Source organism: Nocardia sp. NPDC049220, assembly GCF_040647855.1.
GTDB lineage: Bacteria > Actinomycetota > Actinomycetes > Mycobacteriales > Mycobacteriaceae > Nocardia.
Map to the genome: position 1 here is coordinate 1,230,607 of NZ_JBEZDA010000001.1, position 115,343 is coordinate 1,345,949.

Annotated in this window: 110 protein-coding genes and 2 pseudogenes (1 of these 112 running past the window's edge); 65 read left to right on the top strand and 47 right to left on the bottom strand. The window is 66.7% G+C overall.

Features of this window, described 5'->3' with window-relative positions; all coding sequences use genetic code 11:
• Window positions 1–3,022: HAMP domain-containing protein (locus AB0C34_RS05450; protein WP_357067672.1), on the top strand; the 3,022-nt coding region annotated here is incomplete at its 5' end.
• Between the two features lie 119 nt (window positions 3,023–3,141).
• Here the strand turns inward: AB0C34_RS05450 and AB0C34_RS05455 are convergent.
• Window positions 3,142–3,618: an A24 family peptidase gene (locus tag AB0C34_RS05455; protein ID WP_357067674.1), complete on the bottom strand. Its 477-nt coding sequence runs from the start codon at window positions 3,616–3,618 to the stop codon at window positions 3,142–3,144.
• 235 nt (window positions 3,619–3,853) lie between these two features.
• Here AB0C34_RS05455 and AB0C34_RS05460 point away from each other — a divergent pair, with 235 nt between their 5' ends.
• The 4 genes from AB0C34_RS05460 to AB0C34_RS05475 are packed head-to-tail and all read left to right on the top strand — an operon-like array spanning window position 3,854 to window position 6,387.
• Window positions 3,854–4,981, top strand: a complete 1,128-nt coding sequence (locus AB0C34_RS05460; RefSeq protein ID WP_357067676.1) for a Xaa-Pro peptidase family protein — start codon at window positions 3,854–3,856, stop codon at window positions 4,979–4,981.
• Window positions 4,982–5,029: 48 nt separating this feature from the next.
• A complete protein-coding gene (gene efp / locus AB0C34_RS05465) occupies window positions 5,030–5,593 on the top strand; it encodes an elongation factor P (protein WP_357067678.1) in 564 nt (187 codons plus the stop codon).
• A 30-nt stretch (window positions 5,594–5,623) separates the two neighbouring features.
• Window positions 5,624–6,127: a transcription antitermination factor NusB gene (gene nusB, locus AB0C34_RS05470; RefSeq protein ID WP_357067680.1), complete on the top strand. Its 504-nt coding sequence runs from the start codon at window positions 5,624–5,626 to the stop codon at window positions 6,125–6,127.
• On the top strand, window positions 6,124–6,387 hold the full coding sequence (locus AB0C34_RS05475) for a YciI family protein (protein WP_357067682.1): 264 nt from the start codon (window positions 6,124–6,126) through the stop codon (window positions 6,385–6,387). The genes nusB and AB0C34_RS05475 overlap by 4 nt, the downstream gene beginning before the upstream one ends.
• Window positions 6,388–6,415: 28 nt before the next feature.
• Here AB0C34_RS05475 and AB0C34_RS05480 read toward each other — a convergent pair whose 3' ends face one another.
• Window positions 6,416–7,684 (bottom strand): SLC13 family permease, encoded by a 1,269-nt coding sequence (locus tag AB0C34_RS05480; protein ID WP_357067684.1) that lies wholly within the window; start codon window positions 7,682–7,684, stop codon window positions 6,416–6,418.
• A 195-nt stretch (window positions 7,685–7,879) separates the two neighbouring features.
• On the opposite strand from AB0C34_RS05480, the gene AB0C34_RS05485 reads away from it, so the two are divergent.
• Both AB0C34_RS05485 and AB0C34_RS05490 read left to right on the top strand, forming a co-directional pair.
• Window positions 7,880–8,413, top strand: a complete 534-nt coding sequence (locus AB0C34_RS05485) for a DUF4334 domain-containing protein (RefSeq protein WP_357067686.1) — start codon at window positions 7,880–7,882, stop codon at window positions 8,411–8,413.
• Between the two features lie 120 nt (window positions 8,414–8,533).
• Window positions 8,534–9,763, top strand: coding sequence for an FAD-dependent oxidoreductase (locus tag AB0C34_RS05490; RefSeq protein ID WP_357067688.1), 1,230 nt, complete (start codon window positions 8,534–8,536; stop codon window positions 9,761–9,763).
• Window positions 9,764–9,844: 81 nt separating this feature from the next.
• Here the strand turns inward: AB0C34_RS05490 and AB0C34_RS05495 are convergent, their stop codons facing one another.
• The 4 genes from AB0C34_RS05495 to AB0C34_RS05510 form a co-directional block, all read right to left on the bottom strand.
• Window positions 9,845–10,990: a serpin family protein gene (locus AB0C34_RS05495; RefSeq protein ID WP_357067690.1), complete on the bottom strand. Its 1,146-nt coding sequence runs from the start codon at window positions 10,988–10,990 to the stop codon at window positions 9,845–9,847.
• Between the two features lie 77 nt (window positions 10,991–11,067).
• Window positions 11,068–11,262 carry a hypothetical protein gene (locus tag AB0C34_RS05500; protein ID WP_357067692.1) on the bottom strand — a complete coding sequence of 65 codons (195 nt, stop codon included), beginning with the start codon at window positions 11,260–11,262 and terminating at the stop codon, window positions 11,068–11,070.
• A complete protein-coding gene (locus tag AB0C34_RS05505) occupies window positions 11,259–11,972 on the bottom strand; it encodes an HD domain-containing protein (protein WP_357067694.1) in 714 nt (237 codons plus the stop codon). The genes AB0C34_RS05500 and AB0C34_RS05505 overlap by 4 nt, the downstream gene beginning before the upstream one ends.
• Window positions 11,973–12,023: 51 nt before the next feature.
• A complete protein-coding gene (locus AB0C34_RS05510; RefSeq protein WP_357067696.1) occupies window positions 12,024–12,650 on the bottom strand; it encodes an alpha-ketoglutarate-dependent dioxygenase AlkB in 627 nt (208 codons plus the stop codon).
• A 248-nt stretch (window positions 12,651–12,898) separates the two neighbouring features.
• On the opposite strand from AB0C34_RS05510, the gene pyrR reads away from it, so the two are divergent.
• From pyrR to AB0C34_RS05575, 13 genes are all read left to right on the top strand, one after another.
• Window positions 12,899–13,531: a bifunctional pyr operon transcriptional regulator/uracil phosphoribosyltransferase PyrR gene (gene pyrR, locus AB0C34_RS05515; RefSeq protein WP_357067698.1), complete on the top strand. Its 633-nt coding sequence runs from the start codon at window positions 12,899–12,901 to the stop codon at window positions 13,529–13,531.
• Window positions 13,532–13,592: 61 nt separating this feature from the next.
• Window positions 13,593–14,552, top strand: a complete 960-nt coding sequence (locus tag AB0C34_RS05520) for an aspartate carbamoyltransferase catalytic subunit (RefSeq protein ID WP_357067700.1) — start codon at window positions 13,593–13,595, stop codon at window positions 14,550–14,552.
• On the top strand, window positions 14,549–15,865 hold the full coding sequence (locus AB0C34_RS05525) for a dihydroorotase (protein ID WP_357067702.1): 1,317 nt from the start codon (window positions 14,549–14,551) through the stop codon (window positions 15,863–15,865). Before AB0C34_RS05520 ends, AB0C34_RS05525 begins: the two co-directional genes overlap by 4 nt.
• 140 nt (window positions 15,866–16,005) lie before the next feature.
• The gene (locus tag AB0C34_RS05530; protein WP_357067704.1) at window positions 16,006–16,527 is read left to right on the top strand and encodes a transporter; all 522 of its coding nucleotides are present in this window, start codon (window positions 16,006–16,008) and stop codon (window positions 16,525–16,527) included.
• Window positions 16,524–17,636, top strand: a complete 1,113-nt coding sequence (carA, locus tag AB0C34_RS05535) for a glutamine-hydrolyzing carbamoyl-phosphate synthase small subunit (RefSeq protein WP_357067706.1) — start codon at window positions 16,524–16,526, stop codon at window positions 17,634–17,636. The genes AB0C34_RS05530 and carA overlap by 4 nt, the downstream gene beginning before the upstream one ends.
• On the top strand, window positions 17,636–20,944 hold the full coding sequence (carB, locus tag AB0C34_RS05540) for a carbamoyl-phosphate synthase large subunit (protein WP_357067707.1): 3,309 nt from the start codon (window positions 17,636–17,638) through the stop codon (window positions 20,942–20,944). The genes carA and carB overlap by 1 nt, the downstream gene beginning before the upstream one ends.
• A gap of 22 nt (window positions 20,945–20,966) precedes the next feature.
• Window positions 20,967–21,791, top strand: a complete 825-nt coding sequence (gene pyrF, locus AB0C34_RS05545; protein ID WP_357068521.1) for an orotidine-5'-phosphate decarboxylase — start codon at window positions 20,967–20,969, stop codon at window positions 21,789–21,791.
• Between the two features lie 578 nt (window positions 21,792–22,369).
• A complete protein-coding gene (mihF, locus tag AB0C34_RS05550; RefSeq protein ID WP_014986450.1) occupies window positions 22,370–22,690 on the top strand; it encodes an integration host factor, actinobacterial type in 321 nt (106 codons plus the stop codon).
• Between the two features lie 8 nt (window positions 22,691–22,698).
• The gene (gene gmk, locus AB0C34_RS05555) at window positions 22,699–23,283 is read left to right on the top strand and encodes a guanylate kinase (protein ID WP_357067710.1); all 585 of its coding nucleotides are present in this window, start codon (window positions 22,699–22,701) and stop codon (window positions 23,281–23,283) included.
• Window positions 23,284–23,363: 80 nt separating this feature from the next.
• The gene (rpoZ, locus tag AB0C34_RS05560; RefSeq protein ID WP_357067712.1) at window positions 23,364–23,645 is read left to right on the top strand and encodes a DNA-directed RNA polymerase subunit omega; all 282 of its coding nucleotides are present in this window, start codon (window positions 23,364–23,366) and stop codon (window positions 23,643–23,645) included.
• Between the two features lie 42 nt (window positions 23,646–23,687).
• A complete protein-coding gene (gene coaBC, locus AB0C34_RS05565; protein WP_357067714.1) occupies window positions 23,688–24,911 on the top strand; it encodes a bifunctional phosphopantothenoylcysteine decarboxylase/phosphopantothenate--cysteine ligase CoaBC in 1,224 nt (407 codons plus the stop codon).
• A gap of 225 nt (window positions 24,912–25,136) precedes the next feature.
• A complete protein-coding gene (gene metK, locus AB0C34_RS05570) occupies window positions 25,137–26,348 on the top strand; it encodes a methionine adenosyltransferase (RefSeq protein WP_357067716.1) in 1,212 nt (403 codons plus the stop codon).
• A gap of 102 nt (window positions 26,349–26,450) precedes the next feature.
• Window positions 26,451–28,742 (top strand): primosomal protein N', encoded by a 2,292-nt coding sequence (locus AB0C34_RS05575; RefSeq protein ID WP_357068523.1) that lies wholly within the window; start codon window positions 26,451–26,453, stop codon window positions 28,740–28,742.
• A 36-nt stretch (window positions 28,743–28,778) separates the two neighbouring features.
• Here AB0C34_RS05575 and AB0C34_RS05580 read toward each other — a convergent pair whose 3' ends face one another.
• Window positions 28,779–29,624, bottom strand: a complete 846-nt coding sequence (locus AB0C34_RS05580) for an NAD(P)H-binding protein (RefSeq protein WP_357067718.1) — start codon at window positions 29,622–29,624, stop codon at window positions 28,779–28,781.
• Window positions 29,625–29,695: 71 nt separating this feature from the next.
• Here AB0C34_RS05580 and AB0C34_RS05585 point away from each other — a divergent pair, with 71 nt between their 5' ends.
• The 3 genes from AB0C34_RS05585 to AB0C34_RS05595 all read left to right on the top strand — a co-directional run bounded on the left by AB0C34_RS05585 (window position 29,696) and on the right by AB0C34_RS05595 (window position 32,123).
• On the top strand, window positions 29,696–30,277 hold the full coding sequence (locus tag AB0C34_RS05585) for a TetR/AcrR family transcriptional regulator (protein ID WP_357067720.1): 582 nt from the start codon (window positions 29,696–29,698) through the stop codon (window positions 30,275–30,277).
• 122 nt (window positions 30,278–30,399) lie between these two features.
• Entirely contained in the window at window positions 30,400–31,041 is a 642-nt protein-coding gene (locus tag AB0C34_RS05590; RefSeq protein ID WP_357068525.1) for a PadR family transcriptional regulator, read from the top strand.
• A 59-nt stretch (window positions 31,042–31,100) separates the two neighbouring features.
• Complete coding sequence (locus AB0C34_RS05595; protein WP_357067722.1) at window positions 31,101–32,123, top strand: alpha/beta fold hydrolase; 1,023 nt, start codon at window positions 31,101–31,103, stop codon at window positions 32,121–32,123.
• A 63-nt stretch (window positions 32,124–32,186) separates the two neighbouring features.
• On the opposite strand, the gene AB0C34_RS05600 is transcribed toward AB0C34_RS05595, so the two are convergent.
• From AB0C34_RS05600 to AB0C34_RS05630, 7 genes and pseudogenes are all read right to left on the bottom strand, one after another.
• Window positions 32,187–33,314: an FAD-dependent monooxygenase gene (locus AB0C34_RS05600; protein WP_357067724.1), complete on the bottom strand. Its 1,128-nt coding sequence runs from the start codon at window positions 33,312–33,314 to the stop codon at window positions 32,187–32,189.
• Between the two features lie 166 nt (window positions 33,315–33,480).
• On the bottom strand, window positions 33,481–34,560 hold the full coding sequence (locus tag AB0C34_RS05605; RefSeq protein ID WP_357067726.1) for a methyltransferase: 1,080 nt from the start codon (window positions 34,558–34,560) through the stop codon (window positions 33,481–33,483).
• Window positions 34,561–34,783: 223 nt separating this feature from the next.
• Window positions 34,784–34,978: a hypothetical protein gene (locus AB0C34_RS05610; RefSeq protein ID WP_357067728.1), complete on the bottom strand. Its 195-nt coding sequence runs from the start codon at window positions 34,976–34,978 to the stop codon at window positions 34,784–34,786.
• 295 nt (window positions 34,979–35,273) lie between these two features.
• Window positions 35,274–35,566, bottom strand: a pseudogene (locus AB0C34_RS05615) (helix-turn-helix domain-containing protein).
• 50 nt (window positions 35,567–35,616) lie between these two features.
• Window positions 35,617–35,883: an SRPBCC domain-containing protein gene (locus tag AB0C34_RS05620; RefSeq protein WP_357067730.1), complete on the bottom strand. Its 267-nt coding sequence runs from the start codon at window positions 35,881–35,883 to the stop codon at window positions 35,617–35,619.
• Entirely contained in the window at window positions 35,880–36,068 is a 189-nt protein-coding gene (locus tag AB0C34_RS05625; RefSeq protein ID WP_357067732.1) for a hypothetical protein, read from the bottom strand. The genes AB0C34_RS05620 and AB0C34_RS05625 overlap by 4 nt, the downstream gene beginning before the upstream one ends.
• Window positions 36,069–36,390: 322 nt before the next feature.
• Window positions 36,391–37,617 (bottom strand): cytochrome P450, encoded by a 1,227-nt coding sequence (locus tag AB0C34_RS05630; RefSeq protein WP_357067734.1) that lies wholly within the window; start codon window positions 37,615–37,617, stop codon window positions 36,391–36,393.
• 765 nt (window positions 37,618–38,382) lie between these two features.
• Between AB0C34_RS05630 and def the strand changes: the two genes are divergently transcribed.
• From def to AB0C34_RS05650, 4 genes and pseudogenes are all read left to right on the top strand, one after another.
• Window positions 38,383–38,949: a peptide deformylase gene (def, locus tag AB0C34_RS05635; protein WP_357067736.1), complete on the top strand. Its 567-nt coding sequence runs from the start codon at window positions 38,383–38,385 to the stop codon at window positions 38,947–38,949.
• Window positions 38,949–39,872, top strand: coding sequence for a methionyl-tRNA formyltransferase (gene fmt, locus AB0C34_RS05640; protein ID WP_357067738.1), 924 nt, complete (start codon window positions 38,949–38,951; stop codon window positions 39,870–39,872). The genes def and fmt overlap by 1 nt, the downstream gene beginning before the upstream one ends.
• Window positions 39,869–41,647 carry a transcription antitermination factor NusB gene (locus AB0C34_RS05645; RefSeq protein WP_357067740.1) on the top strand — a complete coding sequence of 593 codons (1,779 nt, stop codon included), beginning with the start codon at window positions 39,869–39,871 and terminating at the stop codon, window positions 41,645–41,647. Before fmt ends, AB0C34_RS05645 begins: the two co-directional genes overlap by 4 nt.
• 58 nt (window positions 41,648–41,705) lie before the next feature.
• A pseudogene (locus tag AB0C34_RS05650) lies at window positions 41,706–42,043 on the top strand (MmcQ/YjbR family DNA-binding protein); the annotation flags it as partial.
• A gap of 18 nt (window positions 42,044–42,061) precedes the next feature.
• On the opposite strand, the gene AB0C34_RS05655 reads toward AB0C34_RS05650, so the two are convergent.
• Entirely contained in the window at window positions 42,062–42,955 is an 894-nt protein-coding gene (locus AB0C34_RS05655) for an RNA polymerase sigma factor SigF (RefSeq protein WP_357067742.1), read from the bottom strand.
• Entirely contained in the window at window positions 42,955–43,377 is a 423-nt protein-coding gene (locus tag AB0C34_RS05660) for an anti-sigma factor (protein ID WP_357067744.1), read from the bottom strand. Before AB0C34_RS05660 ends, AB0C34_RS05655 begins: the two co-directional genes overlap by 1 nt.
• Before the next feature lie 96 nt (window positions 43,378–43,473).
• Between AB0C34_RS05660 and rpe the strand changes: the two genes are divergently transcribed.
• Complete coding sequence (rpe, locus tag AB0C34_RS05665) at window positions 43,474–44,130, top strand: ribulose-phosphate 3-epimerase (RefSeq protein ID WP_357068527.1); 657 nt, start codon at window positions 43,474–43,476, stop codon at window positions 44,128–44,130.
• Window positions 44,131–44,136: 6 nt separating this feature from the next.
• On the opposite strand, the gene AB0C34_RS05670 is transcribed toward rpe, so the two are convergent.
• Window positions 44,137–44,607, bottom strand: coding sequence for a hypothetical protein (locus AB0C34_RS05670; RefSeq protein ID WP_357067746.1), 471 nt, complete (start codon window positions 44,605–44,607; stop codon window positions 44,137–44,139).
• 562 nt (window positions 44,608–45,169) lie between these two features.
• On the opposite strand from AB0C34_RS05670, the gene AB0C34_RS05675 reads away from it, so the two are divergent.
• From AB0C34_RS05675 to AB0C34_RS05690, 4 genes are all read left to right on the top strand, one after another.
• The gene (locus AB0C34_RS05675; protein WP_357067748.1) at window positions 45,170–45,790 is read left to right on the top strand and encodes a riboflavin synthase; all 621 of its coding nucleotides are present in this window, start codon (window positions 45,170–45,172) and stop codon (window positions 45,788–45,790) included.
• Window positions 45,791–46,155: 365 nt separating this feature from the next.
• The gene (locus tag AB0C34_RS05680) at window positions 46,156–47,400 is read left to right on the top strand and encodes a bifunctional 3,4-dihydroxy-2-butanone-4-phosphate synthase/GTP cyclohydrolase II (protein WP_357067750.1); all 1,245 of its coding nucleotides are present in this window, start codon (window positions 46,156–46,158) and stop codon (window positions 47,398–47,400) included.
• 31 nt (window positions 47,401–47,431) lie between these two features.
• Window positions 47,432–47,911, top strand: coding sequence for a 6,7-dimethyl-8-ribityllumazine synthase (gene ribH / locus AB0C34_RS05685; RefSeq protein WP_357067752.1), 480 nt, complete (start codon window positions 47,432–47,434; stop codon window positions 47,909–47,911).
• Window positions 47,912–47,914: 3 nt separating this feature from the next.
• Window positions 47,915–48,415, top strand: coding sequence for a PH domain-containing protein (locus AB0C34_RS05690; protein WP_357067753.1), 501 nt, complete (start codon window positions 47,915–47,917; stop codon window positions 48,413–48,415).
• A 326-nt stretch (window positions 48,416–48,741) separates the two neighbouring features.
• On the opposite strand, the gene AB0C34_RS05695 is transcribed toward AB0C34_RS05690, so the two are convergent.
• The gene (locus AB0C34_RS05695) at window positions 48,742–48,858 is read right to left on the bottom strand and encodes an SEC-C metal-binding domain-containing protein (protein WP_357068529.1); all 117 of its coding nucleotides are present in this window, start codon (window positions 48,856–48,858) and stop codon (window positions 48,742–48,744) included.
• Between the two features lie 343 nt (window positions 48,859–49,201).
• Window positions 49,202–51,151, bottom strand: a complete 1,950-nt coding sequence (locus tag AB0C34_RS05700) for a gamma-glutamyltransferase family protein (RefSeq protein WP_357067755.1) — start codon at window positions 51,149–51,151, stop codon at window positions 49,202–49,204.
• Window positions 51,152–51,298: 147 nt separating this feature from the next.
• Here AB0C34_RS05700 and AB0C34_RS05705 point away from each other — a divergent pair, with 147 nt between their 5' ends.
• The 13 genes from AB0C34_RS05705 (at window position 51,299) to AB0C34_RS05765 (ending at window position 66,502) form a co-directional block, all read left to right on the top strand.
• Entirely contained in the window at window positions 51,299–51,988 is a 690-nt protein-coding gene (locus AB0C34_RS05705; RefSeq protein WP_357067757.1) for an HAD family hydrolase, read from the top strand.
• Window positions 51,989–52,125: 137 nt separating this feature from the next.
• On the top strand, window positions 52,126–52,554 hold the full coding sequence (locus AB0C34_RS05710; RefSeq protein WP_357067758.1) for a hypothetical protein: 429 nt from the start codon (window positions 52,126–52,128) through the stop codon (window positions 52,552–52,554).
• A 53-nt stretch (window positions 52,555–52,607) separates the two neighbouring features.
• Entirely contained in the window at window positions 52,608–54,611 is a 2,004-nt protein-coding gene (gene uvrC / locus AB0C34_RS05715) for an excinuclease ABC subunit UvrC (RefSeq protein WP_357067760.1), read from the top strand.
• Between the two features lie 111 nt (window positions 54,612–54,722).
• On the top strand, window positions 54,723–55,703 hold the full coding sequence (gene rapZ, locus AB0C34_RS05720; protein ID WP_357067762.1) for an RNase adapter RapZ: 981 nt from the start codon (window positions 54,723–54,725) through the stop codon (window positions 55,701–55,703).
• Window positions 55,700–56,746, top strand: coding sequence for a uridine diphosphate-N-acetylglucosamine-binding protein YvcK (gene yvcK, locus AB0C34_RS05725; RefSeq protein WP_357067764.1), 1,047 nt, complete (start codon window positions 55,700–55,702; stop codon window positions 56,744–56,746). The genes rapZ and yvcK overlap by 4 nt, the downstream gene beginning before the upstream one ends.
• Window positions 56,737–57,720 (top strand): DNA-binding protein WhiA, encoded by a 984-nt coding sequence (gene whiA, locus AB0C34_RS05730; protein ID WP_357067766.1) that lies wholly within the window; start codon window positions 56,737–56,739, stop codon window positions 57,718–57,720. The genes yvcK and whiA overlap by 10 nt, the downstream gene beginning before the upstream one ends.
• A gap of 173 nt (window positions 57,721–57,893) precedes the next feature.
• Window positions 57,894–58,913, top strand: coding sequence for a type I glyceraldehyde-3-phosphate dehydrogenase (gene gap / locus AB0C34_RS05735; RefSeq protein ID WP_357067768.1), 1,020 nt, complete (start codon window positions 57,894–57,896; stop codon window positions 58,911–58,913).
• A 5-nt stretch (window positions 58,914–58,918) separates the two neighbouring features.
• Complete coding sequence (locus tag AB0C34_RS05740) at window positions 58,919–60,133, top strand: phosphoglycerate kinase (RefSeq protein WP_357067770.1); 1,215 nt, start codon at window positions 58,919–58,921, stop codon at window positions 60,131–60,133.
• Window positions 60,134–60,135: 2 nt separating this feature from the next.
• Complete coding sequence (gene tpiA / locus AB0C34_RS05745; protein ID WP_357067772.1) at window positions 60,136–60,921, top strand: triose-phosphate isomerase; 786 nt, start codon at window positions 60,136–60,138, stop codon at window positions 60,919–60,921.
• 397 nt (window positions 60,922–61,318) lie between these two features.
• Window positions 61,319–61,537 (top strand): hypothetical protein, encoded by a 219-nt coding sequence (locus AB0C34_RS05750; protein WP_357067773.1) that lies wholly within the window; start codon window positions 61,319–61,321, stop codon window positions 61,535–61,537.
• Between the two features lie 887 nt (window positions 61,538–62,424).
• Window positions 62,425–64,026, top strand: a complete 1,602-nt coding sequence (locus AB0C34_RS05755; protein ID WP_357067775.1) for an MFS transporter — start codon at window positions 62,425–62,427, stop codon at window positions 64,024–64,026.
• Window positions 64,027–64,097: 71 nt separating this feature from the next.
• Complete coding sequence (gene secG, locus AB0C34_RS05760; protein ID WP_357067777.1) at window positions 64,098–64,331, top strand: preprotein translocase subunit SecG; 234 nt, start codon at window positions 64,098–64,100, stop codon at window positions 64,329–64,331.
• A gap of 1,232 nt (window positions 64,332–65,563) precedes the next feature.
• The gene (locus tag AB0C34_RS05765; protein ID WP_357067779.1) at window positions 65,564–66,502 is read left to right on the top strand and encodes a MerR family transcriptional regulator; all 939 of its coding nucleotides are present in this window, start codon (window positions 65,564–65,566) and stop codon (window positions 66,500–66,502) included.
• A gap of 755 nt (window positions 66,503–67,257) precedes the next feature.
• Here AB0C34_RS05765 and AB0C34_RS05770 read toward each other — a convergent pair.
• The gene (locus tag AB0C34_RS05770; RefSeq protein WP_357067781.1) at window positions 67,258–68,106 is read right to left on the bottom strand and encodes an SDR family NAD(P)-dependent oxidoreductase; all 849 of its coding nucleotides are present in this window, start codon (window positions 68,104–68,106) and stop codon (window positions 67,258–67,260) included.
• 54 nt (window positions 68,107–68,160) lie between these two features.
• On the opposite strand from AB0C34_RS05770, the gene AB0C34_RS05775 reads away from it, so the two are divergent.
• Window positions 68,161–69,150, top strand: a complete 990-nt coding sequence (locus tag AB0C34_RS05775) for an alpha/beta hydrolase (protein WP_357067783.1) — start codon at window positions 68,161–68,163, stop codon at window positions 69,148–69,150.
• A 92-nt stretch (window positions 69,151–69,242) separates the two neighbouring features.
• On the top strand, window positions 69,243–69,470 hold the full coding sequence (locus AB0C34_RS05780; RefSeq protein ID WP_357067785.1) for a hypothetical protein: 228 nt from the start codon (window positions 69,243–69,245) through the stop codon (window positions 69,468–69,470).
• Between the two features lie 8 nt (window positions 69,471–69,478).
• On the opposite strand, the gene AB0C34_RS05785 is transcribed toward AB0C34_RS05780, so the two are convergent.
• The 7 genes from AB0C34_RS05785 to tkt form a co-directional block, all read right to left on the bottom strand.
• Window positions 69,479–69,958, bottom strand: a complete 480-nt coding sequence (locus AB0C34_RS05785) for a hypothetical protein (RefSeq protein ID WP_357067787.1) — start codon at window positions 69,956–69,958, stop codon at window positions 69,479–69,481.
• A gap of 48 nt (window positions 69,959–70,006) precedes the next feature.
• Window positions 70,007–72,334: a thiamine pyrophosphate-dependent enzyme gene (locus AB0C34_RS05790; protein WP_357067789.1), complete on the bottom strand. Its 2,328-nt coding sequence runs from the start codon at window positions 72,332–72,334 to the stop codon at window positions 70,007–70,009.
• 139 nt (window positions 72,335–72,473) lie between these two features.
• Entirely contained in the window at window positions 72,474–73,229 is a 756-nt protein-coding gene (pgl, locus tag AB0C34_RS05795) for a 6-phosphogluconolactonase (RefSeq protein ID WP_357067791.1), read from the bottom strand.
• Window positions 73,222–74,130 (bottom strand): glucose-6-phosphate dehydrogenase assembly protein OpcA, encoded by a 909-nt coding sequence (gene opcA, locus AB0C34_RS05800; RefSeq protein WP_357067793.1) that lies wholly within the window; start codon window positions 74,128–74,130, stop codon window positions 73,222–73,224. The genes pgl and opcA overlap by 8 nt, the downstream gene beginning before the upstream one ends.
• Window positions 74,127–75,686: a glucose-6-phosphate dehydrogenase gene (zwf, locus tag AB0C34_RS05805; RefSeq protein ID WP_357067795.1), complete on the bottom strand. Its 1,560-nt coding sequence runs from the start codon at window positions 75,684–75,686 to the stop codon at window positions 74,127–74,129. Before zwf ends, opcA begins: the two co-directional genes overlap by 4 nt.
• A 22-nt stretch (window positions 75,687–75,708) precedes the next feature.
• Complete coding sequence (gene tal, locus AB0C34_RS05810; RefSeq protein WP_357067797.1) at window positions 75,709–76,845, bottom strand: transaldolase; 1,137 nt, start codon at window positions 76,843–76,845, stop codon at window positions 75,709–75,711.
• Window positions 76,846–76,851: 6 nt separating this feature from the next.
• Window positions 76,852–78,993 (bottom strand): transketolase, encoded by a 2,142-nt coding sequence (tkt, locus tag AB0C34_RS05815; protein WP_357067799.1) that lies wholly within the window; start codon window positions 78,991–78,993, stop codon window positions 76,852–76,854.
• A gap of 729 nt (window positions 78,994–79,722) precedes the next feature.
• Here tkt and AB0C34_RS05820 point away from each other — a divergent pair.
• A complete protein-coding gene (locus AB0C34_RS05820; protein ID WP_357067801.1) occupies window positions 79,723–80,712 on the top strand; it encodes a heme o synthase in 990 nt (329 codons plus the stop codon).
• On the opposite strand, the gene AB0C34_RS05825 is transcribed toward AB0C34_RS05820, so the two are convergent.
• On the bottom strand, window positions 80,705–82,126 hold the full coding sequence (locus tag AB0C34_RS05825; RefSeq protein WP_357067803.1) for an FAD-dependent monooxygenase: 1,422 nt from the start codon (window positions 82,124–82,126) through the stop codon (window positions 80,705–80,707). The genes AB0C34_RS05820 and AB0C34_RS05825 overlap by 8 nt on opposite strands.
• Window positions 82,127–82,177: 51 nt before the next feature.
• On the opposite strand from AB0C34_RS05825, the gene AB0C34_RS05830 reads away from it, so the two are divergent.
• The gene (locus AB0C34_RS05830; protein ID WP_357067805.1) at window positions 82,178–82,813 is read left to right on the top strand and encodes a TetR/AcrR family transcriptional regulator; all 636 of its coding nucleotides are present in this window, start codon (window positions 82,178–82,180) and stop codon (window positions 82,811–82,813) included.
• A 53-nt stretch (window positions 82,814–82,866) separates the two neighbouring features.
• Here AB0C34_RS05830 and AB0C34_RS05835 read toward each other — a convergent pair whose 3' ends face one another.
• On the bottom strand, window positions 82,867–83,832 hold the full coding sequence (locus AB0C34_RS05835) for a quinone oxidoreductase (RefSeq protein ID WP_357068530.1): 966 nt from the start codon (window positions 83,830–83,832) through the stop codon (window positions 82,867–82,869).
• 61 nt (window positions 83,833–83,893) lie between these two features.
• On the opposite strand from AB0C34_RS05835, the gene AB0C34_RS05840 reads away from it, so the two are divergent.
• The gene (locus tag AB0C34_RS05840; protein ID WP_357067807.1) at window positions 83,894–84,256 is read left to right on the top strand and encodes a hypothetical protein; all 363 of its coding nucleotides are present in this window, start codon (window positions 83,894–83,896) and stop codon (window positions 84,254–84,256) included.
• Window positions 84,249–85,058, top strand: coding sequence for a transporter substrate-binding domain-containing protein (locus AB0C34_RS05845; protein WP_357067809.1), 810 nt, complete (start codon window positions 84,249–84,251; stop codon window positions 85,056–85,058). The genes AB0C34_RS05840 and AB0C34_RS05845 overlap by 8 nt, the downstream gene beginning before the upstream one ends.
• A 195-nt stretch (window positions 85,059–85,253) precedes the next feature.
• On the opposite strand, the gene AB0C34_RS05850 is transcribed toward AB0C34_RS05845, so the two are convergent.
• The 10 genes from AB0C34_RS05850 to AB0C34_RS05895 all read right to left on the bottom strand — a co-directional run bounded on the left by AB0C34_RS05850 (window position 85,254) and on the right by AB0C34_RS05895 (window position 93,983).
• Window positions 85,254–85,493 (bottom strand): hypothetical protein, encoded by a 240-nt coding sequence (locus tag AB0C34_RS05850; protein ID WP_357067811.1) that lies wholly within the window; start codon window positions 85,491–85,493, stop codon window positions 85,254–85,256.
• Window positions 85,494–85,515: 22 nt separating this feature from the next.
• Window positions 85,516–86,403: a universal stress protein gene (locus AB0C34_RS05855; protein ID WP_357067813.1), complete on the bottom strand. Its 888-nt coding sequence runs from the start codon at window positions 86,401–86,403 to the stop codon at window positions 85,516–85,518.
• 114 nt (window positions 86,404–86,517) lie between these two features.
• Window positions 86,518–87,501 (bottom strand): prolyl aminopeptidase, encoded by a 984-nt coding sequence (gene pip, locus AB0C34_RS05860; protein ID WP_357067815.1) that lies wholly within the window; start codon window positions 87,499–87,501, stop codon window positions 86,518–86,520.
• A gap of 27 nt (window positions 87,502–87,528) precedes the next feature.
• Window positions 87,529–88,503 (bottom strand): heme A synthase, encoded by a 975-nt coding sequence (locus AB0C34_RS05865; protein ID WP_357067817.1) that lies wholly within the window; start codon window positions 88,501–88,503, stop codon window positions 87,529–87,531.
• Window positions 88,504–88,570: 67 nt separating this feature from the next.
• The gene (locus AB0C34_RS05870) at window positions 88,571–89,362 is read right to left on the bottom strand and encodes an ABC transporter permease (protein ID WP_357067818.1); all 792 of its coding nucleotides are present in this window, start codon (window positions 89,360–89,362) and stop codon (window positions 88,571–88,573) included.
• Window positions 89,359–90,291: an ABC transporter ATP-binding protein gene (locus AB0C34_RS05875; RefSeq protein WP_357067820.1), complete on the bottom strand. Its 933-nt coding sequence runs from the start codon at window positions 90,289–90,291 to the stop codon at window positions 89,359–89,361. The genes AB0C34_RS05870 and AB0C34_RS05875 overlap by 4 nt, the downstream gene beginning before the upstream one ends.
• Window positions 90,288–91,970: a polyprenol phosphomannose-dependent alpha 1,6 mannosyltransferase MptB gene (gene mptB, locus AB0C34_RS05880; RefSeq protein WP_357067822.1), complete on the bottom strand. Its 1,683-nt coding sequence runs from the start codon at window positions 91,968–91,970 to the stop codon at window positions 90,288–90,290. The genes AB0C34_RS05875 and mptB overlap by 4 nt, the downstream gene beginning before the upstream one ends.
• A 344-nt stretch (window positions 91,971–92,314) precedes the next feature.
• Window positions 92,315–92,563 carry a hypothetical protein gene (locus tag AB0C34_RS05885; RefSeq protein WP_357067824.1) on the bottom strand — a complete coding sequence of 83 codons (249 nt, stop codon included), beginning with the start codon at window positions 92,561–92,563 and terminating at the stop codon, window positions 92,315–92,317.
• Complete coding sequence (locus AB0C34_RS05890) at window positions 92,560–93,204, bottom strand: ABC transporter substrate-binding protein (RefSeq protein WP_357067826.1); 645 nt, start codon at window positions 93,202–93,204, stop codon at window positions 92,560–92,562. The genes AB0C34_RS05885 and AB0C34_RS05890 overlap by 4 nt, the downstream gene beginning before the upstream one ends.
• 23 nt (window positions 93,205–93,227) lie before the next feature.
• The gene (locus tag AB0C34_RS05895) at window positions 93,228–93,983 is read right to left on the bottom strand and encodes an SDR family oxidoreductase (protein ID WP_357067828.1); all 756 of its coding nucleotides are present in this window, start codon (window positions 93,981–93,983) and stop codon (window positions 93,228–93,230) included.
• Window positions 93,984–94,771: 788 nt separating this feature from the next.
• Here AB0C34_RS05895 and AB0C34_RS05900 point away from each other — a divergent pair.
• From AB0C34_RS05900 to AB0C34_RS05940, 9 genes are all read left to right on the top strand, one after another.
• A complete protein-coding gene (locus AB0C34_RS05900; protein WP_357068532.1) occupies window positions 94,772–95,584 on the top strand; it encodes a metalloregulator ArsR/SmtB family transcription factor in 813 nt (270 codons plus the stop codon).
• Complete coding sequence (gene sufB, locus AB0C34_RS05905; protein ID WP_357067830.1) at window positions 95,581–97,017, top strand: Fe-S cluster assembly protein SufB; 1,437 nt, start codon at window positions 95,581–95,583, stop codon at window positions 97,015–97,017. The genes AB0C34_RS05900 and sufB overlap by 4 nt, the downstream gene beginning before the upstream one ends.
• Window positions 97,017–98,228 carry a Fe-S cluster assembly protein SufD gene (sufD, locus tag AB0C34_RS05910; protein WP_357067832.1) on the top strand — a complete coding sequence of 404 codons (1,212 nt, stop codon included), beginning with the start codon at window positions 97,017–97,019 and terminating at the stop codon, window positions 98,226–98,228. The genes sufB and sufD overlap by 1 nt, the downstream gene beginning before the upstream one ends.
• A 36-nt stretch (window positions 98,229–98,264) precedes the next feature.
• On the top strand, window positions 98,265–99,083 hold the full coding sequence (gene sufC, locus AB0C34_RS05915) for a Fe-S cluster assembly ATPase SufC (RefSeq protein ID WP_357067834.1): 819 nt from the start codon (window positions 98,265–98,267) through the stop codon (window positions 99,081–99,083).
• Between the two features lies 1 nt (window position 99,084).
• The gene (locus tag AB0C34_RS05920; RefSeq protein WP_357067836.1) at window positions 99,085–100,338 is read left to right on the top strand and encodes a cysteine desulfurase; all 1,254 of its coding nucleotides are present in this window, start codon (window positions 99,085–99,087) and stop codon (window positions 100,336–100,338) included.
• A 3-nt stretch (window positions 100,339–100,341) separates the two neighbouring features.
• On the top strand, window positions 100,342–100,824 hold the full coding sequence (gene sufU, locus AB0C34_RS05925; RefSeq protein WP_357067838.1) for a Fe-S cluster assembly sulfur transfer protein SufU: 483 nt from the start codon (window positions 100,342–100,344) through the stop codon (window positions 100,822–100,824).
• Window positions 100,817–101,188 (top strand): metal-sulfur cluster assembly factor, encoded by a 372-nt coding sequence (locus tag AB0C34_RS05930; RefSeq protein ID WP_357067839.1) that lies wholly within the window; start codon window positions 100,817–100,819, stop codon window positions 101,186–101,188. Before sufU ends, AB0C34_RS05930 begins: the two co-directional genes overlap by 8 nt.
• Before the next feature lie 140 nt (window positions 101,189–101,328).
• On the top strand, window positions 101,329–101,646 hold the full coding sequence (locus AB0C34_RS05935) for a hypothetical protein (protein WP_357067841.1): 318 nt from the start codon (window positions 101,329–101,331) through the stop codon (window positions 101,644–101,646).
• A 44-nt stretch (window positions 101,647–101,690) separates the two neighbouring features.
• Window positions 101,691–102,140, top strand: a complete 450-nt coding sequence (locus AB0C34_RS05940) for a DUF4189 domain-containing protein (RefSeq protein ID WP_357067843.1) — start codon at window positions 101,691–101,693, stop codon at window positions 102,138–102,140.
• 331 nt (window positions 102,141–102,471) lie between these two features.
• On the opposite strand, the gene AB0C34_RS05945 is transcribed toward AB0C34_RS05940, so the two are convergent.
• Entirely contained in the window at window positions 102,472–103,383 is a 912-nt protein-coding gene (locus AB0C34_RS05945; RefSeq protein WP_357067845.1) for an ABC transporter ATP-binding protein, read from the bottom strand.
• The gene (locus tag AB0C34_RS05950) at window positions 103,380–104,057 is read right to left on the bottom strand and encodes a TetR family transcriptional regulator (RefSeq protein ID WP_357067847.1); all 678 of its coding nucleotides are present in this window, start codon (window positions 104,055–104,057) and stop codon (window positions 103,380–103,382) included. The genes AB0C34_RS05945 and AB0C34_RS05950 overlap by 4 nt, the downstream gene beginning before the upstream one ends.
• Window positions 104,058–104,301: 244 nt before the next feature.
• Between AB0C34_RS05950 and AB0C34_RS05955 the strand changes: the two genes are divergently transcribed.
• The gene (locus AB0C34_RS05955; protein ID WP_357067849.1) at window positions 104,302–104,922 is read left to right on the top strand and encodes a hypothetical protein; all 621 of its coding nucleotides are present in this window, start codon (window positions 104,302–104,304) and stop codon (window positions 104,920–104,922) included.
• 101 nt (window positions 104,923–105,023) lie between these two features.
• On the opposite strand, the gene AB0C34_RS05960 is transcribed toward AB0C34_RS05955, so the two are convergent.
• Both AB0C34_RS05960 and AB0C34_RS05965 read right to left on the bottom strand, forming a co-directional pair.
• On the bottom strand, window positions 105,024–105,944 hold the full coding sequence (locus AB0C34_RS05960) for a Ku protein (protein ID WP_357067851.1): 921 nt from the start codon (window positions 105,942–105,944) through the stop codon (window positions 105,024–105,026).
• Between the two features lie 21 nt (window positions 105,945–105,965).
• Window positions 105,966–107,054, bottom strand: coding sequence for a lycopene cyclase family protein (locus AB0C34_RS05965; RefSeq protein WP_357067853.1), 1,089 nt, complete (start codon window positions 107,052–107,054; stop codon window positions 105,966–105,968).
• 402 nt (window positions 107,055–107,456) lie between these two features.
• Here AB0C34_RS05965 and AB0C34_RS05970 point away from each other — a divergent pair, with 402 nt between their 5' ends.
• Window positions 107,457–109,670 (top strand): MMPL family transporter, encoded by a 2,214-nt coding sequence (locus tag AB0C34_RS05970; protein ID WP_357067855.1) that lies wholly within the window; start codon window positions 107,457–107,459, stop codon window positions 109,668–109,670.
• A gap of 12 nt (window positions 109,671–109,682) precedes the next feature.
• Here AB0C34_RS05970 and AB0C34_RS05975 read toward each other — a convergent pair whose 3' ends face one another.
• The gene (locus tag AB0C34_RS05975; RefSeq protein ID WP_357067857.1) at window positions 109,683–110,447 is read right to left on the bottom strand and encodes an SDR family oxidoreductase; all 765 of its coding nucleotides are present in this window, start codon (window positions 110,445–110,447) and stop codon (window positions 109,683–109,685) included.
• Window positions 110,448–110,618: 171 nt separating this feature from the next.
• Between AB0C34_RS05975 and AB0C34_RS05980 the strand changes: the two genes are divergently transcribed.
• The 3 genes from AB0C34_RS05980 (at window position 110,619) to AB0C34_RS05990 (ending at window position 113,258) form a co-directional block, all read left to right on the top strand.
• Window positions 110,619–112,250, top strand: coding sequence for an ABC-F family ATP-binding cassette domain-containing protein (locus tag AB0C34_RS05980; RefSeq protein WP_357067859.1), 1,632 nt, complete (start codon window positions 110,619–110,621; stop codon window positions 112,248–112,250).
• A gap of 81 nt (window positions 112,251–112,331) precedes the next feature.
• On the top strand, window positions 112,332–112,565 hold the full coding sequence (locus AB0C34_RS05985; protein WP_357067861.1) for a helix-turn-helix domain-containing protein: 234 nt from the start codon (window positions 112,332–112,334) through the stop codon (window positions 112,563–112,565).
• Window positions 112,566–112,682: 117 nt separating this feature from the next.
• Window positions 112,683–113,258, top strand: coding sequence for a dihydrofolate reductase family protein (locus tag AB0C34_RS05990; RefSeq protein WP_357067863.1), 576 nt, complete (start codon window positions 112,683–112,685; stop codon window positions 113,256–113,258).
• Here the strand turns inward: AB0C34_RS05990 and AB0C34_RS05995 are convergent.
• The 3 genes from AB0C34_RS05995 to AB0C34_RS06005 form a co-directional block, all read right to left on the bottom strand.
• Window positions 113,252–114,181, bottom strand: a complete 930-nt coding sequence (locus AB0C34_RS05995; RefSeq protein ID WP_357067865.1) for a hypothetical protein — start codon at window positions 114,179–114,181, stop codon at window positions 113,252–113,254. The genes AB0C34_RS05990 and AB0C34_RS05995 overlap by 7 nt on opposite strands.
• A gap of 45 nt (window positions 114,182–114,226) precedes the next feature.
• Complete coding sequence (locus AB0C34_RS06000; RefSeq protein WP_357067867.1) at window positions 114,227–114,682, bottom strand: hypothetical protein; 456 nt, start codon at window positions 114,680–114,682, stop codon at window positions 114,227–114,229.
• 473 nt (window positions 114,683–115,155) lie between these two features.
• Window positions 115,156–115,343: the final stretch of a cupin domain-containing protein gene (locus tag AB0C34_RS06005; protein ID WP_357067869.1), read on the bottom strand. Its footprint extends 310 nt past the window's final position; only the last 188 of its 498 coding nucleotides appear in the window; the start codon falls outside the window, past its right edge; the stop codon is at window positions 115,156–115,158.

Consider the following 115,343-nt stretch of genomic DNA (forward strand, 5'->3'; position numbering starts at 1 on the left):
GGCCGATGTGAAGGGTGTGTCCGGTACTTGGAAGGGCTTGACCGAGTCGGTCAATGTCATGGCGGACAATCTGACCGACCAGGTGCGTTCGATCGCCCAGGTCGCCACGGCGGTGGCCCGCGGCGATCTGTCGCAGCAAGTCACCGTCGAGGCCAAGGGCGAGGTGGCGGTGCTGGCGCAGACCATCAATACGATGGTCGACACGCTGTCTTCCTTCGCAGACGAGGTCACCCGGGTCGGTCGTGAGGTCGGCACCGAAGGCATCCTCGGCGGGCAAGCGCGCGTGCCCAATGTCGCGGGTACCTGGAAGAGTCTCACCGACAATGTGAACTCGATGGCGGGCAACCTGACCAGTCAGGTGCGTTCGATCGCCCAGGTCACCACGGCGGTCGCGCGCGGCGATCTGTCGCAGAAGATCGACGTCGACGCGCGTGGCGAGATCCTGGAACTCAAGACGACCATCAATACGATGGTCGACACCTTGTCGTCGTTCGCGGCCGAGGTGACCAGGGTGGCGCGTGAGGTGGGTAAGGACGGCCGGCTCGGCGGACAGGCCGAGGTGGAGGGGGTGTCCGGCACCTGGAAGCGTTTGACCGAGAACGTCAACGAGCTGGCGGGCAACCTGACCCGTCAGGTGCGTGCCATCGCCGAGGTCACCAGCGCGGTGGCGACCGGAGACCTGACCCGCTCGATCGCGGTCGAGGCGAAGGGCGAGGTCGCCGAACTCAAGAACAACATCAACTCGATGGTGCAGTCCCTCCGTGAAACGACTCGCACCAACGAACAGCAGGCGTGGCTCAATACCAACCTGGCGCGGATTTCCGGACGTTTACAGGGGCACCGCGATCTCAGCGCGGTCGCCCAGTTGATCATGAACCAGCTCACTCCGCTTGTCGGCGCGCAATACGGCGCGTTCTTCTTCATGGAGTCGGAGCAGAAGCCTGCCCAGCTGCGGCTGATCGCGGGGTACGGGCGCAACGAAGACGGCACCGTATTCGAGCTCGGACAGTCGCTGGTCGGACAGGTGGCGCTCTCGAAAACGGCGATCGTGGTCGACCGGACGCCGCCGGACTATATCGAGATCTGCTCCGGTCTCGGCGGTGCACGGCCGGTCAACCTGATTGTGTTGCCGATCGTGTTCGAGGACCAGGTGCTCGGCGTCATCGAGCTGGCCTCTTTCAGCCGGTTCACGGTCGTACAGCAAGATTTTCTCGAACAGCTGATGGAAAGCATCGGCGTGAATGTCAACACGATAATGGCCAGTGCCCGCACCGACTCCCTGCTCGAAGAATCGCAGCGACTCGCGGGAGAGCTGCAGCACTCCAACGCGGCACTCGAAGAAAAAGCAGAATTGCTCGTCCGACAGAACCGTGATATCGAAATAAAGAACTTCGAAATCGAACAGGCCCGGCGCGAAATCGAGGAACGAGCGCAACAACTCGCGCTGGCGTCGAAGTACAAGTCGGAATTTCTCGCGAACATGTCGCACGAGCTGCGCACACCGTTGACCAGCCTGCTGATTCTGGCGGGCATTCTGACGCAGAACTCTACCCGGAATCTGACCCCGAAGCAGGTCGAGTTCGCCAACGTGATCCAGTCCGCCGGTCGAGACCTTCAGCAGTTGATCGACGACATTCTCGATCTGTCCAAGGTCGAGGCGGGGAAGATGGAAATGCAGAAGGAGCCCGTTCCGCTGCGGCAATTGCTGGAGTACGTGCAGACTACTTTTCAGCCACTCACCAGCCAAAAAGGCCTCGAGTTCGACATCGATGTCGAGCCGGCCGTTCCCGCCCATCTCGACACCGACGAGCAGCGGCTGCGCCAGGTACTGCGCAATTTGCTGTCCAATGCGGTCAAGTTCACCGAGAAGGGCATGATCCGGCTTCGGGTGCGGCGGCTGGACAACCACATTGCGTTCTCCGTCAGCGACACCGGGATCGGTATCGCCGAGCAGAACCTGGAGACCATTTTCTCCGCCTTTCAACAAGCCGGCGGCACCACCAGTAGGCGGTATGGCGGCACCGGCCTCGGCCTGTCGATCAGCAGACAGGTGGCGAATTTGCTGGGTGGTGAGATTCGAGCCGAAAGCCAGTTCGGTGTCGGCAGCACGTTCACGCTGTACCTGCCGGTGACGACGCAATCGGAGGTCACCGTCGACGCGACGCGATTGACGCCCATGGAGTGTTCGGTGCTCGTCATAGAGGACCAGGACGATAAAGCGTTGACGAAGCTCGTTCGCGAGATCATTCCGGCACTGGCGGACACCGCGGGACCGGTCCGTATCGATTCTGTCGGTACTGTCGAGAAAGCGCTGACGATGTTGTTTTCCTGTCCGTACCAGGGCGTCTTGCTGGACGCGAGCCTGCTGGGTGCGGCAGCACCGGAGTTGCTACGCGAGCTGTGCGAGGGCACCCAGGCACGCAGCACCGCGCTACTCGCGTATCCGGTCCGTGAGTTGGGACCTGACCAGGATCGGCCGATCGAGACAGTTGCCCGAAAACATCGGGTCGACCTGCTGGCTTCGCAGGATGAGTTACGCGAACGGTTCATTCGGGTGCTGACTCATCCGCACCGTATGAAGCTCGAAGCGCCAGCTCACCGGAGGGGGCAACTGAGGCTGACGGGGCGCAAGGTCCTCATCGTCGATGATGACGCCCGCAATGTGTTGGCGCTGGTAGGACTGCTCGAACTGAACGGGATGTCCGTCGATCACGCGCCCAATGGCCGCAAGGGCATCGAGATGTTGCGGGCCCATCCGGATATCGACGTGATCCTGATGGACGCGATGATGCCGGAGATGGATGGTTACGCCACCACCGTGGCGATACGGAAGATGCCGCGCTTCGACAGGCTCCCGATCATCATGGTCACCGCCAAGGCCATGGCAGGCGATCGGGAGAAGAGTTTGGCATCTGGCGCCACCGACTACATCACCAAACCCGTCGATGCCGACGAACTCCTGGACTGCATCGACCGCTGGCTGCAGGCCGTCGAGCAACCGAGCGCCGAATCGGCCGGATAGTCGATCTCGGTATCGAACAATGGGATCTTGCCTCGGGCAACCATCGCCTGCGGCACGGGTGTGGCAGCGTGTGCTCGGGTGCGTCGAACGTCGACTTCGTGCGGTTGCGTCCGTCGCGTTCAGCCCGCCCCGGGTATGGACGACGATAGGAGCGCCAGCAGCGTAGCCAGGCACATCGCAGGCCCGTGTGGCACGATGATCCGTTCGCGCGAGCGGTGGGCGCTGGTTGGGGTTACCACACGCCGCGCGACCAGCGCGACCACCGCGACGCCTGCCGTGAGCGCTGGTGCGCCGAGCGCTGCCCAAACCCACGCCTGGGCGCCGCCGAGCGCGGCGGCGGCTCCGAGCCCTGCCGAGAGCTTCACATCGCCGGCGCCGAGCGCCGTCGGAGCGGTCAGGTGCATCAGCAGATACACCGCCGAAAGTAGTGCCCCGCCGAGTGCCGCGACGGTGAATTGCCTTGTAATCAGGGCATATCCGAGGATCGCCAGCGCACCGGGACCGGTCAGAGTGTTCGGTAGTCTGCGCTCTCGAACGTCATGCATGGTCAGCGCTGTACACCAAGCGGTGAGTGCGGCGAACGCGAGCGGGGGCATGCCTCCCACCCTGGCCGAATTCGATGCCGGATATCCGCGTGCCGCCGAAATGTGCACAACCGGTCCGGATGTGAACAGCGATTGATCAGCGGTACACCTCCCGCGCATGGAAACTGCCAGGCGCCAACGTATCCCGTCCGGTGCGCCGCAGTCCGACCGGTGGGCTGCGGGTGGATCCGGAGCGCCGACAGGTGTTGCTCGTCGACCCGTGGTGTGTCGGCGGTAGCTTTGAGGTATGTGTGCTGATCACGTAAGCCACGCGCCCGACTATGCGGCGCGACGTGGCGCGCTGCGGAGCTTGCTGGTGGAAAACGGAGTGGATGGTCTGCTGGTCACCGATCTGGTGAACATCAGGTACCTGACCGGGTTCACTGGCTCCAACGCGGCGCTACTCGTGCATTCCTGGGAAACACGCACCGCCGAGGACCGCACCGTGATCGGCACTGACGGGCGGTATCGCACCCAGGTCGCCGAGCAGGTTCCGGACCTGCGCGCCGAGATCGCGCGGGCCACCGCACGCCGGATCGTGGAACTGGCGGGGGAGTGGCAACTCGGCCGGGTCGGTTTCGAGAGTCAGGTCGTCACGGTCGACCAGCACCGCGGCTTCGTCGAGCAGCGCACCGGCCTGGAGTTCGTCGCCACGCCGGGACTGGTCGAGCAACTCCGGATGGTGAAAGACGCCCACGAGGTCGAGCAGTTGCGGGCAGCCTGCGCGGCGGCCGACGCGGGTCTCGCCGCGCTGCTCGAACGCGGTGCGCTGCGTCCAGGGCGCACCGAACGGCAGGTGGCCAGGGACCTGGATTGGGCCGTATTCGAGAACGGTGCCGAAGGGATGTCGTTCACAACGATTGTGGCGACCGGCGCGAATTCGGCTGTCCCGCATCATCGCCCTACTGAGGCCGTGCTCGCCGCGGGCGATTTCGTCAAGTTGGACTTCGGCGCGGTGGTCGGCGGTTACCACTCCGACATGACCCGTACCTTTGTGCTCGGTACCCCGACCGAGTGGCAGCGGGAGGTGTATGCGCTGGTCGAGGAGTCACAGCGGGCCGGCCGCGAGGCGCTACGACCCGGGGTGAAGGTCGCCGATGTCGACGCGGCGTCGCGGTCGGTGATCGAAGCAGCCGGGCACGGCAAGCTGTTCGTGCACAGCCTCGGGCACGGCGTCGGACTACAGGTCCACGAAGCGCCGGGAATCGCCAAAACGGGAACCGGTACACTTCTGTCTGGCGTGGCGGTGACCGTCGAACCAGGTGTGTACTTTCCCGGCCGCGGCGGGGTCCGGATCGAGGACACGCTCGTGGTGCGTGAAGGGGGCCCGGAGCTGCTCACCCACACCAGCAAAGACCTGACCGTCGTCGAGTGACGCCGGTCTGCCCGAGACCGAGCGGTAGAACGAGGAGATCCGAGGACAGTGGCGGACACCAGCGACTTCAAGAACGGGCTTGTGCTGAAGATCGACGGTCAGCTCCAGCAGATCGTCGAGTTCCAGCATGTCAAGCCGGGTAAAGGCCCCGCATTCGTGCGGACCAAGTTGAAGAACGTCGTGTCCGGCAAGGTGGTCGACAAGACCTTCAACGCCGGTGTGAAGGTGGAGACCGCCACTGTCGACCGCCGCGACATGACCTACCTCTACCACGACGGTTCGGACTACGTCTTCATGGACGGCCAGACCTTCGACCAGATCGCCATCTCCGAGGAGACGATTGGCGATGGTGCCCGCTTCCTGCTGGAGAACATGACCGTACAGGTCGCCACACACGAGGGCGCGCCGCTGTACGTCGAGCTTCCGGTGTCGATCGAGCTCGTGGTGCAGCACACCGACATCGGCTTGCAGGGCGACCGCTCCACCGGCGGCACCAAGCCGGCCACCCTGGAGACCGGTGCCGAGGTCCAGGTTCCACTGTTCATCAATACCGGCGACAAGCTGCGGATCGATTCGCGCGACGGTAGTTACCTCGGCCGGGTCAACGCCTGATCGCCGGGTACGGCGACGGGATCTGTGACAGTGGCAGAACAGGACAAGAAGTCCACGTTCAAGAAGCTAGGCGCGCGGCACAAGGCCCGCCGCCGGGCGGTCGATCTGTTGTTCGAGGCCGAGGCGAGGGATATCGACGCTGCCGACCTGCTCGACGAGCGGGCGGAGTTGGCCTCGCACGACCAGGCGGTCGCGCCGGTGCACGCTTACACCCGCACTCTGGTCACCGGTGTGGCCGACAACTTGGACCGAGTGGACAACACCATCGAGTCCTATTTGCAGGACTGGACGTTGTCGCGGCTTCCGGCCGTTGATCGCGCTATTCTGCGGATCGCGGTGTGGGAGTTGTTCCACGCGGGGGACGTCCCTCCGATCGTCGCCGTAGACGAGGCGGTGGAGCTGGCCAAGGAGCTGTCCACCGACGACTCTCCGTCGTTCGTCAACGGCGTGCTCGGCCAGGTTGTCCAGGTGGCGCCGCAGGTGCGCGCGGCGGCGGCGGCGACCCGCGCCCCGCGCGACGAGCCGGAAACGTGAGCACATACCTCGTTCTGGTGATGCGCACGCCGCACTTCGACGCCGCCGTGATCGAGCCGCACCGGCAGTTTCTGCGGTTGCTGCGGGAGCGAGGGCAGCTGCGGGAGACCGGCCGTTTCACCGACGGCACCGGCGGCGCCTACGTTATCTACGCCGAAAACCTGGACGCCGCAAGGGCTATCGTGTCGACCGATCCGGTGTACACGACCGGCTCCTCGGAACTCACCATCCACGAGTGGGAAATCACCACGCCGAAATGATCGTTTGTCGGTCTCGGCGCTGGTCCGGCTATCCCGTGACCAGCAGCGTCGCGACCGCGCCGGTGGTGGCGACGGCGGCGAGGACGAGGCCGGTGAGGAGGAACCGCGACCGGGGAACATGCACGTGGTGAGTCCGGCAGAACTCCAAGCACAGCAGGGTGGCCAGCGACGCCCACGGCGTGACGATCGGGCCGATATTCGTGCCGATCAGCAGGGCGAGAAGCTGGTTCTGGTTCGCCGCTGGGACGACCGCTTCCCCCGCGGTATAGGCGGGCAAGTTATTGGCGACATTGGCGAGGGTGGCGCCTGCCGCCGCCGCTCGGTATGCCCCTGCGGCGCCGGTGTCGGTGCCGATCAGGGCGTGCATCAGATCGGCGAGCCCGAACCGGCTCAGCGTGGGCACCACCAGGAACAGCCCGACCACGAAAACGAGCAGCTGCCACGGGATGAGTGACAGCCGGAGCGCGCCACGATCGAAGACGGCGAATGCCACCACCGCGATAACTGCGGCGAGCGTGGCCGCGATCCCGATTCGGTCGCCGACGATCGGGATCGCGAGGATGAACAGCAGACAAGCCCCGGCGGTGGTGAACATCAGCGCGCGTTCGCGGAAGTTCTCCGGGTGGATCGGCTCGGGTGGCACATAGCGGTCTGTCGCGCGTCGCCCGCGCCGCCAATACCAGACCCACAGGCACACCATGGTGGCCGCGAGCGAAACCAGCTGTGGCGCCCACATTCTCGCGGCGAACCCGGTCGCGGTCAGTGCCACCCGGTCGGCGGCGAGCAGATTGGTGAGGTTGGAGACGGGCAGCAGCAGGCTCGCGGTGTTCGCCAACCACAGCGTGGTCATGGCCAGCGGCAGGGGTGGAATCCGGGCAGGCGCAGCGAGCGCGAGCATGACGGGCGTGATCAGCACGGCAGTGGTGTCGAGGTTCAGCAGGATCGTGGTGGCCGAGGCGAACACCACGCACAAGAAGAACAGCGCCGGGTAGTGACCGCGGCCGAGGATCGCCAGACGATGGGCGATGACGTCGAACACCTTGGCCTGCCTGGTGAGCTCCGCCAGCACGATCACACTGCCGAGGAATAGCAGCAGCGGACCGATGCGGCGCATGTTCGCGGCGGCTTCCGCGCGTGGCAGCAAGCCGGTGAGCACGCACAGCAGTCCGGCCAGCAACAACGCGAGCCGGACCCAGTCGAGCGCACTGAGTCGTCGCCGCGAGCCCGCCGCTGGCCTGGTGGCAGGCGAGGGCGGTTTCCGTTCCAGGGATTCGACGGGTTCGAGCACGCTTGCCATTCTGGCAGCAATTCCATCCGACCCCTTGACTGTTGGAGAGGGGCGTTAGGCCGTTCGACCCGATTGCAAGCGTGTGTCCGGTCGCTGGCGTTCCGCGGTCCGATGGACTTGGGCCACCGGCGCCGCATGGACTGCCATTCTGAGAGACAGATAGGATTACTATCGCAACGTTGCTATCGGGAGGAGGTGGGAGTCATGGCCGCGAACGAGCAGACACCGATGGATGTCCGCACCGCGGAGGAGGCGTGGACGCTGTTCGATCGCCTGCCCGCGGTACGGATCGACGAGATCACGACGGGGCGGTGGCGTGGTGACGAACTGCGCACCGGACACCCGTTCGACGGAGTTCTCATGGCATCGGGGTGGTACGGCAAACAGTTCGACGGGCCCGACAGCGTGCATCCGCTGCTGTTCACCGCGGGCGGCACCGTGTTCGCGGTCGATCCGCGTCGTGTTCCGCTCACCCTGGCCGGGCGGGTGCCGCTGTCCGGTGTGCGCGTCGCGCGCAGGTTGCTGGCCTACGTCCGCCCTGCGCTGCGCACTCACCGCCCCGCAGCGCGACTGCGTCACGTCGAATACCGCGGCGTCACCAGTACCGCGATGGTGTACGACCACCTGCCGATCATCGACCATTTCCGTCGTGCGGACGAGCGCACCCTGCTCGGGGTGATGGATATGCGCGGGATCACCCAGCCGTACTTCTTCCTCCTGCACCGGGAAAACGACTGAGTATTCCGCGGGTCCGGACCGTGGTTCTCGATCCAGGTCCGGCGCGGCGCGCCCCGCACTAGTATTCGCGCAAACAGGCGACACCTTGCGGCGATGCGGCGACCGAGGGAGAGACAGTCGATGGAACGCACGACATGCCTTGTGGTCGGTGGCGGTCCTGCCGGCATGATTCTCGGACTACTACTGGCCCGCGCTGGCGTCGATGTCACCGTGCTGGAGAAACACAAAGACTTCTTGCGCGACTTTCGCGGTGACACCGTGCATCCCACCACCCTCGACCTCCTCGACGAACTCGGTCTCGGAGCCGAGTTCGCGCAGCTGCCTGCGCGCAAACTGGATCAGGTGCAGCTGCCGACCGCGGCAGGGGTGCAGACGCTGGTCAGCCTGCGAAACCTGCCGGGCAAGCACAAATACATCGCCATGGTGCCGCAGTGGGATCTCTTGGATCTGCTCGCGCGCGCCGCGGAATCGGAGCCGTCCTTCCGGCTGCGGATGTCCACCGAGGCCACCGACCTGATCTGGGTCGACGGAAAGGTGGGCGGAGTCGGCTACCGGACCGCCGACGGCGCCACCGGCACGATCGAGGCCGAGCTCACGGTGGCCTGCGACGGACGCGGTTCGGTGCTGCGATCGGCGGCGGGACTGCCGACCCGGAAGTGGCTCACACCGATGGACGTGTGGTGGTTCCGTCTGCCACGTACCGACATCGACCCGGCGGGTGCGCTGCCGCTCGTCACCGCCCATCGTGCGGCCGTCCTACTCGACCGCGGCGACTACTGGCAGTGCGCGACGTTGATCGCCAAGGGCGCCGACAAGGCCGCACGGAGCGGACCGGTTCAGGACATCATGCGTGTCATGATCAATGCCGCGCCCTGGCTCGGGGACCGCGTCGACGCGTTGACCAGCTGGGACGAGGTGAAGCTGCTGGAGGTGAAGCTCGACCGCCTGACCAAGTGGTACACCAATGGCCTGCTCTGCCTCGGCGACGCGGCCCACGCCATGTCTCCGGTCGGTGGCGTCGGCATCAACCTGGCGGTGCAGGACGCCGTGGCGGCGGCCCGAGTTTTGGCCGCGCCGCTACTGTCCGGCGCGGTCGGCACCGGGGATCTGGCGAAGGTGCAGCGGCGCAGGACCTTTCCCACCGTGGTGACGCAGGGCATGCAGCGCTTCCTGCACGCCGTGGCGATCGCCCCGGCGCTCGAGGGACGAATCGACATCGCGACCGCCCCGCGGGCACCCCTGGCGGTCCGCGTCTTGCGTCGGATCCCCGTCTTGCGCGATGTGCCAGCGTTTCTCGTCGCTCGCGGCGCGCTACCGGAGCATGCGCCGGATTTCGCCCGACGTCCCTGACCTGTCCGCTCGCCTCGCGGGTCGGCCATGTCGGTTTCTTCGGACCGCGTGTGACTATCTCGCGTCAGCGGTCCGGAATGCTCAATCGGGCGGTGTGGCAACCCATCCCGTGACAACCGCCATGCCGGTGGGTCGGTGCACCGCGAGAAAACCGAACGGCCGGTCGAATATCGCGGACGCTACGGTCGCGCGATGCCGCCGCAGTGGGGCGCTGGCTGCCCGCAAGGTGAACGCGGTCATCGCGGCGGCCTCGAAGCCCTCGTGGGTGAACCGGGCGAGGACCTCTTGAGCTCCTTGGCCGACGCACAGCGGCAGGGGGGAGATGGCCGGAAAATGACCATGGGTGCAGTCGCTCGCGGCGGCCAGCCCGAACAATCCGGCTCCGGCCAGCAGATCATGCGTGGATCGAATCTCGAAAGGCGGCACCTGGATTCGTAGCTGGTCGGAATTCGACATCACCGACTCGGTACGAACTGTCAGTCCGAGTGCTTCGGTGCCGACCGGTAGATCGGTGCGGATCGGCACCGCATCGGCCAAGGCCGCCAGGCCCGTTTCGAGTACGGTGCCGGGCGTGCCCGCGCCGATCAGCAGGTGCACGTCCAGATCGGTGGCCCCTTCGACGACGACGCGCGTGACGGGCTGCGGCGCGTCCAGAATCGCGACGTTCGTCGGATCGTTGCTCGTCCGCGCCAACCCGGGGCCGCGATGTCCCTGCCACGGACCATTTTTCGGCATCAGCGTCCCGACCTCGAAGGGGACGCGCCACCGGGTCTTCGCGACCAGGGCGGTGGCGAGGACCAGTAACGCGTCGGGATCCGCCACGAGCGGGAATCGCTCGATGAGTCCGTCGGTATGCCGAGCTGCCCAGGCGTCGAGCACGTTCTGCCCGGCCAACCGTGCGATAGTGCCGGCGGGCAAACGCTCCGACCACGCCTCGTGTAATGGAAGGTCGCGCCGCACCCAGATGCCGAGCGCCGCAGAGACCGCCTCGGCGCGTTCGAGGTCTCGCAGCAACCGTAGCGCCGCGTCCTGACCGGTCTGGATGGGCACTCCGATCGCCGCCGCCAACTCGTCTCGTGCCGGGCCCGCCGCCGCCGATGCGAGCAACGCCAGCAACGGGTATACCCCGGCGCCGGAGACGACGAAGTCATCCGTGCGCACCTGCGCACACCATCGCGCTGTGAGTGCGTTGGCCGCGCTGACATGGGATTGCAGCGATGTCCGCATTACACCCACCCTACGACTCCGGCGACCCGGACCGTCGCAGCAGGCCGAGACGCCGCCTTTCCCGTCCGATGGTGGGGCTATCGTCGACTGGGCTTCGGCCGCAGCACGATCGTGCCGGGCGTTACTCGATTCTCCAACAGTCGGTGCGCCCCGCTCGGCTGGTTCAACGGCAGTACCGCCTCGACCAGTACGTCGAATCCGCCCTCGGCCGTGCGGGTCAGAACCGCGGTGCCCGCCGCGGCGACTCGGCTCCGTGTCGACCTGGTGATCACTCCCGCGCCAGGATGGCGTCGAAACGTTCGTCCGCACGCCCGAGCTGTTCGAGAATGTGCTGTTTGACATGGTCGACCAACGGCGTGTCGGGCCGGGTGACCAACTCCCGGTACACCTCGGTGAGCGGGCGATACTTGGCCGCGAGTTTGTGCATGGTCGGACCGGTCGCATACAGAATGCCGACACCGTTGTCGGTGAAGTCGGAGAGTTTGATGATCCGCGCCCACGGGTCATGGTCCAGGTTCGCGGCGACATGTTCGCGGTACTGGACCTGTCGGTCGATCGACGGATCGGGTTCAGGGTTGGTCACCGCGGCGACAAGACCGGAGACTCGCGCGCCGAATCGTTCGGTGAGCGCTCGCAATGCGGCGGGGACGGCAGGGCCGTGTCGGCCCGCGGCCAGCTCGGTCGCATGGTCCTCGACCGAATCGTGCAGTAGTCCGGCGGCGACCACGTCGGGGTCTCGGATTTCGTAGTGGCTGATGATCCGAATCGCCACGCGGAGGAGATGATTGAGATACGGTTCGCGTCCGTAGCGGTCTTCGCGGTGCAGATCGGCTGCCACCTCGAGCGCGGCGGTGAGCCGCGCCTTATCGGGCAACCCATCGATCTCCAGCAACAGTCGGTCACGCAGCCCCGACTCGCCATAGACCTCGCTGATCGTGTGCAGCGGCATCACGGCCAGGACTCCCGCCCCTGGATTGCTCATGCTGCCAATCTAGCCGCGTCGGGTGGCATGCGACGTCTGGTTCGGGACGAACTACCGCACGCCACGCGGGCGGAACTGGATGCTGATTCGCGGGCCGGCGGTTCTGCGCGTCTTCGGTACGGCGTGCTCCCACGTCCGCTGGCATGAACCGCCCATGACCAGCAGGTCGCCATGTCCCACAAAGAATCTGCGGCTCACCCCGCCACCGCGGGGACGCAGCATCAACGCCCTCGGCGCTCCGATCGACACGATGGCGACCATCGTGTCGCCGGTCGCGCCCCGGCCGACGGTGTCGCCGTGCCACGCGACGCTGTCGCGCTCGTTCCGGTAGTAGCACAGCCCAGCCGATCGGAACGGTTCCCCGAGCTCGCGGTGGTAGTGGACGCTCAATGCCACGCGCGCGTCGGCCAGCGCCGGATCGGGCAGTGGTTCGTGCTCCTCGTAGAACTTCACGAGCCGGGGTACGTCGACCACCCGGTCGTACATCGGCCTGCGCTCGGCTCGCCACGGCACGGTGTCGACCAGCCGATCGAACAGCGCGTCCGCGCCGGCGAGCCATCCTGGCAGCACGTCCACCCATGCGCCGTGGTCTAGCCCGGTGCGGCGGATCTGGCGCAGCGACCCGAGTTCGGTGTCTCCGAATCCGTCGAACAGCGATCCCTGCAGCGGTATCGACATGTCGCCGAGCGTACCGTCGATCGAACGTATGTGCTAGTCGACTCCGGCTGGCATCGTGCGCGGCCTTCGGGTGAGCATCCCGGTCGTCGCGATGCGTGAACGGCGAGCGTGGTGCGCTTCCTACCGCGGTCGTGGTCCTGCTCACAGCGTGATATGCCTGGGTAACGTGCGGGAAAGGGCGCTGTTACGCTGCTGCCTGTAAGACATCCTTTAACGGACCGTCCGGTGAGGCGGGGAAGGAGGTCGGCATGGTTGTGCCCGAACAGCGGGCCGCCAAGTCCGGCGCTGCCGAGATATCGCAGCGACACACCCCGGAGTGGGTAGCGGCGGGACGGGAACTGTTGTCGCCGTCGGATGTCGGCCGGACCATCGCGCGCATCGCGCACCAGATCATCGAGAAGACCGCGCTCGACGCGGGTGAGCCGGACGCTCCTCGGGTAGTGCTGATCGGCATTCCCACCCGGGGCACCACCCTGGCCGCGCGGCTCACCGACAAGATCGAGGAGTTCTCGGGTGTGCGCCCGGCCCTCGGCTCACTCGACATCACCCTCTACCGCGACGATCTGCGTAGCCGCCCACATCGTCCACTGGAACGCACCTCGGTCCCCGAGGGCGGTGTCGAGGACGCGCTCGTCGTCCTGGTCGACGATGTCCTGTTCTCCGGCCGCACCGTCCGCTCGGCGCTCGACGGTCTGCGTGATCTCGGCCGTCCGCGCGCCGTGCAGCTCGCGGTTCTGATCGACCGCGGTCATCGCGAACTGCCGATCCGCGCCGACTACGTCGGCAAGAACGTGCCGACGAGCCGGTCCGAGGACGTCTCGGTGCTGCTCACCGAGCACGACGGTCGCGACGGCGTCTACTTGCACCACGAGGAGGCGTGATGTGCCACTTCCGCACGGTCTCGCCGCGCGCGGTGGTTCAGGTGGCCACGGAGGTACGGGCGTGAGGCATCTGCTGACTGTCGCCGGCCTGGATCGCGCTGCCGCGACCGAACTACTCGATGAGGCCGAGCGGTTCGAGCAGGCACTGCTCGGGCGCGAGGTGCACAAGTTGCCCACGCTGCGCGGGCGCACCGTGATGACGGTCTTCTACGAGAACTCCACCCGCACCCGAGTTTCCTTCGAGGTCGCGGGCAAATGGATGAGCGCGGATGTGATCAACGTCAGCGCTAGCAGTTCCTCGGTCTCCAAGGGCGAATCCCTGCGCGACACCGCGCTGACCCTGCACGCCGCGGGTGCCGATGCGCTGATCGTGCGGCACCCGGCCTCCGGCGCCGTACACCAGATCGCGCGCTGGATGGACGAGTGGGCGGTCTCGGCGGGACGGGCCTGCGGCCCGGCGGTTGTCAACGCGGGCGACGGGACTCACGAACATCCGACCCAGGCCCTGCTGGACGCGCTCACCCTCCGGCAGCGGTTGGGTGAAATCGAAGGCAAGCGGGTCGTCATCGTCGGTGACATCCTGCACAGTCGGGTCGCCCGGTCGAACGTCTTCCTGCTGGCCACGCTCGGTGCCGAGGTGGCTCTGGTCGCGCCGCGCACGCTGCTGCCGGTCGGGGTCGAGGCCTGGCCCGCCCGTGTCTCGCACAGCCTGGACGCCGAGTTGATCGGCGCCGACGCGGTGCTGATGCTGCGGGTGCAAGCGGAGCGGATGAACGGCGGGTTCTTCCCGTCGGCCCGCGAATACTCGATCAACTATGGATTGTCCGAGCGCAGGCTGGCCCTGCTGGACGAGCACGCCGTCGTGCTGCACCCCGGCCCGATGCTGCGCGGCATGGAGATCGCATCCTCGGTCGCCGACTCCGCGAAAGCCGCTGTACTGCAACAGGTGACCAATGGTGTGCACATGCGGATGGCCGTCCTGTTCCGTCTGCTCGTCGGGACACAGGAGGCCCTTGTATGAGTGTGAACACCACGGTGCTGATCAAGGGCGTACTGCTCTACGGCCAGGGCGAGCCGGTCGATGTGCTGGTCGCCGACGGTGAGATCCGCCGGATTGGCACCGATCTGGGCGTCGCGGATGCCGAGGTCATCGATGCACCGGGACAGATTCTGCTGCCCGGCTTCGTCGACCTGCACACCCACCTGCGCGAGCCGGGCCGCGAGGACACCGAGACCATCGAGTCGGGTTCCGCCGCCGCCGCGCTCGGCGGGTACACGGCGGTATTCGCGATGGCCAACACCAATCCGGTCGCCGACTCGGTCGTGGTCACCGACCACGTGTGGCGGCGCGGGCAGGAAGTCGGCCTGGTCGACGTGTATCCGGTCGGGGCGGTCACCGTCGGGCTGGCGGGCGGGCAACTCGCCGAAATGGGCACGATGGCCGCGGGTGTCGGCGCGGTGCGCATGTTCTCCGACGACGGCCATTGCGTCGATGACCCGCTGATGATGCGGCGGGCTCTGGAATACGCGAACTCGCTCGGCGTGCTGATCGCCCAGCATGCGGAGGAGCCGAGGCTGACCGAGGGCGCCGTCGCGCATGAGGGCCCCACCGCCGCCCGGCTCGGCTTGGCGGGTTGGCCGCGCGCGGCCGAGGAGTCGATCGTGGCCCGGGACGCGCTGCTGGCCCGGGACGCGGGCGCGCGGGTGCACATCTGCCACGCTTCCACCGCCGGCACCGTGGAGCTGGTGAAATGGGCCAAGTCTCAGGGCATCTCGATCACCGCCGAGGTCACCCCGCACCACCTGCTGCTGGACGACTCCCGGCTGGAGACCTACGACGCGGTCAACAAAGTCAATCCGCCGCTGCGCGAGGCATCCGACGCCGCCGCGTTGCGGCAGGCCCTGGCCGACGGGATCATCGATTGCGTCGCCACCGATCACGCTCCGCATGCCGAGCAGGACAAGTGCTGCGAGTTCGCTGCGGCCCGCCCCGGCATGCTCGGGCTGGAGACCGCACTGTCGATCATCGTGCGGACCATGGTCGAACCCGGACTGCTGGACTGGCGCGGCGTCGCGCGCGTGATGAGCGAACGCCCCGCCGAGATCGTCGGCCTCGACGAGCACGGCAGGCCGCTCGAGGTCGGCGAACCGGCCAATCTCACGCTCGTCGATCCGGCCGCCACCTGGACGGTGCGTGGGGCCGAACTCGCCAGCATCTCGAACAACACGCCCTTCGAAGAGATGATCTTTCCGGCCCGGGTGACCGCGACGCTGCTGCGCGGCCGGGTGACCGCCCGTGCGGGCAAGGCGGTGGGGAATCGTGCGGAGGCGTAAACGTGCGTAGGCGTAATCGTGCGGCAGCGTGGATGAGCGATCGGGCCGGCGGCGCACACCGAATCCCGTCGGGTGCGGGTGTCCCGCGGAACACCGCAGGGCATCGAGAGCGTCGCGGATCGAGCACAGGAGGTTCGTGAGTGGAAAGAACACTGTGGGTAATCGGCTTGCTGGCGCTGTTCGTCGGATGCCTCTGGCTGATGTATCGGGGATGGCAGAACCGCGCGGCGCGTCAGGCGGCGCGGATCGGTGAACTGCCCGCTGCGCCCGCCGAGCTCGGTGCGCAGGTGCTGGAGCCGACGACCGGTCTCTATCTCGGCAGCACCATCGCGCCCAGCTGGCAGGACCGGATCACGGTGGGTGATCTGGGTTTTCGGGCTACAGCGGAGCTCACGCGATTCGAACGAGGAATTCTGCTCGAACGCCACGGCGCGACGCCGCTGTGGATTCCGCAGGAATCCATCGCTGCGGTGCGTACCGAGCGCGGACACGCGGGCAAGGTGATGACGGAAGACGGTGTGCTGGTCATTCGCTGGAAGTTGCCCACCGGAACCGACATCGATACCGGTTTCCGAGGCGACGACAAGTCGGTCTACCCGGCATGGACGCACTATCCGACGGCGGATCAGACCAGGACGATAACGGGAGATGATGAGGGATGACAGGTGAAGCAGCGCTCGTGCTGGAGGATGGCCGGGTATTCCGCGGCCAGGCCTACGGCGCGGTCGGCCAGACGCTCGGCGAGGCGGTGTTCTGTACCGCGATGACCGGGTACCAGGAGACCCTCACCGACCCGTCCTACCACCGCCAGATCGTGGTGGCCGCGGCACCTCAGATCGGCAACACCGGTTGGAACGACGAGGACGACGAGTCTTCGAAGATCTGGGTCGCCGGGTACGCGGTGCGTGATCCAGCCCGGCGCGCGTCCAACTGGCGTGCCACCACGACCCTGCCCGAGGAACTCGAGCGCCAGCAGGTCGTCGGTATCGCGGGTATCGACACCCGCGCCCTGGTACGCCACCTGCGCACTCGCGGCTCGATGAAGGCAGGCATCTTCTCCGGTACCGCCCTCGCCGAACTCGACGAGCTGGTGGCCAGAGTCAACGGCCAGGCCTCGATGCTCGGCGCCGATCTGGCTGGCGAGGTGAGCACCGACACGCTCTACACGATCGAGCCGGACGGCGAGCACCGGTGCACCGTCGTCGCGGTCGACCTGGGAATCAAGACCAACACGCCGCGCATGTTCGCGCAGCGCGGCATGCGGGTGCACGTGGTGTCGTCGAATACGCCGCTGGATCAGATCCTAGAACTGAATCCCGACGGCGTCTTCCTCTCCAACGGCCCCGGCGACCCGGCCACCGCCGACGGCGCGGTCGCGCTGACCCGCGGCCTGCTGGAGCAGGGACTCCCGCTTTTCGGTATCTGCTTCGGCAACCAGATCCTCGGCCGTGCACTCGGCCGCAACACCTACAAGATGAAGTTCGGCCACCGCGGCATCAACATCCCGGTCGTCGAGCACGAGACCGGCCGGGTCTCGATCACCGCGCAGAATCACGGGTTCGCCCTGGAGGGCGAACAGGGTGAGCGATTCGATACTCCGTTCGGTACGGCCGAGGTGAGCCACGTCTGCGCCAACGACGGCACGGTGGAGGGCATCCGGCTGGTCGACGGCCGCGCCTTCTCGGTGCAGTACCACCCGGAGGCCGCCGCCGGCCCCCACGACGCCGCATATCTGTTCGACCGTTTCGCCGGTCTCATGGAAGGAGCCTGATGCCTCGCCGCGAGGATCTCGAGCACATCCTGGTGATCGGCTCTGGCCCGATCGTGATCGGCCAGGCGTGCGAATTCGACTATTCCGGTACGCAGGCGTGCCGGGTACTGCGGGCCGAAGGTCTGCGGGTGTCGCTGGTGAATTCCAACCCGGCGACCATCATGACCGACCCGGAGTTCGCCGACGCGACCTACGTCGAACCGATCACGCCCGAGTTCGTCGAGAAGGTGATCGAGAAGGAGCGGCCCGACGCCATTCTCGCCACCCTCGGCGGGCAGACCGCGCTGAACACCGCGGTCGCGCTGCACGAGCGTGGGGTGCTCGCGAAGTTCGGTGTCGAACTGATCGGCGCCGACTTCGAGGCCATCCAGCGTGGTGAGGACCGGCAGAAGTTCAAAGACATCGTCGCCAAGGTGGGTGGCGAGAGCGCTCGGTCGCGCGTCTGCTTCACCATGGACGAGGTCCGCGAGACGGTCGCCGACCTCGGCTTCCCCGTGGTGGTGCGGCCGTCGTTCACCATGGGTGGACTGGGTTCGGGCATGGCCTACAACGACGAGGACCTCAACCGCATAGCGGGTGGTGGTCTCGCCGCCTCACCGACGGCGAACGTCCTCATCGAGGAGTCGATCCTCGGCTGGAAGGAGTACGAGCTCGAGCTGATGCGCGATGGCCGCGACAATGTCGTGGTGGTCTGCTCGATCGAGAACGTGGATCCGATGGGCGTGCACACCGGTGACTCGGTCACCGTCGCCCCGGCCATGACGCTCACCGACCGCGAGTATCAGAAGCTGCGCGATCTCGGCATCGCGATCCTGCGTGAGGTGGGTGTCGACACCGGCGGTTGCAACATCCAGTTCGCGGTGAACCCAGAAGACGGCCGGCTGATCGTCATCGAGATGAACCCGCGCGTCTCGCGGTCCTCCGCGTTGGCATCCAAGGCGACCGGCTTTCCGATCGCCAAGATCGCGGCCAAGCTGGCCATCGGCTACACGCTGGACGAGATCGTCAACGACATCACCAAGGAAACCCCGGCCTGCTTCGAGCCGACGCTGGACTATGTGGTGGTCAAGGCGCCGCGGTTCGCGTTCGAGAAGTTCCCCGGCGCGGACCCCACGCTGACCACGACCATGAAGTCGGTCGGTGAGGCGATGTCGTTGGGACGCAACTTCGCGGAGGCGCTCGGCAAGGTGCTGCGCTCCTTGGAGACCAAGGCCGCCGGTTTCTGGACCCAGGACGACGGTGCCTGGACCGACGCGGAGGCCATCCTCGCGGACCTGCGTACCCCCACCGAGGGCCGGATCTATCAGGTCGAGCGGGCGTTGCGCCTGGGCGCGAGCATCGAGGACGTCGCCGCGGCTTCGGGTATCGACCCGTGGTTCGTCGCGGAGGTGGCTGGTCTGGTCGATCTGCGCGACGAGGTCATCGACGCGCCAGTGCTGGACGAGCCGCTGCTGCGTCGTGCCAAGCACTACGGCCTGTCCGACCGTCAGCTGGCCGCGTTGCGTCCGGAACTGGCAGGGGAGTCCGGTGTGCGCGCCCTGCGGCACCGGCTCGGTGTTCGCCCGGTCTTCAAAACCGTCGACACCTGCGCCGCCGAGTTCGAGGCCAAAACTCCGTATCACTATTCGGCCTACGAACTCGACCCCGCGGCCGAGTCCGAGGTCGCGCCGCAGCGCGAACGCGAGAAGGTGATCATCCTCGGCTCTGGTCCGAATCGGATCGGCCAGGGCATCGAGTTCGATTACTCGTGTGTGCACGCGGCGCAAACGCTGTCGCGGGCGGGGTACGAGACGGTGATGGTCAACTGCAACCCGGAGACCGTCTCCACCGACTACGACACCGCCGACCGCCTCTACTTCGAGCCGCTGACCTTCGAGGACGTGCTCGAGATCTATCACGCCGAGAGCGAATCCGGCCGGGTCGCAGGCGTCATCGTGCAGTTGGGCGGCCAGACCCCGCTGGGGCTTGCGCACCGGTTGACCGAGGCAGGCGTCCCGGTCGTCGGCACCAGCGCCGCCGCCATCGACCTGGCCGAGGACCGCGGCGAGTTCGGCGATGTGCTGGTCGCGGCCGGGCTCCCCGCGCCGAAGTACGGCACGGCGACCACCTTCGCCCAGGCCAAGAAGATCGCCGCGCAGATCGGCTACCCGGTGTTGGTGCGCCCGTCGTACGTGCTCGGCGGCCGCGGCATGGAGATCGTGTACGACGAGGACTCCCTGGAGGGCTACATCTCTCGTGCGACCGAGTTGAGCCCGGAGCACCCGGTGCTGGTCGACCGGTTCCTGGAAGACGCGATCGAGATCGACGTCGACGCGCTGTGCGACGGTGACGAGGTCTATCTCGGCGGTGTGATGGAGCACATCGAAGAGGCCGGCATCCACTCGGGCGACTCCGCCTGTGCGCTGCCGCCCATCACCCTGGGCCGCAGCGATATCGAGGCGGTGCGCCGTTCCACGGTCGCGCTGGCCAAGGGCATCGGTGTCAAGGGTCTGCTCAATGTGCAGTACGCGCTCAAGGATGACGTCCTCTACGTGCTGGAGGCCAATCCGCGGGCCAGTCGGACCGTTCCGTTCGTGTCCAAGGCCACGGCGGTGCCGCTCGCCAAGGCCGCCGCCCGGATCATGCTCGGCGCGACCATTGCCGAGCTGCGTAAAGAAGGCATGCTGCCGAGTGAGGGTGACGGCGGGCACGTCCCGCTGGACGCCCCGGTGGCGGTCAAGGAGGCGGTGCTGCCCTTCCACCGGTTCCGTCGCGCCGACGGTTCCGGCGTGGATTCGCTGCTGTCTCCGGAGATGAAGTCCACCGGCGAGGTGATGGGCATCGACGCCGATTTCGGCACCGCCTTTGCCAAGAGTCAGGCGGCGGCCTATGGCTCGTTGCCCACCGAGGGCACCGTGTTCGTCTCCATCGCCAACCGGGACAAGCGCGCGATGGTCTTCCCGGTGAAGCGGCTGCACGACCTCGGCTTCCGTATTCTCGCTACCGAAGGAACGGCGGAGATGTTGCGTCGCAACGGAATTCCATGCGAGCAGGTGCGCAAGCACTCGGAGGAAGGGCCTGCCGACGAGCCGACCATCGTGGAGCAGATCCGCGACGGTGAGATAGATATGGTGTTCAACACCCCCTACGGCAACTCCGGCCCCCGCGTGGACGGTTACGAGATCCGCAGCGCCGCCGTCGGGGTGGACATTCCGTGCATCACCACCGTGCAGGGCGCGGCAGCCGCCGTGCAGGGCATCGAGGCGACCATCAACGGTGGTATCGGGGTGCGTTCGCTGCAGGAGCTGCACGCGGTGCTGCGTGCGTGAGTCGCGGGAGGAGGCGAGCGAGGTGCAGCCCTTCGGCGAGCGGTTGCGCCGTGCGATGCGCCAGTTCGGCCCGGTGTGTGTCGGTATCGATCCGCACCCGGAGCTGCTGCGGGCCTGGGCGCTGACCGAGGACGCGGCGGGGCTCGAGCAGTTCGCCGAGATCTGCGTGGAGGCCTTCGACGGCCGGGTCGCGCTGATCAAACCGCAGGTCGCGTTCTTCGAGGCCTACGGTTCCGGCGGGTTGGCCGTGCTGGAGCGGACGATCGAGGTGCTGCGCGCCTCGGGGACCCTGGTGCTGGCCGACGCCAAGCGCGGCGACATCGGCTCCACCATGGATGCCTACGCCCGCACTTGGCTGGCCGACGGCCCGCTCGGCTCGGATGCCGTCACGGTCTCGCCGTACCTCGGATTCGGCGCGCTGGCACCGGCTTTGGCGCTCGCGGAGGTCAATCGGCGGGGCGTGTTCGTGTTGGCGGCCACCTCGAATCCCGAAGGGGCTCAGGTGCAGCGCGCAACCACGGCGAACGGGCGAACCGTCGCACAGACCATGGTCGACGAGGCCGCCGCCCGCAACGCGGACGCCGAGTTCGGTTCGGTCGGCGTGGTGGTGGGCGCCACATTGACTGCGGCGCCGGAGTTGTCCGGGCTCAACGGCCCGATCCTCATGCCCGGTGTCGGCGCACAGGGCGGGGGGCCCGAAACGATCCGTGCGCTGGTCCCCGAGTCGATGCTGCGGGCTGTGGTCCCGAATGTCTCGCGCGAGGTGCTGCGTGCAGGGCCGAGTGTTCCCGCGCTGCGTGCCCGCGTGGCGGCACTCCAGGACGGGTTCGGTTTCCTGGAGAAATGATCGAGAGGGCGGGCGCCGAGGCGCCGGCCCTCGGTCGTTGATCGGAGGGACCCGTGTGTGCGGACAGTCGACTCGCTTCCGTGGGGTCCGTATCGGGGTCTGTGCGCCATTCTGCGCCGATTTCAGGGCCTCGGGGTGGTCCGGGATGGGCGAATCGCCTCGGGACCGGCGTGCGGGGCAATTTGTACTACGTCGGATAGCGCAATTTCGGGTGCATCGACGATCTGCGACACCCGACACGCGCCCCCAACTCGCGACACGCAGAAATTTTCGAGAAAGTTCCTGGTAGGGGCGGTAGCCGGTTGCTGGAGCGGTGCTGGGCGGCTCCGCAACCTGCTCGCAAACCATCCGTTTCGCCGAAAACGTGCAGCTGGCGACGTATTTCGCGGGTTCGTAGGCCCGGTAGGCGCGGTCGCGGAGGGAGGGTGCGCTCCGCGCCGTACGCGCGTCTACGGCATCCGGAATCATGCGCTGACCTGGGGGGTGGGTTCGCAATCGGCGGACGTCGTGGGTACGGTCGCTGAGACTGCCGGGTTACCGGCAGGAGTTGATGCAATGAACGATGAGACGGAGGAACCGTGGCCCTTCCCCAGCTGACTGACGAGCAGCGCGCCGCTGCTTTGGAGAAGGCGGCTGCCGCTCGCCGCGCTCGGGCGGAGCTCAAGGAGCGCTTGAAGCGTGGCGGCACCAACCTGAAGCAGGTCCTCACCGACGCCGAATCCGACGAGATTCTCGGCAAGATGAAGGTGTCGGCACTGCTGGAGGCCTTGCCGAAGGTGGGCAAGGTCAAGGCAGCAGAAATCATGAGCGAGCTGGAGATCGCCCCCACCCGGCGGCTGCGCGGACTGGGCGATCGGCAGCGCAAGGCGCTGTTGGCCCGGTTCGACTTCGACGCCTGATAACGAGGGTGGTCGAACACACGCAGAAGGGTCGGCTGGTTGTACTGGTCGGCCCCTCGGCCGTGGGCAAGTCCACCGTGGTCCGTTGTGTCCGCGAGCGACTTCCCCACCTGGTCTTCAGCGTGTCCGCAACGACCCGAGCCCCCCGGCCCGGGGAGGTCGACGGCCTCGATTACCGGTTCGTCTCCCGCGAGGAGTTCGACGCGATGATCGCGGCGGGTGACCTGCTCGAGTGGGCGGACATCCACGGCGGGCTGCAACGTTCGGGCACCCCGGCCGGTCCGGTGCGCACCGCCTTGGCGGACGGCTTACCGGTGCTGGTCGAGGTGGATCTCGAGGGCGCGCGCTCGGTGCGCCGGGCGATCCCCGAGGCGATTCTGGTGTTTCTCGCCCCGCCGAGCTGGGATGAGTTGGTGGCCAGACTACGGTCGCGCGGCACCGAATCGCCCGAGGCCATCGAGCGGCGGCTGGAGACAGCGAGGACCGAATTGGCGGCTTGTGACGAGTTCGACATCGTCATCGTGAACGACGAGGTGACCAGTGCCTGCGAGCAGTTGGTATCGTTGTTCGTTAGCACAAATTCGAGTTCGTGACCCCCACCTGCGCATGAGTGATCAGAGCCCGGAGGGCCCTTCGCTCGTGCGACATCCCGATACCAGCAGGAGCCTCCCTAGTGAGCAGTACGGACACCACCACCGCGCCCGCCTATGACACGCCGGTCGGCCTCACCAACCCGCCGATCGACGAGCTGCTGGAGCGCACTTCGTCCAAGTACGCCCTGGTGATCTACGCGGCCAAGCGGGCCCGTCAGATCAACGACTACTACAACCAGCTCGGCGACGGCATCCTCGAGTACGTCGGTCCGCTGGTCGAGCCCGGCCTGCAGGAGAAGCCGCTGTCGGTCGCGCTCCGGGAAATCCACTCCGACCTGCTCGAGCACTCCGAAGGCGAGTGAGCGAACCGAGTTCGCAATGACCACAACTAAGCCGGAGGCGTAGTGACCACACGGATCGTTGTCGGCGTCGGCGGAGGGATCGCCGCGTACAAGTCATGCGCACTGGTCCGACGGTTTACTGAAACCGGACATCACGTTCGGGTGATCCCCACCGAGTCGGCGTTGCAATTCGTCGGCAAGGCGACCTTCGAGGCGCTGTCCGGGAACCCGGTGCACACCGGCGTGTTCTCGGACGTGCCCGAGGTCCCGCACGTTCGGCTGGGCCAGGAGGCGGACCTCGTGGTCATCGCGCCGGCGACCGCCGACCTCATGGCCCGCGCGGCGTCCGGCCGCGCCGACGACCTGCTCACCGCCACATTGCTGACGGCCCGATGTCCGATCCTGTTCGCGCCCGCGATGCACACCGAAATGTGGGAGCACCCGGCTACCGTCGCCAATGTCGCGACGCTGCGGGCGCACGGCGCGATCGTCATGGAACCCGCGGCGGGCAGACTCACCGGTGCCGATACCGGTCCGGGGCGGCTTCCCGAGCCCGAGGAGATCTTCGGCCTCGCCGCACTGCTGATGGAGCGCGCTGACGCGATCCCGCGTGATCTGGAGGGCCGCAGAATTGTCATCACGGCCGGCGGCACCAGGGAACTGCTGGATCCGGTGCGTTTCCTAGGCAACCGCAGCTCTGGCAAGCAGGGGTACGCGCTCGCCCGAGTGGCGGCCCAGCGTGGCGCCCAGGTGACGTTGATCGCGGGCAACACGATCGAGATGGCCGCTCCCGCGGCCGTCGACCTGGTGCACATCACCACCGCCGAACAGTTGAAGATCGCTGTCGACAAGCACGCGGTCGATGCCGACGCGGTGGTCATGGCTGCGGCTGTCGCCGATTTCCGGCCGACCAACGTCGCCGCCGCCAAGATCAAGAAGGGCGCGGGCGAGCCTGACGTCATCAAGTTGACCAAGACCGACGATATCCTCGCCGGGTTGGTGCAGGCCAGGCGCGATGGTCAGCTGCGCGGGACCGCGATCGTCGGCTTCGCCGCGGAGACGGGTGACGAGCACGGCGACGTCCTCACCTACGCGCGGGCCAAGCTCGCCCGGAAGGGGTGCGATCTGCTGGTGGTCAACGCGGTCGGCGAGGGCAAGGCGTTCGAGGTGGACACGAACGACGGCTGGCTACTCGGCGCGGATGGCACCGAGCAGGCGCTCGACCACGGCTCGAAGGCGTTGCTCGCCAGTCGGGTGCTCGACGCGCTGGGTACGTTGTTGCGCTGAGGTCGTCTGCGTCCTCGGCCATGATGGCCGATCGGAGGCGGTGCGGTCCGTATCGTCCATATCGGCCGAGTCGTCACGAGTTCGGCTGTCTGGGATGGCTGTGTGGCCGAGGGCCCGCCGCGTCGGTGGTTTGGAATAGTCTGAGATGTAAGGGTTGCGTGGTAGTGGCACCGCGTTACTGTCGCAATCCGATACGAGTAACCCGTTGAGGGAGAGGGAAGAACTGTGCGCACGTCCGGCAGTCGGCTTTTCACCAGTGAGTCCGTGACCGAAGGTCATCCGGACAAAATCTGTGATGCCATCAGCGATTCCATCCTCGACGCGTTGCTGGCGGAAGATCCGCGCAGCCGGGTCGCGGTGGAGACCCTGGTGACGACCGGTCAGGTCCACGTCGCAGGTGAGGTCACCACATCGGCTTATGCGGATATTCCACGAATTGTCCGGGAGAAAGTCCTGGAAATCGGATACGACTCGTCCGCAAAGGGTTTCGACGGGAATTCTTGCGGTGTGAATATTGCGATCGGTGCGCAGTCGCCGGATATTGCGCAGGGTGTCGACACCTCGCACGAGGCGCGCGTCGGGGGTTCCGACGACGAGATCGAGCGGCAGGGTGCGGGCGACCAGGGCCTGATGTTCGGGTACGCCACTACCGACACCCCCGAGTTGATGCCGCTGCCGATCGCGTTGGCGCACCGGTTGTCGCGTCGGCTCACCGAAGTACGCAAGTCCGGCATGCTGCCGTACCTGCGGCCGGACGGAAAGACCCAGGTCACCATCGAGTACGACGGAGATCGTCCGGTTCGTCTGGATACGGTGGTCATTTCCACCCAGCACGCCGCCGACATCGACCTCGACAACCTGCTCGCACCCGATATTCGGGAGAAGGTGGTCGACGCGGTCCTCGCTGACCTGGAATTGCCCACCCTGGACACCTCCAACGTCCGCCTGCTGGTCAACCCGACCGGAAAGTTCGTGCTCGGTGGCCCCATGGGCGATGCGGGCCTGACCGGCCGCAAGATCATCGTCGACACCTATGGCGGCATGGCCCGCCACGGCGGCGGTGCGTTCTCCGGCAAGGACCCGTCGAAGGTGGACCGTTCCGCCGCGTACGCCATGCGCTGGGTCGCCAAGAACGTCGTCGCGGCGGAGTTGGCCGAGCGTGTCGAGGTCCAGGTGGCCTACGCGATCGGCAAGGCCGCACCGGTCGGTCTGTTCGTCGAGACCTTCGGCACCGAGAAGGTCGACCCGGCGCGGATCTCCACGGCGATCACCGAGGTGTTCGATCTGCGCCCCGGCGCGATCATCCGCGACCTGGACCTGCTGCGCCCGATCTACGCGCCGACCGCCGCGTACGGCCACTTCGGTCGCACCGACGTCGACCTGCCCTGGGAGCACACCGACCGCGCAGACAAGCTGCGCGCGGCCATCGGCTTCTAACCCGACCGGGTCCGAGTGAACGAACCCGCGGCGGACGCCCTCGCCACTCCAGGGGACCGTCCGGCCGCGGGCCCCGCGGCCGTTGCGCGCCCGATCGCCCGGGTGCTCCCACTGCTGTCGCCGGCACATCTCGACCGCGACTTCGATTACCTGGTGCCCCCTGAGTTGGATGAGCTCGCCCAGCCCGGGGTCAGGGTGCGCGTTCGCTTCGCAGGCCGCCTCGTCGACGGCTACCTGCTCGCGCGGCTCACGCACAGCGATCATGGCGGCAAGCTGGTCAAACTGGAACGAGTTGTCTCGGCCGAGCGGGTCTTGACACCCGACATCCTGACGTTGGCCACCGCGGTCGCCGCGCGATACGCGGGCACCCGTGCCGACGTACTCCGTCTGGCCATCCCACCCCGACATGCCCGCACCGAGTCCGGCGGTCCGAAGAAGGCCGCGAATTCGCCGGTGCCGCAGCAGGATTCTTCTCTCTCTCCCGATCTCGATGATCCAGATGCGACGCCGCGGCCCGTTTCGGAACCTGCGACGAGCACGTCGAGCACGTCCGACGTGGTGCCAGGGCCTTCCGAGCGGATGCCCGCGTTTTCGAATCCCGAACTGGCTGCCTTCGCTACGGCTGCCGATCCACCGGCGGGGGCCGATGCCGCCTCGGCATCGCTTATCGGATCTGTGGTATTCGAGACAAGCGCTGATTCGCGAATCGTTCTCGAGGCATCGGCTTCGGAGGCGCCCGAGCGCGCTGACGCGAGGAACGTGCGGCCCACCTCTGCTTTTGTTGTCGATCCGGCACCCTGGGGGCGGTATGTCCACGGTGTCGCATTCCTCGCTGCGCTGGGCGAGGGGAAAGGGCCGCGGGCGGCGTGGCAGACGTTGCCAGGGGAGGACTGGCCGCGTCGGTTGGCGGAGTTGGCGGCCGTGGTCGTCGAGCGCGGGCGCGGCGCGATCCTGATGGTGCCGGACCAGCGGGATCTGGACCGTGTTTTGGTGGAATGTGTTCGACTACTGGGGGATTCGGCGGTGGGGTTGGCCGCCGGTTTGGGACCTGCCGCGCGGTATCGGCGGTGGCTCGCGGTATTGCGCGGGTCCGCGCGGGTGGTGGTCGGAACGCGTAGTGCGGTGTTCGCGCCCGTAGGTGATCTCGGGTTGATCGCGACCTGGGACGACGGGGACGACACGTATGCCGAGCTTCGGGCACCGTATCCGCACGCGCGGGAGGTGGCGATGCTGCGCGCGCATGAGACCGGTGCGGCGTTCGTCGCAGCCGGTTTCGCGCGGACCGCGGAGGTCCAGGCGGTGGTCGATTCCGGCTGGGCACATGACCTGTTAGCTGACCGAGCGGTCGTACGCGCGGCGGCACCGCGGATCAGTGCGCCAGGCGACAGTGACATCGCGATGGAACGTGATCCGGTCGCCCGCGCCGTCCGCATCCCCGCGGTGGCGTTCGCCGCCGCCCGTGCGGCGCTGAAAGAGGGGGCGCCAGTCTTGGTGCAGGTGCCGCGACGCGGGTATGTCCCGTCGTTGGCCTGCGCGAAATGCCGCACGCCCGCTCGGTGCAGACAGTGCAATGGACCGCTCGCTCTGCCGGAAGGTGGCGCGCAGCGCCCATATTCGCGCACCGAGGCGCACAGTCCTAGTTGTCGTTGGTGCGGCATCACCGACGCCGCGTTCCGCTGTGGGACCTGCGGTTCGCGAGCGCTGCGCGCGGTAGTGATCGGCGCTGCCCGCACCGCCGAGGAACTCGGTCGCGCGTTCCCCGGCGTGCCGATTCGGGGTTCGAGCGGTGGCGCGATGCTGGACGTGGTGGAACCAGGCCCGCAGGTGGTGGTTTCCACGGTCGGCGCCGAACCTGTCGCGCCGGGTGGCTACGGTGTCGCGCTGTTGCTCGACGGTTGGGCTCTGCTCGGCCGCGCCGACCTGCGCGCCGCCGAGGACGCACTGCGCCGCTGGATGTCGGCCGCCGCATTGGTCCGCGCCCACGGCCAGGTCATCGTCATGGCCGAACCGTCGATCCCCACCGTGCAGGCCCTGGTCCGCTGGGACCCCGTCGGGCATGCCCGCGCCGAGGTCGCCGCCCGCGCCGAGGTCGGGTTCCCCCCGGCCGTCCGGATGGCCGCGATCGATGGCGTGTCCGATGCCGTCACCGAACTGCTATCCCTCGCAACCTTGCCGGAGGGTGTGGACATCCTCGGTCCGGTTCCACTTCCCGACGGTGCGCGCAAACCGTTCTCCGGCGAATCCCCCGCCGAAGTCGAACGCATACTGCTGCGTGTCCAGCGCGGCTCCGGTGCCGCACTGGCCCGCATCCTCGCTGCTGCCCAAGCCGTCCGCAGCACGCACCGCTCGGACGCACCCCTGCGTGTCCAGATAGATCCAGTCGACATCGGGTGAACGTCCGGCGATAGTCCGTGCGACGGAGCGATGGACTTATTGGAAGGCGACGATATTTCGTTGTGCCCACTCCGCGAAGGCGCGGGGCTCTCGGCCTAGTACCTTCTCGACATCGGGGCTGATCCGCTGCTCCGCGGCGTGGGGCACACCGAGGATGGCCAGGGTGGTCTCGACGACTGGCTCGGGCATGAACTGCAGCATCTGTGCGCGCGCCTGGGCGCTGGTCTGCTCAAAGAATTCGATCGACTCGCCGAGTGCCGTGCCGATCGCGGCGGCCCGCTGTCGCGGAGTGCTGAGGGCAGGCCCGGTCAATTCGTAACTCTGTGCGGAATGTCCGTCCTCGCGCAGCGCCGCAGCGGCAACCTCGGCGATATCCGCCGGATCGATGACCGGTAGGCCGATGTCGCCGAACGGTGCGGCGACAGTCCGATGGGTACGCACCGATTCGATCCAGGCGAAGGCGTTGGACGCGAACCCGCTGGGTCGCAGGATCGTCCATTCCATGCCCGACTCCCGAACCGCGTCCTCGAAGGATCGTCCAAGGTTCCCGTGGGAGTTCGACTGCGGCCGAGTGACGACTCCTTGCGATGACAGCTGCACGATGCGTTGGGCGCCACCCCTTCTGGCGAGTTCGAGGATCATCCGTGGATCCAACAGATGCGCACTCGCGCCGGTGTCGTGCAGAAACACTGCGTCGGCTCCGGCGAATGCGGGGGAGAGGGTGTCGGGTTCGGTCAGGTCCGCGCTCTGGTGGCGTACGCCGTCGGGCAGTGCGATGTCCTGGCTCCCGCGGGACACCGCCACTACCCGCTCTCCTGCTTCGGCGAGGCTCCGCACAAGGCTGCGTCCGACATTGCCGGTGGCGCCCGTCACTACGATCACGATTGCTCCTCAGTTAGTTGACTGACTTATTACCGTAGCCGAAGGTTGACGACCTGTCTATAGTTAGTTGTATGACTAACTCAGCCGACGCGACATCGAAGGCGGGCAAGCGGGAGCGGTTGGCCGCCGCGGCGGCTCAGGTGTTTCACGAACAGGGCGTCGAGAAGACCACGATCGCCGACATCGCCCGGTCTGCCGGGGTCCCGGTGGGCAACGTGTACTACTACTTCAAAACGAAGGATCAGTTGGTGCAGGCGGCGCTCGGCGCGCATGCGCGGAGTCTGCGGGATCTGATCGCTGCGCTGGAGCGGTACGAACGGCCACAGGATCGGCTCAAGGCGCTGGTGCGTGGATGGGTCGATCAGCGGGAGGTGGCCGCGCAGTCCGGGTGCCCCACCGGGACATTGGCCGCGGAGCTGGGTAAGCGCGCCGACGGGCTCGACCGCGAAGCGGCAGTTGGCATGAGTGAGTTGATCGACTGGGTCGAGCGGCAATTCGCGGCCATGGATCGCGGCGACGCCGCCGAACTCGCCGTCGCGTTGATCGCGTCGTATCAGGGGATCTCGTTGCTGACCAATGCCTTCCATGACCCCGAACTCATGGCTGTCGAGGGGCGTCGGCTGGAGCGCTGGATCGACTCGCTGGCGGACTGAGTCCGGCGCGCACATCCTTGCCTCGGCGGACGACATGCGGTACGTACACCCCCTTGCTTTCGATGCATTGCCGATATATCGTCGATAATATGAATCGAATACATAAGCCATGGGAGGCCGACATGGAGCACAGGGAACATCGAGCATTCGGCCGGCGCGGGCGCGGGCCGCTGCCGGGTGTGGAGGGCGTGGAGTCGCAACGGCGATTCCGTCGCGGTGGCCGGCACGGGTTCGGGCCCGAGTTCGGGCCGGGCTTCGGGCCTGGTTTCGGCCCGCAGTTCGGTCGCGGTCGCGGTCGCGGCGGCCGGGGCCGCCGCGGCGACGTCCGTGCCGCCGTGTTGTTGCTGCTCGCCGAGCGTCCGATGCACGGATATGAGCTCATCCAGCAGATCCGCGAGCGCAGCGACGACATCTGGCGGCCGAGCCCTGGGTCGGTCTATCCGGCGCTCGCGCAGCTGGAGGACGAGGGGTTCGTGCTGATCGAGAAAGTCGCCGGACGCAAGACCGCGAAGCTGACCGAGGCGGGCGCCGAGTACGTCGCCGCCCACCGGGACGAGCTGGGCGATCCGTGGGTGGAGGTTAAGCAGGACGTCGGCGCACAGGCGATCGACCTGCGCGGGCTGGTAGGGCAGCTGATGGGTGCGGTAGCACAGGTCGCCGCCGCTGGCACTCCGGAGCAGGCCGCACGTGCGGCCCAACTGCTCACCGAGACCCGCAAGTCCCTCTACCGGATCCTCGCCGAGGACGAGACCTCCGAAAAGTAGAGATGTGAAACACGTCCTCAGGGCGAGCATTTCGACCCGATCGGGTAGATTATGGTGCGATGGGACAGCCGCGGGGTTTGTGGAACTGGGGTTTGTGGAACTTCGGTCATGCACAGGTGGGTAGCGTCGTACTGGCTTGCGTGTTGGCCGGAGCCGCGGCGCTCGGCTCCGGCGCGGCGTCCGCCGAACCGCTCGGCGTCCGCGCGCCTGAGGTGCCGACCCAATCCGCGCCGCCGCAGCAGGACCACTTGGTCGCCGCGCAGTACCTGAAGGCGCACCCCGACGCGGCGCCGATGGGCACCAACAATTTCGACTGCGTGCCGAGCGCCAGCCATCCCCGGCCGGTGGTGCTCGCGCACGGAACCGATTCTGCGGCCTATTCCGACTGGTCGGCCATCGCGCCGCAGCTGAACGCGGCCGGATACTGTGTGTTCGCGTTGAACTACGGCGGCAAACCCGGCGCGGAAACCTACGGCACCGAGGATCTGGTGCTGAGTGCCTACCAGATCGGTACTTTCGTCGACCAGGTGCTCGCGGCGACCGGTGCGAGCAAGGTCGATCTGGTGGGATTCTCGCAGGGCGCAACCGTGACCCGCTACTACGCCAACAAGCTCGGCGGCGCGTCCAAGGTCGGGAAGTGGGTGGGGATCGCCTCGCCCAGTTATGGCGGCGTCATGTACGGGCTGGTGCCGATAGCCGAGTCGATCCCCGGCGCGTTGCAGGCATTCGCCCAGGTGACCTCGCTTGCCGCGGTTCAGCAGGCCGAGGGGTCGCCGATCCTTGTCGACCTGAACGCGGGTGGCGACACGGTGCCCGGTGTGCACTACGTCACGATCGGTAGCCGAGTCGACGAGATGATCCAGCCGTTCGACAACATCGCGCTGCGCGGTCCCGGTGCGCAGAACATCGTCCTGCAGGACCTGTGTCCGTCCGACCTGACCGGGCACTTTCACATGGTCTACGACCAGTTCGTGCAGGAACTGCTGCTTACGGTCCTCGATCCGGACAGTCCGGCTCCGGTGTGCAGGCCGGTGCCACTCGGCACCGGAATCCCTGAAGTGATCATCGCCGGCCACTCCTGAGTCGGCCGGTGGGGGTGGAGCGGACCCTCCGCGCGCGGTTGCCTTCTTCGTCGTCGACTGCCGTCACGCCGGTGCGGCCATCGCTCGGTGGCAGCGCTGCTGCACAGCGTCGGCTTCGGCATGTCGGCCGGTGCGGCCGAGGTCTGCGATGTGGATCGAGGACTCGACCACCAGTCGGCATCGTTCCAGCCGCCGCTGCGTGAAAGCGCTCAATGCCTTCTCGACGTCTGCCGCGGCGGTCAATTCCTCGGCGAGGAGGACGCCGTCCTCAATGGCCAAAGCGGCGCCACTGACCAATTGTGGCGAGGGCGCGTGCGCGGCATCGCCGATGATCACGGTGCGGCCGCGGTGCCATGGACCCTCGATCATGACCACGTGCACCGGCCGCCGCACAACGACCGCCGAATCGGTGATGAGTTCTCGGACTTCGGCGACTCGCCCGCTGAACGGAGCCAGTAGCTCCCGCATGCCGTCGGCCAGGGTGTTCTCCGGTATCGGGGTGGGGTCCGCCCGGTTCTCGGTGAGGAACACATACGCTCGGTCGTCCGCGATCGGGACGAGCCCGGCGTTGCTTCCGGTTCCCGCGAACGTGTGCAGTGACGTCGCCCAGCTCGGGCGAGGTACCAGAGCCCGCCAGACCATCTGTCCGATATACCGCGCACCGCTGGGGATGCCGAGCAAGGACCGCACCCGGGAATGAACCCCGTCGGCGCCGACGACGATATCGGCGACGTGCTCACTGCCGTCGCTGAGGGTGGCTCGGACGGTATCTCCGTTGTCGTGCAACCCGTCGATCGTGCGGTCGTAATGGATCACGACCCCGGCGGCCAGCGCAGCCTCGCGCAGGATGTCATACAGCGCTGGGCGGCTGAGCCCGATCTGGCTGGGACGATTCGGACCGAGCAGCGGCGGCAACGGGATGACGTTACGCACTTCGCCGTTCGAGTCGCAATTGCTGATTGCCGTGATTCCGTAGCCCGCGGCCAGGCATTCGTCGGCGAGGGCGAGGGCATCGAGAGCTCGCAGACTCGGTCCGGTGAGGCTGAGTCCCCAGCCGGCGACCGCGCGGCTCGGACTGATATCGATGACTTCGACGGTGACGCCGCGGCGCGCGAGGGCGATCGCAAGGGTGAGGCCGCCGATGCCCGCGCCGATCAGCAGGGCACGGCGAGGGGAGGACGACGAACTCACTGGAACTCCAAATGCTGTCGATGGGGAAGTGGAAAGGTCGTTTGCCTGGCGGTGCCGGACTATGCACCGCTTTGGCGGCGTCGGTCTCGGGGGCGGCAGCGGAGCGCAACAGTGCGGTGCCCCCACTCATCCGGGTGCGGGCACCGCGTGCGCCGCGAGCATCCGGTCATTCAGCCCTGCGTGCTTCCAGGATGCTGTCGGGCGTCGCGGTGGAGATTACGCGGACCAACTCGAATCCCGCGGCAGCGAGAAGCTCGCGGAATTCCCGTTCGGTTCGCTCGCGTCCACCGGCGCTGACCATCATCTCCAGATCGAGAAAATTGCCTCGGTGTGGCCGATTGTCTTCGGGAAGAACTACTTCCATCAGAAGAAGTTGTGCCGACCCGGTCATTGCGCGGTGCACGGTGCGCAAGATCTTCTCCGCGTCACTGTCGACCCAGTCGTGCACGATGTGTTTGAGGAGATAGGCGTCACCGCCCTCGGGAACCGTATCGAAAAAGGAGCCGGCAACGACGGTGCACCGATCCGGCGCCTGCACGTCAGCGACGATTTCGGGCAGATCGAACAGAATGCCGCGGGCTTCAGGGACGCGGGCGAGAATTTCGGCGAGCATTCGGCCCCGTCCGCCGCCGATATCGACGATCGTTCCGAAGCGGCCGAAGTCGCCGGCAGCGAGCATCGGTTCCAGCATCAACTCCGAGATACTCGTCATGGCGCCGTCGAAGACGGCGCCGAATTCGCGGTCTTTGCGGACGTAATCGAAGAACGGCAGTCCGTCCATGCCTTCCGGGATTACCACGGTTCCGGTGCGCACCGCGTTGCTCAGATATGACCAATACTGGCGATGCTGAGGAGACCCGATGAACAGGGCGAAATCGCGCATCGACACCGGCGCGTCCGCGCGTAGGGGTTCGGCGAGCGGTGTCAGCCCGTAGGTTCCGTCCGGGTGCTGGGTGAAAATGCCCTGGGTGATCAGCCAGCGAAGCAGCCGCCGCAGGTAGTCGGGATCGGCGTCGATGTCCGCCGCCAGATCCGCGAGGTGACGCGGACCCGCGGCCAACGCGTCGGCGATGCCGAGTTGAGCAGCAGCACAGACGGCCTGTGCGGTAGAGGCGGCGGCAATCATCTCGAACAAGGCCAGCGGCGGCGGCGACAACTTGCGGTTGAGCGCCGTCAACGCGGTACGAATCCGCTCTACGACACGGATCACTGGCAGTGGTGGAACTTTGTTCTTGCTTGCAGCCATCCCGATATTGTGCGGTACTCAGCCGGTTTCGGCAGGTCGAGGGTGCACGATACGGCAGCCTCGACCACCCCGGGTTCGTACATCGGTGCTTCGGGCGCAAACCCATCGAGTCGTCGCGGATTACCCGACCTGGAGCAAGACTTCGTCGTGGATCCCGATCGGTGGGTCCAGAGCGACTCGCGAGAGGGTGAGCGACTCTGGATTCCCCGAATCGAGGCGACGCTCAGTTCCAGTTGTCGATTTTGACGTCGTGTGGATCGGGTGCGCCTTTTCCGGTTTCGATCAGCGACTTCAGACTCAGCAGAAAGACCGCCCATTTGGTGCTGCAATGGTGCATGAATTCCACCGGCTCTTTCCAGCCCTGGTGATTGAACCGAACAATGGTGTAATCGTCGACTTGGTCGAGGTCCCAGGCCACCTGGGTGCCGATCCATTCTTCAGGTCCGTCGACGACTTCCCACAGTACGTGCTTGCCCGGGGGTGAGTTCCACGACCTTCATATCGAATCCACCTGCCCCGAAGCGGAATTGGAGCACGCGGCCGCAGGAGCTGCCGTCGCCTCGGGTGTTTGTCGTCCACCAACCGGCGAGCCCGTCGACAGTGGTCAAGGCAGTGTAGACGTCGGCCACCGATGTTTTGATTCCGACCCTGTGCAGAATGTCGACCATTTTCTATCTTCTTTCAGTGATTGTTCTCGTATGAATTTCGTGAATTCACGGCTGTATGCCGCGTCGGTCATTATTGCGCTGAACAGTCTCGGCTATACGTCTGATGCGCCGGAGCCGGGCGTCCAATGCTGCCCCCGCCGAGGACAATTGCCCGACCGCGCGAACGAGTTGCGACTCATCCACCCGGTACTTTCTTCTCGCCCGGCCGGCGTGGCGTCCACCAAACCGACGCGATCGAGCACACCGAGATGGTTCGCGATGGCCTGTCGGGTCGCAGGCAGGTGCTCGCTGAGACTGGTGGCCGTGCCGTCGCCATCTGCTAGGAGCAGGCCGAGCATCCGCCGACGGGTCGGATCTGCGCCCGCCGACCGCAGGTCGAAGGCGGCGGTTACGGGGTGGACAGCAGTCGAGCGAGGTAGCCCCCGAGCCGGGGGACGAAAGTGTCCCATCCGGCGCGGTGTTCGCGGTACCGCTCCGCCAATCTCGCGGCCTCCCAGCCCACCTCGCGGAACCCGCTCTCGGTGAGCTGGACCCGGGTGCCCGTGCCCGACGGGGTGAGTTCGAAGGTCACCAGCAGCGAGTGCGTGGAATCGGCGACTGTGCCGTCGGGATAGCACCAGCGAAACGAGAACAATCGCGGCGGCTCTGCGTTCACCACCAGTGATTGCGACAAACTTGGCCCGGTCGTCGGACGAGCTCACCCACCGCGCCGGGAGTCGCTACGAACTCGGCGTTGTCGGTCCACCATTCCGAGAAGTGCACAGGGCTGCTGACGACTTCGAAGACCACCTCGGGCGGCGCGTCGACGTGGATCTCTCGTACGGTGCTGCCGTACTCCACGCTCTGCCTCCTTTCAAATATGCAACGTTTGGTTGCACATCAAGCTAGCCTGCGATTCGCTCTTGCGCAACCATTGGTTGCTTATTGTCGGCGTCGAATTAGGTCGTGCCCTGTGCCCGTGGCCCCGCCGATCACGTGTCGGACAAACGCAACACGATGGCGCTGCGGGCGTCCGAGCGCCGGTGGCCGTGTCGAACGACCTTCGCCCTGTCCCAGGCTACGAAATCGGCAGGGAGGGGCTTGCCGCCAACTCGCGCGTCGGTGGCAAGCGCACTTCGAGCGGAATCCGTGTCCGCGGGATCGTCGGACACAGCGGTTCTTCTCAGAGGAAATTCAATGGCGGCGACTTGGGGAAGACCACAGGAAGCGCGGCCAGCGCCCGGTGGAACGGACCCGGCCGCCAGATCAATTCCTCGACGGGGACGGCAAGACGCATCTCCGGCAGCGCATCGAGCAACTGGTCGATAGCTTCCTGCGCAATCAGCGATCCCAACGGCTTGGCCGGACATGCGTGCGGTCCGAGGCTCCACGCCAAATGCGAACGGTTACCAAGGAATTCGCCACCGGATAGCGCGGGGTCGTTATTGCACGCGGACAAGCTGATGACCACCGGCTGGTGTGCGGGCAGCCAGGTATCACCGACCAGAATCGGCTGCCGTGGATAACTGGTGGCGTAGTTCGCCACCGGTGGGTCGGTGAACAAGACCTCATCGAGGGCGTCGCGCGTCGACTGACTGCCACCCAGCACATCAGCCGCGAATCGGTCGTCGGTGAGAATCAGCAGCAGCGTATTGACGATCAAGTTCTGCTGCGGTTCCAGCGCGGCGCCGTACATGCTGATGACGTTGACCAGTATCTCCTCCTCGCTGAGGTTGGTCGGGTGCTGCACGAACCTGGTGACCATGTCGTCACCCGGTTCCGCGCGTTTCTGAATGACCAGTTCCATCAGCGCCTCGCTGAGCATCTTCATACCCAAATCGGCGTTGTCGTCGATGGCGTTGAAGAGGTGCGCCATGCCGACTGCGACCCGCTGGCCCAACTCTGGCGAACAGCCCAGCATCTCGTTCAGTCCGGCGAAGACGAGGGGGAACGCGTATTGGCTGAGCAAGTCGGCCGCACCGGCCTCGCAGAAGGTGTTGATCAGCTGGGTGGCCGTCTTCTCGACCGCGGCGTGCCGGCCGTACAGGTCGACGCCGTCGATCGCCGCCACGTTGGCTACCCGGTAGCGGGCGTGCAGCGCGCCGGCGTTACGCGCCACGCCCGGATACCACCTCATCATGGGTTTGACCGGGCAGCTGTCGGGAATTGATTCTTGCCACACCCGCGGATCGGCCGGGAAATGTTCGGGGTCGTGCAGGATCCGCACAGCCTCGCGGTACCCGATCACCAAGGTGGCCGGAACGCCGGGTGACAGCTCCACCGGCACGAAAGGGCCATAACGGCTGCGCATCTCGCGATAGACGCGATGTGGGTCCGCAGCGTATTCCGGGGTGTACAGCGCAATGCGTGGGCCGTCGGTGTCGCCCGACGATCCGATGGGGGCGTTCAAATGCGTGACTCCTGACACGAATGAAACAGGAATTCGACGAGGTCGATCGGGATTGCACGTACGTGCGCCGAGATCACGTGCGTCCGAAAGGGGAGACGAGAGGCGTGGAATCGAGCGCTCCGTAGAACGCATTACGGTCCCACGTCACCGAACTAGTTCAATAATTAACGAATACGCTCCCCGTGTTCTCGAAAGGCTGGCACCTCATCGGTCTGCTCGAGCTGCCGAAAGTCGACCACCATCGCCGCACCGAGCGGTCCGTTCGACTATGCGCGGCGGCCGTGAATTCAACGAAACATCGTGTCGCACATCGACAGGGCTCCTTCGATCGCAGGCCGAGTAGGCCAAGCCAGAAAGTATCCCATCGAAGTAAACCTTCGCCGACGAACGAGAAGAATTCTCGGGCGTGCGGTCTGCTCGTCTCCCGTGCGACGCCGGCACGGTGTCGGTGTCGATTCGACGCTCGTTCGAGCGACAGGGGAGTGACGTTCGCAGCAGTGCGGCAGACAGCGAGCTCCGACGTGTGGTCTGGCGTCTTCGCCGCAGCGTCGGCAACCAGTCGTGAAGGGCAAGGGAGTGACGTGATCGGCGAGGTAGTCTGCTCGCAGGACACTGGCCAGGTCGTTTTCGGGCGGCCGGGCGGAGGGCTCGGCACCCCGCCCGGACCGCATTGGAGTTTTACCAGTTTCCGGCCGGTGAATCCGGGATTTTCGGTCGTCTCACTAGAATGAGACGACCGTGTTCATCCGCTTCCGGGAGCCAGCCGTGACCATTCAGCCCGTTCGCCTGTTCGGCGATCCCATTCTGCGTGCCCGCGCCACGGAGGTCAGCGCGTTCGACCGGGACCTGCGGCAGTTGGTGACCGACTTGACCGAGACCATGTACGACGACGGCGGAGTCGGGATGGCCGCGCCGCAGATCGGCGTCGGGCTGCGCGTGTTCGTCTACGACACCGGCGACGCGGCCGGACACTTGGTGAACCCACAGTGGGAGGTCGTCGGCGACGAGGAACAGGTCGGGCCGGAGGGGTGCCTGTCGATACCCGACGTGCGGTACGACACGCGGCGAGCGCTGCGGGTGCGCGCGTCCGGCGTGGACTTCGACGGCACGCCGATCGGGTTCGAGGCCGAAGGGCTGCTCGCGCGGTGCGTGCAGCACGAGACCGATCACCTCGACGGGGTGCTGTTCATCGATCGACTCGACCCGGCCCAACGCAAGGAAGCAATGCGGAGCATCCGTGAATCCGAGTGGTTCGCCGCCGGATTGACAGTGCGCCCGGCGCGGTCGATGAGCGGAACGGGTCAGCCCGGTCCCTTCGGGCGGGGCCGCTGATGCGCATCGTCTTCGCGGGAACCCCGGAACCGGCGGTGCCGTCGCTGCGCCGCTTTCTGGAGTCGTCGCGCCACGAGGTGGTCGCCGTGGTCACCCGGCCGGACGCGGTGGCTGGGCGGGGGCGCAAGGTGACCAGATCTCCGATCGGCAGGCTCGCCGATGAGCACGGGATTCCGGTGCTTACGCCGCGACGTCCGTCCGAACCGGAATTCATCACGCGGTTGACCGCATTGGCGCCGGACTGCTGTCCCGTTGTCGCCTACGGCGCGTTGCTGCCGCAGCCGGTGCTCGACATCCCACGGTTCGGTTGGATCAATCTGCACTTTTCGCTGCTGCCCGCGTGGCGCGGGGCCGCGCCCGTCCAGGCGGCGATCGACGCGGGCGACGAGATCACCGGTGCGTCGACCTTCCAGATCGAAGCCGGATTGGATACCGGGCCGGTGTTCGGCATGGTCACCGAGAAGATTTCCGTCATCGACACCGCTGGCTCGCTGCTGGAGCGGCTCGCCGACAGCGGCGCCAGCCTGCTCGAGGCGACGCTGGACGGTGTGGAAGACGGCACGCTGCAAGCGGTCCCGCAATCCACCGACGGTGTCTCGTACGCGCAGAAGGTCGTAGCCGAAGCCGGGCACGTCCGATGGGATCAGCCCGCGCTGGCCATCGGCAGGCGGATCCGCGCGGTCACCCCCGCACCGGGCGCCTGGACCGAGGTCGACGGCACCCGGTTGAAACTCGGTCCGGTGGAGCTGGTCGAGGAGGTGTTGCCGGAGCGGGCGATCGAGGTCCGCAAGAGCGGCGTCTTCGTCGGTACCGCGACCACTGCCGTGCGGCTGGATAAGGTTCAGCCGCAGGGTAAGCGCATGATGGCCGCACTCGACTGGGCTCGGGGTGCGCGCTTGCGGCTCGGGGCGGTGGTCGAGTGAACCCGCGCGGCGATCGGCGCGACGAGGACAGCGCCCGCGGCGGTCGGCGGGACGACGGGCGTAACGCCGCGGGTGATCGGACGTCGTCGCAGACGAATCGGTCCGGTGGCACCCGCCGGGCGCGTACCGAGGGCGCGCCGCCGACCGGCGCGCAGCAGCGGAATTCGGCCGAGAGCGACCGTCGTCCGAACCGCGCGACACAACATCGGAATGGTGCGACGAACGGTGCCGGGCAGGCCCGTGCCGACGATCAGCGTTCCCGCGGTGGCAAGGGCGAAGGACGCGGGCGCCACCATGACGAACGGCGCGAATCCACGAGGCAGCGCGGGACGGCGAGTCGAGCGGAACGCTCCGCGGACCAGCGCAAGGCGCGTCCTGGGTCCGCCGCGAAAAACGATGCGCGCCAAGGCACCCGGGGCGCAGGTCGGGTGTTGCGCGCCGAGCATGCCGAGCTACCACGGTCGGTCGCCAGGGACGTGCTGCGCGCGGTGCGCGAGCGGGATGCCTACGCCAATCTCGTTCTGCCCACACTGCTGCGGGAACGCGGGTTATCCGGCCGGGACGCGGCCTTGGCGACCGAACTCGCCTACGGCGCGTGCCGGTCGCTCGGGTTGCTCGACGCCGTGATCGCGGCGGGCGCGGGCCGGCCGATCGAGGAGATCGACGGACCGCTGCTGGACGTGCTACGACTCGGCGTCTACCAGCTGCTGCGCACCAGGATCGGCGCACACGCCGCGGTCGATACCTCGGTCGCGTTGGCCCGTGCCGAATTCGGCACGGGCAAGGCCGGTTTCGTGAACGCCGTACTGCGTCGAGCGGCCGAGCGGACCACCGAGCAATGGATCGACGCGCTCGCACCCGACGACCCGGTGGGCCGCTCGGCCTTCGAATACGCGCATCCGGCGTGGATCGCGCAGGCGTTCGCCGACGCGCTCGGCGCGCGGGCGGGGGAACTACGTGAGGTGCTCGCCGCCGACGACGCGCGCCCGCTCGTGCATTTGGTGGCCAGGCCCGGTGACATCACCGCGGAGGAACTCGCGCTGGTGACCGGCGGTGCGGAAGGTCGGTGGTCGCCGTACGCGGTGTACCTCGATGGAGGCGATCCCGGCAAACTCGAACCGGTGCGCGAGAAGATGGCGGCGGTGCAGGATGAAGGCAGCCAGTTGGTCGCGCTCGCACTGACGCGGGCTGTGCTGGACGGCCAGGACAACGGCCGCTGGCTCGATCTCTGCGCGGGACCGGGCGGTAAGGCCGCGTTACTCGGAGCGATCGCCGCGATCGACGGCTTCCGGGTCGACGCGGTCGAGCCCGCCGAGCATCGGGCCGAACTGGTGCGTAAGGCGGTGCGCGATCTCCCGGTCGACGTCCACGTCGCAGACGGTCGCGCCAGCGGGCTGTCGCCCGGCTACGATCGCATCCTGGTGGACGCTCCCTGTACGGGTCTGGGCGCGCTGCGCCGCAGGCCGGAGGCGCGCTGGCGGCGCACCCCGGCCGATGTCCGCGATCTGGTCGTGCTGCAGCGCGAACTACTCACCGCCGCCTGGGATCTGCTGCGTCCGGGCGGGGTTGTCGTGTACTCGACCTGTTCGCCGCATCTGGCCGAAACGGTATCGATCGTCGCGGATGCCGCGCGTCGTCTGGGTGCCGAGCAGATGGACACCCGCGACCTGCTGCCTGGCGTCACCGATGTCGGCGACGGCCCCGGAGCGCAGTTGTGGCCGCACCGGCACGGAACCGACGCGATGTTCTTGGCCGCGCTCCGCAAGCCGCGCTGAGCGCGGCGGATTCCCCTCGTCCAAGTGCGGGAGTTCGGCCCCATCGCACACTCAGGGTATGCCGATGACCTGGCAGGACGTAGTGGCGCTGGCGACCGAACTCCCGTGTGTCGAGGAATCGACCTGGTGGCGTAGCCCGGCGTTGAAGGTCGGCGGCAAGGGGTTCGCCCGATTACGCACCGACGCCGAGGGAGGGCTGCTCATTGCTTGTGAGCCGGCCGAGAAAGAGGCGTTGCTGGCTACTGGTGATCGCGCGCTCTACACCACGCCGCACTACGACGGCTACGCCTATATCCTCGTCGACCGGGACCGCGTCGCCCCGCCCAGCTGCGCGAATTGCTCTACGACGCCTGGTGGCTCACCGCTGCGGCGAAGGTACGCATCCTGCGCGACCGGGGGCAGCATTCAGCGTCGTCACTCCCGGCTGGACTGCTCGCGCAGGCGGGCAAGGGTTTTGGCCAGGATGCGTGACACGTGCATCTGCGAGATCCCCATCTGCTGGGCGATCTGGGTCTGCGTCATCGATTCGAAGAAGCGCATGGTGAGGATGCGCCGTTCCCGCTCGGGCAACCCGGCCAACAGCGGGCGGATCGCGACATACTCCTCGACCCGGTCGAACTGGGACTCCTCCTCGCCGAGGGTATCCAGCAGGGATGCCTCGGTGTCGCGTCCGAGCGCCGCCGCGTCGATCGAGCTGGGCTGATAGGCATTGCCCGCGATGACGGCCTGAGTTACCTCGTCCGGGTCCACGTCCAGCTCCGCCGCGATCTCCTTCGCGGTCGGCGAGCGGCCGAGAGTTTGGGAGAGAGCGTCGATCGCCGCGCCGATGCGGAGGTGCGTCTCCTTCACTCGCCGCGGCACGCGCATCGCCCAGGTGTTGTCGCGGAAGTATCGGCGGACCTCGCCCATGATGGTCGGGACCGCGAAGGACAGGAAGTTCGAGCCGCGCTCGACATCGAAGCGGTCCACCGCATGCACCAGGCCGACCCTGGCCACTTGGGTGAGGTCGTCGAATGGCTCGCCGCGTCCGCTGAACTTGCGTGCGATGTGGTCGGCGAGCGGGATACAGCGGCCGATCAGTTCCGCACGCAGTGCGGTGTGTTGCGCTGTGCCCGGCTCGCTCGCCGCGAGTTGGGCGAACAGCAGTCCGACATCGTCGTACCCGGTGACCGCGGCTGCGACTTCGAGGGTCTCGCTCTCCTCGGTGTCCTCCTCGGTGGCCGGTGTGTCGACGTCGCCGTCCTCGGTGGTCAGCGTGTCGGCGGCATCGTCCCGCTGGGAGTCGAACACGGTCTCCTCGTCCGCCACTACGCCTTCCCCCGGACCCGACGGAACTCGACCGTCGTCGGATATCCGGAAATCGTCGCATCGAACGAATCCTGTGTGGCGTCCACCGAGTCGGTGAGCGTCCGCAGCACATGCCAGCCGAAGCTGCGCTGGTCGGGCAGTCCCGGCTTCTCCGCGACCCCGTCGACTCGGACGAGTAGCTCGGTGCCACCGACCGTGAACCGGCAGTGCAGACTTGTCTCTGGCGCCGCGACCGCGATCAGGGTCGAGCAGACCTCGTCGACAGCCAGTCGGATGTCGGCCACCTCGTCCAGCGTGAAATCGCTGAGTAGGACGAGGGTTTCGGCGAGCCCACGCACGATGGGCAGCTGTGTCACCGATGCAGCTACCCGAATTTCCACTGGGGTGCTGTAGAGCCCCTGTTCCGCCGAAATATTGATCACCCTATGCAGGCTACCCACTCGCGCGCTGGGCAACCCTGACTACCGTTAGACTGCCGCGTTGTGTCCACCCCGACTTTCTCGCGTCCGGTCGTTCCGATGATCGCCCCGTCCATCCTGTCCGCCGACTTCGCGCACCTCGCGGACGAGACGCGGGCGGTCGCGGGGGCGGACTGGCTGCATGTCGATGTGATGGACGCGCACTTCGTGCCGAATCTCACGATCGGTCTTCCCGTGGTCGAAAGCCTGCTGAAGGTGACCGACATCCCGCTGGACTGCCACCTGATGATCGACGATCCGGCCCGTTGGGCCCCGCCGTACGCCGAGGCGGGCGCCTACAATGTGACTTTTCACGCAGAAGCGACCGACGATCCGATCGCAGTTGCCCGGGACATCCGTGCGGCAGGCGCCAAGGCGGGGCTCTCGGTGAAACCCAACACAATGATCGAGCCGTATCTGGAGATCCTGCGCGAGTTCGACACGCTGCTGGTGATGAGCGTGGAGCCGGGCTTCGGCGGGCAGTCGTTCATTCCGCACGTGCTGGAGAAGGCGCGTATCGTCCGGAACCTCGTCGATGCGGGCGAGCTACGGTTGATCGTCGAGATCGACGGCGGCATCAACACCGACACTATCGAGGCGGCCGCCGAGGCCGGTATCGACTGCTTCGTTGCGGGCTCCGCGGTCTACAACACCGCCGATCCCGGCGCCACCGTGCAAGCATTGCGCAGGCAGGCCGCCTCGGTGCGGGCGCTCTGAAACGCCTTACCCGGTGCGGGTTTTCCGTGTGCCGACCTCCCGTGTCGCCGCGATCACCGCACTCAGTGGCGGCTGCGGCGCGGCGACCTCGGGTGGCCGGATCCAGGTGCGGTAGCCGGTCCGCTCATCCTGCGGCGACGGCAGCACCACTTGGCTGCCGGTGCAGGCGACCGTCGCGTACAGCCGAAACAGTTCGGCAGAAACGGCGGTGTTGAGGGTGTCCGAGTGGGCGGGGCCGGTGAGGAACGTCCACCGCAGGGCGCGCGGATGCGCCACGACCGGACCATCGATCCCGGACTCCGCGAGCCATTGCTGTACCCCGTCGCCGAGATCGGCGGGCATCGTGATGGCACCGAATTCGGTGCCGATAGTCAGCAGAATGTGACGTGAGGCGGCATCGATCGATGCCGGCAGATGGAATTCATTGCGGTACTGCCCGCAGCGGAATTCCAGCGTCGAATCGAGCAGGGCGGTCACACCGCGCTCCCGAGTTTGGCGAAGTTGATTTGACCCACTGTGGTTTTCCGGCTTCCTCGAGTTGTGAACATCCTGGTCGAACTCTTGGTCATACACTGCGTCTCCAGGGTGGACCACTGGACATCGAACTGCTCTGGGAAGTTGAACGGCGGGAATCGTCGACATAACGATATCGCTTACCTTTCCATCTGTGTGCGAGTTCGTGGTTTAAGCGTGTTCGAGTCGGGTATCAGCTGGCGGTGTTATGGGCGTGCACATAAATTCCTGCCGGTGGTATCGAATAGGTGTCCGAACAAAATATCCGCTCGCCTGCTTCGGCAATCTCGGGATAATTGGCCGTATTTCTCCCCGTTTCGGTGCCGAATGCTTGTTCAGGTGCGGCGTTGCCTGTCCGATGGTCTGGTTCGGATTCCTTTGCCGGAACCGGCTCCGGTCCTACAACCGCCGCTGTCGGCCCTGACCCGCGTCGTTACGCTGAGGGCGGGCACCATGGACGGGAATAGCGGCCGGGGCCCGCGCGGTTGCGCAATCGGGAAGTCGATGACGACAGGAGTCGAGGCACATGTTCACAGGCATCGTCGAGGAGCTCGGCGAGATCGTCGCGAGCGAGCAGTTGGCGGATGCCGCACGGCTGACGATCAAAGGCAAGCTGGTGACCTCCGATGCCGGACACGGTGATTCGATCGCGGTGAACGGGGTGTGTCTGACCGTCGTCGAGGTGGTCGGCGGCGACTCGTTCACCGTCGACGTGATGGCCGAGACGCTGAACCGGTCGAGCATCGGTGCGTTGGAACTCGGCTCGAAGGTGAACCTGGAGCGCGCCGCAGCACTCAACAGCAGGCTCGGCGGCCACCTGGTGCAGGGTCACGTCGACGGCACCGGCACCGTGCTCTCGCGAACTCCCTCGGAGAACTGGGACGTCGTGCGAATCTCGTTGCCGGAGAACATCGCTCGCTACGTCGTGGAGAAGGGTTCGATCACAGTAGACGGCATCTCGCTCACGGTATCGGGCCTCGGCGCCGCCGACGATCCCGAGGAAGGCGGCCGCGATTGGTTCGAGGTTTCGCTCATCCCGACCACGCTGTCGCTGACCAACCTCGGCTTCGCCACCATCGGCACCACGGTCAACCTGGAAGTAGACGTGATCGCCAAATATGTCGAACGTCTCCAACAGCGCAGCTGATGCACAACGAAGACCCACCCTTACAACGCCCGGCGCTTTTTTCGCACGACAGGGGTTACCCCGCACGCCACTCCCGCGGACAACGGAGTTACCGCCGAATCGGCGCGGCGCGCCTCTCACCCCCCGTGCGGCCCCACCAACGACCCTCGGTCACAAACCGCCCGGTCATCCGCCCTCCCGGCCCCGCCCGGCGCACATGTCACTATTTACCCGCCCGGGTGCGACTCGCCCTCCCGTCCTCGTCCGGTGGGTCTCGCGAAGGCCCAGCGCCGCAGGCGCCGCAAATCGGACCCAGCGCCGCAGGCCCCGCAAATTCAACACAGTACTGTGGTGAGGCACCTATTTCGAGATGGAGCACAGCAGACGTGACCAGGTTCGACAGCATCGAGCGCGCAGTCGCTGACATCGCCGCTGGTAAGGCGGTCGTCGTCGTCGACGACGAGGATCGCGAGAACGAGGGCGACCTCATCTTCGCGGCGGAGAAGGCGACCCCGGAGCTGGTCGCGTTCATGATCCGCTACACCTCCGGATATATCTGTGTGCCCCTGACCGGTGACGACTGTGATCGCCTCGGCCTTCCGCCGATGTACGCGATGAATCAGGATAAGCACGGCACCGCGTACACCGTCTCGGTGGACGCGCGCGAGGGGGTAACGACCGGTATCTCGGGCGCCGATCGGGCGACCACCATGCGGCTGCTCGCCGACGCAGATGCCAAGGCCGACGATTTCACCCGGCCAGGTCATGTGGTGCCGTTGCGCGCGAAGGAGGGCGGCGTGCTGCGCCGGCCCGGCCACACCGAGGCGGCCGTCGATCTTGCCAGGATGGCTGGGCTGCGGCCCGCGGGCGTGATCTGCGAGATCGTCAGCCAGAAGGACGAGGGCCACATGGCGCGCACCGAGGAGCTGCGTGTCTTCGCCGACGAGCACGAGCTGGCGCTGATCTCGATCGCGGACATGATCGCGTGGCGGCGCAAGCATGAGAAGCATGTGGTGCGGGTCGCGGAGGCGCGCATTCCCACGGCGCACGGTGAGTTCATGGCGGTCGGTTATCAGAGCATCTACGACGAGGTCGAGCACGTCGCACTGGTGCGCGGCAACATCGGTGACGGCGAGGATGTGCTGGTGCGCGTGCATTCGGAGTGCCTCACCGGTGATGTGTTCGGGTCGCTGCGGTGCGACTGCGGTCCGCAACTGGATGCCGCGCTGGAGATGGTCGCGGCCGAGGGGCGTGGCGTGGTGCTGTATATGCGTGGTCATGAAGGGCGCGGCATCGGCTTGATGCACAAGCTGCAGGCTTATCAGCTGCAGGATTCCGGCCGTGACACGGTCGACGCGAATCTGGAACTGGGCTTGCCCGCGGATGCCCGCGACTATGGCACCGGCGCTCAGATCCTGGTGGATCTCGGTATCCGCTCGATGCGTCTGCTCACCAACAACCCGGCCAAGCGAGTCGGCTTGGACGGCTATGGACTGCGGATCACCGCGCGGGTGCCGATGCCACTGCGCGCCAACGCGGAGAATCTCCGCTACTTGCGTACCAAGCGTGATCGGATGGGCCATGACTTGATCGGACTCGACGAGCTCGATCTCGGCGAGACGGCGCACTGAACCACGAGTAGATCCGGAAGGCGGACAATCGATGAGCGGTACCGGCGTACCGATATTTGCGCTGGAGGATGCCAAGAACCTCTCCCTGGGCATCGTCGCGTCGCGCTGGCACACACAGATTTGCGACACACTGCTCGCGAACGCGGAGCGGGTTGCGAAGGACGCCGGTGTGCACCGGATCACAGTGGTTCGGTGCGCGGGTGCGATGGAGCTGCCGGTGGTGGCTCAGGAACTCGCGAAATCGCATGATGCGGTGGTGGCGCTCGGTGTGGTGGTCCGCGGTGACACACCGCACTTCGAGTATGTGTGTGATGCCGTGACCGCGGGGTTGACCCGGGTCTCGCTGGACGAGGGCACGCCTGTGGCGAACGGGGTGCTCACCACGAACAACGAGCGGCAGGCGTTGGATCGGGCCGGGCTGCCCGATTCCCATGAGAACAAGGGAGAGCAGGCGGCGGCCGCGGCGTTGGATGCCGCGCTGACGTTGCGAGCCCTGCGGCAGCCCGTATAGCCGATGCCGGTCGTCCGCATCTTTCGCAGGTACACCGAGTCGCCGAAGCCCGGGAGCGATTCGCCGGAATGGGAGTTCGAGGTGCGTCCTCGCCGTGCGGTACGAACGGCCTGGGCGGTGGCGGTTTTGATCGTAGCCGGGTTCGCCGCGGCCGGTATCTGGCTGCGTAGTGGGTCGACGGGCGTGAACTTTCGTGTCGCCGACCAGATCGCGATGATCGGGATCGGTCTGCTCGGCGCTGGGGCGGTGTTGCTGCTGACCAGGCCGAGGGTACGGGTGGGGGCCGATGGCGTCTGCGTGCGGAACATTCTGGGCGACAACGCTTTTGCCTGGGACTACATCCGGGGCGTGTCGTTCCCGGACGGCAAATCTTGGGCGCGACTGGAATTGGTCGACGACGACTACGTCCCGATGTTGGCGATTCGATCCAACGACAAGGAACACGCCGCGCGGGCGATGGCCCGACTGCGTGAACTCGGCGGGAAGTACTCAGGACGCCAGTGATGGGCGCGTAGCGCTATCGATACTTCGATCGAAGGGGCTGTCCGGCGGGTGCGGCGTGCTGAGTGTGCTGGTTTTCGTGGCAGCTTTCACCGGCGAGCACGGCGGTTGCTCGCCGGGTAGATTCGGTCGCGCGTGTGGCGCTGTGCCCGGTCGTAGGTCCTCGAGCGCGCCTTCCGCTCGAGGAACACCTGGGCGAGCGTTCGCCACTGGGAGAACCGGCAGGCATCGGTCGACACCGCGATCCCGATCCCGGGTTGATCACCGATGGCAGCGAAATCCGGGACCGGGACTCCGTTCGCAGGGCGATCAAATGTCCGCACAGTCAGTCACGAACGTAGTAGTGGCCCATCGTGTCGTCGAGACGTCCGGTAGCACGGCAGCAGCGGCGGAAACCGGCGGCCGGAGCCGCAAGGGCAGGGGTCCTTGCCTCCGAGTTCTTCGATGAGCTCGGTGTCGTTGCCGACTAGGCGGGCACCGCGTTCGACCCTCGACTCGCTAGAGGGAACCCCTTACGGCGCTTGCTGGTTCGTTCAAAAGGAAGTATGGAACTCGTCGTGGTACATGATGTCCTCCTCGGTCGAGCGAATGAACCGCGTGACGGTAACACCGCTTCCTCTCGATAGCACCTGAATTTCACGTCGCACCCGACTAGCGAGACGAACGCCCCGACCGACCCCGCCGCGCTACTGGCGGCCGCATCTCCCGACCGGACTCCCGATAACCGTGCTGTTCTCCGGGTCCTTCGGTTCGGCGGCCGGCCGGCCTGCTCGTAGACCGCGCGGCTGGTCAGTGAGTGTCGCCGAGGACCACACCCTCGCGCCGGGGGTCGGCGCCGCCGATCCAGCCTCCTGCGTTGTCGCGTTTGAGGGCGCTGAGGCCGCTGGACTGCGGTGCGACCGAGACCTGATGGCCCAGCTCGCGGAGTCGGAGTACGAGCGGATCATGGTCGCCGTTGTCGGTGGCGTCGATCGCGGGATGCTCGCCGCCGATGCCGGTGGACGGACTGTTGCCCGCTCCGAATGCGACCGCCGAGACCGCCTGCTGCGGGTCGAGGCCCCAATCGAACATGTTGACCAGGGACTTCACCACGAACTGGATGATCACCGCACCGCCAGGGGAGCCTGCGACATGGGTGAGTTCGCCACGAGAGCCGTCGGGGGCCTTGTCGAACACCAGGGTGGGACTCATCGAGCTGCGTGGCCGTTTGCCTGGTTGGACGCGGTTGGCCATCGGCACGCCATCGGTGCCGAGCGGGTCGGCATTGAAGTCGGTGAGTTGATTGTTCAATATGAAGCCGTCGACCAGGTGGAACGAACCGAATGCCGACTCGACCGTGGTGGTCATGGACGCGGCGTTGCCATATTTGTCGACCACCGAGATGTGGCTGGTGCCGTGCTCGGGAGGCTGTGGGCCGACGCCGAGCGGGACCGGGCCGAAGTCGCCGGGCTGCGCGGTGCCCATGCTCCGGTTCGGGTTGATCAACCCGGCGCGCTGCCGCAGGTAGTCCTTGTTCAACAGGGTCTGCGCCGAATTCCCCGGCAGTGGAATGAAATCCGGGTCGGCCACATACTTGTTGCGGTCGGCGTAGGCGAGTCGTTCGGCCTCCGAGATGAGGTGCACTGCCTGGGCGTTCGGCTTTCCACCGTCGCGATCGATAGCGTCCGGCCGCAACGTCGCCAGGTCGAAGTTCTCCAGGATGCCGAGGGTGGCGGCGACGGTGATGCCACCGGAGGACGGGGTGGGCATGCCGCAGATCTCGCGCTCGCGGTAACTGGTGCACAACGCGGTGCGTTTTTTGGCCTGGTAGCCCGCCAGGTCCTTGGTGGTGATCAGGCCCGGGGTGCGTCCGCCGGAGGAGCGACCCGCCGCGTCGACGATGTCGCGGGCGATCGCGCCGGTGTAGAAGGCCTGTGCGCCGTCGGCAGCGACGGCGCCGAGCGTTTTCGCCATGGCCGGATTGGTGAGCAAGGTGTGGGCGGCCTTCGGGCTTCCGTCCGGGTTGAGGAAGTACGCCTTGGCGTCCTCGTCGCCGGAGAGTTCCTTCGCCGACTCCGCGATCTGACCCGCCAGGCGGGGACTGATCGGGAAGCCGCGATCGGCCAACCCGATCGCCGGGTCGAACAGGTCACGCCATGCGGTTTTGCCGTGGTCGTGGTGCGACAGCTCCAGCATGCGCAGGGCACCGGGCACTCCGATGGAACGGCCGCTGGCACGTGCGTTCGGTTTCGGCTCGATCCGGTCTGTGTCGCCGACCCAGCGCAGATAGTTCTCGGTCGCCGCCGCCGGCGCGACCTCGCGGCCATCGTAGGCTTCGACGGATTTCGTGTTCGCGTCGTAGTAGAGCAGGAATGCGCCGCCGCCGATGCCGGATGCCTGCGGTTCGACAAGTCCGAGCACAGTTTGTGCCGCGACCAGGGCATCCGCGGCGGTGCCGCCATCGCGGAGCACCTCGCAGGCTGCCTTCGTCGACACCGGATTCGCCGTGGAGACCGCGAAAGTGTGCGTGCGCACCGGCGTCATGCCGGCGCGATACCCGGTCGCGATCTCCGGATTCGTGCTCAGATCCCGGGTGCCGCCCGCCGGCCCTGGCGAGGCCGCCGCTATCGGTGCGCCGTTCGGTACCGGCGCGCAGATTCCGCTCGTCTCGTGCTCATCGGACGAACAGGCCGTGGCCATCCCCATGGTGAGCGCCAACGCCGCGACAGCGCCGACCAAGGTTCCTCGCTTGCGACTCATGCCGGGACTCTATCGCCCTACCGACAGCCGCGCGACTTACTACGGCCACCTGCGAAAACACCCTGACCGCAGGGGTTGTCGGAGCTGGGCGCGCTCCATCTCGCCATGGTAGGGCGGGGTGCAGCGGCCCCTCGGTAGGCTTGCGCAGTGACGATCGACGCGGTCTTGTTCGACTTCTCCGGGACACTGTTTCGGCTGGAGGACGACGAATCCTGGTACGCGGATCTGACGGGGCCGGACGGACAGACGTTCGACGTGCACGAGAAGGCGGAGATCCTGCGGCGGATGACGTCGCCGGCCGTGCAGAGCGTGCAGTTCGATGCCGAGCAGCAACACGCGTGGGACAACCGTGACCTCGACCCAGTACTACACCGCGCCGCGATACTCGAGGTGCTGCGCAAATCCGGTGTTCCGCGCGCCGGAGACGCCGAGCGGCTGTACGCCCGGCTGCTCGACCCGATGGAGTGGACGCCCTATCCCGACACCGCTGAGGTACTGAAACTTCTTGCGACACAGGATATTCCGGTGGCGGTCGTGAGCAATATCCCGTTCGACATCCGTCCCTCGTTCGCCGCGCGTGGCTGGGACAGGTCGATTCGGGCATTCACGTTGTCCTACGAGGTCGGCGTGATGAAGCCGGACCCAGCGATCTTCCGGGCCGCCCTGGCCGAACTCGGCGTGCCCGCCGACGCGACGCTGATGGTGGGTGACAGTGCCGAGGCCGACGGCGCCGCGACGGCACTCGGCTGCCGATTCGCTCTAGTCGACCCGCTCCCCACCACGGAACGCCCGGATGCTCTCTTGGCCGCCCTGCGGCGGCACGGCCGCCTGGCGTGATCGCCTTCTCAGCGGTTCGATCGGTGCGATCGGCCCGTCGCGCGAACTCCCGGTTGTCCGAGCCGGTGTCGTGTTAGCGTGCGGCTCGGCGTGTTCGCCGATGTGTCGATTCCCTTCGGTCGAACGGAGGTACGTCTGTGGGTGTGGCGTATTCGGGTGAGGATCCGCCCGTTACCGTGGAGTCGGGGATTCCGGCGGCGATTCGGGATGTGCGAGAGGCTATTTGGGGTCTGACGGGATTCGCGCTCGCCTACCCGGTGATCATGGGCGTGACGTGTGGTGGTAAAGCCGCCGTCGCGGCGTCGGCCCAGTTCTGCGTCGCCTGGGCACTCGGTCTGCTCGTCTTCGGATTCGCCGAAGGCGCTCGCGGTGTGCGCACTCTCACGCTGGTTCTGGCGATCGCGCAGGCCATCGTCGGGTGGTACGCGATCGGCGGCCACGCCCCCATCCCGCCGGCGGTCGCCGTCGTCGTCGCCTGTTACTCGCTCGGCACGACGGCGGCCATTGTTCAGTTGCTGCGTCGTCCGGAAGTCAAGGTCTGGTTCGGCGTCGTCCGGGAGCGCTGACGGTTGCCGCCGGCCGTCCGGGGGCTGTCGGACCCGGTGGATAGGCTTGTCACGTGGCAGATCCAGCGACGTACCGGCCCGCGCCGGGCACGATTCCCGTTGAACCCGGAGTCTACAAGTTCCGGGATGCCCATCGGCGGGTCATCTACGTCGGCAAGGCCAAGAGCCTGCGCAGCAGGCTGAACTCGTACTTCGCCGACGTCGCCGGTCTGCATCCGCGCACGCGGCAGATGGTGACCACCGCGGCGAGTGTCGAGTGGACAGTCGTCTCCACCGAGGTGGAGGCACTGCAGTTGGAGTACAACTGGATCAAAGAGTTCGACCCGCGCTTCAACGTCCGTTATCGGGACGACAAATCGTATCCGGTGCTGGCGGTCACCCTGGACGAGGAGTTCCCTCGGCTTTTCGTTTACCGTGGCGCGCGTCGCAAAGGCGTCCGTTACTTCGGCCCATACGCGCACGCCTGGGCGATCCGTGAGACCCTCGATCTGCTTCTTCGGGTCTTTCCCGCCCGTACCTGCTCCAACGGAGTCTTCAAGCGGCACAGCCAAATCGGCCGCCCTTGTTTGCTGGGTTACATCGACAAATGCTCGGCGCCGTGCATCGGCCGGGTGAGCGCCGCGGGGCACCGCGACATCGTCGACGACTTCTGCGACTTCCTCGCCGGCCGCACCGACCGCATGGTCCGCGAGTTGGAGCGCCGCATGCACGACGCCGCCGAGGACCTGGATTTCGAGGCCGCCGCCCGACTGCGCGACGATGTCCAGGCCCTGCGCCGCGCCCTGGAGAAGCAGGCCGTGGTCCTCGGCACCGGCACCGACGCCGATGTGATCGCCTTCGCCGCTGACGAGCTGGAGGTCGCGGTGCAGATCTTCCACGTCCGCGATGGCCGGGTGCGCGGTCAGCGTGGCTGGGTGGTCGACAAGTCGGGCGACGCCGTCGACACGCCGGAAGCAGGCGGCGGTGAGCTGGCCGCGCTCGTCGAACAGTTTCTCACCCAGTTCTACGGCGAGCAGGTCGCCGTGGCCGAACCCGATACCGATGAGCAACTCGCCACCGTGGTGCCGCGCGAGGTGCTCGTTCCCGAGTTGCCCGCCGACGTCGAGCAGGTCCAGCAATGGCTGTCGGATCTGCGCGGCTCGGCGGTGCGACTGCGCGTGCCGCAGCGCGGCGACAAAAAAGCTCTCGCCGAGACCGTGCAGCGCAACGCGCGGGAGGCGCTGGCCCAGCACAAGCTCAAGCGCGCGGGCGACCTGACCTCGCGATCACAAGCGCTGCAGGACATCCAAGACGCACTGGAGCTCGACAGTGCCCCGCTGCGCATCGAATGTGTGGACATCAGTCACGTGCAGGGCACCGACGTGGTCGCCTCGCTGGTGGTGTTCGAGGACGGTCTGCCACGGAAATCCGACTACCGTCACTATGCGATCAAGGAGGCCGCGGGCGAGGGCCGTTCCGATGACGTCGGGAGCATCGCCGAGGTGACCCGCCGCCGGTTCCTCAAGTTGCGGCGCGACCGCGATCTGATCGAGCAGCACGACCTGTCCGCGACCGACGACACGCCGGAACTCATCTCCCGGCCCGGCATCGACCCCAGCACCGGACGTCCGCGCAAGTTCGCCTATCCGCCCAACCTGTATGTGGTCGATGGCGGCGCGCCGCAGGTGGCGGCTGCCGCCGAGGTACTCGACGAACTCGGCATCACCGATGTCGCGGTGATCGGGTTGGCCAAGCGCCTCGAGGAGGTATGGGTGCCCGCGGAGAGCGAGCCGGTCATCATGCCACGCAATAGCGAGGCGCTGTATCTGCTGCAACGGGTCCGTGACGAAGCGCATCGGTTCGCCATTACCTTCCACCGCAGCAAACGCTCACGGCGGATGACGGCGTCGGCGCTGGACTCGGTGCCCGGCCTCGGCGCGGCACGCCGAACGGCGCTGGTCACCCATTTCGGGTCGGTGGCCAAGCTGAAGGGAGCCACGGTCGAACAGATCACCGAGGTACCCGGCATCGGGCTGGCGACCGCGAAGGCGGTCCTCGCCGCACTGCATGCGGAATAGTCGCTCGACTGCGCACCGGAAGTTTCGGTTTCGCGTACGTTGTGTCTGTGCCCGATACCGAAACCGGTACGGGATGATCGGAAGGCAACCGAGAGACGGATCCGGTAGGACATGACACGCATCGAACCGAACAGTAGTGCGGGCGGTCCGCCGACGAGCGGAGGGCGAGCGAGCTCGCCCGAGGTCCACGCCGGAGTGCCCCCACAGGTCGAGGTGGTGATCGTGACCGGGCTGTCGGGTGCGGGCAGGGGCACCGCCGCGCGTGTGCTCGAGGACCTCGGCTGGTATGTCGCGGACAATCTGCCGCCCGAACTGTTCGGCCGGATGGTCGAACTCGGCGCCTCCGCGACACCGCCGATCGGCCGGCTGGCCCTGGTCATGGATGTGCGCAGCCGATTCTTCACCGGCGATCTCTCGGTGGTCACCGAACAGTTGCGAGCGCTGGGTGTGCGCACCAGGGTTCTTTTCCTCGAGGCTTCCGACGATGTGCTGATCCGACGCTTCGGGTTCGCGCGGCGCCGTCATCCGCTCCAAAGCGAGAGCGCGGACGGGACATTGTCCGCGGGCATCGCCGCGGAACGGGTGCGCCTGTCGGCGGTGAAGACCGCCGCGGATCTGGTCATCGACACCACCGAGTTGTCCATCCACCAGTTGCACCGCAAGCTGGAGGAGGCCTACGGCGGCGGCGCCCCCAGCGCGCTGCAACTCACCGTGCAGTCCTTCGGCTTCAAGTACGGGGTTCCCCTCGACGCCGACATGGTGTTGGATGTGCGTTTTCTACCTAATCCGCATTGGATACCGGAATTACGGGAACATACAGGTCAGGAGGCGGTGGTCAGCGAGTACGTGTTGTCGCGCCCCGGCGCGGCCGATTATCTGGGTACCTGCCACCACCTGGTCGATCTGACGACGAACGGTTACCGCCAAGAGGGGAAGCGATACATGACGGTGGCAGTGGGCTGCACCGGAGGCAAGCATCGAAGCGTCGCGATAGCCGAGGCACTGGGAGAGCTGATGGGCGAGGTCGCCGGTGACTCGGCGGGGTCCGTCGACGTGGTGCGGGTTGTGCACCGGGATCTGGGGCGCGAATGACGGGTTGGGAAGCCGATCCCAGCATCGTCGCGCTGGGCGGCGGGCACGGTCTCTACTCGACGCTGACGGCGCTACGCCGGCTGACCAGGAAGATCTGCGCGGTGGTGACCGTCGCCGACGACGGTGGCTCCTCTGGGCGACTACGCGCCGAATTGGGGGTGCTGCCGCCGGGAGATCTTCGCATGGCACTGGCCGCCCTCTCCGCGGACGCCGACGGGGTGTGGACGCAAACCGTTCAGCACCGTTTCGGCGGTACCGGTGCGCTGGCGGGGCACTCGGTCGGCAACCTCATCCTGGCCGGGCTCACCGAGGTGCTCGGCGATCCGGTGGCCGCACTCGACGAAGTCGCCAAGATGTTGCGGATCACCGGAAGGGTGCTCCCGATGTCGCCGATCGCGCTCGATATCGAGGCGGATGTTTCTGGGCTGGAAGTAGATCCGCGGGTGAGCCGGTGTATTCGCGGCCAAGTTGCTATTGCCACAACGCCGGGCAAAGTGCGGCGGGTGCGGTTGATCCCCTCCGATCCGCCTGCCAGTTCGGCGGCCACCTCGGCGATCGAGCACGCCGACGTCGTCGTGCTTGGCCCCGGCTCCTGGTTCACCAGCGTGATTCCGCATGTGCTCGTGCCCGAGTTGCGCGACGCCCTGGTATACACCAGGGCGCGTAAGGTCCTCGTGCTCAACCTCGCCGCCGAGCCCGGGGAGACGGCGGGTTTCTCCGCGGAGCGGCATCTGCATGTATTGTCCCAGCACGCACCGGAGTTCGTGGTCGACGAGGTCCTCGTCGATTCCGGGTCCGTGCCGGAGGGGCGCGAGCGAGAACACGTGGCCAGGGCAGCCGAACAGTTGCGGGCACGGGTCACTTTCTCCGCTGTCGCCGAAGCGGGAACGGACCGGCATCATGCCGGAAAGCTTGCTGCCGCACTGGATCAAGTTATCCGGCAACCCCGGCCGCAAATGGCGGGTCTACGAGTCGAGGGACGGCACATGGGGCAGGATGTGCGTTCCGGGTTGGGTGGAAAGGAGCGCGTCTCGTGGCGATGACAGCCGATGTGAAAGACGAGCTGAGCAGGCTCACGGTGTCGCAGGTGAGTTCCCGCAAGGCGGAACTGTCCGCCCTGCTGCGTTTTGCGGGCGGCCTGCACATCGTCAGCGGCCGGGTGATCGTCGAAGCCGAGGTGGATATGGGCTCCATCGCGCGCCGGCTGCGCCGGGAGATTTTCGAGCTATACGGCTACGGCTCCGATGTGCACGTGCTCGGCGCGGGGGGGCTGCGCAAAACCTCCCGATATGTGGTGCGCGTGTCGAAGGAGGGCGAGGCGCTGGCCAGGCAGACCGGTCTGCTCGACGTGCGCGGTCGTCCGGTGCGCGGGCTGCCCGCGCAGGTGGTCGGCGGCAGCATAGCCGATGCCGAAGCCGCCTGGCGCGGAGCGTTTCTCGCGCACGGCTCACTCACCGAACCGGGGCGTTCCTCGGCGCTGGAAGTCAGCTGCCCCGGGCCGGAAGCGGCCCTGGCGCTGGTCGGTGCGGCGCGACGGCTCGGGATCACCGCCAAGGCCCGCGAGGTGCGCGGCACCGACCGCGTCGTGGTGCGCGACGGTGAGGCCATCGGTGCGCTGCTGACCAGGATGGGGGCACATGGCACCAGGATGGTCTGGGAGGAGCGCAGGCTGCGCCGCGAAGTTCGCGCGACGGCGAACCGGCTGGCGAACTTCGACGACGCAAATCTCCGCCGCTCGGCGCGGGCCGCGGTGGCCGCCGCGGCCCGAGTGGAACGTGCGCTCGAGATCCTCAGCGAGGACGTTCCCGACCATCTCGCCGCGGCGGGAAAACTCCGGGTGCAGCACCGGCAGGCGTCGCTGGAGGAGCTCGGGCAGCTCGCCGACCCGCCGATGACGAAAGACGCTGTGGCGGGACGCATTCGGCGTCTGCTGTCGATGGCCGACCGGCGAGCCAAGGAACTCGGCGTGCCCGACACCGAATCGGCCGTCACGGCCGACCTGCTCGACGAAGCCTGAGCCGGCTGCGGCGCGGGCAACTGTCGGGGCGGCGGTCCGTCGGAAGCGGCGCACGGCTGCGACCTGGCATCCCGTTCGTCTGAATGCCAGGTGCGTGTCGGTGAGGTGACGGCAGGGCACTAGGGTGGGTACGGCATCGGAATGACCCCGCTTGAAAGCTGAGGAGCGATAACGTGACTGTCCGGGTAGGCATCAACGGCTTCGGTCGTATCGGACGCAACTTCTTCCGGGCGGTGGAGGCGCAGAAGGCGCTCGGCACCACCGACATCGAGATCGTCGCGGTCAACGACCTCACCGACAACGCGACGCTCGCGACCTTGCTCAAGTACGACTCGATCCTGGGCCGCCTGCCGAAGGACGTCTCGCTGGACGGCGACGACACCATCGTGGTCGGCGAGCAGCGGATCAAGGCGCTGGCCATCAAGGAGGGCCCCGGGGCACTGCCCTGGGGTGACCTGGGCGTCGATGTGGTCGTCGAGTCCACCGGCATCTTCACCGACGCGACGAAGGCCAAGGGGCACATCGCGGCGGGCGCCAAGAAGGTCATCATCTCCGCGCCCGCCAAGGGCGAGGACATCACCATCGTGATGGGCGTCAACGACAACAAGTATGACGGCAGCCAGAACATCATCTCGAACGCCTCGTGCACCACCAACTGCCTCGGTCCGCTGGCCAAGGTGCTCAATGACGAGTTCGGCATCGTCAAGGGCCTGATGACCACCATTCACGCCTACACCCAGGACCAGAACCTGCAGGATGGCCCGCACAGTGATCTTCGTCGTGCCCGCGCGGCCGCGCTGAACATCGTGCCGACCGGCACCGGGGCGGCCAAGGCCATCGGCTTGGTGCTGCCGGAACTCAACGGCAAGCTGGACGGCTACGCGTTGCGTGTGCCGGTCCCGACCGGCTCGGTCACCGATCTGACCGCGAACCTGGCCAAGTCCGCCTCGCTCGAGGACATCAACGCCGCGTTCAAGGCCGCCGCCGAGGGTCCGCTGCAGGGCATCTTGAAGTACAACGTCGACCCGATCGTGTCGAGCGATATCGTCACCGACCCGCACTCGTCGATCTATGACGCGCCGCTGACCAAGGTCATCGACGACCAGGTGAAGGTCGTCTCGTGGTACGACAACGAGTGGGGCTACTCCAACCGTCTCGCCGACCTCATCGGCCTCGTCGGCAAGTCGCTCTGACGCGCATGACCATCAAGACACTCGCGGATCTGCTCGGCGAGGGTGTCGAAGGTCGGGGCGTGCTCGTGCGCTCCGACCTGAACGTCCCCCTCGACGACAATGGACAGATCACCGATCCCGGCCGGATCGTCGCCTCGGTACCGACCATCAAGGCACTGGTCGAGGCGGGCGCCAAGGTCGTGGTGACCGCCCATCTCGGCCGGCCCAAGGGGGAGCCGGACCCGAAACTCTCGTTGGCGCCGGTAGCCGCCAGGCTCGCCGAGGAGCTGGGTCGCAATGTCCAGCTGGCCGGTGACGTGGTCGGTCAGGACGCACTCGCGCGGTCCGAGGGCCTCACCGACGGTGACGTGCTGCTGTTGGAGAACATCCGCTTCGACCCGCGTGAGACCAGCAAGGACGACACCGAACGCGGCAAGCTCGCCGCGGCGCTGGTGGAGCTGGTCGGCGACGACGGCGCGTTCGTCTCCGACGGCTTCGGCGTCGTGCACCGCAAGCAGGCGTCGGTGTACGACGTGGCGAACCTGCTGCCGCACTACGCGGGCACGCTGGTCGCCGCCGAGATCGAGGTGCTGGCCACCCTGAGCGAAGACCCGGATCGGCCGTATGCGGTGGTACTCGGCGGCTCCAAGGTCTCCGACAAACTCGCCGTCATCGAGGCGCTTGCTCCGAAGGTCGACACCCTGGTGATCGGCGGCGGCATGTGCTTCACCTTCCTTGCCGCACAGGGCCTTTCGGTAGGTACGTCGTTGCTGCAGGAGGAGATGGTGGACACCTGCAAGAACCTGCTCGAGCAGTATGCCGACGTCATCCACCTGCCGCGCGACATCGTGGTCGGCGACAAGTTCGCCGCGGACGCCGAGTCGAAGGTGGTGTCCGCACACGAGATCGAGGACGGCTGGATGGGCCTGGATATCGGCCCGCAGTCCGTAGACCGTTTCGCGGTACTCCTGACCGAGGCGAAGACCATCTTCTGGAATGGTCCGATGGGTGTTTTCGAGTTCGAGAAGTTCTCCGCGGGCACCCGCGGGATCGCCGAGGCGATCGTGACCGCCACCGGCAAGGGCGCGTTCAGTGTCGTCGGCGGCGGTGACTCGGCCGCGGCCGTGCGTGCGCTTGGGCTCCCGGACGACGGTTTCGCGCACATCTCCACCGGTGGTGGCGCCTCGCTCGAGTATCTGGAGGGCAAGCAACTCCCCGGCATCGCGGTGTTGGAGGACTGAGCATGGCACGTAAACCGCTCATCGCGGGCAACTGGAAAATGAACCTCAATCACCTCGAGGCCATCGCTCTGGTGCAGAAGATCGCGTTCGCGCTGCCGGAGAAATACTTCGACAAGGTCGACGTCGCCGTAATCCCGCCGTTCACCGCTCTGCGTAGTGTGCAGACGCTGGTCGAGGGAGACAAGCTTCTGCTCACCTACGGTGCGCAGGATGTCTCGGTGCACGAATCGGGCGCCTACACCGGTGAGATCAGCGCAGGCATGCTCGCCAAACTGGGGTGCGCCTTCGCCGTGGTCGGGCACTCCGAGCGGCGTCAGTACCACAACGAGGACGACGCCACCGTCTCGGCCAAGGCCAAGCAGGCGCTGAAGCACGGGATCATCCCGATCGTGTGCATCGGTGAGGGCCTGAACGTCCGCGAGGCGCGGACGCACGTCGAGTACAACTTGGAGCGGTTGCGCGGCTCGCTGAAGAGCCTGTCTGTGGACGACATCGCGAAGATCGTCATCGCCTATGAACCGGTGTGGGCGATCGGCACCGGCAAGGTCGCGACTCCCGCCGACGCGCAGGAGGTCTGCGGCGCCATTCGCGCGGAGTTGGCGCAACTGGCCTCGCCGGAGATCGCTGCGGAGGTTCGGGTCCTCTATGGCGGCTCGGTGACTGCGAAGAACGTCGGAGAACTGGTAAATCAGACCGACATCGACGGTGCTTTGGTCGGTGGTGCATCGCTGAAAGGCGAGGAGTTCGCGACCCTCTCCGCGATCGCCGCAGGCGGCCCCTTACCCTGACCTGGCTGCGGCAGTATGGCACAGTCCGGTATCGCGCGACCTGCGGATACCGGACTGTGCTGTCCTTACGAACGGGCTCCGCACTCAGACCGCCGTCGTCGGCTGTTCCGCCGGGGCGGCACGACATATCGCCTACCGCCGTCGTGCAACCTGCCCAAGCGCACGAGCTCGTGCAGAGCACGGATCAACCTCCGTCGGCGGACCAACCATCCGGAAGCGGGTGCACGGGGAATGTCGGGAAGGCCGAGGGGGCGCCGCCGGCGTCGCGGGACCATGGTAGCCACAGGGACAGGGTGAGGCTGGTGCGGTCGAAGACCTTGTGAGAAGCCAATTCCTGCGGCAAATGCCGAGCGAGGGACTCGCTGTGCTCGAGCGCGGCAAGTGATTGCGATGCCGTGTGCGCGTCGTCGCTGCCAACGATCCGGCCGGCCGCGGTGACTATCCCGATTTGTCGCTCGTCGGGCTGGAACAACAACCAAACGCCGGCCAGCCCTCGAGTTTCGGCAGTTTGGCGTATTGCCGGCCAGATGTCGGCCAGCCGCGCCTCGACGTCGGATCCGATGCTGGTAAAGCGTTCGAGGCGGTTGACGTAATGGGCTTTGCCCCATCGGCGTGAAGTCGTGTGCCCCGATTACGCGCCACGCGCGCTTGTCCACGCCGAAAAAGAATGGGCGGTCCCAAAATTTCACGCCCGGTTCGAGTTCCAGCTCGCTGCTGGTGAATCTAATGTAGTCCATCACGTCTTCCCACCGGTCGAACAAGTAGCGACCGCCGACGAGGTGCGCGCCAGTGGCGGGGTCGAAGCGCAGTGGTACGTACTTGTGCCGCATGCCGGCCCGAATATCCATGCTCGGTCGGTCGCTTTCGGAGTAGGTGACCAACTGCTGTATGGATAAATCGACCGGAACGGCGAAATCCGAGGTGAATGCGGCCCGGCATGCAATCGGACCGATGGCATATCCGAGAATTTCCATGGCGGTCCTTTCGGCATTTATTCGGCCGTCTGATTCACCCGTCCGTAGCTTTCTCCTCGATAACTCAGCGTACGCCGCAGACGTCGTCAACCCATGCGGGCGGGCGACGTAGAGCACGCCACCGGAGCGGTGCCGCGCAGCTCGGTAGATGACAATCGCCACAGCGCCGGGAGGTGTGGTTCGAGCATGTCGGTGGTGACATCCGGCGCATCTGCGCGGTGATCGATTACGCGACACATGGGGCCCGGCCGTCACCGCAACCGCGTGAAGTGACGGGCTTCGGCACAGGCAGTTTCTCGTCGCATTCACGCTGGCCGGCGCATTATCACCCAATCGAGCCGCGAGGTCGCGGATAGGTGGCTGCGGCGTGACCGGCCGGCGGCGGGTGGTGATTGTCCGACAACCCGCGTCCCGACCGCGCTCGTCCGGCTACACGGGGAATCTACCGGCTCGGGCGACGGCCCCGGGTGGACACCAACCGCCATCCACCCGTGCAGAGCATGCCATGTCCACCGCTAAGCTTCCGTAAGTGAACGCTGCCGCACCGACCGTCTCAGGCTCAACCTGGGCGCCGATGCGTTCGTCGGTCTACCGCGCGTTGTGGATCGCCCAGCTGGTGTCGAATTTGGGCACCTGGATGCAGACCGTCGGGGCGCAGTGGATCGTAGTCGACGAACCCAACGCGGCGGCGCTGGTGGCGTTCGTGCAGACCGCCATCACGCTGCCGGTGATGTTGTTGGCCATTCCTTCCGGAGTGCTCGCCGACCTGGTGGACCGGCGGAGGCTACTGCTCGGTGCGCAGTCGACGATGGCGGTGCTCGCGGTAGCTCTGGTGATCTCGACCGCGACCGCGCACACCACCCCCGCGGTGCTGCTGACCCTGCTGTTTCTGCTGGGCTGCGGGCAGGCGCTGACCGCGCCCGCGTGGCAGGCGATTCAGCCGGAATTGGTACCGCGCGAGCAGATCCCCGCGGCCGCGGCGCTCGGCAGCATGAACATCAACATCGGAAGGGCGGTCGGCCCCGCGTTGGCCGGTGTGTTGGTGTCACTGTCCGGTCCGACGCTGGTGTTCGCGCTGAACGCGGTGTCGTTCGGCGGGATAGTCGCGGTGCTCACCGTGTGGCGCAGGCCTGTGACGGATCGGAGATTGCCCACCGAACGCCCACTCGCGGCGTTGCAGGCGGGCACCCGATTCATTCGGGCCGCGCCGGCGATCCGTCGGGTGCTGCTGCGCTCGATCCTGTTCATCGCACCGGCCAGCGCGGTATGGGCGCTGCTTCCGGTGATCGCGCGGGATCGGCTCGGGCTGTCGTCCGCCGGCTACGGTCTGATGCTCGGTGCGCTCGGGGTCGGCGCGGTGCTCGGCGCCGCCACATTGTCGCGACTGCGAAGTCTGCTCACACCGACGCAGCGGCTGGCCACCGCCGCGATTTTGTTCGGACTCGGGACCGCCGGTACCGCTGTGCTGCGAAACGTGCCGGCGGTACTGATTTTACTGGTCTTCGCCGGGCTGGCTTGGCTGTTGGCGATGTCCACGATGAACGCGACCATGCAGCTGTTGCTGCCCGCCTGGGTACGTGCGCGCGGGCTCTCGGTGTATCTGCTGGTATTCATGGGCGGCCAGGCGATCGGCTCGCTGGTCTGGGGTCTGGTCGCGAACGCGCTCGGCTCGGTGTCGGCGCTGCTGTGGGCCGCGGCGCTGCTGGTGATCTGCGCGTTGAGCACCGTCTGGCTGCCGATCCGGCACGACCCGGAGGAACTCGACCTGACCCCTTCGGCGTTTTGGCCGGAACCGCAGCTGGTCGTCGAACCCGATCCCGACGACGGCCCGGTGCTGATTCTGCGCAACTACGACGTGCCGCAGCAAGACGTCGAGGAGTTCCTGGCCGCGATGGTGTTCGTCGGCCGTTCTCGGCAGCGCACCGGCGCGATGGAGTGGCGTCTCTACCGTGACGTCGGGGTGATCGACCGCTTCGTCGAGGCTTTTGTCGTGCGGTCCTGGGCCGAACACATGCACCAGCATCAGGTTCGGCTCACCGCCCAGGACCAGGTCCGCGAGCAGGCGGTGGCGCGGTTCACCACCGGTGCCGACGACCAGGCGACCCACCTGGTCGCGGTGGACCGGCGCTAGCCGAACCGGGTGCGGCGTACGGATGCGTGCCTGATTCGGTGGGATTCCGCCGACCGCATACACTGTCGGGCATGCGGATGTTCCTGGATATCCTCCTGATCATCACCAGCGTGCTGCTGGTGCTGCTGGTGCTGCTGCACCGCGCCAAGGGTGGAGGTCTGTCCAGCCTGTTCGGCGGCGGTGTGCAATCCAGCCTGTCGGGTTCGACCGTCGTGGAGAAGAACCTCGACCGCATCACCATCTTCACCGGGGTGATCTGGCTCATCGCCATCCTCGGCATCGGCCTGGAGATCAAGTTCGCCTGATCCGACCGGTCACCACGCGCACCGGATGGCGCTATCGCGGCGATGACGAAAGCGGCCCGCCAACTCGTCCAGGGCAGTCCGGGATCACCCCCCGAGGTCGGGTAGTCGTCCTGCGGCACGACCCACGGTGAGCGGTACCGCCGTCGATCGGCTCCGCGCTGAACCGTAGCGCGAGCACGACGATCCCATCGAATGTGGCGCCGAACATGATTATCCGGATCGGCCGGATGCGGCGGGCGGTAGAGCTGAAACCCCTCGCATCAGTCCCGTGTGCACAGACTGAGCGTCGCGTGGCCCGGGTTCCAGCATCGTGGACGCCATGACGTTGGCGCTGTCGATCGACCTCATACAAGCCGATCGTTCAGTGCTGACCGCTGCCACCGGACCGGTGTGATCAAGGGGTTGCCGCCGCCCTCCCGCGTGATAATCGGGTCGTGCCGATCCATGCGTAGTCGTCCGGGGTACGGCGTCGCCTAACGCAATGTCGAGGCGGCGGGGCAAGTCGTACTGACCGGTCCCCCTGGTAAGCCACCACCCGACAAGGGTGATTCGATCCAGATTCCCTTGATGCCGCACGCCACGGGATGGTAGGCGTGACTGCAGCGGGCAGCATAGTCGGCCGGCGCGAGATACCCAGCGCCGATTGACGGCGCCCGGTTGCGTCGGCTGTGAAGTCGCCGATCAAAGATGCGAGCTGAGCGCAGTGTTGCTGAGCGGAGTGTTATGGCTGCTGTTCTGTTTTCTGATGACCACCATTCGACTGCGTTCAAGCTCTCTTCGGACCCGGCGCCGGACAGTTGATCAGCACCAGCGGACCGGTGTCGATAACTCCAGGACGGCTCCGGGTGTGTGTGCGCCGCGCACCTTGTGTTTTGTTTATGTAGGTTGCCCTGGTGACCGGGTGTCGGGTTGATCCTGGACCCGTTGCCGGTGCTGCAGCCGGTGGCGTTGGTGCCGGTAGCCCGGGACGTCGGAAGCATTTGTGCGAGCGGTGACCCCGCAGGTGGGGTGCCGGTTGTAGAGGATCACCGAGGACGACTGAACAGCCCATTAGGACGCGCGGGAGCGCATGCAACCCAACGCACCGCCGGTCGGTGACGAAGCCCGGATGTTCGCGGCCTGGGTGCTCCAGTCGATCTGGAGACCCGCTGTCGACGCTGGTCGCGGCCTGATGCCGCGAGGCGGGAGTGTCGACTTGAGTCTCCATCAGGGGGAGGCATCAAGCTTGGGGCATGGACGACGAGACGCTCTTCACGATCGGGGCTCTGGCCAAGCGGACCGGTCTGACGGTCAAAACGATTCGGTTCTACTCCGACAAGGGGATCGTCCCGCCGACCTGTCACAGCCCGGCCGGCTACCGCCTCTACGACATCGACGCGCTGGCGCGTCTGGAGTTGGTCCGGACACTGCGCGAACTGGATATCGATCTGCCCACGGTGCGGCGCGTCTTGGCCCGCGAGACCTCGCTGGCCGACGTCGCTGCGGCCCACGCGGCCGCGCTCGAGGTGCAGGTTCGGGTGCTGTGTCTGCGACGTGCGGTGTTGCAGGCGGTCGCGCGCCGGGAATCGAACCCACAGGAGATGGACCTGATGCACAAACTGGTGAACCTGACGCAGGCCGAACGACACCGTTTCATCCATGACTTCATCGATGACACCTTCGGCGGTGTCGACGCCAATCCGGCGATGGTGGAGTTGTTGCGCTCTAGCATGCCCGACCTTCCCGATAATCCCACCGTCGAGCAGGTCCAGGCGTGGATGGAGCTCGTGCAGTTAGTGCAGGACAACGATTTCCGGGCAGCGGTGCGGCGCATGGCCGAGTATCAGGAGAAGCAACGCGCCGACGGGGACAGCACCGGATTGCATCACGACTTGACCGAGACCGTGCGCGAGGAGGTCGGTCGAGCGATGGCCACAGGTATTGCACCGGATGCACCCGAAGCGGAGCCCATTGTCGATACTTTGACCGCGCGCTATGCCGAGACCTTCGGCAGGGCCGACGACAGTGACCTGCGGCGTTGGGTGCTCGAGCGGCTGGAGGTCGCCAACGACGCTCGAGTGACGCGATATTGGCAGTTGGTGGCGGTCATCAACAGCTGGCCGGCGGTGGCGGATCTAGAGCCCGTGTTCACCTGGTTCGGCCGAGCCCTGCGCACTCACCCCGCCACGTAGCGAACAGCCCAGGGGGCTGCTGTGTGCTGCACAGCCCTCTGGGCGGAAGGCCGTCACCCGACACACGGAACCGATGATGTGCGCGCGAACGGCGGCAGCCCGAGTGACCGGGCGATCGCGCTGAAGGACTCACCCGCCCGCCACCGGCGCCACACCTTGTCCTGACGGGCAGCAGACATCCCGTAATCCCGCATCCAAACCTCCACACCGACATGTCATCCACGCGATGATGCAGTGATCCCTCGAGCCCAAGATCGTTCGCGAGACACCCTCGACAGGAGAGTGTTTCCGCAGGACCGGTCTGAAAAGACATGCCGCGCACGCGCCAAAGTAAACCTGTCGGGGGTTCGCGATACTTTCTGCGATGTGAGAATCGGCTACGGACGTGTATCGACCACCGGCCAAACCCCGACGGACAACGCGTCGCGCTCACCGCGGCGGTTGAGCATCAGATGTCCTCGATCTGGATAGAGGCGACAGCGAAGCACCACATGCCACTCGAGTACGGGCATCAGCGGTGATCCGCGCGGCGGCCAGGTCGGCGTAGAGCTGCTCGCGCCGCGTTTTCTTCTTCAGCGATGCTCACGCGGGGCGGCTGGGTCGACTTCGGTCCCGCGCCAGACGGTTGCGGCCTGGATAGCGGCGTTCTTGGCGGCCTCGGGCATCGTCAGTGCGGTGACGAGGTCGATCGCGGCGGACCTCGCGCACCAACACAATCGTGGCCTCGGCGTTCCTGGCGTTCGGCTGCGTCGAACTCATTCGGCGCGTGGAACACGTCCGTCGATGTCGGTGAAGCCGTAGTAATCGGCGAGATCCGCTACTCGCCAGGCCGATCCGGTACGAGCGCGGCGCCCCGGGTCGGTGGCCAGTGCGACGACCGCACGCCCGGGGAAGTGTGGCGTCTGCGCCTCGGCGAGATCGAATGTCCCTTCGCCGGGCAGCGTGATCAGTCGCCGCCCGTCGGCATCGGCCGGAACTGATTGCAGCAGTTCGGTATTCACTATGCCAGGCCATAGCGAGACGACGGTCACTTCGGTCCCGGCGAGGTCGTGCGCCAGGTCGGCGGTGAGCCGGTCGAGCGCGGCCTTGGCGACACCGTACACCGCGTTGTGCAGGTATCTCCGCGCGCCGGGAGAGGAGATGTTGATGATCAGCCCGGCCGATTCGATCAGTAGCTCGGCGGCGAAAAAGCTTGCCGTGTAGTGTGATCGGACGCCAACGTCGAAGGTCTCGTCCCATGCTGTCGGGGGAACCTCCCAGAAGCGCTTTCCGATCCTGCGGGCGGCGGCGGGGGAGTTGTAGACGTTGTTGACCAGCACGTCCAGCCTGCCGTGTTCGGTGCGGACCAGCTCGAACAGCCGCTGCACCGCGTCGTCGTCCCGGTGGTCGCAGACGAACGGGATGCCGACGCCGCCCGCAGCGGCGATCTCGGCGGCGGTTTCGTGCACGGTGCCCGGCAGCTGACCGGGTGTGACCGAACGTCCGGTGACGAACACCGTGGCACCTGCCGCACCCAGTTCCAGCGCGATTCCTTTGCCTATGCCGCGGCTGGCGCCGGTGACCACCGCGAGCTTGCCTTCGAGCCTGTCGGGTATTCCACTCACGAATCCTGGACATTACCGTGAAACAAGAACGCGTTCTATGTTACGGAGGCTGGAGTGGAGTTCGCGCAGCGGTTCGTGACGACGAACGGGATCCGCATGCACGTCGCCGAGCAGGGGGAAGGTGAGCCGGTGGTCTTCTGTCACGGATTCCCGCACACCTGGTACATCTGGCATCGCCAGCTTCCCGCAGTTGCCGCCGCGGGCTATCGCGCCATCGCCCCGGACCTGCGCGGCTACGGGCAGACCGACATCCCTGATGACCTCGAGGCCTACACGAACCGTGCGGTGTGTGCGGACCTGCTCGGTCTGCTCGACGACCTTGGAGCCGAACAAGCCGTGTTCGTCGGCCTGGATTTCGGCGCCGCCCTACTGTGGGAGTTGGCATTGCGGGCGCCGGAACGGGTGCGTGGCCTCATCGTCCTGAACAACCCGTTCACGCCGCGGCCACCACGCGCTCCCTCGCGGCTGTGGGCGAAGGCGGCCGCGCGACACTTCCTGCACCTGAACTACTTTCAGACCCCCGGAGTTGCCGATGCGGAGCTCGGCGCGTGCCCGCGCGACTTCCTCGCCCGGGTGTACTACGCGCTCAGCGCTGATTATCACTACCTGGACACCTGGCGCTTCCCGGCCGAGGGCACCGGATACCTCGACGTCCTTCCCGCGGCGCCCACCTTGCCGTGGCGCTGGCTGAGCATCGACGAGTTGGACACTCTGGCACGAGATTTCGAGCGCACCGGGTTTACCGGCGGATTGAACTGGTATCGCAGCCTGGACCGCAACTGGGAGCTGACCGCCGACTACGCCGGTGCCGAGGTCACGGTCGCGACGTACTTCCTGTACGGCGATCGGGATCCCGACATGGAGGGCTTCAGCGGCCGCGATCCGCTGGCAACAATGCGCGCGCACGTCCCCGGCCTCCGCGAGGTCACCGAGATCGCCGACGGGGGCCACCTCGTGCAGTTGGAGCGCGCCGCGGAGGTGAACGAGCTGATCACCGCGCATCTGCGGGATCTGCACACGCACCCCTTCGGTGCTCTGACCTGAGCTCAAAGAGATTCGGGCTCAGCGCTTGGCTCGACCAGATCGACGACGGACTCGCCACACTCGGCATCAAGGCGATCAGCGTTCGTACCTTCATGTACCACGCCCTGCCCTCCGCGCTGCCTCGGCCCAACATCCTGCCCGGTTACGGCGAATGGAGTCCTGAACAGTGCGCCGAAGCCCTGGTCCAATGGGAGTCGACCACATCGCGAGACCGTGCGGCGATCGACCATGAGGTGCTGGCCGCCATCGAATCCTGCATCGCATGGATTCGGGAAGCCCAAGTTCGCCCCGGTTGGGGCATCGCCGGCTTCTTCTTCTGAGGTGAGGTCTACCGGTATTTCTCGGCCAGTTTCGGGTAGTCGGACCAGCGAGGCAGGGGCCGGTAGTCGAGGTAGGCGGTGAGGCGGTCGAGCAGGTATTGCCAGCGCGGGCCGACGGCGCTCGCGTCGGCGGGGTAGAGATGACGGCGGGTCAATTCGACAGTGGTGACCACGCCGACCTGGGTCATGCTGGCCTCGAGCAGACAACCGTCGATGTGCACGACCAATTCGTGCGGCGCCCGGCAGTGGTCGACGCGCACGGCGATCGGGCCGGAGATCGGCCCGTCGAGCGGTTCGATGGTGAGGTTGCCGTTGCCGCCGACGACGGTACCGAACCAGCGCGCGAGCTGGCTTCGCTCGGTGGCCGCCGACCACACCTCCAGGACCGGCTTGCGGAAGGAACGCAGATAGTGCAGGAGCACTAGATCGCGGTCCCCGGTGCGATCATGCTCCGGCCGGACCTCTCCGAGCATGGACATCGTGGTCATCGCCGTGTCCTTTCGCTGCTGGTCACCGTCACCATGACGGTATTTCCACTATTCCTCGGTCGAATCGAATTCCCGGGAACCCCGTGCTCCGGCGTGCCGTCGGTGCGCACAGTCGACGTCTGCGAGAAGTTCACCCGCCGCGGTTTCGATCGCGCTCTCATCGAGCAGGACGGTGTCGGCGGCCGGGCCGAGCGGGACAAAACTGTCCTCGCTGGCGACCCGCGCGACCCGACCCGCGAAACCCGCATCGATCAGGGCCGTGCACACCGCCTCGGACACGCCGCCGGAGCGGCGGGTTTCGTCCGCGACGAGGACACGGCCGGTTGCGCGGGCGTGCCGAACCAGATCATCCACCGGCAGCGGCGCGAGCCAGCGCAAGTCGAGTACCCGCGCGTTGATGCCGCGCTCGGCGAGGCGGTGTGCGACGCGCAGGCACATCGGCACGCCATTGGCGAAGCTGACCAGGGTCAGATCGGCGCCGTCGCCGTAGACGCGAGCGCGCCCGATCTCGACGTGCTGGGCCGGGCGAGCGGGCGCGAGCCAGCCATCATCGCCGGGCCGGTACAGATCGCGGGTGTGATAGAGCGCGATCGGCTCCAGAAACAGGCACACTCGACCGTCCACCCGGGCCGCGGACACGCAGGTGCGCAGCATGGCCGCGGCATCGTCGGCGCGCGACGGTGACGCGAGGACCAGGCCGGGGATATCGCGCAGTGCGGCGATCGAGTTGTCGTTGTGGAAGTGGCCGCCGAAGCCCTTCTGGTAGGCGTACCCGGCGATCCGGACCACCATCGGGTTCCGGTAACGGCCATCGGAGAAGAACGACAAGGTGGCTGCTTCACCACGCACCTGGTCCGCGGCGTTGTGCAGGTAGGCGAGGTACTGGATTTCCGGGATCGGCACGAATCCGGCCAAACCTGCGCCGAGCGCGGTGCCGAGGACGCTCTGCTCGTCCAGCAGCGTGTCGAAGACGCGGCGCGCGCCGAACCGCTTTTGTAAGCCTTTCGTCACGCCGTACACGCCGCCCTTGCGGCCGACGTCCTCGCCGAAAACGAGTACGTCCTGATCGCGGGTCAGCAGGTCCGTGAGCGTGAGATTGATCGACTGGGCGAGAGTCGTCGGATCGCCCGGCGTCGCCGGGTGGGGCACACCGTGCGTAGTCGCGGTGACCGGTGGCCTAACCCGCCCGGTATCCGCGGTTGCCGACTGTCCATTGCCGGAGAGCGCGGCGATCCGTAGTACGTCGGCACGTACCAGGGCAGGGCGGAGTGGCCCGATCGGAGCGGTCACCGCCGCCGTGGAGGTGAGTTTCGGTGCACACCAGACCTTTTCGGCCATCGCATCGACCTGGCGGCCGAGGTCGTCGTAGCGCTCCACCACTTCGGCGGGTGTCGCGGCGCCAGAGGCGACCAGCAGTCGTGCGGTCGCGAGTACCGGGTCGCGCAGCACATCGGCGGCGATGTCGGCCGGCCGGCGATAGGCGGCCTCCACATCCGAACCCGCGTGGCCCAGCAGGCGTACGGTCTGTAGCCGCAGGAACGCGGGCTCGCGGCGATCCCGGACCCACTCGGCGGCGGTGGCAGCGGTCGTCAGCGCGTCGCGAGGATCGCATCCGTCCGCGCTGAAGTACGCCAGGCCGGGCCGGTGGCCGTATGCCTGTTCGATCCAGTCCGGCGGCGTCGGCACGCTGATCCCGATGCCGTTGTCCTCACAGACGAACAGAATCGGCATCGGAATTCCTTGGTGGGCGGTGTGCACGGCGGTGTTGATCGCACCGGTCGCAGTCGAGTGGTTCGCGGACGCGTCGCCGAAGCTGCACAGCACCACCGAATCCGACGGCCACGGTGCGGGTACCCCCAGGCGCGCCGCACGATCGACCGCGAATGCCAGCCCCACCGCACGCGGGAGGTGCGAGGCGATCGTGGAGGTCTGCGGGATGATGTTCGCTGCCGCGCTGCCGAAGACCTTGTGCCGCCCACCGGAAATGGGATCCGCCGCCGCGGCGACCACCCCGAGCAATACGTCCCGGATCGGGTCGAGGTTGGGCACGTTCCGGGCGCGATGCGCGAAGAACGCGCCCGACCGATAGTGCAGCAAGGCGGGATCAGTAGTGCGCAGGGCAGCGGCCAGCGCCGCGTTGCCCTCATGGCCGGAGGATCCGATGCTGTAGTACCCGCGCCGGGAACTGCCGAGGCGGCGCGCCGCGAGATCGAGATGCCGGCTCGTCGCCTGCGCGGCGAACAGCTCCAGGCATGTTGCGCCGGTGATTGTGCTACCCGGCTCGATCGGCTGACTCGTCGGACGCTCCGGCCGCGGGGTGAGCGCCGAGATCTCGATGCGGAACTGCTCGTCCAGATCTGTTGCCTGATCGGTCATCGAACGATCATCCCGTAACTGTGCCGGTCGGATGACGTATCCGACCGAGTAGTTCCGGTAGTTGACGAAGACTTGGACAAATGTCGATTCCTGCTATGCGGGTGAGGTGCGGGCCGCGGCGGGCATCGGCCCCACACGATCAACGCAATGCGGTCCTCGCCTCCTGGTCCACCAACCACGTGGTGGAATCGATGCCGGTGGCGCCCGCCGCCGGAATGTCCACCGGGTCCGCGCCGCCGACGGCCGCGGCGACGGCCTCGGCCTTGGCCGCGCCGGCCACCACCAGCACCACATGGCGGGCGCGACGGATGGCGGGCAGGGTCAGCGTCACCCGGACCGGCGGTGGCTTCGGCGAATCCGTCACGGCGACAACGAGTTCGTGCTTCTCGCGCACCGCATCGGTGTGTGGGAACAGCGAGTTCACATGTCCCTCGCCGCCCATGCCGAGCAGATGCAGGTCGAACGCGCCGTGCTCGGCAAGATAGGCCTGCACGACCGTCGAATACTCGGCGGCGGCCTCCACCGGGTCCGGGTATTCACCGTCGGACGCTGCTACCGGATGCACCCGCGCCGGGTCCACCGGTACGTGGTCGAGCAGCGCCTGTCGGGACTGCAGATCGTTGCGCTCCGGATCGCCCGCGGGGACGAATCGCTCGTCGCCCCAGAACACATCGAGCCGGGACCAGTCGATGTCGCCGGGCGACTTACGCACCCGCTCGAGCAGTCCGATGCCGGTGCCGCCGCCGGTCAGCACCACCGACGCCGAACCACGCTCCGCCTGAGCTGCGACGACGACCGCGACGAACCGGACCGCCGCAGCGGCGACCAGCGCGTCGCTGTCGGCGTGCACCTCGACGGTGTCACCGGGGAATGTCGAATCGGTGTGGTCACTCATAACTCACCTTCTCGATTCCGGCCAGTGCCTCCGCGTAGATCTCATCGGCATCCAGTCTGCGCAGTTCCTCGGCGAGGCAGTCGCGAGTCTCCCTGCGCGCCAGCGCGATCCGCTGGTCCGGTTCGCCGGTTCGGGTGAGCGTCGCGGTGCGGCCGGTCTGCGGCCGCTCGAGCGCGATCGCGGCCGATGCGCGGTGCACCTCCACGCGTAGCGCACCCGAGCGGCGTACCACCGGGCAGCCGAGCCGGCCGGCCAGCCAGCCAGCCAGCATGTCCAGCGCGGGCTCGTCGCGCAGCCCGGACACCAGCACCGACTCCACCGGCTCGAACGGCGGTTCGTCCAGCGCAGCGGCCAGCAACGCGCGCCAGTACGTGATCCGGCTCCAGGCCAGATCGGTATCTCCGCTCGCGTAGGAGGCCAGTCGCCCCTTGATCGTCGCCTGCGGATCGGCGGCGAATGTGGCGTCGGTGATGCGACGGGTCGCCAGGCGCCCCACCGAGTCCTTGGACGGAAATTCCGGGGCCCCGCGCGGCCACCAGGCGACCACCGGCGTATCCGGCAGCAGGAACGGGATGACAACACTGCTTTCGTGGTTGACCAACTCGCCCCGCAGCCGAAGCACGATCACCTCGGCCGCTCCCGCGTCGCCGCCCACGCGGATCTGCGCGTCCAGCCGAGTCGGGGCGTCCCGGTCGCAGCGCGCGAGCACCACCACACGACAGGGATGCTCGCGGCTGGCATCGTTCGCGGCGTCGATCGCGTCCTCGGCCTCAGAGCTGTCCAGCGTGCACACGACCAAGGTGAGTACCCGGCCCATGGTGGTCACGCCGTTGCTCTCCCGCAACTGCACCAGGCGCTTCGTGACCTCACCGGTCGTGGTGGCAGGCATGTCGACGATCATGGCCGCCGCCATTCCCGCCCGGTGCGGGCGAGCATCTCGTCAGCGGAATGCGGCCCCCAGGCACCCGCCTCGTACTGCTCGGGTTTACCGTCGGCTGCCCAGTGCTCGAGCACCGGATCCAGGATGCGCCAAGACAACTCGACCTCCGCATTCACCGGGAAAAGTGAGGGCACCCCGAGCAATACGTCGAGGATCAGACGCTCGTAGGCCTCGGGGGAGGACTCGGTGAACGCCTCGCCGTAACTGAAATCCATATTCACGTCGCGCACTTCCATACCGGAGCCCGGCACCTTCGAGCCGAACCGCGTGGTGATGCCTTCATCCGGCTGTACCCGGATGACCAGCGCGTTCTGCCCCAGTTCCGCGGTCATGGTCTGGTCGAACGGCAGATGTGGGGCCCGCTTGAAGATGACCGCGATCTCGGTCACCCTGCGACCCAACCGCTTTCCGGTGCGCAGGAAGAACGGCACGCCGGCCCAGCGCCGGGTGTTGACCTCGAGCGAGATCGCGGCGTAGGTCTCGGTCCGCGACTCCGGGTCGAACCCCGCCTCGTCCAGCAGGCCGACAACGTGCTCGCCGCCCTGCCACCCTTCCGCGTACTGTCCACGCGCGGTGGTCTCATCGAGTGGCTCGATGAGCTTGGTCGCCGAGAGCACCTTGATCTTCTCGGTCTGCAGTTGCTTGGGTTCGAAGCTGATCGGCTCCTCCATCGCGGTGAGCGCGAGCAACTGCAGGAGATGGTTCTGGATCACGTCACGCGCCGCGCCGATGCCGTCGTAATAGCCTGCGCGACCACCCAACCCGATGTCTTCGGCCATCGTGATCTGCACGTGGTCGACGTAGTTGGCATTCCAGATCGGGTCGTACAGTTGGTTGGCGAAGCGCAGCGCAAGGATGTTCTGCACCGTCTCCTTGCCGAGGTAGTGGTCGATGCGGAACACGGTCTCCTCCGGGAAAACCCGGTTGACCAGTGCATTGAGCTCCTGGGCGCTGTGCAGGTCGTGCCCGAACGGCTTCTCGATCACCACCCGCCGCCAGGGCTTGCGGCCCGCTTCGTCGGTGCCTGTCGGCTGCGCCAGCCCATGCTCGGAAAGCTGATCGAGCACCAGGGGGAACATATTCGGCGGGATCGACAGGTAGAAGCCGTGGTTGCCGCCGGTGCCGCGTTCCTTGTCCAGGGTTGCCAAGGTGTCGGCAAGGTTGGCGAAAGCGGCGTCGTCGTCGAAGCTGCCCTGCACGAAGCGAATTCCCTCGGCGAGGTGGTCCCAGACCTCCTGACGGAAGGGGGTGCGCGCGTGCGCCTTCACCGCGTCGAGGACGTGCCCGGCGAATTCGTCATCGTCGTAATCGCGGCGAGCGAAGCCGACCAGCCCGAAACCCGGGGGCAGCAGCCCCCGGTTCGCCAGGTCGTAGATGGCCGGTATCAGCTTCTTGCGGGACAGGTCACCAGTGACTCCGAAGATCACCACACTGCACGGACCCGCGATGCGCGGGAGCCTTTTGTCCCGCTTGTCACGAAGCGGGTTTTGCCGGGAAATCGCGGCTGGTTTGCCCATGGCGGCAGTGCCGACCACCGGATCAGCTGTTCCCGGTCGAAGCCGAGTTCAATTCCTCAGCCGTAGCGGAAAGCAGCTCCTCCCAGGACTTCTCGAACTTGTCCACACCCTCGCGCTCGAGGACCGCGAACACGTCGTCCAGGTCGATGCCGAGCGCCTCGAGCTGGTCGAAGACCTTTTTGGCGGCCGCGGCGGTGCCGACGACAGCATCCCCGCGGCTCTCGCCGTGATCGGCCACGGCCTCGAGGGTCTTCTCCGGCATCGTATTGACCGTATTCGGTGCGACCAGCTCGGTGACGTACAGGGTATCGGGGTAGTCCGGGTTCTTGACACCGGTCGAAGCCCACAGCGGCCGTTGCCGATTCGCGCCGGAGGCGGCCAGGTTCACGTAGGTGGAGGTGTGCTCGCCGCCGTCGAACACATCCTGGTACTCGGCGTAGGCCAAGCGGGCGTTGGCGACACCGGCCTTCCCGCGCAGCGCGAGCGCCTCCTTGGTGCCGATCGCCTCCAGCCGCTTGTCGATCTCGGTGTCCACTCGGGACACGAAGAACGACGCGACCGAATGGATTTTGGCCGGATCGTGCCCGGCGGCCTTCGCCTTCTTCACACCCTCCAGGTACGCGCCCATGACCGCCCGGTAGCGCTTGACCGAGAAGATCAGCGTGACGTTCACGCTGATGCCCTCCCCGAGCACCGCGGTGATCGCCGGCAGGCCTTCCTCGGTGGCCGGGATCTTGATGAACAGATTGGGCCGGTCGACGATCTTCCACAGTTCGACAGCCTGTGCGGTGGTCTTCTCCGCATCGAACGCCAGACGAGGGTCGACCTCGATCGAGACCCGGCCGTCCACGCCTCCGGTCGCTTCGAACACCGGGGCGAATACGTCACACGCTGCTCGGACGTCGTCGGTGGTGATGGTGCGGATCGCGGCGTCGGCGTCAGCACCTCGGGCGGCGAGCTCGCTCACCTGGCTGTCGTAGTCGTGTCCCTGGCTCAGCGCACCGTGGAAGATCGTCGGGTTGGTGGTGACCCCGACAACGCTTCGGGTGGCGATCAGGTCGGCCAGGTTGCCGGACTGGATCCGGTTCCTGGACAGGTCATCGAGCCACACGGATACTCCCGCCGCGGCGAGGGCGGCGAGATTTTCGTTCTGTGCCATGAGCGCTTATCCCTTCACGTTCTCGAGCGTGCGCTGCGCGGCGGCAACGACGGCTTCCGGTGTGAATCCGAATTCGCGGAACAGAGTCTTGTGATCGGCGGAGGCGCCGAAGTGCTCGATCGACACGATCTCCCCCGCGTCACCGGCGAACCGGTGCCACGGCATCGCGATACCGGCCTCGACGACGACCCGGGCGGCGACCGCGGGCGGGAGCACCTCGTCCCGGTAAGCCTTGTCCTGCGCGTCGAACCACTCCACACACGGCATCGACACCACACGAGTTCCGATGCCCTGCTCCTCCAGCGTAGTGCGGGCGGCCACGGCGAGTTGGAGTTCCGATCCGGTAGCGATCAAGAGCACCTGCGGGGTGCCGGTGGACGCCTCGGCCAGGATGTAGCCGCCCTTCGACACGCCTTCGTAGCTGGTGCCCTCCTGGATCGGCAGCTCCTGGCGGGTCAGCGCCAACGCCGAAGGGCCGTCTTGATGCGGCAGCTCGGAGACCGAGAAGTGCGAGGAGTGCTCACTGCTGTCGCGTTCGAGAATGGTGCGCCACGCGTAGGTGGTCTCGTTGGCGTCGCCAGGACGGACCACATTCAAACCGGGGATGGCGCGCAACGCGGCCAAGTGCTCGATCGGCTGGTGCGTCGGACCGTCCTCGCCGAGGCCGATCGAGTCGTGTGTCCAGACGTAGATCGCGGGGACCCGCATCAGCGCGGCCAGCCGCACCGCCGGACGCATGTAGTCGCTGAACACCAGGAAGGTGCCGCCATAGGGCCGGGTCGGGCCGTGCAGCGCGATCCCGTTGAGGATGGCGCCCATCGCGTGCTCGCGGACCCCGAAGTGCAGCGTCCGGCCGTACGGGTTGGCCTTCCACATCCCCGTCGAGATCGACTCGGGGCCGAAGCTCGGCTCGCCGGGCATGGTGGTGTTGTTGGACTCGGCGAGGTCGGCCGAACCGCCCCACAGCTCCGGCAGCACCGGCGCGAGCGCGGCCAAGACCTTGCCGGACGCCTTGCGCGTGGCCATACCCTTCGGATCTGCTTCGTAGGTCGGCAGATTCGTCGCCCAGTTCTTCGGAAGTCGTCGCTCGGTGAGGCGATCGAACAGCGCCTTGTTCGCCGGGCTCGCCACGGCCCACGCGTCGAACGACTGCTGCCATTGCTGGTGCGCGGCCCGGCCTCGCTCGATGGCCGCGCGTGTGTGCGCGATGACCGCGTCGTCCACCTGGAAGCTCTGCTCCGGATCGAACCCGAGGATCTTCTTGACGGCGGCCACCTCGTCGGCGCCGAGCGCCGCGCCGTGCGCCGCCCCGGTGTTCATCTTGTGCGGGGCCGGGTAGCCGATGATGGTGCGCAGCACGATGATCGAAGGCTTGCCGGACTCCGCCTTGGCGGCGGCCAGCGCGGCCTCGATCGCGACGACGTCCTCGCCGCCCTCGACCACCTGCACGTGCCAGCCATAAGCCTCATACCGCTTGGCGACGTCCTCGGTGAAGGCGATGGTGGTGTCGTCCTCGATGGAGATCTTGTTGTCGTCGTAGATCACGACGAGATTGGCCAGCTGCTGGGTGCCCGCCAGGGACGACGCCTCGGACGTGACGCCCTCCTCGAGGTCGCCGTCGGAGGCGATCACGTAGATGAAGTGGTCGAACGGGCTGGTGCCCGGCGCGGCGTCCGGGTCGAACAACCCGCGCTCGCGCCGCGCCGCCATCGCCATACCGACGGCCGAGGCCAGGCCCTGGCCGAGCGGGCCGGTGGTGATCTCGATGCCGTCGGTGTGCCGGAATTCCGGGTGGCCCGGGGTGAGCGAACCCCACTTGCGCAAGTGCTCCAGATCGACCAGTTCCAGACCGAAACCGGCCAGATACAGTTGGATGTACTGAGTGAGGCTGGAGTGACCGCACGACAGCACGAACCGGTCCCGGCCCACCCAGCTGGGATCGCTGGGGTCGATGCGCATCGTGCGCTGGTAGAGCGTGTACGCCAGCGGCGCCAAACTCATCGCGGTACCAGGATGACCGTTCCCGGTGTTCTGCACCGCCTCCGCGGCAAGCACCCGAATGGTGTCGACGGCCTTGGTGTCCAGATCCGTCCAGTCGTCCGGGTAGTTCGGCTGAGTGAGGGCGCGGATGTCGTCTGTGATCGACACGACCGAGGTTCTCCTGACATTGGTTTCGTCGACGGCGGATGGGTTTCAGATGGCGATGAACGCGCACCAGCTACGGCATGCGAACCGGTTTCCCCATCTACCCTAGATGTGCTCGTTGACCGGCACAGCGCTAACCCTGTGTGTGTTGGATTCGCGGCGCGTGTTCGATTGGCGGCGTTCGATCGGTAGCACCTTCGGCGCCGCGGGTTGGCGGCTCCTGTGGCTCGCGTCCGAGCGACCGAGACTTGCGCCTGCGGCGCGTGCGCTTCGGCCGCTCGGACGCGAGCCGGGCCACGAACGGCGCTCGATGGCCTCGCGCGTTGGTGGCACGTGGGGTGGGAGGGTGCTTGATGGGGCTTGTAGTCAGTGCAGGTTGCGCAGGAGGTCGCGTCATTCGTGGCAGGCGGTGGCTTCATGCGGAGGGGCTGCGGAGTGTTCGGGGTGCGTATGGAGGGGATGGTGGCAGGTGGTCTACGGCTTCGAGCGAGGGTGGTCTGGACTGTCCGGAACAGCTGGTCTCGTCGGTCGCATGACGGCGGGGTTGCGCGGGGCGAGGGGAGGGGCGGGGCTGGCGGGGGTCTACCATCCTCTGTAGTAGTAGCCGCGCGGTACCGGGTCGGAGCGGGTGCTGGGGCGGACGAAGGTCCGGTACCGGCGCATCCATACCATTCGGTAGCGGCGCGCTACTGGTCTATGCCGGATGCGATGCACAGCGTGCGAGGAGAGACAGTGCGGATTGGGCAACAGCCGGGTGGTGATGGCGCACACGGCTCCTCCGCGACGACGCTGACGGACCGATTCACCGGATCGGGCCTACCGTCCCGACTGATCCGGCGGGTGTTGGCGTACATCGCGCTGACCAAGCCCCGCGTGATCGAACTGTTGCTGGTCGCCACCATCCCGACCATGCTGCTGGCCGAACGAGGCACGGTCGACATCCGGTTGATCCTGGCCACGCTGTTCGGCGGCTGGATGGGCGCCGCCAGCGCGAACACCCTGAACTGTGTCGCCGACGCGGACATCGACAAGGTCATGAAGCGCACCGCCAAGCGGCCGCTGGCCAGGGACGCCGTGCCGACCAGAAATGCCTTCGTGTTCGGCGTGGTGCTGGGTGTCGGCTCGTTCGGCTGGCTGTGGTGGCAGGCCAATCTGCTCAGCGGCCTGCTCGTCGTCGCGACGATCCTGTTCTACGTCTTCGTGTACACGCTCGGCCTCAAGCGCCGCACCTCGCAGAATGTGGTGTGGGGCGGCGCGGCGGGCTGCATGCCCGCGCTGGTCGGCTGGTCGGCGGTCACCGGAGGCATTGGCTGGCCGGCCATCGCACTGTTCGGCGTCATCTTCTTCTGGACGCCGCCGCATACCTGGGCGCTGGCCATGCGCTACAAGGAGGACTACCGCGCGGCGGGCGTGCCGATGCTGCCCGTGGTCGCCACCGAGAAGACGGTCACGAAGCAGATCGTCGTGTACACCTGGCTGACCGTGCTCGCCACGCTGGCCCTCGTCCCCGCGACCGGTGCGGTGTACGCGGCCGTCGCGCTGGTGGCCGGGGCGTGGTTCCTGCTCATGGCCCACCAGCTGTACGCCGGTGTACGGCGCGGTGAATCGGTGAAGCCGCTGCGGCTGTTCCTGCAGTCGAACAATTATCTGGCCGTGGTGTTCTGCGGTCTCGCGGTGGACTCGGTGCTCGGTTGGGACACCATCGGCAGCGTCGTCAGCTGATCGCGCCGAGGTAGCCGTCCGGTCGGACGAGAACCTGGGCGCCGTCGGTCGCGGCGTAGGCGGCGTACGCATACCCGTCCACGTCTACCACGTGCGGTCCTGCCACCTGTGTTCCCGGACGGACCACCGTATGCGCTCGAACCCCCTGTGCTGCCACGGCGGTTACGCCGAATGCGAGCAGCGTCGCGTGCGGTCCTCGAAACAGGTCGAACAGCCGAACCGGCCGTCCCGCGTCGTCTTCCAGCGGCGCGTCCGGCGCACGATCTCCCACGGCCGGCGTTTCGGGTGCGGCGGGATCGCGGTAACTGATGTCCAACTGCTGGGTTTCCGGTCCGCGCTGCATCGCGTCTTCGTCACCGTCGACGAGCTTGTCCAGCAGGTCGGAGCTCAGCCCCAGCACCCGGGCGGCAACCGCCCTGCGCTCGGATTCGTAGCTGTCGAGCAATGTGTCGTCGCCGGAGAGGGCGGCGGCCAACTTCCAGCCGAGGTTGTAGCCATCCTGGATGCCCGTGTTCATGCCTTGGCCGCCGGTGGGCGGATGCGCGTGCGCTGCGTCACCGGCAAGGAAGACGCGCACGTCCCGGAATCGTCGCGCGAGACGAACATTCGGCCGCCACACCGTGACCCAGGTCAGGTCGGTGAGGGTGATGTCCTCGCGTCCGGAGTAGTGGCTCAGGTAGTTCTGCAGTAATTCGAGGCTCGGCTGCGTCTCGCCCGTGAACGGTGCGGCGAACTGGAACTGATGTCCACCGGGCAACGGGGACAATGCGATTCCCTCCATCGGCCGGTCCGCGGCGGCGAACCAGTAGCCGAACTCGTGGTCGAGCGCGTCGGCTCGTACGTCGCCGAGCAGCATCCGGATCGACTCATCGGTACTGCCCTCGAAGGGGATTCCGAGCGTAGTGCGTACGGCGCTTTTGCCGCCGTCTGCGCCGATCAGATAGGTGACGCGCACAGTCTCGCCCGCGCCAGCTCGTGCCAACATCGCGGTGACACCGCTATCGTCCTGGTCGAAGTCGACGAGTGTGGTGCCGAGTTCGACCTGCACGCCGAACTCGGCGAGCCGATCACGCAGGATGCCCTCCGTTCCGGACTGGCCGAGCACCCACGGGTTCGGGTACGGGACGGTGGGCATGGGCTCGATCGGCTCCCACATTCTGCGCGCGGTGACGAACGTGCCGTCGAGGTGGATTCGCATCTCCGGCATCGGCATCCCGGCGGCGTGCACCGCGTCGAGGATGCCCAGGTCGTCGAATACTTCCAGGGTTCGTGGCTGGATGCCGTCCCCCCGGGAACTCGCGAAGAATTCTGCGGCCTTGTCGACGATTCGCACCGGGATGTTTCGGCGGGCGAGATCGAGAGCGAGGGTGAGGCCGGTAGGGCCGGCGCCCACGACGAGGACGGGCTGTGACACGGGGCACTACTGATGAAATTCAATTCAGTGAATATGTGTTCAGTATCGGTCTTGGTAACTTTCCCTGTCAAGGAGGTGGTGCCGGTGTCCCGGAGTCGCAAGGAGAAGGCTGCCGAGACCGAGCAGGCGCTCAAGGACGCGGCGTTGCGGTTGTTCGCCGAGCGTGGCTACCTGAACACCAAGATCACCGACATCACGACGACCGCCGGGCGGGCGGCGGGGTCGTTCTACAACCACTTCGCGAGCAAGGAGGAACTACTCCAGGCGCTACTGAACGATCTGGCCGCCGCGGGTGACGAGAGTGCCGAGGCGCGTGGTCACAATCCGGACTTCAGTGATCCGGCGGCGGTGCGGTATCACGTCGCGGGATACTGGACCTTCGCGCGCCAGCACGCGGCTGCGCTGCGTGCGGTGAATCAGGCGGCGCTGGTCAACGAAAATTTCGCCGGTATGGTCGCACGTTTCGGCAGGCAGCAGCGCACCGACATCGCCGACCATGTGACAGGCTTCGCCGACCAGGGTCTACGCCTGCCCAGTACGCCCGACGCCAGCTTGGCGATGATGTTTCTGCTCACGCAGAGTCTGCTGACAGCGATCGAGGATGGCACCGTCGACCTGACCGACGAACAGGCCGTGGATGGTCTGACCCGGTTCGTCTACCGCGGACTCACCGGGCGAGATTTCTGATCGGCGGTGGGCGATCCACCCGAATCGCCCACCGCCGTACTCGCTGCCCCGGCTCAGGGGAGTAGAACGATGGAACCCGTGGTCTTGCGGCCCTCCAGGTCGCGATGTGCCTGCTCGGCTCGGGCGAGTGGGTAGGTCGCGCCGATCCGGATGTTCAGCGTGCCGTCGGCGATGGCCGCGAGCACATCACCCGCGCGCCAGGTGAGTTCGGCGCGGTCGCGAATGTAGTGCGCGAGGGTGGGGCGCGTGATGAAGAGCGAACCGGCCAGGCCGAGACGTTGCGGGTCGAAGGGCGGTACCGGTCCACTGGCACCGCCGAACAGAGCGAGCATGCCGCGCACGCGCAACGAGGCCAGACTCGATTCGAAGGTCGCGGTGCCGACGCCGTCGTAAACCGCGGCCACACCGACGCCGTCGGTGAGTTTGCGCACCTGCTCGGCGAGATGCTCGCCGTAACGCAGTACCTCTGCGGCGCCTGCCGCCCGGGACAGCGCCTCCTTGTCGTCCGAAGACGTCGTTGTGATCACCCGGACCCCGCGCGCGGTGAGCAGCTGGGTCAGGATCAGCCCGACACCGCCTGCCCCCGCGTGCACGAGCACCGTTTCCCCTGGCGCCGGTTTGTAGATCGACTCGATCAGATAGTGCGCGGTCATTCCTTGCAGCAACGCCGACGCGGCCACCGGCGGATCGACGCCGTCCGGCACCGCGAGCGCATCTTGGGCGTTCACCGCCACCTTCTGCGCGTAACTACCCGGTGCGGCCGCCCACGCGACCCGGTCACCGACCGCGAACTCGGTCACATTCGCGCCGACCTCGGTGACCACGCCGGTGCCCTCGGCACCCGGGATGTAAGGGACATCCTGCGGGTAACGTCCGCTGCGGATGTAGGTATCGATGAAGTTGACGCCGATCGCCTGCGAATCGACCAGCAGTTGGTCGGGCCCGATCTGCGCATCGGGTACCTCCACGTAGTTCAGGACCTCTGGACCACCGTGTTCGGAAACCTGAATAGCGTGCATGAGCTTCAGTTGTACACCCAAAGGGGCGGACCGCTCCCTACCGGTCGGTAAACTGCCTGCCATGAGTGTTCGAACCGCCACCACCCCAGTGAGACTGTCGGCGGCCCTGATCGACTCGGTCAAGGGTTTCGTCGCCGACCACGGCGGATCCGCGACGGCGGTACTCCAACCGCTCGGCCGCATCGGCGTCCGGGTCACCCTGGTGGGGGCGGACGGGATCCTGGGTGACCGTGTTGTCGACAACGTGGAGACTGCCCAAGAACTGGTCGCCGTCGTCGACGGACTGACCGAAGCCGATGAGTGGGATCGCGAACTCACCTCGATCGTCACCCCGCGCCAAGGGCACTGGGCCAAGATGGCGGGATGGGTTGCCCGACAAACCCGTTTCCCCACCGCACGCAACGAGAACTCCAGCCGTGCCTAGTCGGATCACTCGGCTGTCTCGCCGAATCGCCGCAGTGTTGGCGGCCGGAGGGACAGCCCTTGTCGCAGTAGCGTTTCCGGCGATCGCGCAGCCGGGCAGCGGTGTGATTACGGCGGTGCGTGCCTGTACACCGGGGGACTATCCGCCGTACTCGATCGGTGACGGTGCCGGAAACTACCGCGGCGTCGACATCGAACTCGCTCGCGGATTCGCCGCTGCACTCGGCCGTCCGATCGAATTCGTCCCCGTGACCTGGGCGACGCTGAAGACGGATTTCGTCGAGCGAAACTGCGATATCGCGATCGGTGGCATCTCCGATCAGGCGTCGCGCCGTGCCTTCGCCGATTTCTCGATCACCTACGGGACCGACGGCAAGGCCCCGATCACCCGCCGATCGAACGGTGCCGCCTACTCGTCCATCGAGGAGATAAACCGTCCCGGCGTACGGGTGATCGCGAATCGTGGTGGGACGAACGAGGAATTCGCACGCACGAACTTCCCGCAGGCGCGGCTCACGTTGTGGCCCGACAATCTGACCATCTTCGGTGAGATCGAACAGGGTCGGGCCGATGTGTTCGTCACCGACGCGGTCGAGGGCCGCTACCGAGTTCGTCAGCACCCGGACCTGCAGGTGCTGCACCCTGAGACGCCCTACGACTCATTCGGCAAAGTGCTGCTGGTTCGAAGGAACGATCTGGTTGCGGCCACCGCGCTCAACGCCTACTTGGCGACCCAACTCGCCACCGGTGCGGTGGACCGGCTGTTCGACCAGTGGATCGGGCCGACCGCCTCCGCCGACTGAGCGTGTTCCCTGCCGTCGGCAGTGTGGGTGCGCCGCCGATGTCCGCACCGACCAGAAATGCCGGTACGACTTCGCTCGGCGTGCTCTCAGGTGCTGGTCGGCTCGGCTCCGGCCGGCACATCGCTGGCTGACCAGCGTCCGTACGCCGATGGATTCGCGAATTCGTCGTGGTGCTGTGCGGTCGGCTCCGCGACGTCAGTTGTCGCCGGGATGATTTCGCAGGCGGTCGACGCCCCAGTACACCAGCCCGCCGGCGATGGTCAGGTAGAGGACACCCGCTGCGATCACCATGATGCCGTAATCGATTGCCCAGCTCGGGATTCTGACGACCGACAACAGCGCGGCGACCATCATCACGAGGCCGAGACCGATCGAGATCGGCGCGAGTGGCGCGAGTTCGGCGTCATGATCGGAGGGGGATAGATGCTCACTCATGATGATTGGTCCTGTTCGAGGTTCACGGTTCGCGGCAGACGACCACCGGGCATGGCGCATGGTGTAGCAGGTTCTGGCTGGTCGAGCCGATCAGAAGTCCGGTGAGGCGGTTGTGCCCCCGGCTGCCGGTCAGCACGGCCTGCGCCCGCTCGGCGTACTCGAGCAATGCGCGCGCGGGCGGGCTCTTCTGGACGACCTTGGTTACGGTGACGTCCGGGTACTTCTCGCTCCATCCGGCTACGCGCTCGGACAGTAGTTCTCGTTCCTGCTCGGCCAGCGTGGCCCAGGCGTCGGGCACCGGTGTCCATTGCAGCAGGTCGGGGTCGTTCCAGGCGTGCAGTGCGAGCACCCCGACGCGGAGTATCGACGCCAACTCGAATGCCGCACCGACTGCGGCCGAGCTACCGGGGCTCCCATCGACGCCGACCAGGACGGGCCGGTGGTCCGGCAGCGGCCGATCGGTCGCTCCACGCCACACGGTCACCGGGGAGGTCGCTTTGTTCGCGACCATGAGCGCGGTGGACCCGAGCAAGAGTGTGCTGAGCCGGTCACCGAGGTCGGCGGCGACCACGATCATGCGCGCGGTGACGCTGTGCTCGATCAGGATGCGTGCAGGAATGCCGTCCTCGACGACTTGGTGGACCTCGACCTGCGGCTGATCGCGGTGCACGGCCGCGAATGCCGCCTCGATTTTGTGCTTCGCAGCGGTCCGAAAGTCAGAAAGCATCAGAGTGGTCTCCGCCAGCGCCGACGCGGTCAGCGGATGGTCGAACGCGGGGGCGACGCTGAGTAGCACCAGCGGAACGCGCTCACGATCCGCCAGGGCCGCTGCCCATCGTGCTGCGGCCAGCGCCGTGGCGGTGCCGTCGATTCCGACGACGATCGCCTGGTACTCCGCTCGGGTGCTCATCTGGTCTCCGGTTGATCGCTTCGACTGTGCCCTCCACATTCGCAGGCGGACCGAACGGGACAACGGGGTCGCTGGGCACCGATGGCAGGGACCTAAGGCCTCATCTCCCGCACACTATCGGGCAAATCGGGCGATGGCCCGGAGGATGGCAGTGCGCATGGCCGGGCTGCCCGTATGTCCGGAATCCTCGATGACCTGCAGTTCTGCGTCGGGCCATGCCTCGGCCAGCTGCCATGCGGTGTACAGCGGGCCGCTCAGGTCGAGCCTGCCGTGGATCAGCACACCGGGGATGCCCGCCAGCCGGTGCGCGTCGCGCAGCAGTTGCCCGTCCGCCAGCCATGCGGCGTTGGCGAAGTAATGCGTGCAGATCCGCGCGAAGGCCAGCCGTGCGGCGTCCGGTTTTGCGCTGTATTGCCCTGTGCTGCCGAGGTTTTCGTGCGCGATGACGGCGTCCTCCCAGGCGCACCACCGCTGTGTCGCCAGCTCGCGGATCGCCGGGTCGGGACTCTCGAGCAGGCGGCGATAGGCTTCGACGAGATCGCCGTCGCGGTCGGCCGCGCAAACGCCGTCGCGGAAGGTTTCCCATTGTTCGGGCAGCAGTCGCGCGACGCCGCGATAGAGCCAGTCGATCTCTTCGGGCCTGGTCGTCGTCACGCTGACGAGCACGATCTCGCTGACCCGGTCCGGGTGGCGTTCGGCGTAGGCGAGGATCAGCGTAGCGCCCCAGGAACCGCCGTAGAGCAGCCATCGGTCGATCGCGAGGTGCTCGCGGAGCCGTTCCATGTCAGCGATCAGGTGGTCGGTGGTGTTGTGCGCCATGTCGACCTCGGGGTCGGCGGCATGTGGCAGGCTTTCCCCGCAGCCGCGTTGATCGAACAGGACGATCCGGTAGGCCGCCGGGTCGAACGACCTTCGCGCGCCGCGTTTTCCTCCGCCGCCGGGACCGCCGTGCACGACCAGCGCTGGTTTACCCTGCGGGTCGCCGCTCGTCTCCCAGTAGATTCGCTGGTCGTCTCCGACGTCGAGCAGCCCATGGGCATACGGCTCAACAGCGGGAAAGGGTTCGGGAGCTTCCGATTTCGGATCAGGCGTCCGCACGACCGGCTACGGTACCCGGGCGGTCGGTCAGGCCGGGTGCGTCGCGGGATCCACCGCCGGCGCTCCGACCCGTTCCCTGGTGCGTAGCGCGGCCCACAGTGCTGCCGTCCCCGCGGTGCAGGCAGCGGCGCCGCCGACGTGCAGGACGACCAGGGCCGCCGGGACATCGGTGAAGTACTGCACCACGCCGATCAGCGCTTGCGAACAGACCAGTGCGAGCAGCACGAGCAGCCGGGTGCGCACGGCTGGCGTGCTGCCGACGGCGAACAGGCCGAAGGCCAAACCGATGAGCAACGCGAGATACCCGACCAGCAGTTGCGAGTGCAGGTGCACCAATGTGACGATCTCGATCTGCAACCGTTCGACGGGACGGTCGACGCTCTTGTCGCCCGCGTGCGGCCCGGCCGCGGTCACCAAGGTGCCCGCGATCAGCACGGCGCTGAGCGCGACACCGGTGATTCCGGTGAGCCAGCGTAGTGGCGCGGGCGCCTGCACGGTGTCGATGCCGTCGTCGGGTTCGTCGATCTTCGCGTACAGCACCGTGGCGAGCCAGACCATGGCCATGGACGCGAGCAGGTGCGTCGCGACCGTCCACCACAGCAGGCCGGTGCGCACCGTGACGCCGCCGATGATCGCCTGCACAACCGTGCCGCCGGGCATCAGCCACGCGTATACCAGCACCGCGCGGCGGCGGCGCGCGCGAATCACCGCGAGCACCACCAGTGCGGCGCACAGCGTGACAGCGAAGGTGAGCAGTCGGTTGGAGAACTCGACAGCTTGGTGGATGGCGGGAACCTCGGAGACCGCGACCGGGGTGAAACTGCCCGGGAAACACTGGGGCCAGGTCGGGCAGCCGAGTCCGGACGCGGTGACCCGGACCACGGCGCCGGTGACCGAGATGCCCGCCTGGGAGAGTAGGACTGCGACCGCGATCAGGCGCTGCACCCGCAATGAGGGCAGTGGCAACGTGTCGACGAGTCGCAGGAATGCGCGATACAGCACGTCGAAAATGGTAGCCCGGTTCGATTCTGCGGACGCACCCGGTCTACTACATTCCGTCGTTGGTGGGTCAGTGGAAGCGGAACAGACGGGTCGCGAGTACACCGGAGACCGCGCCCCACAGCGCGAGTACGGCCAGCCCGAACCAATCGATGCCGGTGCGCATCGCATCCTCCAGCGATACCGCCAGTGCACCCGAGGGCACCAGCCGGGCCAGCACGGTCACTGCGGTCGGCAAGTCGTCGGAGGCGAACACGATGCTGGCAATGCCCAGCATGACGAACCAGAGGATGTTCGCCAACGCGAGCACGACTTCCGCTTTGAGGGTTCCGCCGAGCAGTAGCCCCATCGCCGCGAAGGTGGCGGTGCCGAGCGCGATCACGACGGCGCCTAGGAGCAGCCCGGCGGGGTCCGGCCGCCAGCCGAGCGCGAAGCCGATCATGCCCAGCAGTATCGCTTGCAGCACGACGACAATGAGCACCGCCGCGCTCTTACCCGCGATGACGCCCCAACGCGGCAGCGCGGTGGCGCCGAGCCGCTTGAGCGCCCCGTAGCGGCGGTCGAAGCCGACCGCGATGGCCTGGCCGGTGAACGCGGTGGACATGACGGCGACCATCATCACCGCGGGCACGATCTTGTACACCCGGTCCGCGCCGAGGTCGCCGAACGGCAGCAAGCTCAGGCCGACCAGCAGCGTGATCGGGATCAACATGGTCAGTAGCAGTTGTTCCCCGTTGCGTAGCAACAGAATCAGCTCCAGCCGGGTCTGCGCGATCATCATCGCGGCACGCGAACTGGACCGTGGCGCGGGAGTGAACGTGCCCGGGGCGAACCGGTTGTCGGTCGGATCGTGTCGACTCATCCGCGCAGATCCCGTCCGGTCAGTTCCAGGAAGACGTCTTCGAGGCGGCGCTGATCGATCCGGATGTCGGTGGCCAGCACGTCCATTCGCGCGCACCACGCGGTGACCGTCGCGAGCACCTGCGGGTCTATTTCGCCCTCCACCAGATACTTGCCGGGGGTCGTCTCCCTGGGCGCGAAGCCTTCCGGCAGAGCCGCTTTCAACAGTTCGAGGTTCAACTTCGGTGGGGCGCTGAATCGGAGCTGCCCGGCCGCACCGTGCGCGGTGACCTCGGCAGGGGTGCCGGAGGCGACGATGCGACCGTGATCGATGATCACCAGCTGGTCGGCCAACTGCTCGGCCTCGTCCATCACGTGCGTGGTGAGCACGACAGCTACTCCGTCCCGGCGCAGGGCGTCGATCAGCTCCCACACCATCAGCCTGGCCTGGGCGTCCAGCCCCGCGGTCGGCTCGTCCAGAAACACGATCTCCGGCTTTCCCACGAGCGCGCAGGCCAGCGCCAGGCGCTGCTGCTGGCCACCGGACAGGCGGCGGTAAGGGGTGCGGCGGTTGTCCTGCAGACCGAGCGTGTGCAGCAGCCATTCGGGGTCGAGTGGATCGGCGGAATAGGCGGCCACCAAGTCGAGCATTTCGCCGGCCCGTGCACCCGGGTACGCACCGCCGCCCTGCAGCATCACGCCGATGCGGGGGCGCAGTCGTTCGGAATCGGCCACCGGGTCCAGGCCGAGTACGCGCACCGAACCAGCATCCGGCGCGGTGAATCCCTCACATATCTCCACGGTGGTGGTCTTACCCGCGCCGTTCGGGCCGAGTAATGCGAGCACCTGCGCCTGTTCGACCTCGAAAGTCAGACCTTCCACCGCCGTGGTCTCGCCGTAACGCTTGATGACGCCCTCGACATCGACGGCGGGTCCGGAGGAAACGGTCACGGTGTCACACCGTAAGAGGTGGGCACCTGTGACGGAGCCGACACCCCTGTCTGCCCCCGCCAGGGCAGCGTGTGGCGAGTGACCACGATGAACAACACCCCGACGGTCACGGTGGCGATCGCGGCGCCCACGATCTGGAACACCTCGAGGTCGGCGCCGCGCGGCATCAAGATCACGCTGACGATCGCCGAGAACGCCACCGCCGGAACCCGGAATACCGGTCGGGTCGCCCACGCGGCCAGCGGGACGATCGCCCACAGCAGATACCAGGGCTGCACCACCGGGAACAGCAGCACGATGGCGCCGAGTGCCACGCCCAGCGCGCCGACCGGATGCAGCCGCCCGGTGCAGGTGGCGACCAGCATGCGCACGGTGAAGAAGCCGGCGACCACGGCCGCGATCGGCCGAGTGATACTCAGCAGTGCCGTGGTGTGGTCGCCGAGACCGAGGAGTACGCCGCCGAACCCGGTGATGATGCCGAGCACTGTCGGCAACGACATCCAGCTGCGCACGACGCTCGCGGTGTTCAGCGTGTAGATCCACCCGAACCCGAGGCCGCTCACCGAACTGATGAAAAGAGTCGTGCCGATGGCGAGCGCGCCGAGAATGGCTGCTGCGACCGCGACTGAACTCAGCGATGCGCCCCAGCGTCTGGCCAGGGCCATGCCGACGAAGCCGAGCACGATGATCGAGGTGAACTTGATCGAGGAAGACAGCGTGATGATGACCGCTCCGCTGATCAGCCAGGCGTAGGCGCGTCCGTCGAAGGGGTGGGTGTCCTCGACCGCCCGCAGGCAGAATTCCAGGCCGGCCAGCATCAACCCCAGCATCAGCGCGTCATTGTGCACACCGCCGACCAGGTGGAACAGCACCAGCGGGTTGGCCGCGCCGAGCCACAGGGCGCTCACCGGTGCGACGCCGCAGCGCACCGACAGTCGCGGCAGCGCCCAGACGATCAGCGCGACCCCGCCCAGTGCCAGGATTCGGTGCACCCACACGCCCGCGATGATGTTGTCGCCGGTGAGTTCGGCGATGCCGCGGCCGATCCAGAGGAACAGCGGGCCGTAGGGCGCCGGCGTGTCGCGCCAGATGGTCGGGACGTTGTTGGTGAGGACATTGTCGATCCCGAGTCCCGCGACCGGACCTTCCTGATAGGGGTCGATGCCCCGTGCGGCGATCTCGCTCTGTGCCAGATAGGAATACACATCGTTGCTGAACAGCGGCGGCGCCACGCTGAGCGGGATGAGCCACAGCAGCAGCGTGCGATCCAGTTGCGAGCGGGTCAACCGGTGAACAGGGGAGCCGCCGATGCCGCCGACCGCGAACCGACCCAGCAGCAGCCACGCCAGGACGACGATGACAGTGCCGGTCATGCACATGGCCAGCGATCCGGTGTGCGCGCGGGCGAAGATACCGAGAATCCGGACACCCGAGGTCGGATTCTGGTGTACCGGCTGCGCACCGATGCCGAGCGCGCTGATCGCCATGAGCACTGTGCCTGTCGCGCCCATCAGCCGGATTCGATCGAGCTGAACCAGTTCGTTGTGGTCGAGGCCGGGCACCTCCGACTCGTCTCGGTGCAGCACCGCGATCGTGTGGTCGGCCGTGGGCACGTCTAGTCCGAGTGCCCGGCGCCCGAACGCCAGTGTGCTGCGCCGCGCGCCCTCCAGTACCGCCACGAGACGAAGCCTAATGGGCTCGGCGGTACGGAGTCGAAGTCCCGCATCGGGCCGAACGAACGCGTGGCGGCTGTGCGGTCGGCGGTGGCCGCCCGCCGGACCGGAAAGGCACGAACCTCGTGCCGAGCGGGAACGCGCGGGCTCCGGGCACCATCGACACATGGTTTCGGAGTCCAAGCGGCGGATCGAGGTCGCCGCGTGCCGGCTGACAGCGGCGGACAGCACGCGCTCGAACGCCTTCCTCGGACCTGCCGATCGATGAATCCGCGCAGCGCCTGTCCAGCTCGTGGCCGCCCGATTGATGTCCGTGCAAACGCGCTCCCTTCGTTACCTGAACGTCGGCGTCACCGGCCTTCCCCGGGTGTTGTGCCTGCGGTGCGGTAAAACTCGGCTGCGGTGACGGTAGTGGGGACGGCGAGTTCGGTGGCGACCGCTGTGATGGCGGTGTCTGCGACAGTGAGGTCGGCCTGGCCGTCGGTCGTGAAGTACGGTGCGATGAACCTGTTGTAGTGGGTTCGGACCTCGGCGGCGGTGTGCCGGCCGAGGAACGTCTGGATGTGCTGCACCGTGGTGTCGGGATCGTTGTCGATCACGTGCAGGGCCCGCCGGTGAGCTCGCACGACCGCCTGGACCGCGGGGTCGTCCGGCTGGACTTGGGTGGGGTCGACGGCCACGCCCACGGTGGGGATCTGGAAGTGGTCGCCGACCCAGGCCAACACCTGCCAGCCGTACTCGGCGGCGATGCCGCCGGTGCCACGGTGCTGCCGACGAAGGCAGCGTCGATCGTGCCGTCGCGCAGGTGGCGCAAATCCATGCCGTAATCGCCGGGCGCCCGGACGACGCAATGGATGTCCTGGTCCGGGTCGAGGCCGGCGGTGCGCAGCACGATGCGAGCGAAACACCCGGGCGCGGTGTGTGGGGCGTGTACCGCGAGCCGTCGTCCGGCCAGATCGGCCAGGGAACTCAGGCCGGGGCGGGCGAGGAACCAGAACAGTGGGCGCTGGGTGTTGACGGTGAGCGCCACCCAGGGGATGCCGCTGGTCAGCCGGGACAGCAGTGCCCGGCCGAGCCCGATGGTGGCGCCGCGCCGTAGCCGCCGATCGTCCCAGGCGCACCCGTCGCGCAGTGCGACGTGGACACCTTCGTCGGCGTAATAGTCCTCCTGGTCGGCGATGTAGGCGGTCAACTCCTCGTGCAGGCCCCGACCGACGTAGGCGAGATCGATGGTGCGCATGACCGTTTCCTCTCTACTTTCGCTCAGTACATGGCCATTCCGCCGTTGACCGCAGCGGTGGTGCCGGTCATGAAGACGTTGTCCTCGCCCGCGTAGAAGGCGACCACCTGAGCGACGTCAGCAGGTCGTGCCAGGCGACCCAGCGGTGTGGCGGCCACCTGCCGCTGCGTCTGCTCCGCGTCGAGCCCGTGCGACATCTTGGTCTCGGCCACCGGCCCGGGTTCGACGACGTTGACCGTGATGCCCGCAGGGCCCAGCTCCTGGGCCAGGTAGCGGGCGAACTGCGTGAGCGCGGCCTTGGCCGTACCCAGCGCGATCATCCCCGCGCGGGGCTGGCGGCTCAGGCCGGTGCCGAGATAGATCAACCGCCCCCAACCCTGGTCGGTCATCGCGGGCAGAACGGCCTTGGTGACGACGAAGGCCGCGCGGATTTCGTCGTTCAACTTGCCGCCCAGTTCCGCCCAGGCCATCTCCTGGAACGGCTTGATCGCGTACGGGGTGAGCGCGTTGTGCACGAGCACGTCGATCCCGCTCCACGCGGCCCCGACGCGTTCGATCATGGCGTCGACCGCTGTCGGCTCGCGCACGTCAGCCTGTATGGCCATGGCCTGGCCGCCGGCGGCTTCGATGTGTGCCACAACCTCCTCGGCTGCCTGGGCGCTGTGCAGGTAATTGACCACCACTCGCATCCCGCGCGCGGCCAGCAGACGCGCGGTGGCCGCGCCGATTCCGCTGCTGGCCCCGGTCACCAATGCCACCCTGCCGGTTGCCTCACTCATGAGTCCGACTCCTTGTCGCTGCCGGGGTGGATTGCCCAGTAGGGCACTGTGTTCACGGTCGCGCGGAGCAGCGTCGGATACCCGGACGGGCCGTTGCCGCCGCCGGCATGGCCGTAGGCAGCCGCGTTCTCCCGGCTATCAGGGTTGAACGTCGTGGTTTGTCGATCGCGCGGACCGACCGACCCTGCCGGCGGACCACACCGTCCGCCGGACCTTCGACCAGTTTCGATGAGAAGCAAAGTTGGGAGCCGATTCGGCGGCTGGCCCCAGTGACTACGCCGAGGATGCCTGTGCGGTAATACCCCGACCAGGTGTGGGCGCGAGATCGCGGCCCTCGAGATTGCCGATTTCAGAACATCGAGCCCGCCAGCAGGTACATCACCATCGTACGGTCGGTTCCACTCCGCCACCGAGCGCTTGGCGAATACGCCACCCAGCTATGTGAGCGGCATCGGGTCAGGTCGAGTGTGACGGATTGCACTGTGATCCATTTTATGCGGTTGACGACTGCGCTGATGTCGCGTGGCGCGCGGTGATCGGTTGGCGAAGGAGCGGTCGCCCGCCGACGCGTTCGGGATCGCGCAGCGTATCCGCAGGTCAGAGCCCGGAGATCGGGACGATCTAGCGGGAAGTGCGCGAATCGGCGGGCGGGCCGCTGCGTTGTGTGGTCCCGATGCGCCACCGCCTCTTCGTTCCGCGCCGATCCGCGCAGGTCACCCTGCCTCGAAGTCAGGTCACCCTTATTAGATTTCGGGAAATAATTCCGCCACACTGATGTTGTGAAAACCGTGGGTTTGCGGAGAGGCGATGAAGGGGCTGGTCGAAAGGCCGGTGCCTGGTCGGTGTCCGCGCCCGCGACGGTCGGTACGGAGGGGCATACCCGCGCCGCCATCGTCCAGCTGCTCTTGGAGGAAGGGCCGATCACGGCGACCGCTATCGGGAGCAAACTCGGCCTGGCTCCGGCGGGTGTCCGCAGACACCTGGACGCGCTGATCGACACCGGTCAGGCGCGGGCCAGCCGATCGGCGCCGTGGCAACAGAAGGGACGTGGTCGCCCGGCCAAGCAGTATCAGCTCACCGCCGCGGGGCGGGGGACGCTGGGCCACGCCTACGACGACTTGGCCGGTGCCGCTATCCGGCAGTTGGGGGAGATCGGCGGCGAGAAAGCCATCACCGAGTTCGCCCGCAAACGGGCGCGGACAATCGTAGCCGGGATCGAACCCGTCCGGCAGCACACCGCTGGTGAGAACACCGCGGATACCGAGGCCAAAGCCGAGGAGATCGCCGAGGCGTTCACCGAAGCGGGTTTCGCCGCCACCACCCGCAAGGTGGGCACAGGCGTACAGATCTGCCAGCACCACTGCCCGGTCTCGCACGTCGCCGAGGAATTCCCACAGCTGTGCGCGGCCGAACTCGAGGCGTTCCGCGAACTACTCGGCACCCACGTACAGCGGTTGGCCACAATCGCCAACGGCGACTGTGCGTGCACTACGCATGTGCCGCTGCTGAGTGTGCCGATCGCCCAGAACAACACGTCAACACAAACCGCTGCACAGCCCGCAGCGGTACGAACGAACGACTCCGGAAGGAGCGCCGAATGACGACGACCACCGACCAGGTGCAACCGCTCACCCAGGAAGAGACCATCGCGTCGCTGGGTAACTACGGTTACGGTTGGGCCGACTCGGATGTGGCCGGCGCCAGCGCGCAACGCGGTCTGTCCGAGGCAGTTGTCCGTGACATCTCGGCGAAGAAGAACGAACCGGTATGGATGCTGGAACAGCGACTCAAGGCGCTGCGGATCTTCGATCGCAAGCCCATGCCGCACTGGGGTTCGAACCTCGATGGCATCGACTTCGACAACATCAAGTACTTCGTACGCTCGACCGAGAAGCAGGCCGCGTCCTGGGACGAGTTGCCCGAGGACATCAAGAACACCTACGACCGGCTGGGCATCCCGGAGGCGGAGAAGCAGCGCCTGGTCGCCGGTGTCGCCGCGCAGTACGAGTCCGAGGTCGTCTACCACCAGATCCGCGAGGACCTGGAGGCCCAGGGCGTGATCTTCCTGGACACCGACACCGGTCTCAAGGAGCATCCGGAGATCTTCCAGCAGTACTTCGGCTCGGTGATCCCCGCCGGTGACAACAAGTTCTCCGCGCTGAACACCGCGGTGTGGTCGGGCGGGTCGTTCATCTATGTGCCGCCGGGCGTGCACGTCGACATCCCGCTACAGGCCTACTTCCGGATCAACACCGAGAACATGGGCCAGTTCGAGCGGACCCTGATCATCGTGGACGAGGATGCCTACGTGCACTACGTCGAGGGCTGCACCGCGCCGATCTACAAGTCGGATTCGCTGCACTCCGCGGTGGTCGAGATCATCGTGAAGAAGGGCGGCCGTTGCCGCTACACGACCATTCAGAACTGGTCGAACAACGTCTACAACCTGGTCACCAAGCGGGCCAAGGCAGAGGCGGGCGCGACCATGGAGTGGATCGACGGCAACATCGGTTCCAAGGTCACCATGAAGTATCCCGCGGTCTGGATGACCGGCGAGTACGCCAAGGGTGAGGTGCTCTCGGTCGCGTTCGCCGGTGAGGGACAGCACCAGGACACCGGCGCGAAGATGCTGCACCTGGCGCCGCACACCTCCTCGACCATCGTGTCGAAGTCGGTGGCGCGCGGCGGCGGCCGCGCCTCCTACCGCGGCCTGGTCCAGGTGAACAAGGGGGCGCACGGCTCCAAGTCGACCGTGAAGTGCGACGCGTTGCTCGTGGACACGATCAGCCGTTCGGACACCTACCCCTACGTCGACATCCGCGAGGACGACGTGACCATGGGGCACGAGGCGACCGTCTCGAAGGTCTCCGAGGACCAGCTTTTCTACCTGATGAGCCGTGGTCTCACCGAGGACGAGGCGATGGCGATGGTGGTGCGCGGCTTCGTCGAGCCGATCGCCAAGGAACTGCCGATGGAGTACGCGTTGGAACTGAACCGGCTCATCGAGCTGCAGATGGAAGGGGCCGTTGGCTGATGGCGACTGGTGTGATGGCAGCGGTCGAGGGCGAGAACCCGACGCCGAAGCCCGTGCAGAACCCCGGTGCCGGCGCCGCGACCAACAAGGGCGAGGTCTTCACTTCGTACGATGTGGATGCCTTCGAAGTGCCCTCCGCGCATGACGAGGCGTGGCGGTTCACGCCGCTGCGCCGCCTGCGCGGCCTGCACGACGGCACCGCGGTACCCGATGGCCGGGCGACCGTCGAGGTCGGCCCGGTAGCCGGTGTGCACGTGGAGACCGTCGACCGGAGCGACGCCCGGATCGGCAGCGCGGGCGTGCCCGCGGATCGGGTTGCCGCCCAGGCTTATTCGGCCTTCGATTCGGCCACCATCGTGTCGGTGGGTTCGGAGAACGAGGTTGCGGCACCAATCGTCATCGCGGTCACCGGACCCGGCGAGGGGAAGACCGCCTACGGTCACCTGCAGATCAGGCTGGACAACTTCGCGGTGGCGACCGTCGTGATCGACCAGCGGGGGAGCGGAACCTACGCCGAGAATGTGGAATTCGTGCTCGGTGACAGCGCCAAGCTGACGGTAGTCGCGGTCCAGGACTGGGCCGACGACGCTGTGCACGCCACCGCGCACCACGGCAAACTGGGCCGGGACGCCACGCTTCGGCACGTGGCGGTCACCCTCGGTGGCGATCTGGTGCGTCTGACCGCCACCGTGCGCTACGACGGCCCCGGCGGCGACGCCGAGTTGCTCGGCCTCTACTTCGCCGATGCCGGCCAGCACTTCGAGCAGCGTCTGCTCGTCGACCACGCGGTCCCGAACTGCAAGTCGAATGTCCTGTACAAGGGTGCGCTGCAAGGCGATCCGCGGTCGCCGAAGGGTGACGCGCGCACCGTGTGGGTCGGCGACGTGCTGATCCGCGCCGCCGCCGAAGGCACCGACACCTTCGAGGTGAACCGCAACCTGGTGCTCACCGATGGCGCGCGCGCCGATTCGGTGCCGAATCTGGAGATCGAGACCGGCGAGATCGTCGGTGCCGGACACGCAAGCGCCACCGGGCGTTTCGACGACGAGCAGCTGTTCTATCTGCGCGCCCGCGGTATTCCGGAGGACGTCGCCCGCCGTCTGGTGGTGCGCGGATTCTTCCACGAACTCATCCAGAAGATCGCGGTGCCCGAGATCCGGGAGCGGCTGGAGTCGGCCATCGAAGCCGAGCTCGCCGCGATCGGCGTCTGAACCCGAACCACCCACCTGCAAAGGAATTCGAACGCGATGACCACCCTGGAAATCAAGGACCTGCACGCGGAGGTCGCCAACCCGGACGAGTCCGGTGCGCCCATCAAGATCCTGAATGGGGTCGACCTCACCGTGAAATCCGGTGAGACGCATGCCATCATGGGCCCGAACGGTTCCGGCAAATCGACCTTGTCGTATGCGATCGCCGGACACCCGAAGTACACGGTGACCCAGGGGTCGATCACCCTCGACGGTGAGGACGTCCTGGCGATGTCCGTCGACGAGCGTGCGCGGGCCGGTCTGTTCCTGGCGATGCAGTACCCGGTCGAGGTCCCCGGTGTGTCGATGTCGAACTTCCTGCGCACCGCCGCGACCGCCGTGCGCGGCGAGGCCCCCAAACTGCGGACCTGGGTCAAGGAGGTGAAGGAGTCGATGGGCGAGTTGGAGATCGACGCCGCGTTCGCCGACCGCAGCGTGAACGAGGGCTTCTCCGGCGGCGAGAAGAAGCGCCACGAGATCCTGCAACTGAGCCTGCTCGGACCGAAGATCGCCATCCTGGACGAGACCGATTCCGGCCTGGACGTCGATGCGCTGCGCATCGTCTCGGAGGGAGTCAACCGCTACAAGGAGCGCGAGAACGGCGGCGTGCTGCTGATTACGCACTACACCCGCATTCTGCGCTACATCCAGCCGCAGTTCGTGCATGTCTTCGTCGGCGGGCGCATCGTCGCCGAGGGTGGTGCCGAACTCGCCGAAGAACTCGACGCCAACGGCTACGTCCGCTTCACGCAGAACTCGCCCGCTCCGTCGGCTTCGCCGACTGCCGTCCCCCAGTCCGCTACCGCTGGAGCCTGACATGACCGCTACGGTCCGCACTCTCGACGTCGCCCGGATCCGGGCCGACTTCCCGATCCTGAGCCGCACGGTTCGGGACGGGAAGCCGTTGGTGTATCTGGATTCCGGCGCGACTTCGCAGCGGCCCGTCGCGGTACTCGACGCCGAACGAGACTTCCTGACCACGCGCAATTCGGCGGTGCATCGCGGTGCGCACCAACTGGCCGAAGAGGCCACCGATGCCTACGAGAACGCCAGGGCCGCCATCGCCCGGTTCGTCGGTGTCGACGCGGGCGAGATCGTGTTCACCAAGAACGCGACCGAATCGTTGAACCTGGTGACATACGCGTTCGCCGACGACCGGTTCCCGTACCACCTCGGCCCCGGCGACGAGATCGTGATCACCGAGCTGGAGCACCACGCGAATCTCGTTCCATGGCAGGAACTCGCGCGCCGGACCGGCGCCACACTGAAGTGGTACGGCGTCACCGAGGACGGTCGGATCGATCTCGATTCGCTCGAATTGTCCTCCGCCACCAAGGTTGTCGCGTTCGCTCACCAGTCGAATGTCACCGGCGCGATCGGGCCGGTTGCCGAAGTGGTCCGCCGAGCTCGGGAAGTCGGCGCGCTCACCGTGCTCGACGCCTGCCAGTCGGTGCCACACATGCCGGTGGACTTCCGCGAACTGGGCGTGGATTTCGCCGCGTTTTCCGGGCACAAAATGCTCGGGCCCTCGGGCGTCGGCGTGCTGTACGGCCGTCGTGCGCTGCTGGAGGAGACCCCGCCGTTCATTACCGGTGGCTCCATGATCGAAACGGTCACCATGGAACTCACCACCTACGCTCCGCCGCCGCAGCGGTTCGAGGCGGGTGTGCCGATGACCTCTCAGGTGGTCGGGTTGGGCGCAGCAGTGCGGTATCTGGAAGCGATCGGCATGGATGCCGTCGCGGCGCATGAGCACACCCTCGTCGGTGCCGCGCTGGACGGTCTCGGCGCGATCGACGGAGTGCGCGTCATCGGTCCGACCGACAATCTCGACCGCGGTGGCGCGGTGTCCTTCGTGGTCGACGGCATCCACGCACACGATGTCGGGCAGATCCTGGACGACGAAGGGGTAGCCATCCGGGTCGGGCACCACTGCGCCTGGCCACTGCATCGGCGTTTCGGCATCGCCGCGACCGCGCGTGCGTCGTTCGCGGTGTACAACACCGTGGACGAGGTGGATGCGCTGGTCGCCGCGGTGCGGAAGGCTCAGACCTTCTTCGGAGTTGCATAAGTCATGCGCATGGAGCAGATGTACCAGGAAGTGATCCTGGACCATTACAAGCACCCGCACCATCGCGGGCTGCGCGAGCCGTTCGGCGCCGAGGTGCACCACGTGAACCCGACCTGCGGTGATGAGGTGACCCTGCGCGTCCAGCTCGATGAGAACGGCGATGTCGCGGACGTGTCCTACGACGGCCAGGGCTGTTCGATCAGCCAGGCTGCTACCTCCATCCTCACTGACCAGGTCATCGGACTGCCGGTCCAGCAGGCGCTGAAGGTCGTCGACTCCTACGGTGAGATGATCTCCAGCCGCGGCACCATCGAGGGTGACGAGGACATGATCGGCGACGGTATCGCCCTCGCCGGTGTCTCGAAATACCCGGCGCGCGTCAAGTGCGCGCTGCTCGGCTGGATGGCATTCAAAGACGCGGTGGTCCGGATCACCTCCGCGGAAGACGCCAAGCGGATTATCGGAAACGGGGAACGTCATGAGTGAGACACCAGCAACCGAAACGGTCGAACAGGTCGAGCTGTCGGCAGGCGACATCAAACTCCTCGAGGACATCGAAGAGGCGATGCGCGACGTCGTCGACCCCGAACTGGGCATCAATGTCGTCGATCTCGGGCTGGTGTACGGACTACGGGTCGAGGAGGACAACACCGCCATCCTCGACATGACCCTCACCTCGGCCGCCTGCCCGCTCACCGATGTGATCGAAGACCAGACCCGCAACGCGCTCGTGCGTTCCGGCCTGGTCGAAGACCTGAAAATCAACTGGGTCTGGATGCCTCCGTGGGGTCCGGACAAGATCACCGAAGACGGCCGCGAGCAATTGCGCGCCCTCGGCTTCACCGTCTGAACCCGCACGGCCGAGTGGGCGCCCACATCGTGGGCGATTTCTTTCGGTACGCGCTCCCACGCGGGCGCGTGCGGCGCGCCTGGTCGCTGGACGTATTGGTGAAGTGGTAGCGGTCTTCGAGACTGAGATCCCCGGCGCCGGTGCGTGCCGCGTACGAAGTGGTCGCAAAAACCATTGGGGCGCAACCGGATACTGTGAATTCGGCCGTTCTGGACCACGATCACCTCGGTACTCGCTTCGTGGCAACGGGGGAGAAACACGTGATGTTCCTGAATAGAGCCGCGCTCGGCGCGGTCTTGACATCGACCGCCGCGATCACCATCGTGTACTCCGGGCTCGCCGCCGCGGCGACCAGCCAGCACGGCATCCTCGTGGTGTCGCGCCGCACGGGAAAAAAAGTAGTGGCCGCCCCTGCGCCGACATTGTCGGTACCGTTTTGGACAAATCGGATGAGCTGAAGGATGATCTGAGCTCGGAGCCGGTTCGATACGGGGAGGATCACATGTCAGTGCCGCGCAAGGCTGCCCTCGGCGTCGTTGTGGCGTCCGCCGCCACCTGCGCCTTCGTCGGGAATGCTGCTGGCGAAGCAGGTGCTGCCGGGGATTACTATGGCGCGCTTGCTCTTTCGTCGAGCACCGGCGCTGTCACATCGGCGGTGAATTATCCGGACGCCGCGGCGGCCGAGGCCGCGGCGCGCACCGAGTGCGGTGTCCGGGACTGTCGCGTGGTCGTGCAGTTCTGGAACGCCTGCGGGGCTGTGGCCCGGGGGGCGGATGGCCGCTACGGCTGGGCGTGGGCCGCCACCCGCGCCGAAGCGGAACGCCGCGCCATCGATGTCCTCGGCCCCAGTGCGCCGCCTTTCCCTGACCTCGGCAGCGCCATTCCCCGCGCGGCGAGCGTCCGCCTGACGGCCTGCACGGCGACCGCCGGGCAGGCCGGAGCGTCCGGGTAGTGGTGGTCGAAGCTCTCGCCGCACCACCTGTCGGTTTCCGGTTGTTCAGCGGCGCGGCATAGTTCGGTCCACTCGGTTGCCGAAGTACCGGGCGTCCTGCCCGTCTGCGATGAGGATTTGTCGAGCGCTCGGTCCGGGGTTATCGAGCCTGCGGAGCGAGCGGTCGCGACTGGGCGGTACACGAGATCGTCCGCAGGTCGGCTACTGATCAGCGTAGGTCGCGGCACCGGAACGCGGTCAAGCCTACGGTCAACAGTGCCAGGTCGATCAGCAGCATCCAGATCAAAGGGTCCGGCCGCGGAGGTCTAGGGACAGGCAAGCGTCGCGGTGGTCATGCCGTCACCTCGTGCGGCTCACGTCCGTCGACTTCGTAGTGGCGCAGAAACAGTTCTTCCAGCGTGGGCGGCTGGCTCACCAGGCTGCGCACCCCCAGTTCGCCCAATATCCGGATCAGCTCGCCGAGGTGCGCACTGTCCACTCGAGCGTGCAGCACATTGCCCTCGATGGAAAGATCCGCGACGCCCTGGATTCGGCCCAGATCGCCGGGATCGCGGGTGAGCTCTGCTGTGATCGAGGTGCTGCTCAGATGCCGCATCGATGCCAACGTGCCGCTCTCGACGGTCTTGCCTGCCCGAATGATCGTGACGCGGTCGCACAACTGCTCCACCTCCGACAGGATGTGGCTCGACAGCAGTACGGTGGCGCCGCGGTCGCGCGCTTCGGCGACGCACGCCCGAAATATCTGTTCCATCAGGGGGTCCAGACCGGACGTCGGCTCGTCCAGAAGTAGCAGATCGGCGTAGGACGAGAAGGCCGAGACCAACGCGACCTTCTGCCGATTGCCTTTGGAATAGGTACGCGCCTTCTTGCTCGGATCGAGATCGAAGCGCTCGATCAACTCGGCGCGGCGCTGCTCATCGATCCCGCCGCGCATCCGAGCCAGCAGGTCGATGGTCTCCCCGCCGGTCAGCGACGGCCACAACGTGACATCTCCTGGCACGTAGGCGATGTCATGGTGTAGCTCGACGGCGTCGGCCCACGGGTCACGGCCGAGCAGCGTCGCGGTTCCGGACGTTTTGCGCAGAATGCCGAGCAATACTCGAATGGTGGTGGACTTTCCTGCGCCGTTCGGGCCGAGGAAGCCATGGATTTCTCCTTGCTTCACTTCGAGATTCAGCCCGTCCAGGGCATGCACGCGGCCGAATTGCTTGTGGAGGTCCCGCACTTCGATCACGTTGCTCATTGATTCTCCATATCGGAATTAGTGGATGCGATTTTCTCGCGCTCGGCGAGCAAGGTGTCCAATGCCATCCGGTCGGTGAGCAGACCCTCGGTGTAGATCTCGACTCCGGGCAGCATCATCTGATCGCTGTAGGCGCGTAGTGCCGCGCGGAAGTCGGTTTTACCGTCGTTGTCTTGATGCATCTGCAAGAACAGCATCAGGCCGCCGCCACCGACCGTCGCCAGGTAGCGAGCTCTCGCCTTCGGATCCCGGCTCGACCGTATCGTGCCCGCCGCCACGCCTTCGGCGAGATACTGCTCGGCGTCGGCGACCGAACGCTCGAACAACGATCTGGCCAGAGCGCCTCCGCTTTGGTAGCTGCGCACGATGTAGGCGATCACCGGCGCGAACACCTCGATCTCGGCGAGCGCGGTGAGTAGTCCGGCCGGGGTGGGGTTGCGCATGTAGTCCGACTTCGTTTCCCGCACGATGTCGAGCACGTACGCGTCGCACTCCTCGCGCAGTTGTTTCTTCGATCCGAAATGGTGGTTCAACAGCGCGGGCGAAACGCCGGCGGCAGCTGCGATGGCGCGAACTCCGGTGGAAAATCCTTGCTCGCCGAACACGGCGATCGCCGCGTCCCGGATCCGGGCTCGTGCGGTCAGATCTATCTCGAGAGGTCTCGCTGAACGCATGTACAGCATACTAAACAGACGTACAGGAGGGGCGCAAGAGGTGTCCTGGCGCTGAGGAGTGTGCATTCACCCTGCCAGCCGAAGTCGACCCGCCGCCACCGAGGTCTGGTCGGCCTTGACGACGTCCCCGCGGAGCGGGTCCATGCCGGACCCGAATCGTGGTGGCCGACAGCCGATGGTTCGGCACGGTGGGTACCGAGTCGTGCCGGCGGGCTCGTGGGTTCGCGGCGGCGATGATGCTGGGGTGGACGAACAGGCATACGTGCGGACCCGGCAGGCGCTGCACGCGGCGGCGGAGTTGCTGATCGCGGGCCCTCAGCATCGGGAGTCCGGCACCGTCCGGTTGCGGATCGTGCCCGGCGGATTCGGGGGCGTGCGGTGGCCGGTCTGCATCGTAGACACCGAACTAGTGTGGCCCGAAGGGCGGACGAGGCTGGCGGGGACCTTCCGCGAGGTCGCCCAGACCGCGGGCTTCGAGCCGGGGGCACCGCAACAGGTGTACCCGGATACGACCGGGACGGATCCGGACACGGCAATCGACCTGGACAGTTCGTCAGCCGGACTGATCGAAAAGTGGTTCACTCTCGGGGACGAAGTGTTGCGCGTCCTTGCGCCGGATGTGACGCCGGTGCTGTGGCCAGAGCACTTCGATCTCGCAAGCGCCGTCACCGAGGTGAATTACGGGATATCGCCGGGCGACGCCGCCCACCCAGGTCCGTACGCTTATGTCGGACCGTGGACGCCACACACCGGAGCCTTCTGGAATGCCCCGTTCGGCGCGCTGCGTCCGCGTGCCGAAGTGGACTCCAGTGCCGCACTGCTGGAGTTCTTCGAGGAAGGTCGCGCCCGCGCGGCGGAGGGGTAACGGCCGGACTGTGCCGGTAGGTGGTGGCCACACTGCTGTGTCCCGACGCACGCGAGACCGTCCAGCCCTGGTATCAGCCGGTTACGGCGGCACGGACAAGGTCAGGCGCCCTTCCGGGCGGCGGTCTTCTTGGCGGTTTTCTTCGCCGGCGTCTTCTTTGCCGCGCTGCTCTTGGACGCGGTTTTCTTCGCCGCCTTCCTCGGCTCCGCCTGTTCGGAACTCCCGCGGCCTCCCGACCGGCGTCCGCTCGCTTCGAGGCTGCGCTGCAGTGCGGCGACGAGGTCGACCACCTCGGCATCCATCGCACTCGGCACTGCCTCGGGCTGCTCGGGCACCTTCCCGGTGCCGCTCGCGATCGCCTCGTCGAGCAGGCGTTTGAGTTCGATCTGGTACTCGTCGGTGTACTGGTCCGGATCGAAGTCGTCGGACATCGTCTCGACCAGCGTCTCGGCCATCTTGATCTCCTGCGGCCGCGGCTCGGCGACGCCGTCCAGTGATTCGAAGTCGACGGCGCGGACTTCGTCCGGCCACAGCAATGTTTGCAGTACCAGGACACCGTCACGGACACGCAGTGCCGCGAGCCGGGTCTTCTGGCGCAGCGTGAAATGCACAAGGGCGGTGCGGTCGATCTGCTCCAGCGTCGTGGCCAGCAGAACGTAGGCCTTCGGTGTGCTGGAATCCGGTTCCAGGTAATAGCTCTTGTCGAACAGGATCGGGTCGATCTGGTCCGAGGGCACGAATTGCAGAACCGGGATCTCGTGTTTCTCCGCCGCAGGCAGCTTCGCGAAGTCCTCGTCGGTCAGGATCACCTTGTCGCCGTCCGGAGACTCGTAGGCCTTGTCGATATCGGCGAACTGGATGGACTTGCCGCACACAGTGCAGACGCGGTCGTACTTGATCCGACCTCCGTCCTTGGCGTGCACCTGATGGAATCGAATGTCGTGGTCCTCGGTGGCGGTGTACACCTTCACCGGGACATTCACCAGCCCGAATGCGATCGAGCCTTTCCAGATCGACCTCATGCGTTCCATCATGGCCGACCGCTACGACCCGCGTGTGTGAACCGGAATCCCGAGTGTCGCGGCCGCGAAATGCCGTCGTAGCCGCCAGGGCAGAGCGGCGAACAGTGATCGCATCGCCGCGCCGGTGCCGTTGAGGTCGGTGCGACCCGACAGATACGCACGTTGCGCGGCCGGGGGCAGCGTGAAGAAGGTGTCGAAGAACACTGGGATATCGGCGGGCGGCAGCGCCAGCAGCGCCCGCAGACCGGCGGCGCGCAGGTAGTGCACGGCGCGCGCGGCGGCGGGCCATACGTCCTGGCCCGACGCCACCGCATCCGCGGTGGCCAGTGTGGCCGCGACGCTGAATCCGGTCGCGGGATGCAGGAAGCCGCCCGCCGCCCCGAATGCGTGTCTGCCTGGTCGTCCGCCCTGGACCGGGAAGCGCACTCGCTCCACCGGCTCCGAGCCGGTGAGCCGGATGCCACGGGAGCGCAACCGCTGGTGCAGGCGTGCACGCAGTTCGGCGCCCGGCAGCGCCGGACGCCCGGCCAGACAGGTCTCCTCCAGCAGCATCCGCCCAGCACCCAGTGGCACCGCGTAGAGGAACGACGCCGGCGCGTCGGGCGGTGCGCCATGGTCGGTGCGCCAGTCCATGAACATCGGGTCGAGGCCTGCGCAGCGCTCGGCGTCCAACATCAGACCGTAGGCGGTCTGCTCGGCACGTGCGGGTGACCGGGTGACGCCGCGCGCGTCGATGACACGGCCCGACGTGATCGTTTCGCCCGATGCCAGGGTCACACTGCCGGGCGTGATCTCTACCGCACGGTCCGCGATCACTCGCGCACCGGTCAGGCTCAGTGACTGCCACAGTCGGGCCGTGTCGAGTACGGCATAGGCGCGGTCGAGTGCGTGCGCACGGGTACCCCAGGCCATCGGCTGTCGGACCGTGGCAGCGACGACCCCCGGTGCGAGCCAGTCCGGCAGCTCGTCGGCCCACGCCGCGTAGGTGGCCGACCACGCACGCTCCGGCGCGGGATCGACGGCGGTGACCACGAGTCCCCGCGCCAAGCCGCGATGCGCGAGGGCGCGCCCCGCTGGGCCGAGACCACAGACGACGAGATCCGGTGTCATGCTGTGGCCCGTGGGTCCTGCGCGGGTGCGCCTCGGTGCATCATCTGATCGACCTCTCGTTCACTTGCTCAGTGTCGGAGCCTAGCCGCCGTGTCGATGCGATCCAGGTCCCCGGCATCCCTTCGGTCGCGGGCAATCGCCTCGCGTGGCATTGCCGTCGAGGGTTGTGTTCGGATCGTCCGTGCGGACATGGCGCGGGATGTGTTCGCGCTCACGGGGTTTTCGCTCCGCGTTGCTAGGATTCCTCAGCGCTGGCGCGTGCTCCCGGCTCCGGTGTCGTGGTGGCAGAAGGTGTTCGGCGCACCGGTGTGCCGTGGTGGCGCGTCGGACAGGTGGTCTACCGGCGACACCGCCGAAGTCCGAGGACGAAACGGTGCCGCGGAACGAGTTAGGGGTAACGCAGTGTTCGAGCTGACCAGGCGGCGCAGCCGGTGGATCCTGGGCGTGTTCGTGGCGCTCGCGCTGGCGATGGGAAGTCTCGGCGCGACGTTGTTCGACCAGGTGCAGGGCGGTGGCTACGTCGACCCGGACAGCGAATCCAGCCGGGCGGCAGCGCTGCTGCGCGATGCCTTCGATCACGCCTCCCCGAACCTCGTGTTGCTGGTGCAGACACAGACGTCGGTGGACGACGACGCTACGGCCATCGCCGCGGCGGAACTGACGGCCGAGCTGACCTCGGCCGCCGGCGTCACGAACGTCACCTCGTACTGGACCGACAAGACTCCCGCGCTGCGCAGCACCGACGGCACCAAGGGTCTGATCGTGGCCGGCCTTCTCGGCGAGGCGGCCGAGATCGACAAGCGGATGGGTGAACTCGCCGAGCGGTTGGGCGGCACGCACGGCCCGCTCGAGGTACGGGTCGGTGGCTACGCGATGCTGCTGCACGAGACCGCGCAGGAGAGCCGGAAAGACATCCTCCTCGGCGAATCCATCGCCTTTCCGATCATGCTCGTCGCGCTGCTGCTGGTCTTCGGAGGTTTGGTGGCGGCCAGCCTACCGCTGGCCGTGGCTGTGATCACGGTGACGATCACGGTGGGCGTGCTCTGCCTGATCGCGAGTATCACCGACCTTGCGGCGACCGCGACCACGGTCGCCACCCTGCTCGGCTTCGGCCTGGCGATCGACTACAGCCTGCTGATCGTCAGCCGCTATCGCGATGAACTGATCGCCGGGCAGCAGCCCGCGGCCGCGGTGGTGGTGACGATGCGTTCGGCGGGCCGTACCGTCGCCTGCTCGGCGGTCACAGTCGCCGTCGCTTTGTCGGGTTTGCTGTTCTTTCCGCCGCTCGCCGTGCGATCGATGGGGTACGCCGGGCTTGTGGTCACGGTGATCGCGGCGGTGGTCGCCCTGACCGTGCTGCCTGCGATGCTTTTTCTGCTCGGCACTCGAATCGACAACGCCCAGTTGTGGTGGTTCCTACGCGCGGCACGGCCCGCACCGGGCGAGGGCGCCTGGCATCGCCTCACTCGCTTCGTGATGATGCGGCCGGTGCCCATCGGGCTTGCGGTCACCGCGCTGCTGCTGGTGCTCGGCGTACCATTCCTCGGCGTGAATCTCGGCTTCTCCGATGAGCGTTCGCTGCCGGAGTCGACGAACAGCCGCCAGGTCAGCGAGACGATTCAGCGTGATTTCACCGCAACCGAGCAGCACGCCGTCGTCGTGGTACTGCCCGAAAGCGCTTACAGTGCGGCGGGATTGGACGCATACGCCAGGAAGCTGTCGGAGATCGACACTGTCCGCCGGGTCGACACCGCCACCGGTGGCTACAGTCACGGCGGATTGCTCGCCGCCCCCACCGTGGCCCACGACCGATTCCGCTCGGTGAACGCGGCCTACCTCTCCGTGGTCCCGGACAGCGCCGACCCCGGGGTGCTGCTGCGGATCGTGCGTGACGTGCGCGCGACGCCCGCCGGCACACCGGTGCTGGTCGGTGGCGCCGCTACGGTCGATGCGGACGCGACCGACTCGGTCATCTCGACGCTGCCGTTCGCGCTCGCCTTCATCGTGCCGATCATGCTGGTAGTGCTGTTCCTACTCACCGGAAGCGTCGTATTGCCGCTGCTCGCGGTGGTGCTCAGCGCGCTGAGTCTGATCGCGACCTTCGGCGCGCTGGTCTGGATCTTCCAGGACGGGCATCTGGGCGGAGTGCTCGGGGTCGCTGGCACCGGCGACCTCGCGCCGATGGTGCCGATGGTGCTGTATGGGGTAGCGTTCGGGCTCGCCATCGACTACCAGGTATTCCTGCTCGCGCGCATCCGCGAGGAATATCGGCGCACCAGATCCAACGCGCTCGCGGTCACCTCGGGACTGGAGCGGACCGGCCGCATCGTCACGGCGGCCGCGGTGCTGATCTCGCTGGTCTTCCTCGGCTTCCTGGCTTCCGACCTCACCTCCATGGTGGTGTTCGGCATCGGTCTGCCGCTCGCCGTGTTGGTGGCCGCGACGCTGGTGTGCGGGTTCCTGCTGCCCGCGGCCATGGAACTGCTCGGCGACTGGAACTGGTATCTGCCGCACCCGCTGCGCACACTGCGCGAGCGCTCGGGCATCGAAGGGGGATTGCCCGGACCCGGGACACCACCCGGGCGAGAGGATTGGCTCCAGCCCGTCCGGCTCTGATCTCGGTGCTGGTCAGAGTCCGCCGGTGGCCAGCAGTCCGCCGTCCACCCGCACTGTCTCGCCGGTAATCCATTCCGCCTGGTCCGAGACCAGGAACCCGATCAGGTGCGCCACATCCTCTGGACTGCCCAGCCGCTTCATCGGGTAGACGTGCGCGGCCCGCTCCTCGTCGGTCGAGTACAGCATGTCGGCGAACTTCGTCTTGACCACGCCCGGCGCGACCGCGTTGACTCGAATTTTCGGGCCGAGCTGCCAGGCGAGTTCTTCGGTGAGGCGGATCAGGGCGGCCTTGGACGAACCATAGGCCGCGATCACGCCGGTGGACCGGATGCCCGCCACGCTGGCAACGTTGACGACGGCGCCGCCATGGTCGCGCATCCATGCCTTGAATGCCTCTTGGATGTAGCCGAGGGCCGCGACCACGTTGACATCGAAGATCTTGCGTACCGCATCCAGGTCGGCGTCCATCAGCGAGCCGAACACCGGGTTGATGCCGGTGTTGTTGATCAGCACGTCCAGCGAACCGAATTCCGCGACTGTGCGCTCGACCGCGGCCACCCGATCCTCGGCAGCGCCTGAGTTGCCGGCCAGCGCGACGATCTGGCCGCGGTGCCCGAGGGCGCGCAGTTCAGCGGCCGCTTCCTCCAGTGCGTCCTTCTTGCGTGCCGTGATCAGCACATTCGCGCCGCGGCCGAGCAGTTCCGCCGCCACCGCCTTGCCGATACCCCGGCTGGCCCCCGTGACCAGAGCGCTTCTGCCCCACAGATCGGTACTCATGCCATGGCACGCTAGCGCAACTGCCCGTCCGATCAGTTACCGCCGTCACATGCGCGGTGCTGGGTGGCGGGGCTGCGGTCGACCCCGGGTAAAATCGTTGGTTCATGTGCGTATCGGCTCGCACAATCGAGTAGCAACTATTCAGCACCACCGATCCGCAAGGAGAAGCCTGTGATCACCGCGACCGACCTGGAGGTCCGGGCCGGAGTCCGCACCCTGCTGTCGGCCCCAGGCCCGGCGCTTCGGGTGCAGGCGGGCGACCGGATCGGGCTGGTCGGGCGCAATGGTGCCGGCAAGACCACCACGCTGCGCATCCTGGCCGGCGAGGGTGAGCCCTATGCGGGAAAGATCCTGCGTTCCAGCGATATCGGCTATCTGCCGCAGGACCCACGTGAGGGCAACCTGGACATACTGGCCCGCGACCGGGTGCTGTCCGCGCGTGGCCTGGACACGCTGATCCGCGAAATGGAGAAGCAGCAGGCACTGATGGCCGAGGTCGCCGACGAAAAAGAGCGGGATAAGGCCGTCCGTAAGTACGGCAGACTCGAGGAGCGCTTCGCTGCGCTCGGCGGCTATGTCGCCGAGAGCGAGGCCGCCCGTATCTGTCACAGCCTCGGGCTCCCTGATCGGGTGCTCGGCCAGGCGCTGCGCACCTTGTCCGGTGGGCAGCGCCGCCGGATCGAATTGGCGCGCATCCTGTTCGCTGCCTCCGACGGCAGCGGCGGCCGTTCGGATACGATCCTGCTGCTCGACGAGCCGACCAACCATCTCGACGCCGACTCGATCACCTGGCTGCGCGGCTTCCTGCAGAACCACGACGGAGGGCTGATCGTGATCAGCCACGATGTAGAACTGCTTGCCGATGTGGTGAACAAGGTGTGGTTCCTGGACGCGGTGCGCGGCGAGGCCGATATCTACAACATGGGCTGGAAGAAATACCTGGACGCCCGAGCCACCGATGAGCAGCGCCGTCGGCGTGAACGTGCGAACGCGGAGAAGAAAGCCGGCGCACTGCGCGCCCAGGCGGCCAAGCTCGGCGCGAAGGCGACGAAAGCCACTGCGGCACAGAACATGGCCAAGCGCGCCGACCGATTGATGGCCGAACTCGACGATGTGCGCATCGCCGACAAGGTTGCCAGGATCAAGTTCCCCGAGCCCGCCGCCTGCGGCAAGACGCCGCTGATGGCCGAGAACCTGACCAAGGTCTACGGCTCGCTGGAGATCTTCACCGGGGTCGACCTGGCGATCGACCGCGGCAGCCGGGTCGTGGTGCTCGGGCTCAACGGTGCGGGCAAGACCACGCTGCTGCGCCTGCTCGCCGGGGTCGAGCAGTTGACCGCGGGTGCGCTGGTGCCGGGGCATGGCCTCAAGGTCGGGTACTTCGCTCAGGAGCACGACACTCTCGACGACAACGCCACCGTGTGGGAGAACATCCGCCACGCCGCACCGGACGCGGGCGAGCAGGATCTGCGCGGACTGCTCGGCGCATTCATGTTCTCCGGCCCGCAGCTGGAGCAAGCCGCGGGCACCCTCTCCGGTGGTGAGAAGACCCGTCTGGCGCTGGCCGGTCTGGTCTCTTCGGCGGCAAACGTGCTGCTGCTCGATGAGCCGACCAACAACCTCGACCCGATCTCCCGGGAGCAGGTGCTGGACGCGCTACGCACCTACGCGGGCGCGGTCGTCCTGGTCACGCACGACCCCGGCGCAGCGGAGGCATTGTCTCCGGAACGGGTGATTCTGCTTCCGGACGGCACAGAAGACCATTGGTCGGCCGAATATCTGGAACTTATTCAGCTTGCGTGATTTTCATCACACGAACCCGTTGATCATGGCCTGCTGAGTGCTTAGCCTGGAAGGACGCTGCTCGGCGACTCGGAGGAAGCCATGAGCGACAGGCCCACACAAGGCAAGGCCCCATTAGGTAGGGGCACCCGCGTCACCGGGAAGTCTCGCGACCGCCTACAGACTCAACTAAAGAAGCAATACGAGGCGGGAGCGAGTATCCGGACGCTGGCGCGGTCTACCGGCCGTTCCTACGGCTTCATTCATAACGTGCTGGTGGAGTCGCATGTGCAGCTCCGCAGTCGTGGTGGAGCCAACCGCCGCAAGAGTTCGTAGCGTCCGGGGCGATGCCAAACAGGCGTCGGCGGCAAGTTTTTCGCCGACGCCGCGATGAATCGGCGCCATGCGGCCCGTCTGCATTGTCGAACGACACTTGCCGACGGAAGGAACCCTGTGGCGCGGAGCCTGCTGGTGCAGATCATGGTGACGCTGGACGGATACGCGGCCGGCCAGGATGGCGCACTGGACTGGATCGAGGTCGACGACCCCGATCTCGACGCGTATCTGGCCGAACTGCTCAGCGGCGTGGACGCTCAGATCTTCGGGCGCACGTCCTACGAGGTGCTCGCCGGATATTGGCCGGACGCGCAACGGGATCCGGCGACGCCCGGTGATGCGATGCTCGCGCCCCTGGTCAATGCCCTGCCCAAGCTGGTGCTATCGCACCGGCCCGACCCGGAGCTGCCATGGCAGCCGGCCCGCCGGATCGGTGCCGACCTACTCGCCGAGGTAGCTGAGCTGAAGAACAGTCCTGGTAGGCCGGTTGTCGTGTTCGCCGGCGTGCGCACCGCGCAGGAGTTCCTTCGCTTGGATGTGGTGGACGAAATACGGTTGCTGGTGTTTCCGGTGCTGCTCGGCACAGGCCTTCGACTGTTCGACGAACTCGCGCCCCGGCAGTTGCGGTTGGTGGACGCCGTGTCGTTCCCGAAGTCGGGTGTGGTGCTGCAGATCTATCGCCGGAATCAATAACCCGCGACCATGCCGTCGCCGTTCACGAGCAGGTTGGCCAAGCTGCGGAAGATCGGCAATCCGGTCTTGACCTCCAGGTACGCGAATTGGCCCTGCGGATTGACCTCCAGGAAGTAGTACTCGCCGTCACAGCCGAGCCGAAGATCGAGGATACCGAAGGACAATCCGAGCGCGCCCATCAGCGTGGCCAGTGACTTGCTGACCGCGGCAGGCAGGTGGTCGGGGACGAAATCCACCGACGTGTCCAGGCGGGAGTCGACCTTGCCCACGCCGGCCTGCGAGTCGATGCGCACGGTCCATTCGATGCCGTCGACCCACACCACCCGCAGGTCGCAGGCGGCGTCGACATAGTCCTGGAAGGTGGTCGGCGCCGACCGGATCGCGGTGAGCCGGTCGAAATCGTCCCTGGTGATGATCCGGGTTTCGGTGAACTCGGCCCGGCTCGTACCGGTGCGCTTGAAAATAACTGGACCGGAGCGCGATTCGATGAAGCTGCGGGCCTCGTCCGGGTCGTTGGTGATCAACGTCTCCGGCACGGCGAACCCGGCACGCAGCGCCGTTTCCAGTTGCACGATTTTGCGGCCCGCGGTGCGGTCCGCGCCGGGATCGTTGACCCAGTGGGCCGGGATCGACCACAGCAGACCCTGGATGAATCCATCGCACTCCGACTGGCGAAAGTCGTTGTCGGAGGCTCGGACCCCGGCGGGTACCCGGGTCGGGTGCGGGCGCCGCCACCACACCGATCGGACGTCGTCCAGCCCGATCAGGTGCGAGAGCGAGCGCGCGGTGCCGAACCGGTCCAGCCGGAAACTGCCGGACTCGCGCGGAAAATCGCGGAGGTCGAGTTGGATCGGAGTGATCCCGTGATGCTCTCGTAGTGTCGCGGCCACCGCTGAACCGTGGAGATCATCGGATTCGGACACGATCAGGACCGAATCCTTCCGGCGGGCCGCCATGTGCTGAGCCGTTCAGTCGAGACTGTCGCAGTTGATGCCGTCGTCGCTGCCGTCGAACGATTTGGTCTGGCAGTAGGTGGACGTCGCGCTGTTTCCGCCGGGACAGTCGACGAGTTGCATCCGGTCGGCCCATATTTCGGTAAGCCTGCGCAGTTGATCGTCGCCGAGGGCTTCCGACGGCGCGTCCGCGAGGGTCAACGGCCGTTCGACGAGGTCTATGCGCAGTCGCCGGGTGAAGTCGGCGGTCGCGCCCGCGCGGATGTTCACCAGGACCGGGCGTCCGTCCTGATCGGGGTACGAGGCTTCGGAGTCGGTGATCCGTATCACGTCGCAGCGACGAAACGTCCACGTTCCCTCGGTGACGCGCACGGTGATGTCGCCTTCCGACTCCGCGATCAGGAGGCCCTGGAGCGGAGGAACGTGGACACCGTGCGGCTCGGTCTCGGGAAGGCGGATTGCGTCGGTCATAGCGGTTTCTCCGATCTGCTCGTGATTTGCCACGACCCCCTAGCGTAGGAGCGATCATATCGTGGTCAGGGCGGCGAGCGGCTGGGATCGCGAGATTTCGCGGCCGGTGGCAAACCGGATTCCGGTATGGAATGGGCTAGCACCGAAAGATTTTCGGCAGGTTAGGAAGCGTTATGACGCAATCTTCCAGCTATCGGTGCGTGACGTGGAATCGGCGCCCATAGCCCAGGATTGGCAGGTGCCGCATCCGCACCGACCGCCGATGGGCGGCACCTAGGTGTCGAGTGATCGGCGGGTTCGGCGAAACGCGTGCTCGGTGACGCGACAAGTTTGCGGGCGGTAGGATCGGGCCGCCTGCCGAGGGTGGGAGCCCGCGTGGCGTCGACGGACCGCCCGTCGACTGTGTGGCTGTCAAGTCGGCTCTCGATGGTCGCGCTGTGTCATCGGGCGCCGCGATGGCGTATTCGGGCCGCTCAACGCCGGTTCGCGTTTCGCTCGGCCCACCAAGCGGGCGCGTCGACGAAATAATTGTCGAACTCCTGCTGGGATGCCGCGAGATCGGCGAGGGTGGATTCTCCCGTGGCGATCCGGTCCAGCAGCCGGAAGTACTCGAAGCGCTGCACACCCGGCATCAGCGCGATCATGATCCGCGCCGAGCTGT

What these genes read in the sequence shown, in the direction of transcription:
- sufC (WP_357067834.1), top strand. Translation starts at nt 98,265, where the DNA reads ATGACCACCCTGGAAATCAAGGACCTGCACGCGGAGGTCGCCAACCCG.
- sufD (WP_357067832.1), top strand. Translation starts at nt 97,017, where the DNA reads ATGGCGACTGGTGTGATGGCAGCGGTCGAGGGCGAGAACCCGACGCCG.
- AB0C34_RS05890 (WP_357067826.1), bottom strand. Translation starts at nt 93,204, where the DNA reads ATGCGCACCATCGATCTCGCCTACGTCGGTCGGGGCCTGCACGAGGAG.
- AB0C34_RS05700 (WP_357067755.1), bottom strand. Translation starts at nt 51,151, where the DNA reads ATGAGTCGCAAGCGAGGAACCTTGGTCGGCGCTGTCGCGGCGTTGGCG.
- AB0C34_RS05525 (WP_357067702.1), top strand. Translation starts at nt 14,549, where the DNA reads ATGAGTGTGAACACCACGGTGCTGATCAAGGGCGTACTGCTCTACGGC.
- AB0C34_RS05985 (WP_357067861.1), top strand. Translation starts at nt 112,332, where the DNA reads ATGAGCGACAGGCCCACACAAGGCAAGGCCCCATTAGGTAGGGGCACC.
- AB0C34_RS05765 (WP_357067779.1), top strand. Translation starts at nt 65,564, where the DNA reads ATGGACGACGAGACGCTCTTCACGATCGGGGCTCTGGCCAAGCGGACC.
- AB0C34_RS05790 (WP_357067789.1), bottom strand. Translation starts at nt 72,334, where the DNA reads ATGACCGATCAGGCAACAGATCTGGACGAGCAGTTCCGCATCGAGATC.
- opcA (WP_357067793.1), bottom strand. Translation starts at nt 74,130, where the DNA reads ATGATCGTCGACATGCCTGCCACCACGACCGGTGAGGTCACGAAGCGC.
- AB0C34_RS05895 (WP_357067828.1), bottom strand. Translation starts at nt 93,983, where the DNA reads ATGAGTGAGGCAACCGGCAGGGTGGCATTGGTGACCGGGGCCAGCAGC.
- AB0C34_RS05780 (WP_357067785.1), top strand. Translation starts at nt 69,243, where the DNA reads ATGTACCACGCCCTGCCCTCCGCGCTGCCTCGGCCCAACATCCTGCCC.
- AB0C34_RS05595 (WP_357067722.1), top strand. Translation starts at nt 31,101, where the DNA reads ATGGGACAGCCGCGGGGTTTGTGGAACTGGGGTTTGTGGAACTTCGGT.
- AB0C34_RS05850 (WP_357067811.1), bottom strand. Translation starts at nt 85,493, where the DNA reads ATGAGTGAGCATCTATCCCCCTCCGATCATGACGCCGAACTCGCGCCA.
- AB0C34_RS05490 (WP_357067688.1), top strand. Translation starts at nt 8,534, where the DNA reads ATGGAACGCACGACATGCCTTGTGGTCGGTGGCGGTCCTGCCGGCATG.
- AB0C34_RS05840 (WP_357067807.1), top strand. Translation starts at nt 83,894, where the DNA reads ATGAGTGTTCGAACCGCCACCACCCCAGTGAGACTGTCGGCGGCCCTG.
- AB0C34_RS05855 (WP_357067813.1), bottom strand. Translation starts at nt 86,403, where the DNA reads ATGAGCACCCGAGCGGAGTACCAGGCGATCGTCGTCGGAATCGACGGC.
- sufU (WP_357067838.1), top strand. Translation starts at nt 100,342, where the DNA reads ATGCGCATGGAGCAGATGTACCAGGAAGTGATCCTGGACCATTACAAG.
- AB0C34_RS05945 (WP_357067845.1), bottom strand. Translation starts at nt 103,383, where the DNA reads ATGAGCAACGTGATCGAAGTGCGGGACCTCCACAAGCAATTCGGCCGC.
- AB0C34_RS06000 (WP_357067867.1), bottom strand. Translation starts at nt 114,682, where the DNA reads ATGACCGACGCAATCCGCCTTCCCGAGACCGAGCCGCACGGTGTCCAC.
- AB0C34_RS05605 (WP_357067726.1), bottom strand. Translation starts at nt 34,560, where the DNA reads ATGGCTGCAAGCAAGAACAAAGTTCCACCACTGCCAGTGATCCGTGTC.
- rpe (WP_357068527.1), top strand. Translation starts at nt 43,474, where the DNA reads ATGATCGCCCCGTCCATCCTGTCCGCCGACTTCGCGCACCTCGCGGAC.
- AB0C34_RS05870 (WP_357067818.1), bottom strand. Translation starts at nt 89,362, where the DNA reads ATGAGTCGACACGATCCGACCGACAACCGGTTCGCCCCGGGCACGTTC.
- AB0C34_RS05485 (WP_357067686.1), top strand. Translation starts at nt 7,880, where the DNA reads ATGGCCGCGAACGAGCAGACACCGATGGATGTCCGCACCGCGGAGGAG.
- tal (WP_357067797.1), bottom strand. Translation starts at nt 76,845, where the DNA reads ATGGCACAGAACGAAAATCTCGCCGCCCTCGCCGCGGCGGGAGTATCC.
- ribH (WP_357067752.1), top strand. Translation starts at nt 47,432, where the DNA reads ATGAGCGGTACCGGCGTACCGATATTTGCGCTGGAGGATGCCAAGAAC.
- fmt (WP_357067738.1), top strand. Translation starts at nt 38,949, where the DNA reads ATGCGCATCGTCTTCGCGGGAACCCCGGAACCGGCGGTGCCGTCGCTG.
- sufB (WP_357067830.1), top strand. Translation starts at nt 95,581, where the DNA reads ATGACGACGACCACCGACCAGGTGCAACCGCTCACCCAGGAAGAGACC.
- pyrR (WP_357067698.1), top strand. Translation starts at nt 12,899, where the DNA reads ATGGTTGTGCCCGAACAGCGGGCCGCCAAGTCCGGCGCTGCCGAGATA.
- secG (WP_357067777.1), top strand. Translation starts at nt 64,098, where the DNA reads ATGCGGATGTTCCTGGATATCCTCCTGATCATCACCAGCGTGCTGCTG.
- AB0C34_RS05835 (WP_357068530.1), bottom strand. Translation starts at nt 83,832, where the DNA reads ATGCACGCTATTCAGGTTTCCGAACACGGTGGTCCAGAGGTCCTGAAC.
- AB0C34_RS05975 (WP_357067857.1), bottom strand. Translation starts at nt 110,447, where the DNA reads ATGAGTACCGATCTGTGGGGCAGAAGCGCTCTGGTCACGGGGGCCAGC.
- rapZ (WP_357067762.1), top strand. Translation starts at nt 54,723, where the DNA reads ATGACACGCATCGAACCGAACAGTAGTGCGGGCGGTCCGCCGACGAGC.
- carB (WP_357067707.1), top strand. Translation starts at nt 17,636, where the DNA reads ATGCCTCGCCGCGAGGATCTCGAGCACATCCTGGTGATCGGCTCTGGC.
- AB0C34_RS05940 (WP_357067843.1), top strand. Translation starts at nt 101,691, where the DNA reads ATGTCAGTGCCGCGCAAGGCTGCCCTCGGCGTCGTTGTGGCGTCCGCC.
- AB0C34_RS05740 (WP_357067770.1), top strand. Translation starts at nt 58,919, where the DNA reads ATGACCATCAAGACACTCGCGGATCTGCTCGGCGAGGGTGTCGAAGGT.
- AB0C34_RS05930 (WP_357067839.1), top strand. Translation starts at nt 100,817, where the DNA reads ATGAGTGAGACACCAGCAACCGAAACGGTCGAACAGGTCGAGCTGTCG.
- AB0C34_RS05965 (WP_357067853.1), bottom strand. Translation starts at nt 107,054, where the DNA reads ATGACACCGGATCTCGTCGTCTGTGGTCTCGGCCCAGCGGGGCGCGCC.
- AB0C34_RS05590 (WP_357068525.1), top strand. Translation starts at nt 30,400, where the DNA reads ATGGAGCACAGGGAACATCGAGCATTCGGCCGGCGCGGGCGCGGGCCG.
- zwf (WP_357067795.1), bottom strand. Translation starts at nt 75,686, where the DNA reads ATGGGCAAACCAGCCGCGATTTCCCGGCAAAACCCGCTTCGTGACAAG.
- AB0C34_RS05785 (WP_357067787.1), bottom strand. Translation starts at nt 69,958, where the DNA reads ATGACCACGATGTCCATGCTCGGAGAGGTCCGGCCGGAGCATGATCGC.
- AB0C34_RS05675 (WP_357067748.1), top strand. Translation starts at nt 45,170, where the DNA reads ATGTTCACAGGCATCGTCGAGGAGCTCGGCGAGATCGTCGCGAGCGAG.
- AB0C34_RS05460 (WP_357067676.1), top strand. Translation starts at nt 3,854, where the DNA reads ATGTGTGCTGATCACGTAAGCCACGCGCCCGACTATGCGGCGCGACGT.
- AB0C34_RS05455 (WP_357067674.1), bottom strand. Translation starts at nt 3,618, where the DNA reads ATGCCCCCGCTCGCGTTCGCCGCACTCACCGCTTGGTGTACAGCGCTG.
- AB0C34_RS05690 (WP_357067753.1), top strand. Translation starts at nt 47,915, where the DNA reads ATGCCGGTCGTCCGCATCTTTCGCAGGTACACCGAGTCGCCGAAGCCC.
- AB0C34_RS05505 (WP_357067694.1), bottom strand. Translation starts at nt 11,972, where the DNA reads ATGAGCAATCCAGGGGCGGGAGTCCTGGCCGTGATGCCGCTGCACACG.
- pgl (WP_357067791.1), bottom strand. Translation starts at nt 73,229, where the DNA reads ATGAGTGACCACACCGATTCGACATTCCCCGGTGACACCGTCGAGGTG.
- AB0C34_RS05920 (WP_357067836.1), top strand. Translation starts at nt 99,085, where the DNA reads ATGACCGCTACGGTCCGCACTCTCGACGTCGCCCGGATCCGGGCCGAC.
- tpiA (WP_357067772.1), top strand. Translation starts at nt 60,136, where the DNA reads ATGGCACGTAAACCGCTCATCGCGGGCAACTGGAAAATGAACCTCAAT.
- AB0C34_RS05585 (WP_357067720.1), top strand. Translation starts at nt 29,696, where the DNA reads ATGACTAACTCAGCCGACGCGACATCGAAGGCGGGCAAGCGGGAGCGG.
- AB0C34_RS05480 (WP_357067684.1), bottom strand. Translation starts at nt 7,684, where the DNA reads ATGGCAAGCGTGCTCGAACCCGTCGAATCCCTGGAACGGAAACCGCCC.
- AB0C34_RS05495 (WP_357067690.1), bottom strand. Translation starts at nt 10,990, where the DNA reads ATGCGGACATCGCTGCAATCCCATGTCAGCGCGGCCAACGCACTCACA.
- AB0C34_RS05960 (WP_357067851.1), bottom strand. Translation starts at nt 105,944, where the DNA reads ATGAGGTCGATCTGGAAAGGCTCGATCGCATTCGGGCTGGTGAATGTC.
- AB0C34_RS05950 (WP_357067847.1), bottom strand. Translation starts at nt 104,057, where the DNA reads ATGCGTTCAGCGAGACCTCTCGAGATAGATCTGACCGCACGAGCCCGG.
- carA (WP_357067706.1), top strand. Translation starts at nt 16,524, where the DNA reads ATGACAGGTGAAGCAGCGCTCGTGCTGGAGGATGGCCGGGTATTCCGC.
- AB0C34_RS05510 (WP_357067696.1), bottom strand. Translation starts at nt 12,650, where the DNA reads ATGTCGATACCGCTGCAGGGATCGCTGTTCGACGGATTCGGAGACACC.
- yvcK (WP_357067764.1), top strand. Translation starts at nt 55,700, where the DNA reads ATGACGGGTTGGGAAGCCGATCCCAGCATCGTCGCGCTGGGCGGCGGG.